General features: G+C 57.6%; 111 protein-coding genes, 2 tRNA genes and 1 riboswitch (2 of these 114 cut by a window edge). Of the genes, 48 read left to right on the top strand and 65 right to left on the bottom strand.

From position 1 onward, the window contains the following. Positions 1-593 carry the end of an ArsB/NhaD family transporter gene (locus tag ACR0IO_RS14590; protein ID WP_155148694.1) on the top strand. It extends 772 nt beyond the left edge of the window, so the window shows 593 of its 1,365 coding nt (coding positions 773-1,365); its start codon lies beyond the left edge, outside the window; it ends in the stop codon at positions 591-593. A gap of 176 nt (positions 594-769) precedes the next feature. Here the strand turns inward: ACR0IO_RS14590 and ACR0IO_RS14585 are convergent, their stop codons facing one another. From ACR0IO_RS14585 to ACR0IO_RS14570, 4 genes are all read right to left on the bottom strand, one after another. Beyond that, positions 770-1,462, bottom strand: coding sequence for a thiamine ABC transporter ATP-binding protein (locus tag ACR0IO_RS14585; protein ID WP_480742350.1), 693 nt, complete (start codon positions 1,460-1,462; stop codon positions 770-772). Next, positions 1,449-2,996: a thiamine/thiamine pyrophosphate ABC transporter permease ThiP gene (locus tag ACR0IO_RS14580; RefSeq protein WP_155148697.1), complete on the bottom strand. Its 1,548-nt coding sequence runs from the start codon at positions 2,994-2,996 to the stop codon at positions 1,449-1,451. The genes ACR0IO_RS14585 and ACR0IO_RS14580 overlap by 14 nt, the downstream gene beginning before the upstream one ends. Further along, positions 2,972-3,952: a thiamine ABC transporter substrate binding subunit gene (gene thiB / locus ACR0IO_RS14575; RefSeq protein WP_155148699.1), complete on the bottom strand. Its 981-nt coding sequence runs from the start codon at positions 3,950-3,952 to the stop codon at positions 2,972-2,974. Before thiB ends, ACR0IO_RS14580 begins: the two co-directional genes overlap by 25 nt. A gap of 32 nt (positions 3,953-3,984) precedes the next feature. Further along, positions 3,985-4,091, bottom strand: a riboswitch (TPP riboswitch). 150 nt (positions 4,092-4,241) lie between these two features. Continuing rightward, on the bottom strand, positions 4,242-4,619 hold the full coding sequence (locus ACR0IO_RS14570) for a VOC family protein (protein WP_155148701.1): 378 nt from the start codon (positions 4,617-4,619) through the stop codon (positions 4,242-4,244). A gap of 39 nt (positions 4,620-4,658) precedes the next feature. Between ACR0IO_RS14570 and ACR0IO_RS14565 the strand changes: the two genes are divergently transcribed. Next, a complete protein-coding gene (locus tag ACR0IO_RS14565) occupies positions 4,659-5,225 on the top strand; it encodes a winged helix-turn-helix transcriptional regulator (RefSeq protein ID WP_155148704.1) in 567 nt (188 codons plus the stop codon). Here ACR0IO_RS14565 and ACR0IO_RS14560 read toward each other — a convergent pair. The 13 genes from ACR0IO_RS14560 to ACR0IO_RS14500 form a co-directional block, all read right to left on the bottom strand. Continuing rightward, on the bottom strand, positions 5,220-5,876 hold the full coding sequence (locus ACR0IO_RS14560) for a glutathione S-transferase (RefSeq protein WP_480742349.1): 657 nt from the start codon (positions 5,874-5,876) through the stop codon (positions 5,220-5,222). The two genes, ACR0IO_RS14565 and ACR0IO_RS14560, sit on opposite strands and share 6 nt — an antisense overlap. Positions 5,877-5,954: 78 nt before the next feature. Beyond that, positions 5,955-6,419, bottom strand: coding sequence for a preQ(1) synthase (gene queF, locus ACR0IO_RS14555; RefSeq protein ID WP_480742348.1), 465 nt, complete (start codon positions 6,417-6,419; stop codon positions 5,955-5,957). Between the two features lie 15 nt (positions 6,420-6,434). Beyond that, positions 6,435-7,136, bottom strand: a complete 702-nt coding sequence (gene queE, locus ACR0IO_RS14550; protein ID WP_480742347.1) for a 7-carboxy-7-deazaguanine synthase QueE — start codon at positions 7,134-7,136, stop codon at positions 6,435-6,437. After that, positions 7,133-7,486: a 6-carboxytetrahydropterin synthase QueD gene (gene queD / locus ACR0IO_RS14545; protein ID WP_480742346.1), complete on the bottom strand. Its 354-nt coding sequence runs from the start codon at positions 7,484-7,486 to the stop codon at positions 7,133-7,135. The genes queE and queD overlap by 4 nt, the downstream gene beginning before the upstream one ends. After that, the gene (gene queC, locus ACR0IO_RS14540; protein ID WP_480742345.1) at positions 7,486-8,184 is read right to left on the bottom strand and encodes a 7-cyano-7-deazaguanine synthase QueC; all 699 of its coding nucleotides are present in this window, start codon (positions 8,182-8,184) and stop codon (positions 7,486-7,488) included. Before queC ends, queD begins: the two co-directional genes overlap by 1 nt. Before the next feature lie 202 nt (positions 8,185-8,386). After that, on the bottom strand, positions 8,387-9,169 hold the full coding sequence (locus tag ACR0IO_RS14535; protein WP_480742344.1) for a heme ABC transporter ATP-binding protein: 783 nt from the start codon (positions 9,167-9,169) through the stop codon (positions 8,387-8,389). Between the two features lie 2 nt (positions 9,170-9,171). After that, positions 9,172-10,248: a FecCD family ABC transporter permease gene (locus tag ACR0IO_RS14530; RefSeq protein ID WP_480742343.1), complete on the bottom strand. Its 1,077-nt coding sequence runs from the start codon at positions 10,246-10,248 to the stop codon at positions 9,172-9,174. Further along, positions 10,245-11,123, bottom strand: coding sequence for a heme/hemin ABC transporter substrate-binding protein (locus ACR0IO_RS14525; RefSeq protein WP_480742342.1), 879 nt, complete (start codon positions 11,121-11,123; stop codon positions 10,245-10,247). The genes ACR0IO_RS14530 and ACR0IO_RS14525 overlap by 4 nt, the downstream gene beginning before the upstream one ends. Then, on the bottom strand, positions 11,120-12,178 hold the full coding sequence (locus ACR0IO_RS14520) for a hemin-degrading factor (protein WP_480742363.1): 1,059 nt from the start codon (positions 12,176-12,178) through the stop codon (positions 11,120-11,122). The genes ACR0IO_RS14525 and ACR0IO_RS14520 overlap by 4 nt, the downstream gene beginning before the upstream one ends. A gap of 219 nt (positions 12,179-12,397) precedes the next feature. Next, positions 12,398-12,712: a DUF202 domain-containing protein gene (locus ACR0IO_RS14515; protein ID WP_170334341.1), complete on the bottom strand. Its 315-nt coding sequence runs from the start codon at positions 12,710-12,712 to the stop codon at positions 12,398-12,400. A 63-nt stretch (positions 12,713-12,775) separates the two neighbouring features. Then, a complete protein-coding gene (locus ACR0IO_RS14510) occupies positions 12,776-13,294 on the bottom strand; it encodes an N-acetyltransferase family protein (RefSeq protein ID WP_480742341.1) in 519 nt (172 codons plus the stop codon). Next, positions 13,291-13,845, bottom strand: coding sequence for a helix-turn-helix domain-containing protein (locus ACR0IO_RS14505; protein WP_480742340.1), 555 nt, complete (start codon positions 13,843-13,845; stop codon positions 13,291-13,293). The genes ACR0IO_RS14510 and ACR0IO_RS14505 overlap by 4 nt, the downstream gene beginning before the upstream one ends. 118 nt (positions 13,846-13,963) lie before the next feature. Then, complete coding sequence (locus ACR0IO_RS14500; RefSeq protein ID WP_480742339.1) at positions 13,964-14,980, bottom strand: Fe(3+) ABC transporter substrate-binding protein; 1,017 nt, start codon at positions 14,978-14,980, stop codon at positions 13,964-13,966. Between the two features lie 300 nt (positions 14,981-15,280). Between ACR0IO_RS14500 and ACR0IO_RS14495 the strand changes: the two genes are divergently transcribed. Beyond that, positions 15,281-16,066 carry a hypothetical protein gene (locus ACR0IO_RS14495; protein WP_480742338.1) on the top strand — a complete coding sequence of 262 codons (786 nt, stop codon included), beginning with the start codon at positions 15,281-15,283 and terminating at the stop codon, positions 16,064-16,066. 117 nt (positions 16,067-16,183) lie between these two features. Here the strand turns inward: ACR0IO_RS14495 and ykgO are convergent, their stop codons facing one another. Together ykgO and ACR0IO_RS14485 are read right to left on the bottom strand one after the other, a co-directional pair. Then, positions 16,184-16,309 (bottom strand): type B 50S ribosomal protein L36, encoded by a 126-nt coding sequence (gene ykgO, locus ACR0IO_RS14490; protein ID WP_005648635.1) that lies wholly within the window; start codon positions 16,307-16,309, stop codon positions 16,184-16,186. A gap of 91 nt (positions 16,310-16,400) precedes the next feature. After that, positions 16,401-16,475, bottom strand: a tRNA-Val gene (locus tag ACR0IO_RS14485). A 148-nt stretch (positions 16,476-16,623) separates the two neighbouring features. On the opposite strand from ACR0IO_RS14485, the gene ACR0IO_RS14480 reads away from it, so the two are divergent. Continuing rightward, entirely contained in the window at positions 16,624-17,484 is an 861-nt protein-coding gene (locus ACR0IO_RS14480) for an N-formylglutamate amidohydrolase (protein WP_480742337.1), read from the top strand. A 4-nt stretch (positions 17,485-17,488) separates the two neighbouring features. Here the strand turns inward: ACR0IO_RS14480 and ACR0IO_RS14475 are convergent, their stop codons facing one another. Together ACR0IO_RS14475 and pyrF are read right to left on the bottom strand one after the other, a co-directional pair. Next, positions 17,489-18,742 carry a DNA polymerase IV gene (locus ACR0IO_RS14475; protein WP_480742336.1) on the bottom strand — a complete coding sequence of 418 codons (1,254 nt, stop codon included), beginning with the start codon at positions 18,740-18,742 and terminating at the stop codon, positions 17,489-17,491. Positions 18,743-19,114: 372 nt separating this feature from the next. Further along, positions 19,115-19,819: an orotidine-5'-phosphate decarboxylase gene (gene pyrF / locus ACR0IO_RS14470; protein WP_480742335.1), complete on the bottom strand. Its 705-nt coding sequence runs from the start codon at positions 19,817-19,819 to the stop codon at positions 19,115-19,117. Positions 19,820-19,959: 140 nt separating this feature from the next. Between pyrF and ACR0IO_RS14465 the strand changes: the two genes are divergently transcribed. From ACR0IO_RS14465 to ACR0IO_RS14450, 4 genes are all read left to right on the top strand, one after another. Then, entirely contained in the window at positions 19,960-20,286 is a 327-nt protein-coding gene (locus tag ACR0IO_RS14465) for a hypothetical protein (protein ID WP_480742334.1), read from the top strand. A 128-nt stretch (positions 20,287-20,414) separates the two neighbouring features. Continuing rightward, complete coding sequence (clpB, locus tag ACR0IO_RS14460) at positions 20,415-23,033, top strand: ATP-dependent chaperone ClpB (protein WP_480742333.1); 2,619 nt, start codon at positions 20,415-20,417, stop codon at positions 23,031-23,033. A gap of 295 nt (positions 23,034-23,328) precedes the next feature. Continuing rightward, positions 23,329-24,729 (top strand): DUF4856 domain-containing protein, encoded by a 1,401-nt coding sequence (locus ACR0IO_RS14455; protein WP_480742332.1) that lies wholly within the window; start codon positions 23,329-23,331, stop codon positions 24,727-24,729. Positions 24,730-24,863: 134 nt separating this feature from the next. After that, positions 24,864-25,838 (top strand): sterol desaturase family protein, encoded by a 975-nt coding sequence (locus ACR0IO_RS14450; RefSeq protein WP_480742331.1) that lies wholly within the window; start codon positions 24,864-24,866, stop codon positions 25,836-25,838. Positions 25,839-25,960: 122 nt separating this feature from the next. Here ACR0IO_RS14450 and ACR0IO_RS14445 read toward each other — a convergent pair. From ACR0IO_RS14445 to ACR0IO_RS14410, 8 genes are all read right to left on the bottom strand, one after another. Further along, positions 25,961-26,037 (bottom strand) — tRNA-Met (locus ACR0IO_RS14445). 87 nt (positions 26,038-26,124) lie between these two features. Further along, on the bottom strand, positions 26,125-27,096 hold the full coding sequence (locus ACR0IO_RS14440) for an alpha/beta fold hydrolase (RefSeq protein WP_480742330.1): 972 nt from the start codon (positions 27,094-27,096) through the stop codon (positions 26,125-26,127). 1 nt (position 27,097) lies between these two features. Then, positions 27,098-28,570: a flavin-containing monooxygenase gene (locus ACR0IO_RS14435; RefSeq protein ID WP_480742329.1), complete on the bottom strand. Its 1,473-nt coding sequence runs from the start codon at positions 28,568-28,570 to the stop codon at positions 27,098-27,100. 86 nt (positions 28,571-28,656) lie between these two features. After that, on the bottom strand, positions 28,657-29,460 hold the full coding sequence (locus tag ACR0IO_RS14430; protein ID WP_480742328.1) for a PaaX family transcriptional regulator C-terminal domain-containing protein: 804 nt from the start codon (positions 29,458-29,460) through the stop codon (positions 28,657-28,659). A gap of 66 nt (positions 29,461-29,526) precedes the next feature. Beyond that, complete coding sequence (gene paaZ / locus ACR0IO_RS14425; protein ID WP_480742327.1) at positions 29,527-31,557, bottom strand: phenylacetic acid degradation bifunctional protein PaaZ; 2,031 nt, start codon at positions 31,555-31,557, stop codon at positions 29,527-29,529. Positions 31,558-31,644: 87 nt separating this feature from the next. Continuing rightward, positions 31,645-32,997, bottom strand: a complete 1,353-nt coding sequence (locus ACR0IO_RS14420) for a TRAP transporter large permease (protein WP_480742326.1) — start codon at positions 32,995-32,997, stop codon at positions 31,645-31,647. Next, the gene (locus ACR0IO_RS14415; protein WP_170334307.1) at positions 32,994-33,500 is read right to left on the bottom strand and encodes a TRAP transporter small permease; all 507 of its coding nucleotides are present in this window, start codon (positions 33,498-33,500) and stop codon (positions 32,994-32,996) included. The genes ACR0IO_RS14420 and ACR0IO_RS14415 overlap by 4 nt, the downstream gene beginning before the upstream one ends. 61 nt (positions 33,501-33,561) lie before the next feature. Continuing rightward, complete coding sequence (locus ACR0IO_RS14410; protein ID WP_155148750.1) at positions 33,562-34,581, bottom strand: TRAP transporter substrate-binding protein; 1,020 nt, start codon at positions 34,579-34,581, stop codon at positions 33,562-33,564. Positions 34,582-34,748: 167 nt separating this feature from the next. Between ACR0IO_RS14410 and paaG the strand changes: the two genes are divergently transcribed. The 5 genes from paaG to ACR0IO_RS14385 all read left to right on the top strand — a co-directional run bounded on the left by paaG (position 34,749) and on the right by ACR0IO_RS14385 (position 38,188). Continuing rightward, a complete protein-coding gene (gene paaG / locus ACR0IO_RS14405; RefSeq protein WP_480742325.1) occupies positions 34,749-35,534 on the top strand; it encodes a 2-(1,2-epoxy-1,2-dihydrophenyl)acetyl-CoA isomerase PaaG in 786 nt (261 codons plus the stop codon). 1 nt (position 35,535) lies between these two features. Then, positions 35,536-35,964, top strand: coding sequence for a hydroxyphenylacetyl-CoA thioesterase PaaI (paaI, locus tag ACR0IO_RS14400; protein ID WP_170334304.1), 429 nt, complete (start codon positions 35,536-35,538; stop codon positions 35,962-35,964). A 15-nt stretch (positions 35,965-35,979) separates the two neighbouring features. Then, positions 35,980-37,290: a phenylacetate--CoA ligase PaaK gene (gene paaK, locus ACR0IO_RS14395; protein WP_480742324.1), complete on the top strand. Its 1,311-nt coding sequence runs from the start codon at positions 35,980-35,982 to the stop codon at positions 37,288-37,290. A gap of 3 nt (positions 37,291-37,293) precedes the next feature. Continuing rightward, positions 37,294-37,890: a TetR/AcrR family transcriptional regulator gene (locus ACR0IO_RS14390; RefSeq protein ID WP_155148766.1), complete on the top strand. Its 597-nt coding sequence runs from the start codon at positions 37,294-37,296 to the stop codon at positions 37,888-37,890. Between the two features lie 82 nt (positions 37,891-37,972). Next, a complete protein-coding gene (locus ACR0IO_RS14385; RefSeq protein WP_170334300.1) occupies positions 37,973-38,188 on the top strand; it encodes a hypothetical protein in 216 nt (71 codons plus the stop codon). Between the two features lie 4 nt (positions 38,189-38,192). Here ACR0IO_RS14385 and ACR0IO_RS14380 read toward each other — a convergent pair whose 3' ends face one another. The 14 genes from ACR0IO_RS14380 to ACR0IO_RS14315 form a co-directional block, all read right to left on the bottom strand. Then, complete coding sequence (locus tag ACR0IO_RS14380) at positions 38,193-38,951, bottom strand: Phenylacetic acid catabolic protein (protein ID WP_480742323.1); 759 nt, start codon at positions 38,949-38,951, stop codon at positions 38,193-38,195. 13 nt (positions 38,952-38,964) lie between these two features. Next, entirely contained in the window at positions 38,965-40,038 is a 1,074-nt protein-coding gene (locus tag ACR0IO_RS14375; protein WP_480742322.1) for a 2Fe-2S iron-sulfur cluster-binding protein, read from the bottom strand. Positions 40,039-40,048: 10 nt separating this feature from the next. Continuing rightward, a complete protein-coding gene (gene paaD / locus ACR0IO_RS14370) occupies positions 40,049-40,510 on the bottom strand; it encodes a 1,2-phenylacetyl-CoA epoxidase subunit PaaD (protein ID WP_155149166.1) in 462 nt (153 codons plus the stop codon). A gap of 6 nt (positions 40,511-40,516) precedes the next feature. Beyond that, positions 40,517-41,278: a 1,2-phenylacetyl-CoA epoxidase subunit PaaC gene (paaC, locus tag ACR0IO_RS14365; RefSeq protein WP_480742321.1), complete on the bottom strand. Its 762-nt coding sequence runs from the start codon at positions 41,276-41,278 to the stop codon at positions 40,517-40,519. Further along, positions 41,278-41,562, bottom strand: a complete 285-nt coding sequence (gene paaB, locus ACR0IO_RS14360) for a 1,2-phenylacetyl-CoA epoxidase subunit PaaB (RefSeq protein WP_155148782.1) — start codon at positions 41,560-41,562, stop codon at positions 41,278-41,280. The genes paaC and paaB overlap by 1 nt, the downstream gene beginning before the upstream one ends. 24 nt (positions 41,563-41,586) lie before the next feature. Next, on the bottom strand, positions 41,587-42,579 hold the full coding sequence (gene paaA / locus ACR0IO_RS14355) for a 1,2-phenylacetyl-CoA epoxidase subunit PaaA (RefSeq protein WP_155148785.1): 993 nt from the start codon (positions 42,577-42,579) through the stop codon (positions 41,587-41,589). Between the two features lie 15 nt (positions 42,580-42,594). Then, entirely contained in the window at positions 42,595-43,797 is a 1,203-nt protein-coding gene (pcaF, locus tag ACR0IO_RS14350) for a 3-oxoadipyl-CoA thiolase (protein ID WP_480742320.1), read from the bottom strand. 191 nt (positions 43,798-43,988) lie between these two features. Then, a complete protein-coding gene (locus tag ACR0IO_RS14345; protein ID WP_480742319.1) occupies positions 43,989-44,381 on the bottom strand; it encodes a carboxymuconolactone decarboxylase family protein in 393 nt (130 codons plus the stop codon). Then, a complete protein-coding gene (locus tag ACR0IO_RS14340) occupies positions 44,374-45,603 on the bottom strand; it encodes a Coenzyme F420 hydrogenase/dehydrogenase, beta subunit C-terminal domain (RefSeq protein WP_480742318.1) in 1,230 nt (409 codons plus the stop codon). The genes ACR0IO_RS14345 and ACR0IO_RS14340 overlap by 8 nt, the downstream gene beginning before the upstream one ends. Continuing rightward, on the bottom strand, positions 45,603-46,343 hold the full coding sequence (locus ACR0IO_RS14335) for a sulfotransferase-like domain-containing protein (protein ID WP_480742317.1): 741 nt from the start codon (positions 46,341-46,343) through the stop codon (positions 45,603-45,605). Before ACR0IO_RS14335 ends, ACR0IO_RS14340 begins: the two co-directional genes overlap by 1 nt. Before the next feature lie 54 nt (positions 46,344-46,397). Then, positions 46,398-47,216, bottom strand: coding sequence for an aspartate racemase/maleate isomerase family protein (locus tag ACR0IO_RS14330; RefSeq protein WP_480742316.1), 819 nt, complete (start codon positions 47,214-47,216; stop codon positions 46,398-46,400). Positions 47,217-47,221: 5 nt separating this feature from the next. Next, positions 47,222-47,641 (bottom strand): GFA family protein, encoded by a 420-nt coding sequence (locus tag ACR0IO_RS14325; RefSeq protein WP_480742315.1) that lies wholly within the window; start codon positions 47,639-47,641, stop codon positions 47,222-47,224. Next, positions 47,634-48,725 carry an aromatic ring-hydroxylating oxygenase subunit alpha gene (locus ACR0IO_RS14320; RefSeq protein ID WP_480742314.1) on the bottom strand — a complete coding sequence of 364 codons (1,092 nt, stop codon included), beginning with the start codon at positions 48,723-48,725 and terminating at the stop codon, positions 47,634-47,636. Before ACR0IO_RS14320 ends, ACR0IO_RS14325 begins: the two co-directional genes overlap by 8 nt. Beyond that, a complete protein-coding gene (locus ACR0IO_RS14315; protein ID WP_480742313.1) occupies positions 48,722-49,609 on the bottom strand; it encodes a MurR/RpiR family transcriptional regulator in 888 nt (295 codons plus the stop codon). The genes ACR0IO_RS14320 and ACR0IO_RS14315 overlap by 4 nt, the downstream gene beginning before the upstream one ends. A 68-nt stretch (positions 49,610-49,677) precedes the next feature. On the opposite strand from ACR0IO_RS14315, the gene ACR0IO_RS14310 reads away from it, so the two are divergent. The 8 genes from ACR0IO_RS14310 to ACR0IO_RS14275 are packed head-to-tail and all read left to right on the top strand — an operon-like array spanning position 49,678 to position 58,731. Then, positions 49,678-52,131 (top strand): FAD-dependent oxidoreductase, encoded by a 2,454-nt coding sequence (locus tag ACR0IO_RS14310; RefSeq protein ID WP_480742312.1) that lies wholly within the window; start codon positions 49,678-49,680, stop codon positions 52,129-52,131. Continuing rightward, positions 52,128-53,210, top strand: coding sequence for an alcohol dehydrogenase family protein (locus tag ACR0IO_RS14305; RefSeq protein ID WP_480742311.1), 1,083 nt, complete (start codon positions 52,128-52,130; stop codon positions 53,208-53,210). Before ACR0IO_RS14310 ends, ACR0IO_RS14305 begins: the two co-directional genes overlap by 4 nt. Then, on the top strand, positions 53,207-53,803 hold the full coding sequence (locus ACR0IO_RS14300; RefSeq protein WP_480742310.1) for a dimethylsulfonioproprionate lyase family protein: 597 nt from the start codon (positions 53,207-53,209) through the stop codon (positions 53,801-53,803). Before ACR0IO_RS14305 ends, ACR0IO_RS14300 begins: the two co-directional genes overlap by 4 nt. Beyond that, positions 53,803-54,909: a mandelate racemase/muconate lactonizing enzyme family protein gene (locus tag ACR0IO_RS14295; RefSeq protein WP_480742309.1), complete on the top strand. Its 1,107-nt coding sequence runs from the start codon at positions 53,803-53,805 to the stop codon at positions 54,907-54,909. The genes ACR0IO_RS14300 and ACR0IO_RS14295 overlap by 1 nt, the downstream gene beginning before the upstream one ends. Beyond that, on the top strand, positions 54,906-55,190 hold the full coding sequence (locus tag ACR0IO_RS14290) for a cupin domain-containing protein (protein WP_480742308.1): 285 nt from the start codon (positions 54,906-54,908) through the stop codon (positions 55,188-55,190). Before ACR0IO_RS14295 ends, ACR0IO_RS14290 begins: the two co-directional genes overlap by 4 nt. Next, on the top strand, positions 55,187-56,293 hold the full coding sequence (locus ACR0IO_RS14285; protein WP_480742307.1) for a mandelate racemase/muconate lactonizing enzyme family protein: 1,107 nt from the start codon (positions 55,187-55,189) through the stop codon (positions 56,291-56,293). Before ACR0IO_RS14290 ends, ACR0IO_RS14285 begins: the two co-directional genes overlap by 4 nt. Further along, positions 56,290-57,396: a mandelate racemase/muconate lactonizing enzyme family protein gene (locus ACR0IO_RS14280; RefSeq protein WP_480742306.1), complete on the top strand. Its 1,107-nt coding sequence runs from the start codon at positions 56,290-56,292 to the stop codon at positions 57,394-57,396. Before ACR0IO_RS14285 ends, ACR0IO_RS14280 begins: the two co-directional genes overlap by 4 nt. Before the next feature lie 54 nt (positions 57,397-57,450). Beyond that, positions 57,451-58,731 (top strand): aspartate aminotransferase family protein, encoded by a 1,281-nt coding sequence (locus ACR0IO_RS14275; protein ID WP_480742305.1) that lies wholly within the window; start codon positions 57,451-57,453, stop codon positions 58,729-58,731. Between the two features lie 14 nt (positions 58,732-58,745). Here the strand turns inward: ACR0IO_RS14275 and ACR0IO_RS14270 are convergent, their stop codons facing one another. The 3 genes from ACR0IO_RS14270 to ACR0IO_RS14260 form a co-directional block, all read right to left on the bottom strand. Then, positions 58,746-58,964 carry a DUF1127 domain-containing protein gene (locus ACR0IO_RS14270; protein ID WP_155148811.1) on the bottom strand — a complete coding sequence of 73 codons (219 nt, stop codon included), beginning with the start codon at positions 58,962-58,964 and terminating at the stop codon, positions 58,746-58,748. A gap of 136 nt (positions 58,965-59,100) precedes the next feature. After that, on the bottom strand, positions 59,101-59,496 hold the full coding sequence (locus ACR0IO_RS14265; protein ID WP_480742304.1) for a carboxymuconolactone decarboxylase family protein: 396 nt from the start codon (positions 59,494-59,496) through the stop codon (positions 59,101-59,103). A gap of 2 nt (positions 59,497-59,498) precedes the next feature. Then, the gene (locus ACR0IO_RS14260; RefSeq protein ID WP_155148815.1) at positions 59,499-60,317 is read right to left on the bottom strand and encodes a cyclase family protein; all 819 of its coding nucleotides are present in this window, start codon (positions 60,315-60,317) and stop codon (positions 59,499-59,501) included. Positions 60,318-60,516: 199 nt separating this feature from the next. On the opposite strand from ACR0IO_RS14260, the gene ACR0IO_RS14255 reads away from it, so the two are divergent. Further along, a complete protein-coding gene (locus tag ACR0IO_RS14255; protein ID WP_480742303.1) occupies positions 60,517-62,610 on the top strand; it encodes a 3-hydroxyacyl-CoA dehydrogenase NAD-binding domain-containing protein in 2,094 nt (697 codons plus the stop codon). 146 nt (positions 62,611-62,756) lie between these two features. Then, positions 62,757-63,173 carry a PaaI family thioesterase gene (locus ACR0IO_RS14250; protein ID WP_480742302.1) on the top strand — a complete coding sequence of 139 codons (417 nt, stop codon included), beginning with the start codon at positions 62,757-62,759 and terminating at the stop codon, positions 63,171-63,173. Positions 63,174-63,322: 149 nt separating this feature from the next. Here ACR0IO_RS14250 and rpe read toward each other — a convergent pair whose 3' ends face one another. Beyond that, positions 63,323-64,012, bottom strand: a complete 690-nt coding sequence (rpe, locus tag ACR0IO_RS14245; RefSeq protein ID WP_480742301.1) for a ribulose-phosphate 3-epimerase — start codon at positions 64,010-64,012, stop codon at positions 63,323-63,325. A gap of 232 nt (positions 64,013-64,244) precedes the next feature. Here rpe and ACR0IO_RS14240 point away from each other — a divergent pair, with 232 nt between their 5' ends. The 6 genes from ACR0IO_RS14240 to ACR0IO_RS14215 all read left to right on the top strand — a co-directional run bounded on the left by ACR0IO_RS14240 (position 64,245) and on the right by ACR0IO_RS14215 (position 70,139). Further along, positions 64,245-65,279, top strand: a complete 1,035-nt coding sequence (locus ACR0IO_RS14240) for a hypothetical protein (protein ID WP_480742300.1) — start codon at positions 64,245-64,247, stop codon at positions 65,277-65,279. 113 nt (positions 65,280-65,392) lie between these two features. Beyond that, entirely contained in the window at positions 65,393-66,214 is an 822-nt protein-coding gene (gene phnC, locus ACR0IO_RS14235) for a phosphonate ABC transporter ATP-binding protein (RefSeq protein WP_368669835.1), read from the top strand. A gap of 68 nt (positions 66,215-66,282) precedes the next feature. Further along, positions 66,283-67,185 carry a phosphonate ABC transporter substrate-binding protein gene (gene phnD, locus ACR0IO_RS14230; RefSeq protein ID WP_480742299.1) on the top strand — a complete coding sequence of 301 codons (903 nt, stop codon included), beginning with the start codon at positions 66,283-66,285 and terminating at the stop codon, positions 67,183-67,185. A gap of 66 nt (positions 67,186-67,251) precedes the next feature. After that, a complete protein-coding gene (gene phnE, locus ACR0IO_RS14225; protein ID WP_155148826.1) occupies positions 67,252-68,133 on the top strand; it encodes a phosphonate ABC transporter, permease protein PhnE in 882 nt (293 codons plus the stop codon). After that, positions 68,130-69,497 (top strand): phosphonate ABC transporter, permease protein PhnE, encoded by a 1,368-nt coding sequence (gene phnE / locus ACR0IO_RS14220; protein WP_480742298.1) that lies wholly within the window; start codon positions 68,130-68,132, stop codon positions 69,495-69,497. The genes phnE (ACR0IO_RS14225) and phnE (ACR0IO_RS14220) overlap by 4 nt, the downstream gene beginning before the upstream one ends. A gap of 24 nt (positions 69,498-69,521) precedes the next feature. Next, a complete protein-coding gene (locus tag ACR0IO_RS14215; protein ID WP_480742297.1) occupies positions 69,522-70,139 on the top strand; it encodes an LbetaH domain-containing protein in 618 nt (205 codons plus the stop codon). 106 nt (positions 70,140-70,245) lie between these two features. On the opposite strand, the gene phnF is transcribed toward ACR0IO_RS14215, so the two are convergent. Beyond that, positions 70,246-70,956: a phosphonate metabolism transcriptional regulator PhnF gene (phnF, locus tag ACR0IO_RS14210; protein WP_155148831.1), complete on the bottom strand. Its 711-nt coding sequence runs from the start codon at positions 70,954-70,956 to the stop codon at positions 70,246-70,248. Between the two features lie 103 nt (positions 70,957-71,059). On the opposite strand from phnF, the gene phnG reads away from it, so the two are divergent. From phnG to phnN, 8 genes are read left to right on the top strand one after another with little or no spacing between them, the layout of a single operon-like run. After that, the gene (gene phnG / locus ACR0IO_RS14205; protein WP_480742296.1) at positions 71,060-71,521 is read left to right on the top strand and encodes a phosphonate C-P lyase system protein PhnG; all 462 of its coding nucleotides are present in this window, start codon (positions 71,060-71,062) and stop codon (positions 71,519-71,521) included. After that, a complete protein-coding gene (gene phnH / locus ACR0IO_RS14200; RefSeq protein WP_480742295.1) occupies positions 71,518-72,093 on the top strand; it encodes a phosphonate C-P lyase system protein PhnH in 576 nt (191 codons plus the stop codon). The genes phnG and phnH overlap by 4 nt, the downstream gene beginning before the upstream one ends. A gap of 3 nt (positions 72,094-72,096) precedes the next feature. Beyond that, on the top strand, positions 72,097-73,188 hold the full coding sequence (locus tag ACR0IO_RS14195) for a carbon-phosphorus lyase complex subunit (RefSeq protein ID WP_480742294.1): 1,092 nt from the start codon (positions 72,097-72,099) through the stop codon (positions 73,186-73,188). After that, on the top strand, positions 73,185-73,781 hold the full coding sequence (locus ACR0IO_RS14190) for an HAD family hydrolase (RefSeq protein WP_480742293.1): 597 nt from the start codon (positions 73,185-73,187) through the stop codon (positions 73,779-73,781). Before ACR0IO_RS14195 ends, ACR0IO_RS14190 begins: the two co-directional genes overlap by 4 nt. Next, a complete protein-coding gene (locus ACR0IO_RS14185; protein ID WP_170334236.1) occupies positions 73,778-74,638 on the top strand; it encodes an alpha-D-ribose 1-methylphosphonate 5-phosphate C-P-lyase PhnJ in 861 nt (286 codons plus the stop codon). The genes ACR0IO_RS14190 and ACR0IO_RS14185 overlap by 4 nt, the downstream gene beginning before the upstream one ends. Next, positions 74,635-75,405, top strand: coding sequence for a phosphonate C-P lyase system protein PhnK (phnK, locus tag ACR0IO_RS14180; RefSeq protein ID WP_155148845.1), 771 nt, complete (start codon positions 74,635-74,637; stop codon positions 75,403-75,405). The genes ACR0IO_RS14185 and phnK overlap by 4 nt, the downstream gene beginning before the upstream one ends. 11 nt (positions 75,406-75,416) lie before the next feature. Continuing rightward, positions 75,417-76,100 carry a phosphonate C-P lyase system protein PhnL gene (gene phnL / locus ACR0IO_RS14175; RefSeq protein ID WP_480742292.1) on the top strand — a complete coding sequence of 228 codons (684 nt, stop codon included), beginning with the start codon at positions 75,417-75,419 and terminating at the stop codon, positions 76,098-76,100. Continuing rightward, positions 76,097-76,645, top strand: a complete 549-nt coding sequence (gene phnN, locus ACR0IO_RS14170) for a phosphonate metabolism protein/1,5-bisphosphokinase (PRPP-forming) PhnN (protein WP_480742291.1) — start codon at positions 76,097-76,099, stop codon at positions 76,643-76,645. The genes phnL and phnN overlap by 4 nt, the downstream gene beginning before the upstream one ends. Here phnN and ACR0IO_RS14165 read toward each other — a convergent pair. After that, positions 76,627-77,310: a DUF1045 domain-containing protein gene (locus ACR0IO_RS14165; protein WP_480742290.1), complete on the bottom strand. Its 684-nt coding sequence runs from the start codon at positions 77,308-77,310 to the stop codon at positions 76,627-76,629. The two genes, phnN and ACR0IO_RS14165, sit on opposite strands and share 19 nt — an antisense overlap. 53 nt (positions 77,311-77,363) lie before the next feature. On the opposite strand from ACR0IO_RS14165, the gene ACR0IO_RS14160 reads away from it, so the two are divergent. Then, positions 77,364-78,506 carry an alpha-D-ribose 1-methylphosphonate 5-triphosphate diphosphatase gene (locus ACR0IO_RS14160; RefSeq protein ID WP_480742289.1) on the top strand — a complete coding sequence of 381 codons (1,143 nt, stop codon included), beginning with the start codon at positions 77,364-77,366 and terminating at the stop codon, positions 78,504-78,506. 11 nt (positions 78,507-78,517) lie between these two features. Here the strand turns inward: ACR0IO_RS14160 and ACR0IO_RS14155 are convergent, their stop codons facing one another. The 7 genes from ACR0IO_RS14155 to ACR0IO_RS14125 are packed head-to-tail and all read right to left on the bottom strand — an operon-like array spanning position 78,518 to position 85,016. Next, the gene (locus tag ACR0IO_RS14155) at positions 78,518-78,994 is read right to left on the bottom strand and encodes a class I SAM-dependent methyltransferase (RefSeq protein ID WP_155148854.1); all 477 of its coding nucleotides are present in this window, start codon (positions 78,992-78,994) and stop codon (positions 78,518-78,520) included. A gap of 18 nt (positions 78,995-79,012) precedes the next feature. Further along, positions 79,013-79,765: a polysaccharide deacetylase family protein gene (locus ACR0IO_RS14150; protein WP_480742288.1), complete on the bottom strand. Its 753-nt coding sequence runs from the start codon at positions 79,763-79,765 to the stop codon at positions 79,013-79,015. Beyond that, positions 79,762-80,904: a glycosyltransferase family protein gene (locus ACR0IO_RS14145; RefSeq protein WP_480742287.1), complete on the bottom strand. Its 1,143-nt coding sequence runs from the start codon at positions 80,902-80,904 to the stop codon at positions 79,762-79,764. The genes ACR0IO_RS14150 and ACR0IO_RS14145 overlap by 4 nt, the downstream gene beginning before the upstream one ends. Beyond that, positions 80,901-81,485 carry a histidine phosphatase family protein gene (locus ACR0IO_RS14140; RefSeq protein WP_480742286.1) on the bottom strand — a complete coding sequence of 195 codons (585 nt, stop codon included), beginning with the start codon at positions 81,483-81,485 and terminating at the stop codon, positions 80,901-80,903. Before ACR0IO_RS14140 ends, ACR0IO_RS14145 begins: the two co-directional genes overlap by 4 nt. Then, positions 81,482-82,558, bottom strand: a complete 1,077-nt coding sequence (locus tag ACR0IO_RS14135; protein ID WP_480742285.1) for a glycosyltransferase family 4 protein — start codon at positions 82,556-82,558, stop codon at positions 81,482-81,484. The genes ACR0IO_RS14140 and ACR0IO_RS14135 overlap by 4 nt, the downstream gene beginning before the upstream one ends. Then, complete coding sequence (locus ACR0IO_RS14130; RefSeq protein ID WP_480742284.1) at positions 82,558-83,805, bottom strand: glycosyltransferase family 4 protein; 1,248 nt, start codon at positions 83,803-83,805, stop codon at positions 82,558-82,560. The genes ACR0IO_RS14135 and ACR0IO_RS14130 overlap by 1 nt, the downstream gene beginning before the upstream one ends. Then, a complete protein-coding gene (locus ACR0IO_RS14125; RefSeq protein WP_480742362.1) occupies positions 83,802-85,016 on the bottom strand; it encodes a glycosyltransferase family protein in 1,215 nt (404 codons plus the stop codon). Before ACR0IO_RS14125 ends, ACR0IO_RS14130 begins: the two co-directional genes overlap by 4 nt. Positions 85,017-85,404: 388 nt before the next feature. Between ACR0IO_RS14125 and ACR0IO_RS14120 the strand changes: the two genes are divergently transcribed. Beyond that, positions 85,405-87,783: a mechanosensitive ion channel domain-containing protein gene (locus tag ACR0IO_RS14120; protein WP_480742283.1), complete on the top strand. Its 2,379-nt coding sequence runs from the start codon at positions 85,405-85,407 to the stop codon at positions 87,781-87,783. Between the two features lie 89 nt (positions 87,784-87,872). Here ACR0IO_RS14120 and ACR0IO_RS14115 read toward each other — a convergent pair whose 3' ends face one another. From ACR0IO_RS14115 to ACR0IO_RS14095, 5 genes are read right to left on the bottom strand one after another with little or no spacing between them, the layout of a single operon-like run. Next, on the bottom strand, positions 87,873-89,228 hold the full coding sequence (locus ACR0IO_RS14115; protein WP_480742282.1) for a CoA transferase: 1,356 nt from the start codon (positions 89,226-89,228) through the stop codon (positions 87,873-87,875). Next, complete coding sequence (locus tag ACR0IO_RS14110) at positions 89,225-90,379, bottom strand: ABC transporter permease (RefSeq protein ID WP_155148872.1); 1,155 nt, start codon at positions 90,377-90,379, stop codon at positions 89,225-89,227. The genes ACR0IO_RS14115 and ACR0IO_RS14110 overlap by 4 nt, the downstream gene beginning before the upstream one ends. Then, entirely contained in the window at positions 90,376-91,404 is a 1,029-nt protein-coding gene (locus ACR0IO_RS14105) for an ABC transporter permease (protein ID WP_480742281.1), read from the bottom strand. Before ACR0IO_RS14105 ends, ACR0IO_RS14110 begins: the two co-directional genes overlap by 4 nt. A 13-nt stretch (positions 91,405-91,417) precedes the next feature. Continuing rightward, a complete protein-coding gene (locus ACR0IO_RS14100) occupies positions 91,418-93,331 on the bottom strand; it encodes an ABC transporter substrate-binding protein (RefSeq protein ID WP_480742280.1) in 1,914 nt (637 codons plus the stop codon). Then, positions 93,324-95,096 carry an ABC transporter ATP-binding protein gene (locus ACR0IO_RS14095; RefSeq protein ID WP_480742279.1) on the bottom strand — a complete coding sequence of 591 codons (1,773 nt, stop codon included), beginning with the start codon at positions 95,094-95,096 and terminating at the stop codon, positions 93,324-93,326. The genes ACR0IO_RS14100 and ACR0IO_RS14095 overlap by 8 nt, the downstream gene beginning before the upstream one ends. 232 nt (positions 95,097-95,328) lie before the next feature. Between ACR0IO_RS14095 and ACR0IO_RS14090 the strand changes: the two genes are divergently transcribed. From ACR0IO_RS14090 to ACR0IO_RS14060, 7 genes are all read left to right on the top strand, one after another. Beyond that, complete coding sequence (locus ACR0IO_RS14090) at positions 95,329-95,826, top strand: class I SAM-dependent methyltransferase (protein WP_367646964.1); 498 nt, start codon at positions 95,329-95,331, stop codon at positions 95,824-95,826. Between the two features lie 95 nt (positions 95,827-95,921). Then, positions 95,922-96,551, top strand: coding sequence for a glutathione S-transferase family protein (locus ACR0IO_RS14085; RefSeq protein ID WP_480742278.1), 630 nt, complete (start codon positions 95,922-95,924; stop codon positions 96,549-96,551). A gap of 113 nt (positions 96,552-96,664) precedes the next feature. Continuing rightward, a complete protein-coding gene (locus ACR0IO_RS14080; RefSeq protein ID WP_480742277.1) occupies positions 96,665-99,067 on the top strand; it encodes a GcvT family protein in 2,403 nt (800 codons plus the stop codon). Continuing rightward, a complete protein-coding gene (locus tag ACR0IO_RS14075) occupies positions 99,064-100,584 on the top strand; it encodes a trimethylamine methyltransferase family protein (protein ID WP_480742276.1) in 1,521 nt (506 codons plus the stop codon). Before ACR0IO_RS14080 ends, ACR0IO_RS14075 begins: the two co-directional genes overlap by 4 nt. Positions 100,585-100,598: 14 nt before the next feature. Further along, a complete protein-coding gene (locus ACR0IO_RS14070) occupies positions 100,599-101,273 on the top strand; it encodes a TetR/AcrR family transcriptional regulator (protein WP_155148889.1) in 675 nt (224 codons plus the stop codon). Continuing rightward, complete coding sequence (locus ACR0IO_RS14065) at positions 101,270-102,574, top strand: NAD(P)/FAD-dependent oxidoreductase (protein ID WP_480742275.1); 1,305 nt, start codon at positions 101,270-101,272, stop codon at positions 102,572-102,574. The genes ACR0IO_RS14070 and ACR0IO_RS14065 overlap by 4 nt, the downstream gene beginning before the upstream one ends. 56 nt (positions 102,575-102,630) lie before the next feature. Continuing rightward, positions 102,631-103,371 carry a hypothetical protein gene (locus ACR0IO_RS14060; RefSeq protein ID WP_480742274.1) on the top strand — a complete coding sequence of 247 codons (741 nt, stop codon included), beginning with the start codon at positions 102,631-102,633 and terminating at the stop codon, positions 103,369-103,371. On the opposite strand, the gene ACR0IO_RS14055 is transcribed toward ACR0IO_RS14060, so the two are convergent. Next, positions 103,350-106,778, bottom strand: coding sequence for an indolepyruvate ferredoxin oxidoreductase family protein (locus ACR0IO_RS14055; protein WP_480742273.1), 3,429 nt, complete (start codon positions 106,776-106,778; stop codon positions 103,350-103,352). The two genes, ACR0IO_RS14060 and ACR0IO_RS14055, sit on opposite strands and share 22 nt — an antisense overlap. A gap of 146 nt (positions 106,779-106,924) precedes the next feature. Here ACR0IO_RS14055 and ACR0IO_RS14050 point away from each other — a divergent pair, with 146 nt between their 5' ends. Then, the gene (locus ACR0IO_RS14050; RefSeq protein ID WP_480742272.1) at positions 106,925-107,383 is read left to right on the top strand and encodes an Lrp/AsnC family transcriptional regulator; all 459 of its coding nucleotides are present in this window, start codon (positions 106,925-106,927) and stop codon (positions 107,381-107,383) included. A 2-nt stretch (positions 107,384-107,385) separates the two neighbouring features. On the opposite strand, the gene ACR0IO_RS14045 is transcribed toward ACR0IO_RS14050, so the two are convergent. Next, complete coding sequence (locus ACR0IO_RS14045; protein ID WP_155148899.1) at positions 107,386-107,775, bottom strand: DUF3307 domain-containing protein; 390 nt, start codon at positions 107,773-107,775, stop codon at positions 107,386-107,388. Between the two features lie 170 nt (positions 107,776-107,945). On the opposite strand from ACR0IO_RS14045, the gene ACR0IO_RS14040 reads away from it, so the two are divergent. After that, entirely contained in the window at positions 107,946-110,987 is a 3,042-nt protein-coding gene (locus ACR0IO_RS14040) for an ABC transporter transmembrane domain-containing protein (RefSeq protein ID WP_480742271.1), read from the top strand. Positions 110,988-110,993: 6 nt separating this feature from the next. On the opposite strand, the gene ACR0IO_RS14035 is transcribed toward ACR0IO_RS14040, so the two are convergent. Both ACR0IO_RS14035 and ACR0IO_RS14030 read right to left on the bottom strand, forming a co-directional pair. Then, on the bottom strand, positions 110,994-111,281 hold the full coding sequence (locus tag ACR0IO_RS14035; RefSeq protein ID WP_155149177.1) for an ArsR/SmtB family transcription factor: 288 nt from the start codon (positions 111,279-111,281) through the stop codon (positions 110,994-110,996). A gap of 113 nt (positions 111,282-111,394) precedes the next feature. Beyond that, on the bottom strand, positions 111,395-111,535 hold the final stretch of the coding sequence (locus tag ACR0IO_RS14030; protein ID WP_480742270.1) for a mandelate racemase/muconate lactonizing enzyme family protein. It continues 1,092 nt past the right edge of the window; only the last 141 of its 1,233 coding nucleotides appear in the window; its start codon lies off the right edge, out of view; its stop codon occupies positions 111,395-111,397.

The raw sequence follows: 111,535 nt of genomic DNA, 5'->3' as shown, positions 1-111,535 counted from the left end.
TCACGTTGGGGCATGGGTATGGCATTCAGCCTGGTACCTCCGCATTGGCCGGTGCAGGCTTGTTGATGCTACTGGCCTATGGGCACCAGCACGGCGAAGAGCAGTCGGAATCTGTGCACCATATCTTTGGCGAAGTCGAATGGGTCACGATCTTCTTCTTCGGTGGTCTCTTTGTCATCGTTGCCGGCGTTGAGCATGTAGGTCTGCTGGCGTTCTTCGGTGAGAAAGTACTGGAGTTGACACAGGGCGATATGATGTGGACCGCGTTCTTCATCTTCTGGGCCTCAGGTATCCTGTCGGCGATCCTCGACAACATTCCCTTCGTGGCGACCATGATTCCGCTGATCGAGTCCACAGCCGACACGTTTGGTGGAGAAGACGCGATTGAACCGTTGTGGTGGTCATTGGCACTTGGGGCTTGTCTGGGTGGCAACGGTACCTTGCTGGGCGCGAGTGCGAACCTGACGGTTGCAGCATTTGCCGAGAAAGCAAAGCAGCCCATCGGCTTTATCGCGTTTGCCAAAATCGCATTCCCGATCATGATCCTGACCCTGATGATCGCGAACGTATACATCTGGTTGCGCTACTTCTGACGCATTGCGTTAGATGCGAATTTGCCTTCCATTGTCAGGGGCATGTGAACCCCAGGGTTTCATGCCCCTGACGGGCTTTGTTTATCCCTACGAACTCTGAGGGTGAACGATGCAGCAGAGTAGTTCCTGACAACATGCAGGCCTGACATCTGGCAAATCGCCTCGTGCCGAAGCGATTATCCCAGGTAGCTGCGCAAGCTGGGAGGTGGGTTGTCGAGCAGCGCTGTCGTTTCAACCGGCGAATGGGCCTGACCTTCGGCAACGAGTATTGTCTGATCGGTAATGCGGCGCGCGTCCTGCGGATCGTGACTGATCATCAACAGAGTTGTGCCAGTCCCCTCAATCAAATCAGCAACCAAATCCAGCATTTCGGCTTTCAAAGCAGGACCAAGTGCAGCGAACGGTTCATCCAGCAAAAGCACCTGGCGCCTTTGAACAAGCACTCGGGCCAAAGCCACCCGACTTTGCTGCCCGCCAGATAGCTCTGCAGGTTTGCGAGTGCCCATTCCCGTCAGATTTACGCGTGTCAGGGCGGTTTGAACCTCGTCCTGTTCATTTGGACTCAGTCGTCCATTTGGACGCACCCCCAAAGCGATATTCTGCTCAGCGGTCAAATGAGGGAACAGGTTGCCGTCCTGAAATAGCATTGCCAGCGGACGCTTGCCCGGTGGCAGATCTGTTATCTCGGTACCCTGCCAGAATATTTGACCCTGAGTTAGGGAACGAAAACCGGCAATGAATTCCAACAATGTCGATTTACCTGCACCTGATGGGCCAATGATTGCAACGCTCGCCCCGGGTTCGATGCCAAGATCGGCGTGCAGGGTGAAATTGCCATTTTCAATGACGCAATCACTAAGCTTCAGCATGCCAGCGTCCTCCGCGATCCAATATCCAGAACGCCGACATGGACAACAGCAGCAAAAGCAGCGCCCCTCCGGCGGCGGCTTGCATTTGATAAGCTCCCATCAGGCGGTAAATCTGTAAAGGCAGCGTTGCTATCTGGGCGTCTGCGAACAGTGCGATCACCCCGAGATCTCCCATCGAAAGGGCTGCGGCCAGCCCGGCTGCAAAACCGATCTGCGCGCGCATTCGAGGAAGCAGAATGCGGACAAAGAAGGTCATGTTGGTCATATCGAGGGAAAGCGCCAGTCGGCCGTGTCGCGACACCACATCGCGCGCGGCCGGGACAAGAATGCGCAATGCGAAGGGCAGAGCCATAACTGCGTTGACCAGTGCCGTCACCGGAAGCGCAAGCGCTGTCGGGTTGGCCACAGGCCTGACCAAAATGAATAATCCGGTACCGATCACCAGCGGTGATGCGGCCAGCCCGAGGATGCCACTGAGCTCAACAATTCCATATCGCCCTGTCGCGACAGCAGTGGCCATGGGCAGCGCCAGCAGCAGCAAGATTGCAGTACTCGCGGCCGCCACCATGACCGAGGTCAATGCGGCGCGGAACACCAAAGCTGGCGTTTCGAAGAGACCAGCAAAACCTGAAATCACAACAGATGCCAAAGGAAGCAGCAGGAACGCGGCCGCTGCGATGATCCATAAGGCATCGGCAATGGGCGCGCCGCCGTCCCACCGGCGGATGGGGCGATCCAGCCCGGTGCCGAAGCCGTCCCTGTGAGAAAACCTTAGGGCGGCCAAAGCTGCAGCGGCAGTCAGGGCCAGTTGTAGCGCCGACAACAGTGCAGCACGGCCGAGGTCAAAGTCATAGGTAAAGGCTTGATAGATCGCGAGTTCGATTGTGGTCGCACGGGGCCCGCCACCCAGAGTCAGCGCAACAGCAAAACTGGTTAGGCAAATGGCGAAGATTACCGCAAGCACGCCCGGTAAAATCCGTTTCAGCATCGGCAACTCGATCAACCGGAACATGGCCACTCCGTTGCAGCCTAACTGAGCAGCGAGGCGAAATCGCTCGGCCGGAATTTCTTGCCATCCCTGCAGGATGAGGCGCGTGGCAAGGGGCAAATTGAAGAATACATGGGCCAATACCACGCCATGCAGGCCGTAGATACGAATGGGTGCGAAGCCAAAATAACCCAATATATCAGAGATCCAGCCGGCCCGACCAAAGACCTGCAGCAATCCGATTATCGCAACAATAACGGGAAGAATGAACGGCGCGCCAAGCAGCGCAATCAGCGCGCGACGCCCGGGAAACCGTCGCCGGGCGAGTGCTCGTGCAACCGGAACCGCCAATCCAATACTGAACAGCGCGGAAAGTATCGCTTGAGTAAGTGTAAAACGCAGGGCAGCCCAGTCGGCCGGACCAAATCCACCGCCTGCTTCGGCACGCAGGGTGACTGCGGCCAGTGTGCCCAGTATCAGCGCGGCGACCAGGGCAGCCGCGCCGATACCCGGCAATGGGCTTACTGGCTGAGCGCGCTCAACCATTCTGCAAGTGCCTGATCCCGCACGTCGGCGGCTTCATCGGGTGAAAAGAGCAGAGCCTTTTCCGGAATGGTCAGGGTTTCAAACCCTTCGGGCAACCCAGCTGCCGGGGTCACTGCCGGGTACATCCAGTTGGTTGTAGGAATGATCTGCTGGAACGCATCCGAAACCATGAATTCCAGGAATTGATCCGCCAGTTCCGGCTGATCAGTCCCGGCGAGTTTCCCTGCCACTTCAACCTGCATGTAATTGCCTTCGTCAAAGACAGCTGCCGATTTCGAAGCGTCTTCTTCAGCGATCAGGTGATAGGCCGGAGAGGTGGTATAGCTGAGGACCATATCCGATTCACCTTCGAGGAACAGGCCATAGGCCTCGGACCACCCTTTGGTGACTGTTACGATATTGTCTGCAAGACCAGCCCAGATTTCGGGTGCCTCATCGCCATAGGCCGCCTTCACCCACAACAACAGACCAAGGCCGGGTGTGGAAGAACGTGGATCCTGAATGATGATCTTTGTCTCGCTGTTCGCCAATTCACGGAAATTCGCTGGGGCCGAGTAATCGGCGTTGTGAACAAATGCGAAATAGCCCCAGTCGTAGGGCGCAAAAACGTCGTCGGTCCATTCAATCGGCAGCGCGTAGTCAGCTGTAACGGAACTGGGTGCAAACAGACCGGTTTCCTTGGCTGCATTGATCAGACTGGTATCCAGTCCCAGCACCACGTCAGCTTCCGAGTTTTCGCCCTCAAGCCGGATACGTGACAGCAGGGCGGCGCCATCTTCAACGCCAACAAGATTCAGATCGCAATTGCAGACCGCTTCAAAAGCTTCTTCGACCTGCGGACCCGGACCCCAGTCCGAGACAAAGCTGTCATAGGTGTATACGGTCAGCTGAGGTTTGTCGGCGGCAATAGCCGAAGTTGCACTCAGTAATCCCGCAGCAATCAGCAGATGTTTCATATCATCCTCCATTGCGGCGAGAGGGTAAGGATGGATGAAACCGTCACCTTTCCCTCCGCCGGTTCTAGCCGGTTCAGGTTCAACGGGTTCGCCTGATAGGCATCTCAGCGCGGCAGGCCACGCACCCCGAGGTGAAGCTGTGATTAGGAGGATGGAGACCCGATTACAACTATAATCGCGTCACCCAGGGTGCACGAACCGAAAGGTAGCGCTCACAAATTGCTCATATCTGACATTAATTGCAGACCGTTGCCGCAACTTCGGCAACGATCCTTGGGTCTACAATTCCTCAGGACCCGCCCGTCAAATCTTGGGCAAGCATGAAGGCGTTGCCGTCGGGGTCATAGAATGTCGCCGTCTTGACCATGCCTTCGACTACATCTGTTGGGCCGTCAAACTGAACATCAGCCTGTTCTAGCTTTTGCCTTGCGCTGTCTAGGTCGGCGATGCCGAATACAGGGACGCAGTTTCCGGGCGCGGGTTTGGTGTGCTCACCAAGCCCAAGGGTTACGCCCTTGGTCAGGGTTTCTAGCTCTGACCAACCTGCCTCATCTGCATGATAAAGCGTTTTGAAGCCAAGCATGCTCTCGTACCAATCGGCGCTGGCGTGACGATCCTTAACCGACAGCGCAATTGTTATGGTTTCTTCCAGGGAAATGAGCGGCATCATCTTTCCTTTTAAGGTAAAATATAGTAACTATACTTTATGTACATTGATGCACTTGTCAACATCACTTCGCGGGCGTGGGCCCTGCCCATTCTTTCCAATCTTCACGAAGGTGTCCCTGGGCGGCAGGCGCCATTGTTGGCTGCAACCGGCGCGGGCCGTACGTCATTCTCTCAGAGTGTAGATCATCTCATCCAAATTGGATTGCTTGAGCGAAACCCGGGCTACGGCCATCCGTTGCGACCGGAATTTCGACTGACACAGCGTGGTGCAGTGGCAGCCCGGTTCGCCAATCAGATCCTGTCTGCGACCAGCGAAGATAATCAGGATCTGCTTCGGCGCTCATGGACGTTGCCCGTTCTGGCAACCCTTCATGAACTGAGCCACTTTAACGAGATCAGGCGAAACCTGCTGACGATCACTGATCGCGCCCTCTCACAGTCCTTGCGAATGATGGAGGAGCGGGATTGGGTGCAACGCGACATCGATGATGGCGCACGACCACCCCGCGCGACTTACCATCCGATAAATACCGGTGAAACAATCACAGCAATCACAGGTCCGGTGATTGTATTCAAAACCGGTTCGCAGTTGCGGCAGTTATAGGTCGGAGACAACGTCTGAGGTACCGAACCAAATCGGCACATCACCTTCTGACCAAGGTGCGTATTTGTGCATGATTTGCCCGAAAGTGTCGCTAGTCAGAAATTGGTCCAGCCATCTGATCAGGTTGGGCCAGGGCTGAGCGTCAAACCACACACGGTCAATATTTGCGAACTGGCGCACGAATGGCAGCATTGCCAGATCTGCAATCGTTGGTCGATCTCTGAACAGCCACGCCTGCCCATCCAGTTTTTGGTCAAGGTCGGTCAGATAGGTGGCCGCTTTTTGCCGCTCAACCTCTACGTCCAGATCGGGATATCGCGTGGCGTATTTGGTGTGATCCAGCGCATCCTTGAACGGGCCGTCATTTGTTGAGATCAGCTCCCAACCTTCCTCTGTCATATCGAGCAACTGTTGGGGGTCGTTCTGTTCTAGTGCCCAGATCATGATGTCCAGACTCTCATCCAGAACCTGATCATTGGTTCGAAGAGCGGGCACTGTCCCAGACGCTGAAGTATCAAGAAAAGCCTGTGGTTTGTCCCGCAGCAGGATCTCACGCAGCTCGACCTTTACACCCGCGCTGACCAGCGCGAGGCGCGCCCTCATCGCATAAGGACACCGGCGAAACGTCCAGAAAACAGGGTGCTGAGCCATATTGCGATCTATCCGGCTTTCTGTGTCATAGTCAAATATGCGGGCGCAGCGCTCGATTGCCTCGCCCGCATCATCAGCTCAGCCGCGCCCGCGATAGGGTGGCACACCCTGATCGGGAATCCAGACGCCTTCGGGCATCGCACCGGTTTGCCAGAACACATCAATCGGTATGCCCCCGCGCGGATACCAATATCCGCCGATACGCAGCCAGCGGGGTTCAAGGAACTCCGCCAGACGCCGCGCGATCGAGATTGTGCAATCCTCGTGAAATGCACCGTGGTTCCGGAAAGAACCAAGGAACAGTTTCAGTGACTTGCTTTCGACCAGCCAATCACCCGGCACATAGTCGATCACCAGATGTGCAAAGTCGGGTTGTCCTGTCATCGGGCAGAGCGAGGTAAATTCGGGTGCCGTAAAGCGAACGTTGTAGTCCACGTCCGCCTGCGGGTTCTGGACACGCTCCAGCTCGGCCTCTTCGGGGCTGGCAGGCATTTGTGTTGCGCCGCCCAACTGGGTGAGATTGCTGTAGATGCTGTCACTCATGTGTTTCTCCTTTGCTCAGACGCCGCGCTTGTTGCCCCAGACAAGTACATGCAGCTGGGGAAGAATACGGGGTCTGAACCATCGTGCGTTAAGGGTTGTGTCGATCAGCCATTCCAATCGTCCTGTCGTTTCACCCAGGTCGATGGGTTCCGTGGGATCGCTGTTCGGATTTCCGGGCTGAAGATAGAGCGGCAGATCCGGATAACGATCTGCAACTTCGCGCGCCCAATCAAAATCAGCACCATCGAAGATCACAATCTTCAGGACGGTATGGGTTGGGCGTGCAGCCAAGCAGGCGTCAAACTGACCCCAATCCATCATTTCCCCGCTGCTTGGCGGTTTGGGGCTCAGGATCAGCATGTTGAGATCTGAGAACCACGGCTTGGCGATCGAGCCCTGGGTTTCGCAGGCAAATCCGTATCCATGTTCCTTGCCCAGTGCAATGAGCGGGGCGAAATCCTGAATGGCCGGATTGCCGCCTGACAGCGAAACGGTCAATGGTTGCCCGCCGGACAGGCGTTGGACCTCGGCCCAGACCGTCTCGGCCTTCATCGGGGTCCAGTCATGACGATAGTCGCTATCGACTGCATGGGGGCTGTCGCACCACGAACAACGAAAATCACATCCGCCGGACCTGACAAAGACCGTCGGTTCGCCGATCAGTGCGCCTTCGCCCTGTACAGTGGGGCCGAAGATCTCGGATATCCTCAAGCTCATGGCCGATACTCCGCCCAGGTCTTAGGTGTTTCAGATACCTTGACGGCCGCCGTTTCTGGCCAGCGGGCTGAACACCATTCATAGAAGTGACGCGCCAGGTTCTCGGCGGTTGAGATTTCGTTCATCACATCGTTCAGATGTCGGTGATCAAAGCTGTCGTCGATATAGGTCTTGAGGGGCTTCAGTTCCTGATAGTCCCGAACAAAACCGTCCTGATTCAATTCGGCTGCGGCCAGTTCGACCACCACGATATAGTTATGCCCATGCAGCCGTGCGCATTGATGTGTTTCGGGCAGGTGGCCCAGCTGATGTGAGGCAGAGAAGTGAAACTCTTTGGTGATCCGGAACATCAGTCTTGCTTTCCTGCAACCGCCGCGCGCCAGAAATCGGGGTCTTCATAAAGGGTCGGGTCAGCTACACCGGCAAGATCGAATGCTTCGCGCCGCTCCACACAGGTGCCGCAACGACCACAGTGGCTTTCTCCGCCCTTGTAGCAGGACCACGTCTGATCAAATGGTGTGTTAACCCGTGCACCTTCGGCAACGATGTCAGCCTTGGAACGATGCACGAAGGGGACGTACAATGAGACATCTGCGTAGCCATCAAGAGCCGTGCGTTGCATCGCATCGAACGCATCCGTGAATGCAGGACGGCAATCGGGATAGATGAAGTGATCCCCGCCATGCACCGCAGCTGCAACGGCGTCGTCACCCGCAGCAGCGGCGACACCATATGCGATGGTCAGCATGATCGCATTGCGGTTCGGCACCACCGTAACTTTCATCGTATCTTCGGCGTAATGGCCATCAGGTACGTCCAGGTCATCCGTCAGCGCAGAACCAGTCAGCGAGGCCCCGACGGATCGCAGATCAATCACGTGATGAGGTACGTTCAGACGCTCGGAACAGGCGGCGGCAAAGGCCAGTTCTTTGTTGTGCCGCTGGCCATAGTCAAATGACACAAGACGCGACAATTGTCCGTCATTCGCCAGAACGTGAGCAAGCGAAACGGAATCGAGTCCGCCGGAGCAGACCAATGTAGTCTTCATGATTTTCAGTCCTTGTTTTGATACCCGGGTAGGCTGCGACCGGTGGCCGGGACGCATAGGAGCAAACCGCGCAGAATGCAATGCACTTTGCGTTGAGCCGTGGGGGCAGTTTGGGCTGCAATCCGCGATAAACCGGATATCAACGTCAGGACGTGTATGATCGCGGTCCCGAATTCAGGAGATCGCGATCATACTAGGTCTGTCAGGTGATCTGATACATGGCCTGAGGCAGTACGAAGGGAACCTGAGTCGGGGGTGTTTTATTCATCTGCAAATTGATGCCGTAGACATCCCGCATAATGTCGTCGTTCAAAACCTCTGACGGTGCACCCGATCCCCAAACGCGGCCTTGCGAAAGGACGTAGATTGTATCCGCAAACAAAGCTGTCAGATTGAGGTCATGCATCACCACCACCACACCGCCACCTCGCGATGCAAAATCTCGGGCGATATCGAGGACCGTGAACTGATGGGCGATGTCCAAGCTGGCGACGGGTTCATCCAGCAGCAGCCACTTGGTCTCGGAACTGTCCGGAGTTTCCCAAACCTGCGTGAGAACGCGGGCCAGTTGCACACGCTGCTGCTCGCCCCCCGACAGCTCCTGATAGGACCGGTTTTCAAACCCGGCTAGATCGACATGCTTCAGCGCTTGAATCGGCAAGTGTTCATCCGCACCCGCCAATCCGCGCGCAAGCCCAAGCCGAACGATCTCGAGCACAGTGAAGGGAAAGGCAACGGATGAGGCTTGAGGAAGGACACCCCGCATCGGAGATAGTTCCCAAGGTTGCAGCGATGAGATGTCAGACCCGTTGAGGGTTATCGTTCCCGCGCCCGTAATTTCGCCCGACAGCGTCTTGAGGAGAGTGGACTTACCTGATCCGTTGGGACCAATAATTGCCGTAACCTTTCCCGGTTCTGCCTTGAAGTCGATGCCATGCAGAATTTCCTTTCTGCCCAGCGTCACGCGGATGTTTGTCGCTTCCATTTCTACATCCCCATCGTTCCGTGGCGCCGCAGCAGAATCCACAGGAACACAGGTGTTCCGAGTATTGCAGTGACGATACCAATAGGCAGTTCAGCCGGTGCAACGATGACGCGGCTGATCATGTCCGCGCATAGCAGCAGGCTGGCGCCCAGCAGCGCTGAATTCATCAGCAATCTGTGGTGATCAGGACCTGTTCCCAGCCGCAGAAGGTGCGGTACGACGATCCCGATAAACCCGATGCCACCCGAAACTGCGACGGCAGCTCCGGTTGCAGCTGCCACAGCCAGGATCGCTAGATTCTTGCTACGTTGTACAGGTATTCCGATGTGATGCGCGACAGCTTCGCCCATCGCCATTCCGTTCAGAGCACGTGCAAGAAACTGGGTGCTAATCACCGCTATCAGAATGATTGGCGCCACGGTCACCACTTTGATCCATGTAGCACCGGCAAGTGAGCCCATGCCCCAAAAGGTCAGATCACGCAGTTGCTGATCATCGGCCATATAGACCAAAACACCCGACACCGCCCCCGACAAAGCTCCCAGGGCAATACCGGCCAGCAACATCGTCGCGACCGAAGTCTGCCCGCGCCGGGTCGAAACACGGTAGAGGATAAGAACCGATGCCCATCCACCAAGGAATGCGGTAACGGCCACGAGACCATTGCCAACCACACTCAATATGGCGGCGGGCAAATAGCTTCCCAGGATGATCGCAGAGATTGCACCAAGACCAGCGCCGGCGCTGACACCAACGATTCCGGGGTCGGCCAGCGGGTTGCGGAACAGGCCTTGCATGACCACGCCTGACACCGCCAGCGCGGCTCCGACCAGCATGCCCATCGCCAATCTGGGCAGTCTGATATCCCACAAGACGATCCGGTTCAGGTCGGAAACTTCACGGCCTGAAATCAGGTCAGAGATGGTCGCGCGGAGCGAAGCTTCGGATGCTCCGATCGAAAGGCTGATGGCACTGACCAGACACAGCAGCAAAAACAACGCAAACGTTACGCGTCGTGCGGTTGCGCGACGGTCCTTTGGTGGTTTGATCAGTTCATCATGCTCAAGTGCAATGCTCATAGGCCCTGCTTGTTTTGAAGCGCTTTAGAAAGGTCGCTGATCGCGTTAGCCGTGCGTGGTCCGAACCCCAATAGGTAAAGACCCTGCATCCGTATCAGCCTCTTGTTCCGACCAGCTGGTGTCAGCGCAATTGATGGTGTCTGAAAAAGCTCTTCATCGGGTGTCGCGTGACCGCCTTGGCGATCCATCATCAGGATCACATCCGGAGCTGCGGTTGCCATCGCTTCGGGCGAAATGGGTTTGTATCCCGAAAAACTGGCGGCCGCGTTTACGCCACCGGCGAGGGAGATGATGCTGTCGGCCTGAGTGCCTGATCCGCCGACCATTATCCGGCCATCCTGAATGGACAAGATGAACAGAACCCGTGCCCGGTCAGAACCTGTTGCTTCGATGGCGGCAGAGTGGGCCGCATCTATTTCGGCACCAACCTGTTCAGCAAGCGCGTTCGCCGCCTCTTCTTCGCCCAGCGCCGCGCCGACTGCGCGAATCTTCTCGACGACACCGTCGCGGCTGAATTCATGTGGCACTTCGACGTATTTGACACCGGCATCCCTGAGAACCGCAATTGCCTCGGGTGGTCCTGATCCTTCGACGGAGACGATCATGTCGGGTGCTACAGACAGAACGCCTTCGGGTGTCAGTGCGCGCATGTAGCCGACATCGGGCAACTCCGACGCTTCCTGCGGATAACTGGAGGTCCGGTCCCTTCCGACCAGCCTATCTTGTTGGCCCAGTGCATAGATGATTTCGGTGACCGAGCCGCCAATCGAAACGATCTTGTTGGCTTCTGTTTCCTCGGCCATTGCCTGATGTGTGCCAAAGGTGAGACCGACCAAAAGGGTAGTACGGCTCAGGAATCTGCTGGTCATACTCATTGCGCGGGCTCCGCTACTGCCAGTGATTGCAATCCAGCGACAAGTTCGTCCCAGGCGGGGCGATGGTCGTTTTCCCCGGAACGGCGGCCGAATACCTGCAGGATCAGACCGCCATCGGAATCGAATGCTTCGACAGATACCGCCGGGCCGCGTTGGGTGGGCTTGGTAACAGCCCAGACCTCTGCGATGCGATCAGATCTCAGATGGAGGTTGAACCGTGGATCGAGCACGTTGAACCATGGCCCCATCTGTTTAAGGGTATGTATTGGCCCGCCATGAATTTCGATGCACCCGCGATTGCCAACGAAGACCATGACTTCCAGTGCCTGATCCCGGACCTGCTCGAACATGGTCGTGACGCTGCCTGGCTCCAGAGCGCGGGCCAAAGGTTCCCCGGCGATGCGGTAAGCGCCCAGCCTGTTCATCTTCAGTTTTGAAGTCAGCCGCAGAAACTGATGGGTGTCGGTCATCTTTGCCCATTCAGTTCGCAGCGCATCAACCTTGTCCGTATTGGCCTTGGGTGCTTCGGTCGGCTGGCGTTGCGACACGTCCAGCACCTGCGACTGATCTTCGGATTTCAGTTCTGAAACCAGGGTATGCCAATGATCTAGGTTCGAGCCGTCGCGCAGATAAATTTTGTGCACCGCGTCACCAGCAGCATCAAAGATCTGAAGCGATCTTTGTGTCCCCTTGTCGGTTGCGCGCTCAACCGCGAAGGCGTGAACCCAATGGCTGGGGAACATGCGCAGATCGATATCTTCGGTCAGCACCATCGAAGCATGGGCACCGGAGTGATAGTTGTCGTACTGGCCCACCTTCTCAATCACGCAATGCGGATTTAGGGTCAAAGCCATCACCTCACCCAGCCCGTTCAGGCGTGAAAAGATATCATCAAGGCTGGCCATAACTCTTGTGACGTTCTGCCCAACGAAGGCGGCGACCAGCTGCGCTTCGGCGATTCCAAGAGACTCGGCAAGATCGCGGTCACGTCGACCCGGGTTATCTGCATGCGCAGCACGAATTTGTTCGGGTGCCATAAGCGCCTGTTCCGTCATGGGCTTTCCCATCTCTGAGTGGTTTTCTGGAGGCGCTGGCTTGGCGACTGGGAGATCAGTGGCCCGCTGGCAAGGGTCGCATGCACGACCAAAATTATGTTGACTGTTTTAGTAAGTTTAACTTGTGGGTACAAGTCGTCATTCCACGTAAGTGGTCATCATCAAATCTGAACGTTCAAACAGGATAATTTGCGAGCAGCGCATACTAGTGCAGCCCTCTTATCCAACGCCGGAATCGCGCTTTTCAGCCTCTATGAGGCGCTTGGTGCGCACATAGTCCCAACCTCCGATGATCAGGATCAGGCCTGAGATTGGAATGGCAATCAGTCCAAGGTTTCCCTGCATCGATTGCGCGTCAAAAAAATGCATCAGGCCAAAACCCGCGATCGCAAGACCCAGCGCAGTTTTTACATAGGCCAGAAAGGTGCGTCTGTTGGCCAGCTCAGTGCGCACCACGGCCAGCACCATACTGTCCGCTTCACGCCTTTGTTTGACCTCTGCTGCTGTATCGGGTCGGGATCCGGAATTACTCATACGGAAGATTTGAGTGAAAATCTCTGACGGAGGCAAGTGTTTTTGAGCACACTTCCGACCGGGCTAGTTCAGATGTTTGTACATATAAGTTGTTGGCTCTAGCCTGTCTTCAAATGGGTTGCGGCAGTAGTTCGGAATCTCACCTGCGATCTGAAAGCCAAGGCTCTGATACAAGATGCGCGATGGATCGGAGCTACGCGTATCCAGCACAAGCATAGACCGCCCAAGCTCTTTTGCGCGTTCTTCAAGTACATTCATCAGTGCCCGACCGTAGCCTCGGCGGCGCGCCTCGGGGTGGACAAGCAACTTTGCAACGTCTGCCCGATGTGGCTGGTTCGGCATGCTGGCCGGGATGAGTTGCACGGTGCCCATGACGCGCCCCTCATCATAGATTGCAAACAGATCAAGCGTGCCGGATGTCAGATCGGGGCGAACCCGTTCTTGCCAATACCTGCCGGCGTCCTCCTTCGAGAAAGGCAGAATAAAACCGATACTTGCCCCGGTCTGAACACAGGCATGCAAAATATCGCTCAGATCATTCAGGGCCGTTTCAAAGTAGTCAGCATTCAGCCGTGTAATCATATCAGCACCAGGATGTATCGTGCACCACGTCCAGCGTTGGTTTCGAACCGGGTAGGGCCTGACAGATGATAGCGCAGGCAGTCGCCACCGCTCAGCATGTGTGACGTGCCATCGACTGTCAGTGTAAGCACTCCGTCCAGTACGATAAGGTGGTGTTCCTGCCCGGGTTTGGGGGGCGCATCATATGAGATGGTTGTTTCGGGGGGCAGGTGACACTCCAACACTTCGCCGCTTAACCCCGCTGCGGGTGGAGAAACTGATCGACGCGTGAAGCCGGTTTCAGGATCCCGCCATTCGATCTGCCGTTCAAACGGAACTTTGGGATCAAAGCTGTCTTCGACCATCATGAGCAATCGGGACATCGGCAGGCCGTAGGCTGCACATAAACGGCCAAGGCTTTCGGCGGTGGGGCTGACGTCACCCTTCTCCATGCGGGAAAGTGTGGCGCGGCTGATACCGCTGTGTTCGTTCAGTTGGTCCAGAGACCAGCCGCGGCTCTGACGCAGTTCGCTCAGACGGTTGGCGAGGCGATTTGAAAGGTCATCAAGCATCGTTCATTTTAGAGAATCATTTCCAGATATGAAAATAATATATCAAAAACATGGTGTGACAATAGAAAAAGGGTGCAGGAGAACCTGCACCCTTCCACTGCTCGGGTTTGTGTCTGGACTACTTCCAGCCTACCTCGTTAAAGATTTTCTGCGCTTCGGGAAGGTTCGTGGCAACCTCTGACAGATTCACCTCATCCGCCTTGAAGTCGCCCAACGTTTTCACTGTTTCCGCCAGTTCTACACCTTCGACCGCCGGAAATTCGTCATTGCCTGCCGAGAAATACTGTTGCGCCTGATCACTGGCCAGATACTCGAGGAACAGAATCGCGTTTTCCTTATTCGGCGCATTGGCTGCAACACCAGCACCTGACAGGTTCATATGTGCGCCATAGCTGTCTTGGTTGGGGAAAACCCACCCGATCTTCTCACGCTCCGAAGACAGCCCTTTGACGTCTTTGCGGATCGAACGGACAAAATAATAGGTGTTCGATACCGCGATATCGCATTCACCCGATACTAGGCCGCGCAGCTGGTCAGTGTCGCCGCCCTGCGGCTCGCGCGCCATGTTGTCGACGATGGCTTCGGCCCATGCTTTGGCCGCGTCAGCACCCTCGTGGGTAATGATCGAGGCCAGCAGAGTCTGGTTGTAGACGTTAGCAGAAGAACGGATGCAGATCTTGCCCTTGTATTCGGGCTTAGCCAGATCAGCATAGGTCGCGGGCGGGTTGGTCACGTTGTCTTTGTTGTAAAAGATGATCCGGCCACGCTGTGAAAAACCGAACCATTCGTTGTCGGCATCCTGCAGGTTGGCGGGAATACGTTCTTCCAGAACCTCACTGTCGATCGCCTGCAGCAGGCCGGCATTTTTAGCCCGTGCCAGGCGCGAAGTGTCTACGGTCAGCATCACGTCTGCCGGAGAGTTCGCGCCCTCAGCTTCCATCCGCGCGATCAACTCGTCGGCCTTGCCTTCGATCCGGTTGATCTGGATGCCTGTGGCTTCTTCAAAATCAGAATACAGACGCTCGTCCGTGTCGTAGTGGCGCGACGAATACAGGTTCAACTCGCCATCGGCGATGGCCGATGTGGCGATCAGTGTCGTCAGAGCGGCAGCAATACAGGTAGTGGATTTCAGCATGGTATATCCCAACATTGTAACTCGTGACGGGGTGTATCCCGAGTAATTTGCTCAATTATACAAATTTGCTGGAAAAGCAAGATTTCACGGTGATAATTTCAGGACTCTATTCACAAATGCCGGTGGCTGCCGGATCGATGAACAATTCAATTTTGACGTTGTAGTTATTCACGTCAGTGGCTCTCACTTGTATTTATGCGGTTAGAAAATAGCGCTTATGCGTTTTCGATGAGGGGCTTGGATTTCATTTCACCCTTTCTCTCATGCAGACTGCATGTATTCGATATTAAGGAGAGACTTATGGCACTTCGATACATTCCAGATGAAGTTTATCAAGAGATGTTGAGCTGGCGCGCAGAGTGGTCGATGGGATATCACCTTGCGCAGAACGACAAAGGTGATGTCTGTTCCATCGTTGTTGGGGGGCAGATTCTTATCGACCTCGACGACAGTTTATCGGAATCTGCACAACGGCTTTCTGGTATGGAATGGCTCGGATCATCCGAAGCGTTTCGCGACGATTGGATTGTTCCCCATGATCAGCAGGTATTGGGCTTCGAAAAGTGGTGTGAAACACTCGATTACGCGAATTACCAGGATGTCCGCCCAGTAGATAGCGAGGTCATCGCACGTTTCATTCTCGACCCGATTGATCCAGTGACTACACCAAGAGGCCCATCTCCAAAAATCGGATCAAGCGGCAGGCCTACCGTGCATGGGCATCTTCCCTTTCAGGGAAAAACAGCTGAAGGAACCGTTTTTTATAGGGCTGAGCCGTTTCCTAAAAGCCGATCAGTTGATCCAAAATCAGCCCATGTTTCTGTTGGGAATGGCCTCTACTGCTTCCCGGCTTCGGAACTGCCTTTTGTTCCTACGGGGTTCGCAGCGGTGGGTCGTTATGCGTTGCCGAATGTTGCGCCTTCTATTTTCCGCTGGGAGCTGAAGGCTCCCGCAGGTGTTCCGTTCAGCGCGGGCGCTTCCGTCCCGCTGTTTGGGCAGGCTGGAGGCGGAGTGGAGCTATGTATTGAAGCTGACTTCACAAATGTCGGCCATATAGCCAACCCGGTCGTATTGCCAAGTCTTTGAGCACGCATCTTTAGTGGGTGAGCGTCAGAGCCCGGAAACTTCCAGAGATTGTGTTACGCCGTCACAAAAAAAACCGCGCTCGAAAGCGCGGTTCTTCTAGATCGATATGTGCAGTTCTTAGCCCTGGCGAGCTTTGAACTTGCGCTGCGTCTTGTTGATAACGTAGACGCGGCCTTTGCGACGCACAACGCGGCAATCACGGTGCCGGTTCTTGAGCGAGCGGAGCGAGTTCTTGACCTTCATGGGTCTGTCTCCATTTTGCGGCGCCTTCATCAAAAGACGTGGCCAGCGCCTGGGTTAGCGGGTGCCCCGGAAATCCGGAACAGTGAAACGATGGTGGGCGGTACAAGGATCGAACTTGTGACCCCTTCGATGTCAACGAAGTGCTCTACCGCTGAGCTAACCGCCCACGAAACCTTTGCGTGACCTGCCCCATAACGAAATGGGGCGCGGAACCCCGCGCCGGTAGCGGGGTCTATAAAAGGAGTCGTTGGGGGGATCAAGGGGTTTGGAAGAACTATTTTCCGGTCTATGTTCGGAAGGAACAAGGAGAACCCATGAAGAACTCAGCCTACGGATTGGAAATGCCCGCCAAGCGCACCTCATGCGTGGTGTTTTCCTCACCTCATAGTGGCCGGGACTACCCCGCAGCGCTGATGAAGCGAACGGTTTTGAACCGAAACGTGATTCGGTCCTCTGAGGATGCATTCGTTGATCAGCTGTTCGATGCGGCGGCCGAGTTTGGCGCCCCATTTCTGAAAGCAGCGATGCCACGCGCCTATCTCGATCTGAACCGCAGTGCAGAAGAGCTGGATCCAGCGCTGATTCAAGGGGCCCGCCGTCAGGGGCATAATCCCCGTGTCGCCTCGGGACTTGGTGTGATTCCCCGTGTCGTCGCAAACGGGCGCGCGATCTATCGCGGTAAGCTGACCATGGATGAGGCTCGGTTGCGGATCGACAATTATTGGCGCCCTTATCATGCGAGACTGAAGTCATTGCTGGCCGAATCGCACGAAGAATTCGGGCAAGCCATCCTGGTCGACTGTCATTCCATGCCGCATGAAGCGGTCGCGATCTCGGGCAATGCGCGCGGCAATAAGCCGGACATTGTGTTGGGGGATCGGTTCGGGGCTTCGGCATCAGGTGTTATTGTCGATCAGATTGAAGCGGCTTTTGCCTCAGCAGGACTGAATGTGGCGCGGAATGCGCCCTTTGCTGGGGCCTACGTCACTCAGACATATGGCCGGCCGGGACGCCAACAGCACGCCATCCAGATCGAGATTGATCGGTCGTTGTATATGGATGAGGAAACGATCGAGCCGAATGCGAACTTTGAGGAATTCCGAGAGATTTTGCGTGATGTCGTTGCTGAAATCGCGTGTATCGGCGCTCAACCGGTTCGGCTTGCTGCAGAATAGTCGTTTAACGCAGCGAACGTCCTTTTACGATAGCTTCGGTTCCGAACCTTTGCCGAATCTCATCCGTTGCGCGTTCGGCTTTTGACCGCTGCGCAGCACCCGGATCCAGCAGGTCGCCGGATATGTCTGCCTGATCAGCCGGGCAAAGATCGGAAATACCACATCCCAGCAGCCGATAGGGCCCCTGATCTCCAACCTGATCAAATAATCCACGCGCCGTGCGATAAATCCTATCCGCGATCTGCGTAGGATCGCGTAGTGAGACCCTTCGCGTCAGGATCTTGTGATTGGCTTTCTTAAGCTTGAGTGTCACGACACGACCGGCCAGGCCTTTTGCTTTAGCCCGATCTGCCACTTTTTCGGACATGCGCCACAGGTGCCCGTCCAGAATATCCAGGCTGGCGGTATCTTCGAAAAAAGTGGTCTCATTGCTGATGGATTTCATGGGTTCATGGGCAGACACCCGGCGTTTGTCCTGTCCGCGTGCCAGATGCCAAAGCCGATAACCCATCGATCCAAAGCGTGCGGTCAGAGCCTCCTGATCCCATCGAAGCAGATCTGAAAATGTTCGAATTCCCGCCCGGTCCAGCGATTCCTGCGCCGCTGGCCCGATCCCCCAGATCAGTCTTACGGGTTTGTCGTTCAGAAACGATGCCGTCTCGGCCTTGCCGATCACTGAAAAACCGCGCGGCTTATCGAGATCAGAGGCAACCTTGGCCAGAAACTTGTTATGGCTCAGCCCGATCGAACCGGTCAGCCCCAGTTCATCCTTCATTCGTTTGACCAGCCGGGCCAGCATCACTGCAGGTGGCGCGCCATGCAGGCGCTCGGTTCCGGACAGGTCCATGAAAGCCTCATCAAGCGACAACGGCTCTACGTCCGGTGTCAGTTCATCCATCATCGCGCGGATCTGGCGCGAGACACCCGCATAGATCGACATCCGGGGTTTGATGACGACGGCATCTGGACACAACTGCAACGCCTTGAACATCGGCATGGCCGATCTCACCCCACGAATACGGGCAACATAGCAGGCGGTTGAAACCACGCCGCGCTTGCCGCCTCCTATGATCACCGGTTTATCCGCCAGTTCGGGGTTGTCCCGCTTTTCAACCGAGGCATAGAAAGCATCGCAATCCATATGCGCGATGGTCAGGTCAAAGAGTTCTGGATGTGTTTTGACACGCGGGCTGCCGCAGGACGTACAACGACGTTCTTCGGCCATCAGGGTCAAACAATCTCGGCAAAGACCGGGCATCCTATTCCTTCTGCGCAATGCGGGCGTGGTAGGGAAGCAAGATATCCGAGGGTATATCACCAACACCGGCAGATCAAAGATGCGCCGTGTACTTTGCCGATGATCGATGCCCTAACAAGAAGACCCCCCGCGTTTGCGGGGGGAGGTAACGGACCTCAGGAAGATACGGTCCGTTGGGGAGTGTTCCGAGTACAGAATCGCTCAAATTCGCCAATTTCGATAGTTCGAAGCCGATCTTGCTAAAACTCGCCTTTTTCATGTGTGTTTTCGGGCACAGAGACGATTTGGCGCGGCACACCTAAAAACTGACGTAAGGTCAACTGGTTGAGGGCGCTTTTACAGCCAAATTTGAGGCTGAGTCTGCGAACTCAATTAGTGATGCGTCAGTGAATTTAACTCGTTCAGAACCGCTTCTGCCGCTGCTTTTGGGTCATCTGCCTGATAAATTGGACGGCCGACAACGATATGATCGGCCCCGTCGCCAATCGCGCTTGCGGGGGTAGCAACGCGTTTCTGATCTCCCAAAGCCGCTCCGGCGGGGCGTACGCCGGGTGTCACAATCAGGCGGCCTTCCGATTGGGGCAGGGCGCGGATCAGGGCTGCTTCCTGCGGGCTTGCAATGACGCCGTCCGCTCCGGCTTCGAAGGCCTTGGCAGCACGCTCAACAACAAGTTCCTGCACCTCGCCCGCTTTCAACAGGCTGGAATCCAGGTCATCCCGGTTCAGCGAAGTCAGGATTGTCACGGCCAGAATCTTGAGGTCTTTGCCCGAAGCACCTTCTTTTGCGGCACGCACAACATGCGGGTCGCCATGGACGGTTAGAAAATCCAAGTCGAACTGGGCCAGACTCCGTACCGCGTTTTCCACCGTGTTGCCGATGTCGAACAGCTTCATGTCCAGAAAGATGCGTTTTCCGTGGTCCTGCTTCAGTTCGTTGGCCAGCGCCAACCCACCGCCGGTCAACATGCCTAGTCCGATCTTGTAGAAAGAAACGCTGTCGCCCAGTCGCTCGGCCATGGCCAGCCCTTGCAGGGCGTTCGGAACATCAAGGGCAACGATCAGACGGTCATCGGACATGGGACAGGCTCCTTTTTGACAAACGTCTGCGTCCTAGCGGGTTCCGGCCGCTCTGTCCATGCATCCGTGATCTATGTCACGTCGTGGATGGCGACTTGTGCTATGGTCCCCGCAAAATGAATTTGATGGAGGGACAGAAGTTGAAGAAGTTGGCTCTACTTGGAATAGCCATTGCCCTGGCTGCTTGTGAAGAGAACACGGCATACCCGGTGCCGGATGTGATCGTAGATCCGGCACCGCCACCAACCAATGACAACCTGAATCTGGTTCGTGGTTACAGATCAGCGGATGATTGGTGTCAGGTGACAGGTGAAACAGCCTTTACCGTCAATTTCCTGGATCATACGGCAGACCTCGTTTCCTGTCCGACGGGCAGCAATGCGGCTCAGTCATTGGTGGATATGTATGATGCCCGGCAAGTGGCAGAAACTGGAGGCTATACCGTCTACACAATACCTCGCAAGTAATCCCGGTTTCTGTGGCCTAGCCTCTTGAAGCAGCAAAGATATTTCCCAAATTGAATGCGAGGCCCAGACCGAAGCGTGCCGCCAAGCGGGCGCAGCGAAATTAGGGCGCTTAGAAAAAGGAGAATGCTATGGACTTGAACAAGTTCACCGAGCGGGCACGGGGTTTCGTGCAGGCGGCGCAGACCATTGCGCTGCGCGAGGGGCACCAGAGGCTGGAGCCCACACATATATTGAAAGCATTGATGGATGACGATCAGGGGCTGGCCAGCAACTTGATCACCCGCGCGGGCGGTGCGCCGATCCGCGTGGTCGAGGCATTGGACGCCGCAATGGCGAAGATTCCCAAGGTCAGTGGCGATGCAAGCCAGATCTACATGGACGGACAGACGGCCAAGGTTCTGGACGAGGCTGAAAAGATCGCCACCAAAGCTGGCGATAGCTTTGTGCCCGTCGAGCGGGTGCTGATGGCGCTGTGTATGGTGAAATCAAAGGCCAAAGAGGCGTTGGAAGCCGGTGCCGTATCCGCACAGAAACTGAACGAAGCGATCAATGACATCCGTAAGGGCCGCACCGCTGACACCGCATCGGCGGAAGAGGGTTATGACGCCCTCAAGAAATACGCGCGTGACCTGACCGAGGCAGCGGCTGAGGGCAAGATCGATCCGATCATCGGGCGCGATGAAGAAATCCGTCGCTCGATGCAGGTTCTCTCGCGCCGCACCAAGAACAACCCGGTTCTGATCGGTGAACCCGGCGTCGGTAAAACCGCGATTGCCGAGGGCATGGCTCTGCGTATCGTCAACGGTGACGTACCGGAATCGCTGAAGGACAAGAAACTGCTCGCACTCGACATGGGCGCGCTGATCGCTGGTGCGAAATACCGAGGAGAATTCGAAGAACGCCTCAAGGCTGTTCTGACCGAGGTCACTGAGGCTGCTGGTGAGATCATTCTGTTCATCGACGAGATGCACACACTGGTCGGCGCCGGTAAATCCGACGGCGCGATGGATGCGGCCAACCTGATCAAGCCTGCGCTTGCCCGGGGTGAGCTGCATTGTATCGGCGCAACCACGCTGGATGAGTATCGTAAATACGTCGAAAAAGACGCGGCCCTTGCGCGCCGGTTCCAACCCGTGATGGTCACCGAACCGACGGTCGAGGACACGATCAGCATCCTGCGCGGCATCAAGGAAAAGTACGAGCTGCACCACGGCGTGCGCATCTCGGACTCGGCGCTGGTGTCTGCGGCGACCCTGTCGCATCGCTACATCACCGACCGGTTCCTGCCCGACAAAGCCATCGATTTGGTCGATGAGGCGGCGTCGCGGTTGCGGATGGAGGTGGATTCGAAGCCCGAAGAACTGGATCAGCTGGATCGCCAGATCCTGCAGATGCAGATCGAGGAAGAAGCGCTGAAGCTTGAGGACGACGCGGCCTCGAAGGATCGTCTGGAAACCTTGCAGAAGGATCTGGCCGATCTGCAGGAGAAATCCGCCGAGATGACTGCTCAGTGGCAGGCCGAACGCGATAAGCTGGCTGGCGCGCGTGATCTGAAAGAACAGCTCGACAAGGCGCGGGCTGATCTGGAGATCGCCAAGCGCGAAGGTAACCTCGCCAAAGCGGGTGAGCTGTCCTATGGCGTCATCCCCGAGCTTGAGAAAAAGCTGACCGAGGCCGAGAATGCCGAAAGCAACGCCATGATGGCCGAGGAAACGGTGCGCCCGGAACAGATCGCTTCGGTGGTCGAACGCTGGACCGGTATCCCGACCTCGAAAATGCTGGAAGGCGAGCGCGAGAAACTGCTGCGGATGGAAGACGATCTGCATTCCCGCGTGATTGGTCAGGATGCGGCGGTGACCGCTGTCGCTAACGCCGTACGCCGTGCGCGCGCGGGTCTGAACGACGAAGGACGCCCGTTGGGCTCGTTCCTGTTCCTCGGCCCGACCGGCGTAGGTAAGACCGAGCTGACCAAGGCTGTGGCGAATTTCCTGTTCGATGACGACAACGCGATGGTGCGTATCGACATGTCCGAGTTCATGGAGAAACACGCCGTCGCCCGTCTGATTGGTGCCCCTCCGGGCTATGTCGGCTATGATGAAGGCGGAGTGCTTACCGAGGCCGTACGGCGCAGACCTTATCAGGTTGTGCTGTTTGACGAGGTCGAAAAGGCGCACCCGGATGTGTTCAACGTACTCTTGCAGGTTCTTGATGATGGTGTGCTGACCGATGGTCAGGGTCGCACCGTGGACTTCAAGCAGACGCTGATCATCCTGACGTCGAACCTTGGGTCGCAGGCGCTGAGCCAGTTGCCAGAAGGTGCGGATAGTGCACAGGCGAAACGTGACGTGATGGATGCGGTCCGAGCGCATTTCCGGCCGGAATTCCTGAACCGTCTGGACGAGACCATTATCTTTGATCGTCTCAAGCGGGCCGATATGGATGGCATCGTCGATATTCAGATGGCGCGTCTGCAAAAACGCTTGGCCGCCCGCAAGATCGAGCTGGTTCTGGACGACGGTGCCAAGGAATGGCTGGCCAACGAAGGCTATGATCCGGTCTTTGGTGCGCGTCCGCTCAAGCGCGTGATCCAGCGCGCCCTGCAGAACCCATTGGCTGAAGCGCTGCTGGCTGGTGAGATCAAGGACGGCGAAACCGTTCCTGTGACTGCTGGGACGGATGGCCTGATCATCGGCGACCGTTTGGGTACATCCGAACGTCCACGGCCCGATGATGCGGTGGTGCACTGATTTGTATTGCTAAATCGGAAAGGCCCGCCAAATGGCGGGTCTTTTTTATTTGCTCTGTGATTTCCCTGAAAGTTCATCGAGCGCCTCCCGGGAGCTGAGATAGCGAGGTGGGAGACTTGCTCAGCGATACCTCTCATTAGGGGGAAGCTGTTAATGCACAAGCTTTGAGGTTCATTGGCGCTAACATGATGGTGTTTGCGCTCAATAGGGCTTGACATCTCGGGGCTTAAGCTGACTAAAAAGATCAGATTAAATTTTCCGACTCCTTTTGTCGGACAATAACCGAGGGACCCCTATGCTCAAATCAAAACTCAAACTCACTTCTGCGATCATCGCAGCTACGCTCGTCGGTGGCGCGGCGCTGGCTCAGGAATCATACGGTCCCTTCCCGGTCACCGTGAAAGGCTATGAAGGCGACAAGACTGACTCGGTATCCTACTCCGGCCAGATCGCGCGCCATGTGCTGCATGACAGCCTGAAAAAAGCAGCCGGCAAAGGCGATGGCGGCAACAACGCGGCCGAAGTCGAAGCTCTGATGCTGTCTTACTTCAACGGTTCTGAAGAAGACCTGGTCATCATCGCGCCTGCCTCCAAAGACGGTTTCCCGGTCAAGCAATCGACTGTGAATGAAATTTCCAAAGGCAAGAACATCTCGGGCAAGTTCTACAAAGGCGCTATGACGGCATGGCCGGGCAACCAGGCTGGTGTCGACGTTGCACTGCAGATGATCAAGATGGCAGCAGCCTCTAACCAGGGTTACGATCCGGTGAACGGCATGGACTGGGGTCAGCTGATCTCGAAGTTCACTTTGGGCGCAATGGCTTACAACCAGGCCGTCGACAACTACCTCGACGAGAAACTGGAAGCCGATAACAAGCCGAATGACAAGCCTTACAAAGAAGGCGCACATTACACCGGTAAAGAGCATTCGTGGGACGAAGCGTTCGGTTACTTCGGTGCCGCAGCCCACTCGGCAAGCCTGTCACCTGAGCAGAACTATGGCGTGTCCAAGCAGAAAGACATGGCTGCTGCTGACGCAAACGGTGACGGTGTCATCGATCTGAAGACTGAGATGGTCTTTGGCCCGGCCTACTACGCCGCGGGCGCAGACAAGGGTGGCACCAAGTCGACCCAGTACATGAACACCATCTTCAACGCATTCCGTGATGGCCGTGCGCTGATCGCATCTGCAAATGGCGAAGCTCTGACTGATGAGCAGCGTGCCGAGCTGAAAAACTACGCCGACATCATCGAGACGAACTGGGAAAAAACGCTGGCAGAAGCGACCTTCAAGTATGCTGGTTCGGTCTACAAGGACATCGACAAGATCAAGTCGGGTGAAGACACCGACAAGGCGCTGCGCAACTATGCCAAGCATTGGGGCGAGCTCAAAGGGTTCTCGATGGCTCTGCAGTCGGGCAAAAACAACCTGGGTGCCACTGCTATCGATCTGAACTGGTTGATCGGTTTCGGTCCGGCGATGCCTGACGGCAAGATGGTGTCCGACATCGATGCCGATGGCAACTTTGTCCGCGGCCGCGAAATGACGCTGGATGACTATCAGGTCAACATGCTGAAAGTTCAGAAACTGCTGATCGACACGTTCGGTATCGAATCGCGTGCGAATGACGCGACTGCGGATTTGGCAGCACTGGCTGAAAAGCTGGGCGAGAACGCCTCGGCAGAAAACGACTAAGGGTCTTTTGACCCTGATCCGGCAGCGCAGTAAATGGTGCTGCCGGATTTTTGGCCGAAAGGCATCCCTTGGATTTACTCGAGCAAATAAGCTCTGTCCTTGCAGATTTTTCCAATCCCAAGAAACGTGTTTTTTTGGGGTATTTGATTTTGACCGTTCTGATTGCTCTGGTCTGGCTGGTTGCAGTACGCAGATCTTCTTTCAAGCTGGCACTGCATCAGATATTCGATCGCAAAATCCTATTTTCGCCATCAGCAAAGGCTGACTACAAGATTTTCGTAATCAATCGGGTTTTCACGATGTTCATTTCGCCGCTGCTGGTATCGCAGTTAGCGATTGCGACCGCCCTCTACTATGCGCTGCATGATATTGCATTCCTGCAAAGGGGCGTGTTCTCGGATGCTCCGACGGGCATAATCGTCGCGTTGTTCACGGCGACTATTTTTATCGTCGATGACTTCACCAAATATCTGGTTCATCGCTGGATGCATCATTGGCCGCTGTTGTGGGCCATCCACAAAACCCATCACTCGGCTGAGACGATGACGCCGATCACGGTGTATCGAACGCACCCGTTGGAGGGAGTTCTCTATAGTCTCCGCGGTGCCGTTGCACAGGGGACGACCATGGCGGTTTTCCTGTTCCTGTTTGGTAGCGCGGTAGATCTTTATACGGTGCTTGGTGTGAACGTCATGTCCTTTGTCTTTCACATGACCGGTTCGAACCTGCGGCATTCTCATATCTCGATCCGCTACTGGCCATGGCTGGAGCACATCCTCATCTCGCCTGCTCAGCATCAGGTGCATCACTCGATCGCGCGCGAGCATCATGACAAGAATTTTGGCGTGGCCTTTGCGGTCTGGGATTGGCTATTCGGGTCTCTGCATTTGTCCGAGCAGGACAGCCGCCTCAAGTTCGGTCTGCAACCTTCCGAGGCTCATGCGTCGCGCATTTCGGATATCTATTTCCGCCCCTTCGTGGACATGGCACAGGTGGTGCGCCGCAGAGTTAGCAAGCTTCGAAACAGGATCGAAGGCCGATTTTCTTCGCGAACGCCGAAAGCTGCAGAAACGACTGGTGTCAGAGACAGATCGGTCGAGAATATCTGAGAGCTGGCAGATCAGCAGAAACAGGCAGAAACCCCTGTGCAACGAATACAGTCAGTCTGTTGATCGGCACTCCACATAGCGGCGGTTCATGCTATGCGGCGTCGTTATAATTTAGGAAAATTTGGTAGCGGAGGAGGGACTTGAACCCCCGACACGCGGATTATGATTCCGCTGCTCTAACCAACTGAGCTACTCCGCCACGGTGAGAGGCGATTTAAGGGAGAGGCTTGGGGGGGTCAAGAGGGAAACACCAAGTTTGTTCCGGATTCTTTCAAGTTTTAAATCATCACCGATTTTCCGCCCTGGGTTTCTCAGTCTGCGCGGCATCCAGAACGTTTCGAATGAAAGTCGCGCATTCGTCCGGCGCGGTAATCAGGATCATGTGACCCCGATTTTCCAGCTGTTCGTAAGAAAGTCCGAATTGTTGCATCGGTACGCCATGTTGGGCGGGTGACAGGATTGGATCGTCGGAACCGTAAAGGATACCGCCCGGTACCTGCAGATCTTTGTAGCCTTGATTTACTCCGTCGATACTGGCCTCGATGCCGATTACATCCTGCGATCCGGTGATGAATGCAGACGGACGCAACCCCAGTGCGCCACCTGCCCGATCCAGAAAATCCGGTGGGGCGGCTTCAGGCGCAAAAGCCTCGTGGATGACATGGGGTGCCGTCTTTTTTGCCAATGGCACCGCAATGGTGTTGCCAATCAGATTGCGCAGCCATTCGGTGCGGATCTCAAGCGGTTTGAAAATCGCCGGGGGTCCGGGCATCCGATGCGTCAGTGGAGCCAGCAATGCCAGCGCCTTGATGTCGTCGGGGTAGGCCTGCGCCATCGCCAGCGAAACGGCACCACCAAGCGAATGACCTACGAGGACCACATCGCTGATGCCTTTTTTCTGCATGAGCTCATGTATCATGCGCGCCTGCTCGGTCAGGGTGCCAAGGCTTGCATCGTCGCGGGTTGAATAACCGCAGCCAGGCCGATCAACTGCTATGACATGATAGTCCTGCGCGAACTGGTCCATCAGTGCATAAGTGAAATGCTGCAACTGCCCCGTCAGCCCGTGAATCATCAGGATTGACTGTTTTCCAGGTTCACCCTTTTCGACATAATGAATGCTACCGCCATTGACGGGTACGATTTGCCCCATCTGCGGCACGGTTGCGATGCCTTGCCGGGTCAATCTGCGGGTCCACAGGTTTGCTCCGACCAGGAATACTCCGATAAGCAGGGCGATTGTCAGCAATACTGTCATCTCAGCTATCTCCGGACTGTGGGTTCACCGCATGATATTGCTCAAGACCAGAGCGCGCCATGCGTTTCTGAAACTCGGCTACGGTGCCTGGCCACAGCGTTGTGTTGCGCCCGCTGGCATCCTGATACCACGAGGTGCAGCCCCCCGCCTGCCAGACGCTGTCGGTATGTCGGTCCTGCATCTCTTTTGTAAACTCAGCCTGTTTGTGCTCATCGGGCACGATAGTGCGGATGCCTTTCTTTTGCATCTCGTCCAGAACCCGACCGATATGTCTCACCTGCGCTTCGATCATCAGAACGACGGAATTGTGCCCCAGTCCGGTATGCGGGCCGAGCAGAATGAAGAGATTGGGAAAACCCGCGATGGCGGTGCCCAGATTGGCCTGCATGCCGTCTGCCCATGCATCGCGGAGGGTCAGCTCGTCCTCACCCGTGATGTTCAGCCTCTGAACTGCATCTGTCACGTGAAAGCCTGTGCCCCAGATCAGAACATCCGCGTGAAACTGTCTGCCATCCGCTGCAGTGATCTGATTTCCTTCGACTGAGGCAACCCCGTGTGGGATCACTTCGACATTGTCGCGTGCAAGGGCAGGGTACCAGTCATTCGAACTGAGGATACGTTTGCAGCCAATCCGGTAATCCGGGGTGAGTATCTTTTGTTTCGACGCATCAGGAATGGCGTTTTCCAGCGCGTGTCGCCACATCTTCATGGCAAAATCAACCGCTCCTTTTTCACCCCGAAATACGCGATGCCTGAATTCGAACAGCGTGTAGATCAGCTTGCGACGAATACGCGGCAGCAGGGGGAGACGTCTGTAAAGGCGTCGAACCCAGGGCGCGATCGGGCCATCAGGTCGGGGCAGGACATAAGGGGCGGTGCGCTGAAAGATGGTGACCTGTTTGGCAACCTTTGCGATTTCCGGAACGAATTGAACCGCCGAGGCGCCCGTGCCGACGACTGCGGCACGCTTGCCATCCAGCGCAACGGCGTGATCCCATTCGGCGGAATGGAAGCACGGTCCGGGAAAGCTGTCCGCGCCGGGAATGTTCGGAATGCTGGGTATGTGCAGGGCGCCGATGGCCGAGACCAGAAAACGGGCTTTCCACCGATGTCCGTCACATGTCTCTACCTGCCATGCACTACCATCCCATCTGGCAGATTTCAGTTCGGTGTGAAAGCGGCACAGGTCATACAACCCCTCTTCCGAGGCTACACGCTGAAGATAGGACTGAATCTCGGCACCACCGGCATAGGCACGGCTCCAATCCGGATTGAGATGCGTCGCCATGGAGTAGAGATGTGAAGGTACATCGCAGGCTACCCCGGGATAGGTGTTCTCACGCCACGTTCCGCCAATATCACCGGCCTTTTCCAGGATGGTGATGTCGGTGAGTCCGCGTTTGCGGGCTTCGATTGCCATGATGAGCCCAGAAAATCCGGCGCCGACGATCAGCATATCGGTTTCATGTTGCATGCAAGGACGCCCCTCCCAAGACGTTCAGCCCGGATACAGAGAAAGGATAGGAGCATAGATCGGCATGTGAATAGTCTGCCGTGACGTCACCCGGATTGGTTGAGTTCATCCAGATCAGGCCGGGGGAGAGTGTCGAGCAGACGGAACACCTCGGCTCGGCAGGCGGGGCCGCGCCAGTCTGCGGGGTAAAAGGTCTGGGGTAAATCAGGCTGCCGCAACACTACGCGCCGCCAACGGTGAACGATCAGGGTACGCAGAGTCGCAATTTCAGATGGCGAAGGCTTCCAGCCAGCTGGGCGGCTTTGCGACACGCGTCGCAGCGCTTCATGAAGGGTGCGGCTGGCTTCGCGCATCTCGGGCGTACACAGCCGGTCCTGCACCCATTTTGGTGTATCCTGCGCTGAAACTTCCAGAGCCAGCAGATCGTCATGATCATCGGGTGGTGTGCCCGCGCCCAAGGCCACATTCCGGCCAATCGGGGTATAGTCGCGGCTGAGCATCACGTCTTCCAATGCCCGCGTTCCTGTCCCTTCTTCGGCGATCAGCAAATGCCAGCGCTCAGCCGGGATGGGATCGCGCGCATAAATGCGTGGTGTCACCATCGCAGACTGTGAACGCCCGTATTCGGTAAGGTAGTGCCGCGATACGCGGCCAATGCGATCGCTTTCAATCCAGCCATCTTTGCGCAACCTGTGCACAGCCACGCGGATTGCTTCGGGCTTGATCCCCATCGGTTCGATAATTCGGGTCAGTGCCCCGCCTGATATCTGTGCTGCAGGTTTCTGAGCCAGATCGCCGAACAACGATACGATGATGGACCAAACCCGCTGGTTCTGCGGGTCCGCCAATTCAGATACTGCGGTATCGAACCACCTTTGTTCACTGGTCATGCAACCAGTTTAAAGCGTTCGGGCGAATAAGAAAAACACATTCGCCCGCGCTGAGTTTTGAATGGCTCAATAGGCATTCATGGTCAGCAATTCATACTCTGCCACCATCTCATCATCCTGATTGGTCAGGGTCACGTGCCAGCGAACTTCGCCATACTCGTCCGTACGCTGGGTCTTTTGCTTGACCGTCAACCGCACCTTGATGCTGTCTCCGGCGACAACCGGCTTCATAAAGCGCAGGCCGTCAAGGCCGGTATTCGCAAGAACCGGGCCTTCGTTCGGCTCAACAAACAATCCCGCTGCAAAGCTCAGCAGCAGATAGCCATGCGCAACCCGACCGGGAAAGAACGGGTTTCGTGCGGCGGCGTCGTCATCCATGTGGGCATAGAACGTATCGCCAGTGAAATGAGCAAAATGCTCGATATCGTCCAGTGTGATCGTGCGTGAGGCTGTGTTCAGCGTTTCCCCAATGCTCAATTCGCCGAATTTGCGGGTGAACGGATGTGCCGGGCCTTGGATCTCGGGCGCACCGGGAACCCACTTTTTGCCAAGCGATGACAGCATCCGTGGCGAACCCTGAATGGCCGTGCGCTGCATATAGTGTTGAACACCGCGCACACCGCCCATTTCTTCGCCACCGCCCGCACGGCCGGGGCCACCATGCACCATATGTGGCAGGGGGGAACCATGGCCGGTCGATTCCTTCATCGAGTCTCGGTCGTTGATATAGATGCGCCCGTTGTACGCCGCCGTACCCATGACAACGTTTTGTGCCACTTCGGTGTCATGTGTGATCAATGAGGTCACCAGCGATCCTTGCCCACGATTGGCGATCGCAATGGCATGATCCAGATCCCGATATCCCATGATTGTCGAAACGGGCCCGAAGGCCTCGGTGTCATGGACGCGCTGGGCGTTGTCAGGGTCGGCACAGTGGAACAGCATTGGCGGGACAAAGGCACCGTTCTTGGTATCCGTTCCATCGACGTCAAAAGCAGTGGGGTCACCAAAAACACGCTCGGCCTCCTGACCGATGATATCGGCTTTGGCCAGCACATCCGCCTTTTGTCCGCTCGAGACCAGCGCACCCATGCGTGTTGTCTCCAATCGGGGGTCGCCAATGGTAGTTTTGGCAAGTCGCGCCGACAAAGCTTCGATCACCGCTTCCACCTGCGTATCCGGAGCGATGATGCGGCGGATGGCCGTACATTTCTGCCCGGCCTTGGTGGTCATCTCACGAGAGACTTCTTTGACGAACAGATCGAATTCGGGTGTACCCGGCACAGCATCTGGTCCAAGAATCGAAGCGTTCAGACTGTCCTGTTCGGCCACGAAACGAACCGAGTTGTTCAGGATCACCGGGTTCTGACGCAGTTTTAAGGCTGTGTCTGCCGAACCGGTGAAGCTGACCACATCCTGACAGGTCAGATGATCCAGCATGTCACCTATCCCGCCTGACACCAGTTGCAGCGCGCCTGCAGGCAGTATGCCGCTGTCCAGCATGATCCGAACGGCCAGTTCGGTTACGTAGCAGCTGTTAGTGGCTGGTTTCACGATGGCCGGGACACCCGCCAACAAGGTTGGGGCAAGCTTTTCCAGCATACCCCAAACCGGAAAGTTGAATGCGTTGATATGGATCGCGACGCCGTGCAGCGGTGTGCAGATATGTTGCCCAAGAAACGTTCCGTTTCGCGACAGTTGCTCGAGATCGCCATCCAGATAGACATGACTATCCGGCATCTCGCGTCGTCCCTTTGAGGCGAAGACAAACATCGTGCCGATGCCACCATCAATATCGATCAGATGATCGTTTTGCGTCGCACCCGTGTTAAAGCTCAGATCGTAAAGCGCCTGTTTATGACCTGACAGAGTTTGCGCCAGGGCCTTGAGCATCTTGGCGCGCTGATGAAACGTCATTTGGCGCAGTGCAGGGCCGCCGGTATTACGTGCGAATTCCAGCATTGCCTGCACGTCGAGTGCTGAATTGCCAGCGGTTGCAAAGGGTTCGCCGGTGATGGCCGAAGCGATCGTACGTGCGCCGTTTCCGGGCGCGACCCACTGACCGGCGGCAAAACTGGAAATCTGTTGCAGAGACATTGGATGCTCCTGTTCCTTTCATGCCACCAAAGGTGGCATGTCTCATGAATTAGGATTTGTGGGACGGTCGCCGGGACCGCCCCGGTCTTAGTGACCCAGCGCACCCATCTGTTGGGGCAGGTACAGTACCACAATCGGGACCAGTACGATCAACGCCAGGCGAAAGATATCGGCTACCCAGAACGGGGTGACACCCCGAAAAATCGTGCCGGTGGATACATCTCCGACCACGCCTTTCAGAATGAACACGTTCAGGCCAACCGGTGGGGTGATCAGCGAGATTTCGGTAACGACCACGACGACGATGCCGAACCAGATCGGATCATAGCCCAGCGATGTAACCAGCGGGAAAAAGATCGGCACGGTCAGCAGAAGCATGGACAGCGATTCAAACACGCAGCCAAGAATGATGTAGATGCCAAGGATCATCAGGATCACGACGAAGGGCGAAACATCATAGGCCGTAACAAGTGCGATCAGCGCTTCGGGCAGTCCTGCGAGGTTGATGAAGTTCGAAAAGATCTGTGCGCCAATCAATACGGCAAACAGTGCCGCCGCGGTAAAGCAGGTTTCCTTGAGAACTTCGAATGTTGAACCCACGGTCAGGCCACCGCGGAACAGGGCGATCAGGAATGCACCGGCAGCGCCCATACCTGCGGCCTCAGTCGGTGAAAACGTCAGGTTCAGGGGCTCGAAATCAAACATGCCATACAGACCTCCGATCACCAGGAAGAACAGCAACAACACGGCCCAGACCGAACCCAGCGCGCGCATGCGCTCAGCCCAGCTGGCACGTTCTCCCGCCGGACCTGCTTCGGGATTGCGCCAAACGGTCCAGCGCACGGCAAAGAGGTAAAACAGGATGCCCAGGATGCCCGGGATGATCCCGGCCATGAACAGTTTGCCGATCGAGGTTTCGGTCAGCAGGCCATAGATCACCAGAATGACCGATGGCGGGATCAGAATGCCCAGCGTGCCACCGGCAGCGATGGATGCGGTCGACAGTTCATCCGTATAGCCATAGCGGCGCATTTCAGGCATGGCGACTTTGGACATTGTCGCCGCCGTTGCCAGAGAAGAGCCGCAGATGGCCGAGAATCCACCACAGGCTGCAACCGTAGCCATGGCAATCCCGCCGCGCATATGACCCAGAAAGGCGTTCGATACTGCATAAAGCTCGCGGGCCATCCCACCTTTGTTTACGAACAGTCCCATCAGGATGAACAAGGGAACGACCGATAAGCCGTAATCCTGTGCGGTGTCAGTGATCTGACGACCGACCATCGACATGGCAGCTTTGAGGCCACGTTCATCAAAGATCGATCCTCCGCGCTCGTAAGCAAAGCCAAGGGTGCCAACCAGCCCCATGGCAAAGACGATGGGCAGGCGCAGCAGCACCAGAACCAGAACAAGTGTAAAACCAATAAGTGCTGCGGTCATTGAGTGGGTTCCGTCAAAGCTTTGGGGGCGAACAGGTGCAGAAGACCGGTGATGATCATGACGATGGCTGTTATGGCGACCGAAACGGTGATGAACCATCCGATCAGGTAGGTCGGGATCGACAGGTATTCGGTGACATCGCCATAGTCACGCGCGCGTTCCGCCAGAATCCAGACCCGCTGTACAGGCCAGAACAGCATCACACCGCTTGCCAGATAGATGATGGCGTCACGTATGCGGCTCAGGCGCAGGCGGTTGAAAATTCCATCTGTCAGATCGACCGCGATATGTCCGTTGTTGACCGAAATGATTGGCAAAACTGAAAAGACCAGAATGGCCATCAGGATGCGTGTCAGTTCTGTCGCGGCCTCAATCGGGTTGTTGAAAACCGATCGGAAAATGACGTCGCAGAATGTCATTACCATCAGGATGAAAAGGGCAATGCTCGCTACGATGACCGGCAAAACACTGGCACGTCGCACAAGCTGGATGAGAGAGGTCATCTAGCAGCTCCGAAGGGGGAAGGTTTGGGGCGGCGGTGGTGCGCCGCCCCTGACTTGAAGATCAGTTGGAAGACATTTCCGACTTGATCATGTCATAGGCGGATTGTGCATCGACACCGGCCTCGTTGACCTCGGCGATTACCTTGGCGCGCACATCCTCGGCAATGGCCGAGAACTTCTCGAGGTCAGATTCGCTTGCCGCGTTGATCGAGTTGCCTTCGGTGCCCTCAGTGGCTTCGCGGCCGGTTGCGTCGATCTCATCCCAGATCTTGCCGATTTCGCGGCTCAGAGGCTCACCAAAGACGTTTTCGTCCAGCGCCTTCTGCAGATCTTCGGGCAGGTCGGCGAATGTGTCTTCGTTCATGATGAAGGCGAACGAACCACGATACAGGCCACCCGGCATCTCATAAACGTTGGGGGCCACTTCGGTCAGCTTGAAACCCTTGCGGGATTCGAAGGGCATCACGACGCCATCTGCTGCCTTGGACGCCAGTGTTTCATAGACTTTGGGGGCCGGAACCTGAATGCCGGTTGCTCCCAGTGCTGAACCAACATCGCCACCGACGCCACCCGGAATACGAACCTTCAGGCCCGAGATTTCATCCAGATTGGTGACCTGGTTGCTGGAATGCAGCTGAGCAGGGCCATGGGTGTGCAGAGCGATAACCTTTACGCCACGGTGTTCATCCGCCTGCTTGAGATACTCGTCATAGGCACGCCAATAGGCGACCGATGCATCTTCGGCAGAACCTTCATAGCCCGGCAGTTCGATCAATTTCGTCGTGACGAAACGGCCCGGCTGATAGCCGTGGAAGATGATCGAAGCGTCAGCGGCGCCATCCATGATCAGATCCATCTGCGCCGGAGGCGGTGCGATGCCCAGCTTCAGCTCGGCAGTAACCTGACCGTCTGTGGCTTCTTCAACCATCTCGACGAATTTGGGCCACATCTTGGCATTGATCCCGTGGGTCGGTGGTGCCCAGCTGGAAATTGTCAGGGTGTAGTCTGCGGCAAACGCAACACTGCCTGTCACCGCGATAGCGGCTGAGGCCAAAAGCGATTTGATCCCGATAAACTTCATGACTGGTTCTCCTCCTCCAAAACATGAGTCTTAATTGCGGTAATGGTCCTTTTTGTAACCATCAACAGGCTGACAGCCCGGATTCGATGGTAAGTCCAAGAAATTTATTGACCAACCGTTCGGTTAATGCAAGAAGTTTATCGAAACAATTGCAAAGCGAGCGGGTCATGAGTGATACGATTCTTGCGCAAAACCACGGAAATTGGGTGGAAATAACCCTGAACCGGCCTGACCGGCTGAACAGTTTCACCGATGAAATGCACTATGCGTTGCGCGCAACCCTTGAGGATGCCCGTGATGGCGGTGCCCGGGCGATCCTGCTGACTGGTGCAGGGCGCGGCTTCTGCGCGGGCCAGGATTTAGGGGACCGTGATCCTTCAAAAATGGATGGACCACCCGATCTCGGGTACACTGTGCGCACGTTTTATGCACCACTTGTGCGGCTTATCAGGTCGCTTGATCTTCCGGTCGTCTGCGCCGTGAACGGTGTCGCCGCAGGGGCAGGGGCAAATGTCGCGCTGGCATGTGACATCGTGTTGGCCGCCGAGTCGGCAAAGTTCATGCAGTCCTTTTCCAAGGTCGGTTTGATTCCGGATACGGGTGGCAGCTGGCATCTGCCGCGCCTGTTGGGTGAGGCGCGCGCAAAGGGACTGGCCCTGACCGCTCAGCCCTTGCCGGCAAAACGAGCCGAAGAGTGGGGGCTGATCTGGAAAGCCATTCCGGATGACCAATTGATGGAAGAGGCGCGCGCGCTTGCCGAACAGTTTGCCAACGGGCCGACACTGGGGTTGGGCATGACCAAACAGTCAATCCAGGCAGCGGCGGTCAACACACTAAGCGATCAGCTGGAAGTCGAAGCAGACGCGATGAAGACATGCGGCGAAAGCGCGGATTATGCCGAAGGCGTATCGGCGTTTCTAGAAAAGCGCGCACCTCAGTTTCAGGGTAAATAACATGACGCCAAAGCAACGCGCAGAGCAAGCCGCGGCCGCCATGTGGGATCAGGATAATGCCTCGAAATGGGCAGGGATGGATCTGATCGGTGTCGATGAGGGGGAAGCGATTCTTGCCCTCACGGTTCAACAACACCACTGCAACGGTCATGGCATATGTCATGGCGGCGTGACCTTTATGCTGGCAGACAGTGCATTTGCCTTTGCCTGCAACAGTCGAAATCAATCGACTGTTGCCCAGCACAACATGATCAGTTTTATCGCACCCGGACAGCTGGGTGATCGCCTGACTGCCCGTGCCGCCGAGCAAAACCTCTCGGGGCGCAGCGGTATCTACGATGTCACAGTAACAAATCAGGATGGCCAGAAGATTGCGGAATTCCGGGGTTTCTCCCGCGCAATCAATGGCACCCTGTTCCAAGAGAATTGAGGCGAGGAGGACGCCATGAAGGACCTTACCCCGAACAAAGCGGACCTGGATCCAATCGAAATCGCCTCGATTGACGAAATCCGCAATCTGCAGCTGGATCGCCTGAAGTGGTCGCTGCGCCACGCCTATGACAATGTGGCGATGTACCGGCAGCGCTTTGATGAGGCGGGTGTGCACCCGGACGATCTGCAGAGCCTGAGCGATTTGTCGAAGTTCCCGTTCACATACAAGAACGATCTGCGCGACAATTATCCCTTTGGCCTGTTCGCTGTCCCGCGTGAGCAGATTACCCGTCTGCACGCCTCATCCGGAACGACTGGAAAACCCACAGTTGTGGGATACACCAAGACAGACATCGACAATTGGGCTGATCTGGTTGCCCGTTCTCTACGTGCCAGCGGATTGCGCAAAGGGGATGTGGTCCATAACGCCTACGGCTACGGTCTGTTTACCGGCGGTCTGGGTGCGCATTATGGGATCGAACGTCTTGGCGCTACGGTCGTTCCCATGAGTGGTGGTCAGACCGAAAAACAGGTCAACCTGATCACTGATTTCAAGCCGGACGGGATCATGGTGACACCGTCCTATATGCTCAACATCCTCGAGCAATATCACAAGGTCGGGATGGATCCGCGCGAAAGCTCTCTTGCCGTTGGCGTTTTTGGGGCCGAACCCTGGACCGACGCGATGCGCAAAGAGGTCGAACAGGCATTTGATATGCATGCGGTCGATATCTATGGCCTGTCCGAGATCATGGGGCCTGGCGTCGCCAATGAATGCGTTGAGACCAAGGATGGGCCGGTGATCTGGGAGGATCACTTCCTGCCGGAAATCATTGATCCGCAGACCGGTGAGGTTCTGCCTGATGGGGAAATGGGTGAACTGGTCTTTACCACGTTGACCAAAGAGGGTCTGCCAATGATTCGCTATCGCACCCGCGATCTGACGCGGTTGTTGCCCGGAACGGCCCGGTCGATGCGTCGGATGGAAAAGATCACGGGACGTTCGGACGATATGATCATCCTGCGTGGCGTCAATGTTTTCCCTAGCCAGATCGAGGAACAGGTCATGGCGACAGGTGGCGTTGCCCCGCACTATCAGATCGAGCTGTTCAAATCAGGTCGCATGGACGCAATGCGCGTCTTTGTCGAAGCGTTGCCTGATGCAGCTGACGAATTGAGCAAAACGGCGGCTGCACGCATGCTGACCAAGCGGATCAAGGACGTTGTTGGCGTTTCCACCGAGATTGTTGTAGGCGAGCCCGGTGATGTCGAGCGTAGTCAGGGCAAGGCCAAGCGCGTTGTCGATAACCGAGACAAGGAGTGAAGCTTGGCCCGTACGATAGCAAAAGATCACGAACAAAAGCGCACGCAGATCCTCAAGTCTGCGGCGCGTGTATTCGCGCGCGAAGGCTTTGACCGCGCATCCATGACGCAGCTTGCGCGCGAATGCGGTATCTCGAAGGCTAACATCTATCACTACTATGACAGCAAGGATGCGATCCTTTTCGACATTCTCGAGACGTACCTGCGCGAGCTGAGGGATCTGATCTGCGGCTTGGAGGTCGACGGGTTGAGCGCTTCGGACAAGCTGCACAAGGTCGTCGCTGAAATTCTGCTGGCCTATCAGGGCGTGGATGATGAACACAGGGTTCAGACCAGCGGCATGTCGGCACTGCCAGCCGAGCAACAGAACCTGCTGCGTGGCTATCAGCGAGACATGGTGAATTTCCTCAGCGGTATCATTGCCGATATCGCGCCAGAGGTTTTTCGCGATGACAGGGCCAAGTTGCGTTCAGCAACGATGTCAGTCTTTGGTATGCTGAACTGGTACTATATGTGGAACTCAGGTGCGGACGCTGAGGCGCGTCGGGACTATGCGGCACAGGTCAGTAATCTCACATTGACGGGCGTCAAAGGGCTTTAGTATCCAACTGCAGATCAGAGTTGGCATAGAATTGATTTGGCCTCTTAGCGATCGTCTGTTTCACTGACGTCGGAGGATCGCCATGCAAAAACCAGAGAGCTTCGAGAAATTCTATTTCGCCAAAGTGGGCATGGGCGAGGCCTGTGGCTGTGCCGAACGGATTATCGACGTCTATGAGTTCAACCGACAGGCGGGGGCCGCCAAGTCGTCCGGCTCTGCGCTTGGGAAACCAAAGCGCAGATCATGGAAATCGGTGGCCCGAAAATATGGCCTGATCGGTCGTCCTCGAAGGACCTGACAGCTCAGGGCGCACGCAGTCCCAGTTTTTCCAGCAGACCGGCTGCCTCGGCTTCCCAGCGGGTTTTCAGCTCTGCCCCGGTCGCGCGTCGCAACCCCATTTTGCGCAGATGTTCGTTTTTCTCAGCACTGCCTGACCCGAAGCTGGCAGCGACGCGAGGCCACCAGTAATTCGCTGCCGCCTGCATCTGTTCGGTGTTGCCCTGCTCGGACAGCTTCTGTGCCCCTTCAAAAGCCAGCTCGCCGTGGTGGGCCTCAATTGGCGTAATGGCGCGAAAGGCTTCGGCCAGTGGCTGATATGAAATCATCGAAAACTCGGCCAGTTGAATCGCCACGGCCCGGCTCATCAGCAGATTCATCATGACCGCGTCGATCCAGCCTTCTATCGGGTAGTTGAAGACCGCAAGGCGCATGTCATGCTCGGATCGTGTCGCGCCTATATCGGCCTCACGTTCCAGACGCTCAGTCCACGGATGGTGGTTCGCATAGCGTTCAGTGTCTGCGCCAAACTCACCCATGATATTCAGGACGCGATCAGCACTGTCGCTTTTTTCCAGAACGATCTGTGCCGCGGCAATACGTTCCTTGATGCCAGGTCCCTGATTTATGATGTCGGCAAACCCGGCGGCACCTGCAAGCTCGCTGTCGACAAAAGTTGCCATCAGTTTCATGAGTTCGGCCCGATAGCGCGGGGGAACATTGGTGGGGTTGGTCAGAACGCCGCCAGCTTCCAGATAGCTTTCGATCGTCATGTCTTCGGCCATCGCTCTTCTCCCTTTACTGATCGTAGTCGACAACAACGTTGTCGGTCAGAGGATAGGCCTGGCAGCTCAGCACATAGCCCTTTTCAACTTCGTAGTCTTCCAGCGCATGGTTGGCGACCATTTCGACCTCACCCTCGATCACCCGGCAACGGCACGTCGAGCATACGCCGGCCTTGCAGGCGTAAGGCGCATCCATCGCGTTTTCGAGCGCGCCGTCTAGAATGGACTGATCCTTGGGCATGGTGATTGTTTGCGTCCCGCCGTCCAGCGTGATTGATGCCTTGGTCTGGTTGGCCTGCGAGGCAACATCTGCTGCATGTGCCTTGCGCTTCACCCGGCCCGGCTGGGCGCTTGCAAACAGTTCGAACTTGATCTGACTGTCATCAAGACCATGTTCCCGCAGCGCTGATGCAATGCCCAGCATCATTGGCTCAGGGCCGCAGATAAAGGCGGTGTCGCTGTTTTCGACATCGATCCAGTGCTTGAACAATTCCGCGCATTTCTCCTGCGTCACCAGACCTGTGAACAGGTCGATGTCCTGCGCGTCCGTTTCCAGAATGTGGATCACGTTCAGGCGGCCCATGTAGAGGTTTTTCAGATCCTCAAGCTCTTCCCGGAACATGATCGTGTTCACGCCCTTGTTGGCATAGACCAGCGTAAAGCGAGAGTTGGGTTCGCGGGCCAAAGTGGTCTTCAGGATCGACAACACCGGCGTGATGCCGGACCCGCCCGCGAAGCCCAGATATTGCTTTTCGGCATTCGCATCCAGCGGGGTAAAGAAACCGCCCATCGGGGGCATGGCCTGCAAAACATCGCCAACCCTCAGGTCCGTGTTGGCCCAGGTCGAGAATGCCCCGCCATCTACGCGTTTGATCCCGACCTGCAGGGCTGCGTCATCCTTGCCTGCACAGATCGAATAGGAACGGCGCAATTCTTCACCATCGAAATCGCGGCGAAAGGTCAGGTACTGGCCTTGCGTGAAATCGAACTCATCCACTGCACCGTTTGCGGGTTTCAGTGTCACCACCACCGCGTCACGGATGGTTTTATGGATATCGGTGACTTCCAGATCGTGAAAGCGCGCCATCAGGTCCTCCCTAGATGCACTTGAAATAGTCAAAGGGTTCCAGGCAATCGGTGCAGCGCCAATGCGCCTTGCACGGGGTCGAGCCGAATTGGCTGACCCTTTCGACGGCCTTGCTGCCGCAATTCGGGCAGCGCTCTGGTCCGCCCGCAGGTTGCGGAGGGGCGATCCCATATTCTTCGAGCTTTGTGCGGCCCTTGTCGCTCAGCCAGTCCGTGGTCCAGGCTGGAGAGATGCTGGTTTCGACACGGATGTCGTCGATCCCGTGATCGCGTAGTGCCGTTTCGATATCCATACTGATAACCGAGGTTGCCGGACAGCCGGAATAGGTTGGCGTTACGGTCACTTTCAGCGTGTCCGCATCCCACTGAACGTCACGCACAATGCCCAAATCCACCACCGAGATCACGGGGATCTCGGGGTCGGGAACAGCATCCAGCCATCCCCAGATCTGATCAGTCGTTGCGCGTGCCATCATCATTTACCAGCTGGCTCCGGGATAGGCGCGTTGCAGCCACTGCATCTGAGTCAGCAGGTGCCCCAAATGTTCAGTATGCATCCGCCCATCACGTCCGCCTTTGTGGGCAAAGCGGCTTTCGGGGATGATCAGGGTTGCCTCGGTCAGGATGCGGGATACAAGTTCGTCGTATTCTTCGCGCAGACCGGCCGGATCAGGTGAAACACCTGCAGCGACCATTTCGGCATCCACATCATCGCTGGCGAACATCTCGCCGACATATGGCCACAGATAATCCAGTGCTTCCTGCATCCGGGCGTGGCTCTCTTCAGTGCCATCACCCAACCCGACGACCGTGTCGCCGGAACGCTCAAGATGATAAGTCACCTCTTTGCTGGCCTTGGCTGCTATCGCGGCAACCCGTTCATCCGAGGATGTCATCAACCGGCCCAGCATGATCGAATGCCACGCATCAAACAGGAACTGGCGCATCATTGTGCGGCCAAAATCGCCGTTAGGCACCTCGACCATCAGAACATTGCGAAAGTCCCACGCGTCCCGCAGAAAAGCCAGATCATCGGCACTGCGGCCTTCGCCCTGAATTTCGGCAGCCAGACCAAGCCACATCTGAGTCTGACCGATCAGGTCCAGTGCGGTATTGGCCAATGCGATATCTTCTTCCAGAACCGGTGCGTGCCCACACCACTCGCTGACGCGGTGGCCAAGGATCAGTGTGTTATCCCCCATCCGCAGCAGGAATTGCTGTAGTGCCTCGTCGCGAGTCATCACATGGCTCCCACTTCATCGGGAATGTCAAAGAAGGTTGGGTGCCGGTAAACCTTGCTTTCGCTCGGCTCATACAAAGGGCCTTTGTCACTGGGTGAGCTGGCCGTGATGTTGTTGGCCTCCACTACCCAGATCGAAACACCCTCGTTCCGACGGGTATAGACGTCACGGGCGTTCTTGATTGCCATTTCCGCGTCTGGTGCATGTAGTGAGCCGACATGGCGGTGGCTCATGCCGTGCTGACCGCGGATAAAGATTTCCCAAAGGGGCCATTCGTTTTTCATCAGGTGTCCTCCTTTTAAGTGGGGTTATTCGGCGGCCAGTTTATTGGCACGTTTCTTGCGGGCATGGGCCAGCAAGCCATCGCGAACCCATTTCCCGTCGTCCCAGGCCTTGTTGCGTGCTGCCAGACGATCAACATTGCAGGGGCCATTGCCCTTGATCACGGCAAAGAACTCGGACCAATCAGGCTCGGAAAAGTCGTAATGCCCGCGTTCCTCGTTCCACTTCAGGTTCGGATCAGGGACGGTAAGGCCAAGATATTCAGCTTGTGGCACGGTCTGGTCGACGAATTTCTGGCGCAACTCGTCATTGGTATTGATCTTGATTTTCCAGGCCATCGACTGGGCAGAATGCACGGATTCCTTGTCGGATGGGCCGAACATCATCAATGACGGGTACCAGAAACGATTCAGCGCATCCTGCGCCATCTTGCGCTGTTCCGGTGTACCCTCTGCCATCTTGCGGATCGCGTCATAGCCCTGACGCTGATGGAAGCTTTCTTCCTTGCAGATCCGGATCATTGCGCGGGAGTAAGGGCCATAAGACGTCCGCTGCAACGGCACCTGGTTCATGATCGCAGCACCATCAACCAGCCAGCCAACCGCGCCGATATCGGCCCAGTTCAGGGTCGGATAGTTGAAGATGGATGAATACTTCATGCGTCCGTCCAGCAGCATCTCGGTAATCTCATCGCGGCTGACGCCCAGAGTTTCCGCTGCGCAGTAAAGATATAGCCCATGACCGGCTTCGTCCTGTACCTTTGCCAGCAGGATCGCTTTGCGTTCCAGAGTTGGAGCGCGTGTGATCCAGTTGCCCTCAGGCAATTGGCCCACAATTTCAGAGTGTGCGTGCTGGCCGATCTGGCGGATCAGCGTTGCGCGGTAATCGTCTGGCATCCAGTCTTTGGGTTCGATCTTGATGTCAGCATCGATCTTTTCCTGAAAGGCGCGTTCCTGATCGGACATTTCGTCCTGAGATTTGACGCCTGTTCCTGCTGTTTTGACCATCTGAGCATACATGTGAGGTCTCCTCCCTTACACGCGTTCAAGAATAAGTGCGGCACCCTGGCCTACGCCCACGCACATGGTGCACAGCGCATAGCGACCACCGGTCCGTTGCAATTGATAAGCGGCTGTCATGACCAGCCGCGCGCCAGACATACCCAGAGGGTGACCAATGGCGATGGCGCCGCCGTTGGGATTTACATGGGGTGCATCATCGGCAACGCCAAGTTCACGCAGGGTGGCCAGACCCTGAGATGCGAAGGCCTCGTTCAATTCTATCACATCCATCTGGTCGATGGTGAGTCCGGCGCGTGCCAGCACCTTGCGGCTGGCCGGAACCGGACCAATTCCCATAACGCGGGGCGCGACGCCCGCCACAGACATGCCTACCACACGGGCAATCGGGGTCAGGCCATTGCTCGCTGCAGCAGCCTCGTTCGCCAGCAGAATTGCGGCAGCCCCATCATTCACACCCGAGGCATTACCGGCAGTAACGGTCTTGTCGGGACCATTTACACCTTTGAGACCAGACAGTTTTTCAGCACTCGTTCCCGGGCGCGGATGTTCGTCCGTATCCACCACAATAGGGTCGCCCTTGCGTTGGGGAATGGTGATCGGAGTGATCTCTTCTTTGAAAACACCAGCTTCATGAGCTGCGGCCCACCGGGCCTGGCTGCGCGCTGCAAAGGAATCCTGATCGGCGCGGTTGATGTCATAGTCTTCAGCCACGTTGTCAGCTGTTTGCGGCATCGAATCCGTGCCGTACATCTCGTGCATCTTCTTGTTCACGAAACGCCAGCCGATGGTCGTGTCATAGACTGCGTTAGCACGGGTGAACGCACTGGTTGCCTTGGGCATCACAAAGGGCGCGCGTGACATGCTTTCAACGCCGCCTGCAATGGCAAGATCATAGTCCCCTGCCTTGATAGCCCGGGCCGCCATGCCGACTGCATCCATACCTGATGCACAAAGACGGTTGATCGTAGTTCCGGGTACGTCCACCGGCAAACCAGCCAGAAGGGCAGCCATCCGCGCCACGTTCCGGTTGCTCTCACCCGCCTGGTTGGCATCGCCATAGATCACATCGTCGAGGCTGGCCCAGTCCACCTGCGGGTTACGCTCTTTCAATGCGGCAATTGGAATTGCAGCCAGATCATCCGTTCGTACCTGACTTAGCGCGCCGCCATATCGCCCAATAGGCGTACGTTGAGCATCGCAGATAAAAGCGTCCATTCGTCAGAACCTCCGGTCTTGCGTAGGGCGTCATTAAGTGACCGCTTGGTCGGGTATTACGTTAGGTTTCGATTCGCGGCAAGTAAAATGTAACACAATCGTCCAGCGATGATAAATTTAGTAACATATAATTGCCTGACAAAGAAAAAGCCCGCCATAGGACGGGCTTCAACAGGTTCACAAGTCGTGTTTCAGAGTTGTCCGGCCTCTGTCAGAACCTTTCTAGCGGCCCGGAAGCACTCCAGCGCCTGAGGTACGCCGCAATAAATGCCGACAACGTGAATGATGGCCCTGATCTCTTCTTTCGAGACGCCGTTGTTGATCGCACCTCGGCAATGCAGTTCCCATTCGTGCATCTTCCCAAGCGCGCCGATCATCGACAGGTTCATCATCGAACGGGTCTTGGCGTCGATCACGTCATCGCCCCAGCCAAAACCCCAGCACCAGGCTGTCATGGCTTCCTGAAAGGGGCGGGTAAACTCGTCAGCAGCTGCCAGGTTATTTTCAACGTAATCGGCACCCAATGTTCCCTTACGTTGCTCAAGGCCCTTCAGAAAAAGGTCTTCATCAAAGATATCAGCCATGTTTGGTCTCCGTTGGGTCTGGCGTGTTTTCTGCGAAACGTCCTGAACGAAAGCGCTGTTCGGCGCCATCTTCTTCTCTCTCATCGGCGGCGTCCAGCACATCAATCCTGAGGCCTGCGTGATGGTAAACCGGGGCGTCGGCCTTGCTTAGTCCACGCAGGCGGGCGGCAATCGCGTGTTTCTTGTTCACTTGATGAGGTTGAAAGTCGTCAAAATCACGCGGACTAAATGCTTTGTCGCTTGCCAACGCGCCGTCGGCAATCGCTGCGTCCATCAAGGCCTGACCTTTTGCGGTACGACAGATAACTCCGTTGAACCCCGCATCCTCGCCGGTTGGTGCACCACCCGGCCAGATATCTGCTGCGGCCAGATCGGACGCTTCTCCGATCGCGTCCGGGCAAAGTTTACATCGTGTCTGGATGCGCCAACCAGACTCATCGGCCCACATATCCAGATAGGTTTTTTCAAAAGCACGTCCGTCGCGGGTTTCGATCCGTGTCGGTCCGGGGTTGCCGAACCCGCGATACCGGAACAAAGTCACCTCTTTTTCCTTGAGGTCGTACTCTTCCAGAACTGCGTGACTTTTGCCAAGGTCCGAGGCTCCCCCGCACACCATGACAAGAACTGCGATCAGCAGATCATCTAGCCGCGGGTCGGTTTTAGCGCGCGCCCGAATTGCGTTGGCATCGCAGGGCTTTGCAATGATGGCAAAGCGTTGTCCGCGGCTAAGGGCCTTTTCCAGCCCGGCCAGAGTATCGCTTGGTCCATATCGGGATCCGGCGCGCCTGTATACTTGTTCCGCATGGTCGCTGATGACCCAGCGGCTGCGCATCGGGGCGTCAGGATCAGCGGCGCAGTGCAGAATGAACTCAGCGCGACCGGAGTTCAGCAACCACATCCCCAGCGCAGTCAGCACGCCGCCAGTTGCAGCCCGAAACCGTGTGTCGGGGTCCTTGGCCCAAGCACGCGTCATAGAAGTGTAGCCACCCCAAACCTTATCCTGGAACGGCGCCGTCGAAGTGTCTGCTTCGACAGTAGCGCCCGGACATGCGGCAAGAATTTCTGCGTCGGCCATCGGGTCAGAGGCAATGGATGCAGGACGCAGCCGCCCTTCAGGTGTCATCCGCATGGTCCATCTGTCCGGTGCAATCGCCTCGCACAATCCGCAGCCGATGCAAAGGCCTGTTTCGACTACTGCGCCAATTGTTTCTGGTTGACGCATCACGCCGTCAATCGGTGTTTGTAGAGGTGGTCGTAATGTGGCTTCATCCGACGGTGCACCTGCTTTACCCGCTCCGGCGCTTCATCGATCGAGATGTGCTTGCGTGGCTGGGGTTTCAGGCCTGTGGACTTAGCGAGATTGCCATGGAATGACCCGCCATCCCACCAGCTGTGGGCCGACGGATCGCCTCCGGCCTCCCAGGTCAGGGCGTCTTCGATGAAGTGTATGCCAGTGGATTCGCAGAATTTCTCTGTCATGCGATGCGGATCTTCCAACAGATCATCGCTGTCGATCACGGGGGGTGGCGCGCCGTTGAGCGCCGTCAAAAGATCGAATAGCGCGCGCTGTTCGGGAAAGCCAACCTCCCCTTCGGCAAAGTCCGGCCATTGCTTGTACATCGAAGAAATCGTTTTGGCCGGATCGCGGATCAGAAAGGCATGGTCAAACTTGGACAGGAACTCCGAATCCCACATGTGGTTGATATAATGGGGAAAATCCTTGATGAAAACTGGTCCAGCCTTGGCCTTTTCCTGAATGTCATCCCAAACACTTTCGAGTGTCAGGCCCGGTGTGGTTTTCTCGCCCGGCTGAAAGCGATGCCAAAGGGGTTCCTCGCCTTGATACCATGCCTCGCCAAAGGGTTCGTGCAAACATTCAAGATCGCCGCGTTGGCGCATCATCCATTCGAACGCGGTCGAGGTAGAACGGGGAACGGCCCAGAGGGCGAGGATTTTGTGCATTTTGTACCTGTTCCTGATTGGCGATGGTTCGGTTTGTACAGCTCTGTTTCGGACTTACAGACGCCGGAGCAACTGTCCGTGCGGCGTGTCCGGCGCCAGCCCGAGGGATTTGAAGATACGCCAGTAAAGCGCGATGTCGTGGCCGATCACGGGTTTGCCCAAGGCGGTCTCCAACTGATCGGCCAGATGCAGCGGCCGTTGCGGCAGACCGCCCGGACCCGTTCGGAAGTTGCACATTCCGTTAATCAGAATCGCATCGGCCTGCGGTGCCTTGTCGGCGACGTATTCAAAGCTCTTTAGCGCAAGATCGCCGTCAAACACCCAGCGCCAGGAATTGACCTCTTCCTGACTGTCGAACCAGCCCTGATCGTGAAAGTTGCCCGCCCAGAGCACATCGAACCCGGCCTCTTTCAGAAACCCGGCAGTACCCCGCCACCATTCGGGCCAGTGATAGGCCGCGTTCAGCGCCACCTTTTCGATGTTCATCTCACGCAGGGCCTCGACCATGGCATAGCCTGCCATGTGAAAGCGGATGCCGTGCTTGTCAGACAAGTCCTCGCAATGCTGCCGCACGCCCTCGACCCCCAGCCCGCAGGCGTGCACCCAGTTCGAGCCGACCTGACCGCAGACATCGACCCCATTACGGGACATGCAGTGGACGAAGTCGTCCAGCATCCCGAAGTTCTTTTTGCGCTGGTCCAGCCCGTGCACATAGTCGGGCACATGCAACATCCAGCCATGCACGCCGACCGTTTCGGGGCACATGCGCAGAAAATCCGACGGGGCGGCATCAAAGTCGAAGGGTGGCGAGGTAAAGCCCACCTGATACGGAAACAGCTTGTGTTCCGGGCGCCATTCGCCGGGCATGAGCATGGGGGTTACTCCTTGTCTGTTTCGGTGGGATCGGCCTGAAAGGATTGATGTTTGGGGATGTTATCCGCCAGTTCCAGCCACGAGACCGCGCTGCCCATGACCACATGGGCGTCGGGGGTGTAGCCGGATGCGTCATCCAGCGTTGCAGCGTGGATATGGATTTCGCCGGGCCATTTGTCGGATCGGAAATAGAGCCGCGAGCCGCATTTGGGACAGAAGCCACGGTAGGTGCCGGGCGAGCTTTCAAAGTGATGGATGTCACCCACCCATTCGACGGCTTCAGGCGGAAGACCGACGAAGGTGGTGAAGGGCGAGGAGGTTGCCTTTTGGCAATCACCGCAATGGCAGGACAGGCGGCGAGTGACCGGCCCGCTTGAGGACCACGTCACAGCCCCACACATGCAGTTTCCCCTTAGTTCAGCCATCCACGGCCTCGCGCATCCATTGCTGCAGGCGGGCGATCGAGTGTTCCGACATCACGCCGCAACCGGGGTCCAGTACCAGCGGGCCGGGGCGGTAGCCGCGGGATTTCAGGCCGCGGTGGACGCTTTCCACAAGTTGTATGTCTTCCTCGACCGTGGTTTCACGATCCTGTACGGCCAGTTGCCGGATCACCGCGCTTTCCGAGCCGCCCTCGGTATACCAGCCGCGCCAGACGGTGCAGTGATCGGCATCCACCGCGCGCCAGTGATAGGTGTTTAGCACATTTCCGGGGTAGCATTGGAACGAGAACATCGGCCACAGGAACCATGACTGATAATCGCCCGCGTGCGGTACTGACAGGTCGATGGGATAGGTCATCTTGTCGAGGCTCTGGCATTCAGTCGTGTGGCGCAGGACGTAGCCACCGCCTGCGTCGGGCTGGATGTCATAGGTCTCGGGCTTGACCACGCCTTCCGCAAAGGTCGGGTGATTGGTCGGGCAGTGATAGCATTCTGAGTAGTTTTCGATGCTGACCTTCCAGTTACAGTTCTCGGGGATCTCGACCCATTCCAGTGGTTCCAGATCGTCGATATGCGGAACAAAGGCGCGGATTTCCTCGCGCACGCCGGGGTACCATTCATCCATCGGCGCGGCGTCATCGTCGAGATTGACGAAAATGAATCCGTTGAACACTTCGGTTCGGACCGTGGTCAGACAGATCGCACTGCGGTCAAACCCGGGGACAGATTTGATGTTCGGCCCGGCGCGCAATTGACCGGACAGCTCATAAGTCCAGGCATGGTAGGGGCAGACCACGACCCGAGTGTTGCCTGCGCCCGTCACCATCTCATGTGCGCGGTGCTGGCAGACGTTGTAAAAAGTTCGGATTTCCCCGTCGCGGCCGCGAATGCAAAAAAGGTTCTGTCCAGCAATCTCGAAGGCGAAGTAGTCCCCTGTCTCGCGCACCTGAGCGACGTGACCTGCGAATTGCCACGTTCGGGCCAGTAAACCCTGCATCTCTTGCTCGAAGATCGCTGGATCAGTGTAATACCGGGCGTCCAGTGAGTGGGTCAGGGGTGCGTTCATTCGGGCTCCTCCGCGTAGAGGCCAAGTTGGTGTCTGCGTTGATGAAACCGTTCCACCCGCTCGACGATTTCATCGCTGGATACTGCGATCACGAAAGACAGCAGCGTTTCCAGCAACGCGATGGTCGAAACGGATGACGGAAAGAATTGCGGCGTATCGGCGGCGACGACAAAGCCGTGATGGGCGTTCAGGATCACAGGGCTGGCCGGGCTGTCGGAAATGCCGACAACGGTCAGACCCTGTTGCCGAGCCAGCTTGATGGCCTCGATGACTTCGGTGCGATAGGGGTGGCAGGTGATCGCGATCAGCACGTCCTGCTGGTCAGCCCAAGCCAGATCATCCACCGGAGTCGATCCGGGACGCGGGATGGCATGAAACTGCTTCATTCCCGTTGAGGCAAGGTAAGTGAAGTTGCGTGCATTCGAATTGTTGACGCCCACGCCCAGCGTGAAAATCTGGCGGCAGTTCCAGATATCTTCAGCAGCTGCTTTCAGGGATGTGGCGTCAATCCCTGCAAAGGTCTCTTCGATATTGCGGATCGCCGCGCCAATCATATCGGCATAAAGACCGCCCAGATCCCCTGACTTGCCAATGTCCTGCAGCCAGCGGGCGCGGTCAGGAAACGACACGGTGCCCCGCCGAATCGCATCGCGGAACGGGGCGCGGAAATCCTCGTACCCTTCGAAGCCCACCTGACGTGCCATCCGAACAAAAGTGTTGGGTTTGACATTGGCGGCCTCGGCGATCTCGCGCACCGTTGAAACCCCAACATCCGTGGGGTTTTCCAGCACATAGCGCGCGGCCTTCTGCGCCTCGGGCGTCAGGGCGTCCCACTCTTCGGTCAGGCGGTCCAGAACGGTTGATGATACATTTGTGTCATTCATGATTGACGATGGTACATTTGTGGAATTAGCCTGTCGAGCAGAAACGCGACTCGGGAAGAGGAAAAATCATGTCCGGGAAGGAACTGCCGTCACAGGCCCGCGTGGTGATCGTGGGCGGAGGTGTCATGGGGGTCGGTCTGGCCTATCATCTGGCACATGAAGGTTGGACCGATGTGGTCCTGCTGGAAAAGGCCGAACTGACCAGCGGCAGCACGTGGCATGCGGCCGGTCAGATCACCCATTCGACTAGCTCCTTCGGGCTGGGCAAATGTGTGGATTACAACATTGGCCTGTATTCCGGCGCATTGGAGGCCGAGACAGGTCAGGCAGTGACATGGCACGGCTGCGGGTCCTTCCGGCTGGCTTATACCGAGGACGAGATGGACTGGCTACGCCACACGCTGTCGGTGGGCCGGTCGCTGGGGTTCAACATCGAACTGGTGGGGCCGGAAAAGGTGGCCGAGCTGCACCCGTTCTACAATCTCGAAGGCGTACTGGGCGCGCTGCACACACCCGATGACGGCCATGTGGACCCGACCAATGTGACGATGGCGATGGCTGCCGGCGCGCGTCAGTTGGGGGCGAAGATCATCCGTCATTGCCGGGCGACGAACATCACGCAGGCCGAAAACGGCGAATGGGTGGTCGAGTCTGAGAAGGGCACGATCCGGTGTGAGCATGTGGTGAATGCAGGCGGTACCTATGCCCGTCAGATGGGCGAGTGGTCGGGATTGCAACTGCCGATGACCTCGATGACACACCACTATTTCGTGACCGAACCGGTGCCCGAGTTCGAAGGGCTGGACAAGGAATTGCCGGTCATCCGCGATGACAAGAAAGTTTCCGGCTACATCCGGATGGAGCAAAAGCGCGGGCTGATCGGGATTTACGAGAAAGAGAACTCGAATTCCGTCTGGCACGATCATTGCCCTTGGGATTACGAGAACTGGCTGTTCGACGCTGATTATGACCGGATCATGCCATGGCTTGAGGAAAGCCTGAATCGGATGCCAATCTTTGCCGAGCTCGGCATTCAGCGCGAGGTGCACGGCGCGATTTCGCACCCGCCGGATGGCAACCCGCTGATTGGTCCTGCGCCTGGGGTCCGGAACTACTGGTGCTGCTGCGGGACGCAAATCGGTATCGGCTGGGGGCCGGGACTGACCCGCGAATTGGCGCGCTGGATGGTGCATGGTGCAGCGGATATCTCGATGCGCGAGTATGATCCGCGCCGATTTGGATCTTACGCCACCAAGGACTGGCAAGTCACCAAGGCGCATGAGGATTACAAGCTGCGCCACGAGATTCCCTTTCCGCATTTCAACCGTCTGGAAGGTCGCCCGATCAAACCCTCGCCTCTCTACGAACGGTTGCAGGAAAAGGGCGCGGTCTACGAAGAGGTCTATGGCCATGAACGCCCGCGCTGGTTTGCCAAAGATGGTGTCGAACAGCGCGATCACTATTCATTCCGCCGGAACGTGGTTCACGACATGGTGGGTGCCGAGTGCAAGGCCGTGCGCGAGGCGGTGGGTATTATGGATATTTCGGCTTTCACTAAGGTCGAGGTCTCTGGCCCGGATGCCGAAGCACTTCTGGATCGTCTGGTTGCCAACCGTCTGCCGCAAAAGGTTGGAGGCATCGCCCTGACCCATATGCTGAACCGCCTGGGGCGGATCGAGCTGGAAACCACGGTAGTGAAACTGGATGAAGGCCGGTATTATCTTGTTTGTGCTGCCTTCTTTGAACAACGCCTGCTGGATCATCTGAATCATCAACGCGCCGACGAAGATGTCGAAATCATACTGCGCTCGAATGATTGGGCCGCGCTGAGCCTGAACGGCCCCAAGGCGCGCGAGGTTCTGGCGGCCTGTACGGATGCCAACCTCAGCAATGCTGGATTCAAATGGCTGACCGCGCAAGAGATCGAAGTGGCTGGGCACAAGCTCTGGGCGTTCCGTATGTCCTATGCCGGTGAGCTGGGATGGGAGCTGCACATTCCGCGCGACAGCACGCTGGCGGTTTATGATGCGCTTTGGGAGGCCGGTGCGCCTCACGGTATCACCGATTATGGCTCCTTCGCGATGAATGCGTTGCGAATGGAGAAGGGCTTTAAGGGTGCTGGTGAGTTGACCAATGAGGTGACGCTTGCCGAGGCGGATGTCCTACGCTTTGCCCGCACAGACAAGGATTATCTAGGCAAGGACAAGACTCTGAATACCGATCTGCCGTGGGTGTGTGCTTATCTGGAAATCGAACCCGATGGCATCGAAGACGGGCATGGAGGAGAGGCGGTTCTGCTGGACGGTACGGTTGTCGGATCAACCGCTTCAGTTGCCTACGGGCACACGGTCGGGAAGATCCTTGCCTTTGCCTATATCAAACCGCACGCCAATGTGCCGGGTACCGAGATTGAGGTCGTGATCGCTGGAAATGCGCGTAAAGGGCGCATTCTGGGTGAGCCTGCATATGACCCGCAAAGCGTCTTGCCGCGAACCGATATTGCCATGGAGGCCGCAGAATGAATGTTCCGGCAACGATGAAGGCCATGGTTCTGACCGGCCATGGCGATCTGGACAAGTATGAGTGGCACGAGGACTGGCCGACACCCCAGCCGGGTCAAATGGAGGTGGTGATAAAGGTCGGTGCCTGTGGGTTAAACAATACGGACGTAAACACGCGCACCGGCTGGTACTCGAAAGCGGTGGACGAGGCCACGACCGGTGGTGCCTATTCTGAAGTGGACGATGAAGACAGCACCTGGGGCGGTGCGCCACTGACCTTTCCGCGCATTCAGGGCGCCGATGCGGTTGGTACGGTTGTTGCCATTGGCGAAGGCGCTGATGAAAGCCTGATCGGCAAGCGTGTCATCGTGGCAGGCTGGCTGCGCGACTGGAACGAGCCGATGAACCGCGACAAGGCGGGATACTTCGGATCGGAATGTGACGGTGGGTTTGCAGAGTACACCAAGGCGGATGTGCGTGGTGTCGCTGCGATCGAAACTGATCTGAGCGATGCCGAGCTTGCGACGTTCAGCTGTTCCTATGTCACCGCCGAAGGCATGCTGGACCGGGCCGGTGTGGGTGAGGGGGATACTGTGCTGATCCCCGGCGCTTCAGGCGGTGTCGGCGGTGCGCTGATCCAGCTGTCCAAGCTGCGCGGCGCGCGGGTGATCGCCATGGCGAGCGAGGCCAAACACGGGGACGTGGCCATACTGGGACCGGATCGAATTTTGCCACGCAGCCCCGAGAACCTGAGAGCAGAACTGAAGGGTGAGAAAGTCACCGTTGTTGCGGATGTGGTTGGCGGGTCCATGTGGCCAAAGCTGATCGATATGCTGGAACGCGGCGGGCGGTACACCTGTTCCGGTGCCATTGCGGGGCCGTTGGTCGAGTTCGATCTGCGGACATTCTACCTGCGCGATCTAACCTTTACCGGCTCGACGGTGAACACGCCCGAGAACTTTTTCGATGTCGTGAAATACATAGAGAATGAACAAATCAGGCCAGCTTTGGCCGCCACATACCCGTTAGCTGAACTGAGAGAGGCCCAGCAGGCCTTTATCGACAAGTCTCATACCGGCAACATTGTGGTGATCCCGTGACCCGACCTGCATTTGAAAATCTACTGGAACAGGCGCGTACCGCGCATGGCAGTCAGACCTGTCTAACTCAGTTCTGTCCTTTTCCGGATGACCTGCGTGAACAGCCTGTAGAGCCATTCCACATCCCGGCTGCGGATATTCTGAGCCGTGAAACCGGTCTTTATTCGGATGCCTTGGCAGAGTTTCGCGATGCTTTTGTTGCGGCCAGCCCGGTGGCGCAATGGCGCGAGACCTATAAGGGCACGGATATCGGCCAGGATTTCATGGATCGGTTTGCCTGCTACACGCTGATCGGTGAGGGTGGTCCGTGGCTGAGCGCGCAGATGAGCAGCTATGTGGTCTATATGCCGCCCAACCTCTATTACCCTTGGCATCATCATCCTGCCGAAGAGATGTATCTGGTTCTGGCGGGTGAGGCCGAGTTCATGCGTGAAGGTGACGAGCCGGAAACGCTGCGGCCCGGCGATCACTCCTTCCACGCCAGCAATCAACCGCACGCCATGCGGACCGGGGATCATCCGGTCATGGCCTATGTGCTGTGGCGCAACAATTTGGAATCCCCTCCGGTTCTGACAGAACGCGACGTTGCCTGATGAAGATCACCCGTATCCGTATTTTCCAGACCGGTCTGCCCTATGTGGGCGGTGCTTATGTCTGGGGCGCGGGGAATGCGATTGAGACGGCCACGGCGTCAGTCGTTGTCGTCGATACGGATGCGGGTTTGCAGGGTTGTGGTGAGTTCACGCCCTGCGGCGAGAATTACATGGTGGCCCATTCCGAAGGAGTGCCGGCACTGGCCCGGCTGGTCGCGCAGCAACTGTTGGGAGAAGACCCACGCAACGTGGCGCGGATCGAACAGGTCATGGATCATCTGGTGCAGGGGCATGGCTATGCCAAGTCCCCGTTTGATGCGGCCTGCTGGGATGTTCTCGCGCAGTCGCTGAACGCCCCTTTATATGCGGTTTGGGGCGGCAAGCTGACGGACGGTGCGCCGATGTACAGGGTCGCGCCGCAAAAGGGGACTGAGGAGACCATTGCTGAGATGGACCGGTACCGCGAACAGGGCTATCGGCAGTTTCAGATCAAGGTCGGTGGCGATTGGGTTGCGGATATTGACCGCATTCGTTCGACCGTTCCCCTTTTGAAATCTGGTGAGAAGGCTATGGCCGACGCCAATCAGGGCTGGCGGGTGGACAATGCTCTGCGGGTGGCGCGGGAGACGCGGGATCTGGACTACATCTTTGAACAACCCTGCCGCACTTATGAGGAGTGCATGCAGGTCCGTGCCCGCATCGATCTGCCGATGAAGCTGGACGAATGCGTGACCGGCGTGCACATGGCACAGCGCATCGTGGCGGATCATGCAGCGGAGCTGGTATGTCTGAAAATCTCGAACCTTGGTGGCCTGAGCAAAGCAAAGCGGGTGCGCGACTATCTGGTCGAGAACCGCATCCCCGTGGTCGCCGAAGACACCTGGGGTGGTGAGATCACAACAGCGGCGCTGGCGCATTTCGCGGCAACAACGCCACACGAATACCTGCACAACACCACGGACCTTATGAATTACAACACCCGGTCGACCGGTATTGGCGGGGCAACGGCGCGTGACGGGAAACTGTATGCACCCGAGACGCCCGGCCTCGGCGTGGTTCCGGATTTCGACAGCTTGGGTGATCCGGTAGAGGAGTTCAGCGCATGACAGAGCAGGCCATTGCAACCGTGATGATCGACGATGACCGCGTGCGGGTAACGCGGCTCGATTTTGCCCCCGGGGCGGAAACCGGCTGGCATCGCCATACGATGGACTATGTCATCACCGCCGTGACCGATTGTCATATGCGTCTGGAGCAACCCGATGGCACCGCAAAGGATGTCACCGTTCCGGCCGGAACGGCCTATCGCCGGGATGAAGGTGTCGAGCACAACGTCATCAATGCCGGACCTGCACCCATGTCTTTTGTCGAAGTGGAGCTGAAATGAAGATCACCCGCATCTCGGTCTATCACGTCGATTTGCCACTGGAACATCCCTATTGGTTGTCCGGCGGACGGTTGAAGTTCGAGGTTCTGGACGCGACTCTGGTCAAGATCGAAACCGATGCTGGGCTGACAGGCTGGGGTGAGGGTACGCCGTGGGGGCATACCTATGTGCCCGCACATGGCCCCGGCATTCGCGCCGGGATCGAGACGATGGCGCCGTTTGTCATGGGCCTTGATCCACGCCGGGTGCTGGATGTGGAGCGGGCGATGGATATCGCCTTGCCGGGGCATCTGTATGCCAAAAGCCCCATCGACATGGCATGCTGGGACATTGCCGGGCAGGCTGCAGGTTTGCCGATTGCCGATCTGATGGGCGGTGGCTCCCGCACGCCGCGCCCGATTGCTTCGTCAGTCGGGGCCAAGACGGTGGACGAAACCCGTGACGTGATGGAGCGGTACCGCAGTCGCGGATATATCGCGCATTCCGTGAAGATCGGCGGCGATGTCGAGCGCGATATCGCCCGGGTCCGGGATGTCGAAAGCATCCGGAAACCCGGCGAGATCGTACTTTATGATGTGAACCGGGGCTGGACCCGTCAGCAGGCCTTGCGGGTCATGACCGCTTGTGAAGACCTGAACGTGATGTTCGAACAGCCATGCGAGACACTCGATGATATCGCCGCAATCTCGGGCCGCCATGGGTCGCCTGTTTCTGTGGATGAAAGCCTGGTGACTCTGCAGGATGCTGCGCGGATTGCCCGCGATGGATTGGCTGAAGTCTTTGGGATCAAGCTCAACCGGGTTGGCGGGCTGACCAAGGCGGCGCGGATGCGGGATATCGCCCTTGCGCATGGGATCGATATCTTCGTCATGGCTACCGGCGGCACGGTTCTGGCGGATACCGAAGCATTGCATCTGTCGGCGACCATTCCCGATGACAACTGCCATGCGGTCTGGGCGTGTCAGGATATGATCACGGTCGATATCGCGGGTGGGCGTGGTCCACGCAATGTCGAGGGCCATTTGCACCTGCCAGAAGCTCCGGGCCTTGGTGTACATCCTGATGAAGAGACGTTGGGCGATCCGGTGGCGGTATATCAATGACCAAAATTAAGCGCATATCGCTGTGGCATGTGCCACTGACCAGCCACGAGGCCTATTACATGGCCGATGGCAAAACATGTGACACGGTCGAGACCGTAGTTCTGGCATTGGATACCGATGATGGGCGAACAGGTTGGGGAGAGGTCTGTCCGATCCCGCACTATCTGCCAGCCTATGCGCGAGGTGTGGCGCCTGCAGTGCAGGAGATGGCGTCTGTCCTGTTGGGCGCCGATCCGGTCGGGCCTGAGGCGTTGATGGCGCAGCTGGACCGGCATTTGCAGGGGCATGTATATGCCAAGTCTGCCATCGATATTGCATTGTGGGACCTGACCGGGCAGGTCGCAGGTCTGCCGCTTTATGCCTTGCTGGGCGGGCGGCGTGCAGAGACGATGCCGCTTTATCATTCGATCACCTGCATCGCACCTGACGAGATGGCCCGGATCGCACAGGAAACGCAGAATCAGGGCATACGGCAGTTTCAGGTCAAGCTGGGCGCTGATGGGGACTGGCAGGCAGATGTCGCGCGGTTGCGGCTGGTGCGCGAGGCGGTGGGCGAGGGCCCATTGGTCTATGGCGACTGGAACTGCGGGGCTACTTCTCTGGATGCAACCCGGGTGGGCCGGGCCGTGGCTGATCTTGATGTCATGCTGGAACAACCCTGTGCAACGATAGACGATTGCGCCCGTGTACGCGCGGCGACCGGGTTGCCGATGAAGATGGATGAAAGCGCCCATGATACCGCCAGCTTGCTTGAGGCCCACGCCAAGGGGTGCATGGATGCGGTGGCGGTGAAACTGTCGAAATTCGGTGGCTTGTCCGCCTCGCGCTGTGCGCGTGATCTGTGCCAGCATTTGGGTGCAAAGATGTGCATCGAGGATACGTGGGGATCGGATATCACCACCGCTGCCCTGTTGCATCTAGGAGCGTCTACCGACCCGGCGAGGGTGATGAATGTGTGTGACCTGTCGGGTTATGTTGCGCCTCGCCTCGCCCCGATGGGGCCGGTTCGAAAGGATGGACGTATTGCGCCGCCTGAGGAGGCTGGGCTTGGGGTTGCGCCGGACCGGCATGCATTGCCTGAACCGGATATGGTCCTTGACTGAAATTTGACTCTTTGGTCAAAATTGACATAGCCGAACGCCAGAGGAACGGATCACATGGACAAAATCATCTCACAGACTGACTGGATCGAGCGCGCCAAAGCTGTGCTGCCGGGTGGCGGGTTCGGGAACTTTGACCCTTCGATCTTTATTCGCGATGGGCAGGGCAGCCGGGTCTGGGACGAGGATGGCAAGGAATATGTCGATCTTCTGATCGGATCGGGTCCGATGTTGCTGGGCCATGGTCACCCGGAGGTTCTGGAAGCCGTTGCCGAACAGATGCCAAAGGGCATGACCTTTTTTGCCAATAATGCCCGCGCCATCGAACTGGCCGAAGAGATCTGCTCCGCTGTCCCATGCGCCGAGCAGATCCGCTATGTCTCATCCGGCGGTGAGGCGGATATGTACGCGATCCGTCTGGCCCGCGCCTTTACCGGTCGCGACAAGATCGTGAAATTCGAAGGCGGTTATCACGGGATGAGCGCCGAGGCGCAGATGAGCCTTGCACCAGATCGGATGGTAAACTTCCCGCAGGCGGTTCCGGACAGCGCGGGCATTCCTGAAAGCGTTCAGGCTGAGATGCTGATCGCGCCGTTCAACGATCCGGACTACATCCGTTCGCTGCTGGCTGAACATGGGGACGAGGTCGCCGGGATCATTGTCGAACCGCTGCAGCGGATCATCCCGCCCGAGCCCGGATTCCTGCAGCTGCTGCGGGAAGAGGCGGACAAATACGGTATCGTGCTGATCTTTGATGAGGTTGTCACCGGTTTCCGCTTTGCCTATGGCGGAGCGCAGGAGCTGTATGGCGTGACGCCGGATGTGGCGACACTCGGTAAGATCATCGGCGGGGGCTTTCCGCTGGCCGCGATTGCGGGACGCGCTGATATCATGGCGCATTTCGACAAGGCTGCTGTCGGGGCCGATAAGTGGCTGATGCAGCTGGGTACGCTGTCCGGTAACCCGGTTGCAGCGGTCGCGGGCCTCAAGACGATGGAAGTGCTGAAGCGGGATGGTCAGTTCGACCTGCTGCGGGCCAATGGGCAGCGGCTGATGGATATGGCCAAGGCAGCGCTGGACACGCATGGCATCGCGCATCGGATCGTCGGAGACCGTACCCTGTTCGAGATCGTGTTCACCAATGGTGAGATTCGCGATTATCGCGATGTGTTTGGTGCGGATACGGCCAAAGGCGCGAAGTTCAATGCGGTCCTGATGCAAAACGGCATGTTCAAATCGGCAGGCAAGACCTATCCGTCACTGGCGCTGACGGACGCTGATTTCGAACTGTGTGAAGCCGCCTATGCCAAGGCCGCACAGGCGGTTGCCGAAATGTAGCGGGCAGGCGGGGCTCAGTACACGTCTGCCATAACGAGGCGCACAATGTCCTCGCGCTGGATGCCGCGGGCTGCAAGCTCTTCGTCGGTCAGCTCGTGCAGGGCCTTGATTCTGAGGACCTTTGCATTGGCTTCTCCAACGCTGATCAGGGCCTCGTAGATACCGTTGAAGATATCGCCGACGACCGCCAGCAGGTTCATGACGGCTGAACGGTGAGATGTGGAATGTGCCATGAGCAGTTCCCCTTTTGGTCTGAAACAGACGCGGGGAACTTAAGCTCTGTGCTGCGGTGCAGCTAGCCGCGTTTGCGAATAGCCGCTGTGCGTTTCGTGCAAATCTGCATTGGAAATGCCAGATTTACGGGCGGGTTCAGGCCGAAAACACCTCGTCTGGCGGCACCTGCAGGGCTGTTGCCAGTGCATTGGTCTGGCTTGCCATTGCGATAACTGCAAGCAACTCGCCATACATCTCGTCCGTCATGCCCTTGGCGCGTGCGGCTGCAGAATGTGAATGGACGCAGTATTCGCAGTTGTTTGCCGTGGATACGGCGACATAAAGCAGTTCCTTGACCAACGGATCAAGCGCACCCGGTGCCATCACTGTTTTCAACCGGTTCCATGTCGCGTGCAACAGATCGGGGTCATGGGCTAGCGCGCGCCAGAAGTTGTTGATGTATTCCGTGCCTCGGGTGGCGCGAATATCTTCAAAGACCGCCAGCGCCTCGGCGCTGACGTCTTCGTCCGTCAAAAGGCGAACTGTTGCCATGATCAGACCATCGCAAAGATGCGGGCCGGGCCGCCAGAGCCACCCCGATGGGCTGGAGCGCCAACAACCAGCGTTGCGCCCGTGGCCGGAACCTTGTCGAGATTTGCAAGGTTCTCGATACCGTAGCGGTTGGTTGGCAACCACGCATAGTGGGTTGCGAAATCAGCCGACGGCCCGTGATCCAGCGACAGCGTATCAACGGCCATCGCAATGGCCCCGGTGTCTTCCATCAGCATCTGCGCGGCTTCGACGTGGAAGCCGGGAAAATGCATCTTGCCTTCGCCGTCGGCATTCCTGAAGCCGGGGGTTGCGGTTTTGGGCCCCCAGCCGGAATGCATGGCAATGCAGAACCTTTCGGGGAACGGGCCATTGGTGTCGATCCAGATATTCAGATCATCAGGTGTGACCTGCGTATCCGGGTCATCCTGCGCGCGCTCGGCGATATCCACAACGCATAGCGGGCAAACCAGATTTGAGACCGGGATTTCATCGACGGACTGACCATCGGCAGAGAAGTGTAGCGGGGCATCAATATGCGTACCGGTGTGTTCGTTCACAGCCAGGTTGAACAGATTGAAGCCATGGTCCTTGAAATTGAAGGCCTGGGTCGCCTCGATCCCGGGTTCCCCGAAATAGGTCGGGAATTCGGCGTCATAGACATGGGTCATGTCCACAACCTCGCCATGGCCCTGAGCCATTGCAGGTGTCCCGGCTGCAGTTCCCAGTGTCGCTCCGGCGGCCATTGCAGCACCGCCTTTGAAAAATGACCGCCGGGACAGCATTCTGTCTTTCACGGCGTTCATCACGCAAACATCACACATAATAAAGCTCCCTGTTCTAAAAATTCTCTGTAGGTCCGGAGTTTGCGCCGGATACGCTGATCAACCTAGCACGAATCCCCGATTGTCCCCTTTATGGGGTTGAACATACCTTTCGGTGCGTTCAATTTATTGCGAAATACAATTCCGCATAGCGAAATCATGCATCGTGAATGCTGATTTGAAAGAGGAGACAGGGCTGATGTCCCAGGCAGTAGAATATGAACGTATCGGCGAAATCGCGGTGCTTGCGGCAAACAACCCGCCAGTCAATGCGCTGGGTGTTGACGTGCGTCGTGGCCTACTGGCCGGGATAGAACGCGCCGAAACCGAGGGGGCAAAGGCCGTTCTGATTTACGGCAAAGGCCGGACTTTTTTTGCCGGGGCAGACATTCGTGAATTCGGCAAACCACCTCTGGAACCCTTTTTGCCATCGCTGTGCAATCGGATCGAGGCGTCTCCTTTGCTTGTCGTCGCAGCCCTGCATGGAACGGCGTTGGGAGGCGGGCTGGAGGTTGCATTGTCCTGCCATTATCGCATCGCTGTCCCCTCGGCCAAAGTCGGACTGCCCGAGGTCAAGCTGGGAATCATTCCCGGTGCAGGCGGGACGCAACGTCTGCCCCGCATTACTGGTGTCGAGGCCGCATTGGATGTGATCACCACGGGACGGCAGGTGCAGGCTGATGAGGCCCTGAAGCTGGGCGTTGTCGATAAGGTTGAGGACGGCGAACCGCGCGACATCGGGCTGGCCTACGTCCGGGAGTTGCTGGACATGGATGCGCCACGCCGCGCCGTCGGCGAATTGCCTGTTCCTGATCCGGTAGATTTCGATTCCGTCTATGATTCCGTGTTGAAGAAAGGCCGTGGTCAGCTGTCTCCGGCGGTCGCGGTGCGCGCTGTGCAGGCCTGCTGCGAAGCCGAGAGTTTTGCGGACGGCATGGCGCGTGAGCGAGAGTTTTTCCAGGATCTTTTGGTGTCAGATCAGAGCAAGGGTCTGAGGCATGCCTTTGCCGCCGAACGCGCTGTTGGAAAGCTGCCGGAACTGAAAGACGTGGACCCGCGAATGGTGCATCAGATCGGTGTGATCGGTGGCGGAACGATGGGTGCAGGGATTGCCACGGCGGCTTTGCTGTCGGGGTTACCCGTGGTTCTGTTGGAAATGTCCAATGAGGCTGCAATTGCTGCGAAGGAGCGGATTGCAGGAAATCTGGCCGGGGCCGTGAAGCGTGGAAAGCTGAGCAAGGACCACCACGACGACATTCTGGAGAACAAGCTTGAGCTTGCCACCGGCTATGATGCGCTGAGCGGCGTTGATCTGGTGATCGAAGCCGTGTTCGAGGACATGGCGGTCAAAAAGCAGGTCTTCACCCAGTTGGATGAGGTCTGCAAAAAGGGTGCGGTTCTGGCGACCAACACCTCATATCTTGATGTGAACGAGATCGCGGCAATGACCAGCCGGCCAGAGGATGTGATCGGGCTGCATTTCTTCTCGCCCGCGCATGTCATGAAACTGCTGGAGATCGTGGTCGCGGACAAAACCGCGCCTGACGTGGTCGCAACCGGGTTTGCCCTGGGTCAGCGGCTGCGCAAGGTTTCAGTGCGGGCGGGGGTTTGTGACGGCTTTATCGGCAACCGTATCCTGAATACCTATCGCGCCTGTGCCGATCACATGGTTCTGGACGGTGCCAGCCCCTATCAGATCGACAAAGCGCTGACGGATTTCGGTTTTGCCATGGGGCCGTTTGCGGTGTCGGATCTGGCGGGACTAGATATCGGTTGGGCGGGGCGCAAGCGTCGTCGGGCCGAGGGGATGGATCCACGTGCACGCGACAGCTCATACGCAGACAAGCTGTGCGAGGACGGGCATTTCGGTCAAAAGACCGGCAAGGGCTACTACATATACGAGAACGGCAAGCGCGGCGGCGTGCCGAACCCGGATGTGATGCCGTTGATCGAGGCGGATCGTGCGGCGCAGGGTATCACGCCGCGGGTGTTTTCTGATGAAGAAATTGTGCGCCGCTATATGACCGCCATGGTCAATGAGGCTGCTAGGGTCGTGGGTGAAGGTATCGCGCGCCGTCCGTTGGATGTGGATGTGACGCTGCTCTATGGTTACGGATTTCCCCGCTATCACGGCGGGCCGCTGAAATGGGCTGATCTGCAAGGGTTGGCCGGGGTGTTGTCAGATATCCGGAACTGGTCGGAGGAAGATGACTATTTCTGGCAACCGGCACCTTTGCTGGAGCAGTTGGTGACCGAAGGGCGTACATTTGACGGTCTGAACAAAGCTGGTTGAGAATCTACCGTCGGCTGGCGAGAGCGTCAGGTGTAGTCTCGATGGAAGGCGTGGCTGCACGCCGTCCACTTCGTAGCCGTATTGCAAAACGCATTGGCTGATCGCAGTGTTGGCTCGCAGTTTATGTACGGAGCGGTGGAGTGCACTTGAAACAGAATGACGGAGATCACCCACGGGTCCGGCGGTCCGGTTGCCAGAATGCGGTCGGGTTCGAGATTGATTTGTCCGACCCCAAGGGATGTGTTCGCTGTCACCTTACGATCCGTGAGGATCACCTGAACAGTCAGGGCATCCTGCATGGCGGTATCATTGCCATGTTGCTGGATGTGGCATGTGGGAATACGGCTTCTGCCTGGTTTGATCGCGAAGAGCATCCCATGGTGCTGACGCTTTCGCTCAACACCAGCTACGTTGCAGCAATCAGAAGCGGCCGGGTGACCGCCGTGGGACGACCGTCAGGAGGCGGACGCAAGCTGGCCCATATCCACGGAGAACTGCACAGTGAGGATGGGGTTTTGATCGCCACGGCAGCAGGAGTGTTCAAGCGCGGTTCCGCAAGATAAAGCACGGAGTTCGTTCGCGTCCGCGCGACTTTGGCTTTACCAATCCAGCCAGTGGTTTTGGGCCCGGCATCGCGCGTTGCGCGCTGCCGGGCCCAACAGACGGAGATGTTCCGTCAGGAACATTAACGACTGGCGGGAGAGCGCTGATGTTAATCGAGCGCCGTTTCTGCCGCCGCACGAACGGCGCGGATGTTTTCGCCATACACCTCGGGATTGGATACGGAGCCACCCTTGAAGACCGCTGAACCGGCCACCAGAACATCAGCGCCAGCGGCTGCGACCAGTGGGGCGGTTTTTGGGTCGACACCGCCATCGATTTCGATGTGGATCGGGCGGTCTCCGATCATGGACCGCAGCCGGCGGACCTTGTCGGTCATGTCGATGAATTTCTGACCGCCAAATCCCGGGTTCACCGTCATCACGCAGACAAGATCTGCAAGGTCCAGAAGATGCTCAACCGCTTCGGCCGGAGTGCCGGGGTTCAGTGCGACACCGGCTTTCATCCCGGCTGCCCGGATTGCTTGCAGCGTGCGGTGGGTGTGTGGTCCGGCCTCGACATGGGCGGTCAGGATATCGGCCCCGGCGTCGGCATAGGCCTGAATGTAAGGGTCGACCGGAGTGATCATCAGATGCACGTCCATCACGGTTTTCACATGTGGCCGAAAGGCTTTTACTGCTGGCGGACCAAAGGTCAGGTTCGGAACGAAGTGCCCGTCCATCACGTCGATATGGACCCAGTCAGCGCCCTGCGCCTCGATGGCCTGAATCTCCTGCCCGAAATTGGCGAAATCGGCGGAAAGGATCGACGGAGCGATCTTGATGCTGCGGTCAAAGCTCATGCTGGCCTCGTGGATTGGAGTGCGTTGCGGCTGATATAGGTGGTTTTTGCAGTCGCGGACAGTCGTATCTGCGTTAACGCGGTACATTGTGGGGCTGCGCATTGGTCTGCAACAACCTGTGCTGTTCACCGCACATTCTGATTTCAGTTGAGGACTTAGGACCTGTACTCGGATTGTCTGACCCGTATCTTCATAACTATATGAAGAGATGAATTAATTCGGGGAACGGGCAGTGTTCGGTTACAGGTCATCCAGAAAAGACGCGCAGGTGCAGGCCAACTACGAAAAAGGCCGGAAGGATGTGCTCTACTCAAAACAGCTCAGTAAACGTGGCCGAAAAATGATGTGCTGGTTGCCAATCGGGCTGATCATGGCTCGGGCAAAAGTGAGTGGTGCGGAGAAACCCGACTTTTCGCTGATTCCCGATTGGGCAAGTCTTGCACCGATCGAGCGCAAAGCGCTGAGTATTGCGCATCTTGCCATGTACGGGGATGAGGGTGATGTGATCGATGCGATGACTGCCCACCCGCATTTGAGCGGCTGGGTCATGTCCATTCAGCGCAGCGCCAGAAGCTACATGGAAGAACTGGGTAGCAAGACCCTTGATCGTGCGATGCTCGATCATGAATATCTGACCGATTTCGGTAATTGGTCGAATCTAAAGCCCTATCCGCATGCAGAGGGCGCAGCCCGCCTGCCGCATTTCATTGCAGTCCTCGTCTATACGACCCTCTCAGCCGAACTGCGTTTTCTTGACAGGCGATACACCCTTCCCGACCCGGGTTTTGAAATCTCGATCGGTGACAATGGGTTTCTCAACTGGCTTGAAGAATACCGTGATCCGGATTTCTGGCCCGAACTGATCCGGGGAATGAACCCTGATCTGGATTCGGCGCTGCCTGTCATCGGATGGATCGTTCAGCAGCAAGATTGCGATCGTGCTACTGCGGCGATGGCTTTTGTTCTTTTGGGCGGAGACAGCACTGTAGGTAAAAGCAGGGCAGACCTGCGTGGCCAGCGCGAGAATCTTTGCGCGGATATCTGTGAGCGGGCCGCGAATGGTGGTTATGAGCCTCAGGAGTTGTCATTGGCGGCAATGGGTCTGGCCGAGGACCCGGCGGAACGGATTCGAAGATACGCGAACGCCGAGATCAGCGGTGACATTCCTTCACCTGCTGCCCTGTTCGCTGGTTCTGTCGATGGAAGAGCCCCACAAACACCGTTTTACATCCACTCGGAAGATACAGTCGCGCTGGCACTGATCTGACCGTTGGCTGATGGGCAGCACGCCCGCCGCCGTTACAAAACTTTCATCGCAGTGACACACAGCCGTTGATTCCGAGCTTTAGCTGACCCCCCAACACGATTTGGGGGTGGCACGTGCTGCGCATAGAAAAACTGACCAAGCGCTTCGGCGAAAATGTTGCCGTGGATGCTGCGACGCTTGATGTAGACAAGCCCTGCATGATCGGAATTATCGGGCGGTCCGGTGCAGGCAAGTCGACACTGCTGCGGATGATCAACCGTCTTACGGATTCGAGTGAAGGTCAGATTCTGTTTGAAGGTCGGGACATCACCCAACTGAAAGGTCGCGACAAGCGCGCATGGCAGGCCGACTGTGCGATGATCTTTCAGCAGTTCAATCTGGTACCCCGCCTTGATGTTGTCTCAAACGTTCTGCACGGGACGCTGAACCGGCATTCGACCCTGGCCACAATGTTCAACCTGTTCCCGATGGAGGATATCCACCGGGCAATCGATATCCTGGACCGCCTGGGCATTGCCGAGCATGCGCCTAAGCGGGCCGAAGCCTTGTCGGGCGGCCAGCAGCAGCGCGTCGCCATCGCACGCGCTCTGATGCAGGATCCCAGTATCATTCTTGCGGATGAGCCGATTGCCTCGCTGGACCCGATGAATGCACAGGTCGTGATGCAGGCCCTGCGCCGTATCCACGAAGAGGACGGCCGCACTGTCATTGCAAACCTTCACACGCTGGATACCGCGCGTCGCTATTGCGATCGCGTGGTTGGCATGCGCGACGGGCGCATCGTGTTTGACGGGTTGCCCGAGCAGCTGACCACCGGGGTTGCCCGCGAAATCTATGGCGCCGACGCCAGCTTCTCGGAAGAGGCGACATCGACCGAGATCGAAACGCTCGACGCCACCCAGAAGGCCCTGATGGAAGCCGAGGCCACCATCTGAGCCACCCCCACCACCTTTCATCGCCCGGCCCGATGAGAGGTCGGGGTAATCAAACTGGAGAGAGACAGATGAAAAAACTAATGGCTGCCCTTGTTGCGACCACTGCCATGGCCGCACCTGCAATGGCTCAGGACATCAGCGAGTTCCGCATCGGTATTCTGGGCGGCGAAAACGCTCAGGACCGTCTGAACAACAACGAGTGCCTGCGGGAATACACCGAAGAAGCGCTGGGCGTTGAGACCAAGCTGTTTGCCCCTGCCGACTATAACGGCGTTATTCAGGGTCTGCTGGGCGGCACCATCGACATGGCATGGTTGGGCGCGTCGGGCTACGCAAAAACCTATCTGAGCGATCCTGAGGCGGTTGAGCCGGTTCTGGTCAAAGTGAATGTCGACGGCGGCTACGGCTACTACTCGATCGGGTTCGCACGCAAGGACAGCGGCATCGCCTCGCTTGACGACATGAAGGGCAAGACCTTTGGTTTTGGTGACCCGAACTCGACCTCGGGCTATTTGATCCCGTCGATCGAAATCCCGCAGGCCACTGGTGCGACCATGGATTCAGGCGACTACTTTGGTGAAGTGAAGTTCACCGGCGGTCACGAGCAGACCATCGTTGCGGTCAACAATGGCGACGTTGACGGTGGCGTTACCTGGGCTGACGGTCTGGGCAACTGGGAAGACGGCTACAACTCGGGCGCCCTGCGCCGCGCTGTTGATGCCGGTCTGGTCGACATGAACGACATGGTCGAAATCTGGAAATCCAAGCCGATCCCGGAAGGTCCGGTAGTTCTGCGCACCGCGCTGCCTGCGGATGTCAAAGAAAAGATGACTGCCCTGATGGCTGGCCTGCATGAGAAAGACCGCGAATGCTTCTACGGTGTTGCCGCGGGTGAGGCAAAAGCGTTCGAGCCGATCACGCATGACGCCTACGAAATCATCATCGAAGCACGCAAGCTGAAGTCCAACTAAGCCTGCCTATCCAATGATCGGGGTCTGGTATTGAACCGGACCCCGTTTTCCCCTCAGGAGCATTCCATGACAGACCTGACTGCAGGGTCCCAAAGCGTCGATCAGATCCGCGACGAATATACAGCGATGACGCGACGCAAGAGGGTCTATGGTGGTATCCTTCTGATCCTGTTTGTGGCTTTGATGGCTGCGGGATTCCGCACCGCTGACAGCCGCAATGCGGGAAGCTTCACCGACGGCTGGCATCGCATTCTGGACTATCCGGCAGAGGTGCTGTCGGAAGCTTGGGAAAAGATCGGCGCGATGCCGGCGAACCTTGTCGAGTTTTTTCCCGCATTGATCGAGACGCTGAACATCGCGGCGGCGGCGACTCTGGTCGGGACGATCGGCGGAACGTTTCTGGCGCTGATGTCAACGCGAGGTATGGCGCTTTGGCCATCCCTGATCCCGGTCTTCCGCCGGATCTCGGATATCTTCCGCGCCATACCCGAGATCGTGATTGCGCTGGTTCTGATCTTCATTCTGGGTGGTGGCCCGATTCCGGCGATGATCGCCATTGCCATTCACACGGCGGGCGCGCTGGGCAAGCTGTTCTCAGAGGTCAATGAAAACGCCTCGCTCAAACCGGTTGAAGGGTTGCAGTCGGTCGGGGCCAACTGGTCGCAGCGCATGTATCTGGGCGTGATCCCGCAGGTCGGGCCGAACTATGTCAGCTATGCGCTATTGCGGTTCGAGATCAACATCCGCGCCTCGGCCATTCTGGGCTTCGTCGGTGCGGGTGGTCTGGGCTATGAGCTGCGTAATGCCATGTCCTGGGGGCAGGGGCGTTACGATGAGGCCGCGGCCATCTTCATCCTGCTTTTCGTCACCATCGTTATCGTGGATCAGCTATCCGGGCTGCTGCGCGACCGCCTGACCCACGGGTCGGAAAAAGGAGCTACGGCATGAGTACCTTTGCCACCGACCTGTCGATAGATGACCTCAAGGCCGAGGCCGACCGCCTGTTCAGCCGCAAGCGTATCGTGAACTTTGGATTGCCGGGATTGGTTGTCCTGTACCTGATCTATGTCTTCTTTGCCTTTGACGTGCCAGGGCTGGCCGAACGCGCCAATTGGGAAAACGGCAAGACGCTGGTTTCGGATAGCTACAGCTACAAAACCCATGTCGAGCGCGACAACCGCAATGGTGAAGTCTCGGTTGCCATCGAAGGCGAACGGAAGGGGGCCTATCCCGAGGGGACCGCACCGGATTGGGTCGCGTTAGGTGAGACGACCGTGATCGATCTGGAAGACGGACACGTTGTGCGCTTTGGTCCCGAGACGGTCGAGTACGATATCCCGGGTTATGGAAGGGTACGCGCGACACCCAGCCGATCCGCTGGCGTGCAGGCGGAATTGCCGTCAGGGGATGTGCCTGAATGGATCAATGTCTCCAAGAACCGTTTGGCGATCACGACGGATGCGGGCCGTCTGACGGTTACCCGCAACCGATCAGAAGTGTTCCGCTATTTCACCGGTTGGGAGCTGTTCTGGTTCACGCTGGATAGCCCGTATTACGGAAAATCCTTCTCGGAGTTGATGGGGCGTGCCGCATCAGGTGAAGCCGGTGCGATCTTCAATGACTTCTGGACCAATAAGATGTGGCGGCATCAGGATGTGGCCTGGGCGATCTTTGAGACCATTCTGATGGCCTTTCTGGGAACCCTTGGGGCTGGCCTGATCGCATTGCCGCTGGCCTTCATGGCGACGCGCAATTTCAATCCGTTGCGGTCGGTACGCTTTGTCACGCGCCGGGTGTTCGATTTTGTCCGTGGCGTGGATGCGCTGATCTGGACAGTTGTTCTGGCTCGGGCCTTTGGTCCCGGTCCGCTGACAGGGGCACTGGCCATTCTGGTGACGGATACCGGCACATTCGGCAAGATTTTCTCGGAGGCGCTGGAAAATGTGGATCAGAAGCAGATCGAAGGTGTGCAATCCACCGGAGCGAACGCGCCACAGCGCTATCGCTTTGGGGTGATCCCGCAGATCACTCCGGTGTTGTTGAGCCAGTTGCTTTACTTCCTCGAATCCAACACCCGCAGTGCCACCGTAATCGGTGCGATCACCGGCGGTGGGATCGGTCTGCTGCTGACGCAGGCCATCATCACGCAAAAAGACTGGGAAGAGGTCGCCTATTACATCGTCCTGATCATCCTGATGGTGATGCTGATGGATTGGTTCTCGGGCTGGCTGCGCCGACGTCTGATCCAGGGTGAAACCGGAAAGACGCGCAAGCCGCGGGATCGCAAGGGCAAGCCATTCCTATTGCCGTGACCTAAGAATAAGGACAAAAAGACCATGGCGCGACTGCGTTCCGACCAGCCGTTCATCCATCCCGATTGCCAGATTGCCGGCAGCACCTTTGGCGAGTTTGTCGAGATCGGTGCCGGTACCCGCGTGGCGAATTCCGAGTTCGGCGATTACTCCTATTGCGACCGAACCTGCGACATCGCCAATGCCCGGATCGGCAAGTTTGCGAACATCGCCAGTTTCACTCGGATCGGGGCGACCGATCATCCGATGGAGAAAGCCTCGCTGCATCATTTCCACTATCGGTCAGCTGATTATTGGGACGATGCCAAGGACGATGCCGACTGGTTTGCCCATCGTGCGGGGCGCACAGCGTTTATCGGCCATGATACCTGGATCGGGCACGCCGCGATCATCAAGCCCGAGGTTACCATCGGCCATGGTGCGGTCGTCGCCTCTGGTGCGATTGTCACCAAGGATGTAGCGCCATACACGATTGTTGCGGGCGTGACTGCACAACCGGTGCGTCGTCGTTTTCCCGAGGATATTGCAGATCGCATGATGGCACTGGCCTGGTGGGATTGGGACAACAGCAGGCTTCGTACTGCCCTGCCAGATTTCCGTGCCATGTCTGCCGAAGCATTTCTGGAAAAACACGAGGCGTGATCAAGTCAGCCAAGACGGCTCCCGCGCCCGCAGGGGCATAGGCTGCGCCGGGCCCAACGGGATGAGGCCTCCGTCAGGAGGCTGAAGACGGGCGGGAGCACTCCAGTTATTCATCGCTTAGGGTAAGTGTCACGCGCTCACCCGCGAATACGGTCTTGCCATATTCAACGGGCTGTCCGTCAGGATCAGCGTTTACCCCCAGCGAATGCAGCACGGGGGCGCCTTCGGTCAAATGCAGGTGCAGTGCCTGCGTTGCGCTGGCGGATCGCGCGGTCAGGCGGGTCGAAATACGGGTGTAATCCGGCACCCCGCAGGTTTGCAGAGCCTTTGTCACCGATGCATTTTCGGACAGGGCGTCCAGCAGGTCGGGAAAACGCTCTGCCGGAAAGACGCTCTGAAACAGACCCACAGGTTGCCCGTCAGCCAGAGACAAGCCGTCATAGACATGAACCGGGTCACCTGTTTGCAGGCCGAGCGCTTCGGCCTCGGCCTCATCAGACGCGCGGGTTGTCAGGGCCAGCACCCGTTTGCCCGGGATCTTGCCGCTGGCCGAGATGTTCTTGTGGTATCTGACACGTTTGCCAATCGGGTAGTCGGTGGGGCGAGCCGAAACAAAAACGCCTGCACCGCGTCGGGCGTGGACCAGTCCGCGCTCGGCCAGATCGGACAGCGCTCGCCTGACGGTATGCCGGTTTACGCCATGGGTTGCGGCCAGTTGCGCTTCGGTCGGCAGGCGGTCGCCGGTATTGTAGCGGCCCTCGGCAATGTCCGAGGTCAGGGTCAGAGCGATGCTTTTCCAGATCGGTGTTTTGCTCATGTCATAAAAACTTCACGGCTGAGGAGATTGCGACTCGAGATCGACAGGTGTAATATTTGTCTAGTTGTATAGTAAAAATAGACAACCTGGCCAAGAGGCTTTGATGGTGGAACAGACAGATAAATCAGCCGAAGCGCGGCAAGCATGGATGGGTGTGCTGGCCCGGGCGCCGCAGGATGCCCTGATGGCACTATGGGACGGCCTGCAGCTGAACCCGACATATGAATGGCTGCGAGCGCCCGAAATCGGTGGCGTCATGGTGCGCGGTCGCACAGGCGGCACGGGTGCCCCGTTCAATCTGGGTGAGATGACAGTGACGCGATGCTCACTGGTGCTGAAGGATGGTACGGTCGGGCACGGCTATGTTCAGGGTAGGTCCCGGGATAAGGCCCGGACGGCAGCTTTGGTCGATGCGCTGATGCAGACCGGGTCTGCCGACATGGTCCGGGCAAAAGTGATCGATCCGCTGACGATGCAGATGCAGGCCGCCAAAACGGCACGTGCGGCCAAGGCAGCAGCCACCAAAGTCGAGTTCTTCACCATGGTACGCGGAGAAGACCAATGAACGCACAAACCCAATTCTCGGGCGGGTTCCGAAACGCCCCGGTTGATGCCTCACATGCCTTTCGTGCGGCAATGACCGTCATGGCGCGACCTGGAGAGATTCGTGACCTGACTGGCGCTGAACCCCCTGCACCTTTGTCCATAGCGGCGGGTACGATGCTGTTGACCCTATGTGATCCTGAAACCCGCGTTCATCTTGCCGGGGAGGCTGATACCCAAGCGGTGCGGAAATGGCTGGCCTTCCATACCGGCGCGCCGATTGTTGCGGCAGCTGAGGCCGATTTTGCGGTTGGCCGCTGGAATGATCTCATGCCGCTGAACACTTACCGGATCGGTACGTCGGAGTATCCTGACCGGTCTGCCACGCTGATCGTGGAATGCGATGCGCTCGAACAGCAGGGTGCGGCACTCAGCGGACCGGGCATCAGGGACGTGGCGCATCTTTCGCTTCCGGATATCGCTGTCCTGCAAGGCAATGCGGCGCTCTACCCACTGGGATGCGACTTTTTTTTCACCAGCGGAACGCAAGTCGCGGCATTGCCGCGCAGCACGCAGATCAGGGCGGAGGGTTAAGCGATGTATGTTGCTGTCAAAGGTGGTGAGAAGGCCATCGAAAACGCCCATGCCTGGCTGGCTGAGGAACGGCGCGGATCAACGGATGTTACCGAACTGAGCCTTGCGCAGATCCGGGAACAATTGAGCCTTGCCGTGAACCGCGTGATGGCTGAGGGGTCCCTGTTCGATCCTGATCTTGCGGCGCTGGCGATCAAACAGGCGCGCGGCGATCTGATAGAGGCAATCTTTCTGATCCGGGCCTACCGCACGACACTGCCGCGATTTGGCTATTCCAATCCGGTTGAAACAGGTGACATGGCGTGTGATCGCCGTATCTCAGCCACCTTCAAGGATGCGCCAGGCGGGCAGGTGCTGGGCCCGACCTTTGACTACACGCACCGTCTGCTGGATTTCAAACTGGCCGCTGACGGAGAGGTGGCTGCAGCGCCCGAAGGTTCTGCCCGGCAGGAGGCAACACCGCATATCACCGAATTCCTCAAGGGTGAGGATATCATTCAGGACGAGCCGCCCAGCGACGCAACACCGGGAGACCTGACGCGTGAGCCGATGGAGTTTCCGTCGAACCGGCCACTGCGCCTGCAATCCCTGACACGCGGGGATGAGGGCTTTGTGCTGGGCATGGCTTACTCAACTCAGCGTGGCTATGCCCGCAACCACGCCTTCGTAGGAGAGTTGCGGATCGGTAAGGTAGCTGTTGAGATGGATATTCCCGAACTGGGGTTTGCCATTGAGATCGGCGAGATCGAGTTGACCGAATGCGAAACGGTGAACCAGTTCAAGGGCTCCAAGACCGAACCGCCGCAATTCACGCGCGGATATGGGCTGGTATTCGGCCAGTCGGAACGTAAATCCATCGCGATGGCTCTGGTCGATCGCGCCCTGCGCTGGGAAGAGCTGGGTGAGGACAATCTGGGCGCCCCTGCGCAGGATGAGGAATTTGTCCTCAGCCACTCAGACAATATTCAGGCCACCGGTTTCCTCGAACATATCAAGCTGCCGCACTACGTGGATTTCCAATCCGAGCTGGAACTGGTCCGCAAACTGCGCCGCGAGGCCGAAGAGCGGATCACGCCGAAGGAGGCAGCGGAATGAAGGCCGTCGTTTTTGATATCGGTGGCGTGCTGGTTGACTGGCAGCCGCATCTTGCCTGGGTTGAAGCATTGGGTTCAGAAGAGGCCGCGCACGCGTTCATCGAGCGCACGGATTTCCTGACGCGTAATGCCCGCGGAGACAACGGCGAACGCTTTGCCGATCTGGCGCAGGAACTTGAGGACCCGCAGGATCAAACCCTGTTTGCCGCTTACGTCGAACTGTACACGCGCACCGTTGAAAACCCGATCCATGGTACATGGGATGTGCTGGAGCGGCTTAAGACGCAGGGAACTCCGGTTCATGCCATCACCAACTGGTCAGCTGAAACTTGGCCGGAAGGGTTGAAGGTTCATCCGCGTCTTGGCGATGTTTTCGGAACGCTTGTCGTTTCGGGGCAGGAGGGTGTGATGAAGCCCGACGCGCGGATTTTCGAGTTGCTCTGCGAACGGGCAGGCATCGCGCCTCAGGACTGCGTGTTCATTGATGACGGTTTGCACAATGTCGAAGGCGCGCGTGCTGTCGGCATGGACGGCATTCACTTTACCACTCCGCGAGCCTTGGAGATTGAGTTGACCGAAAGAGGTTTCCTATGAGCGAGTATAATTTCGCCTATCTGGATGAACAAACCAAACGAATGATACGCCGTGCCATTCTCAAGGGGTTGGCGGTGCCCGGATATCAGGTGCCTTTCGCCAGCCGCGAGATGCCGATGCCCTATGGCTGGGGTACGGGTGGGGTGCAGGTTTCTGCCGCAACCCTGACGCCCGAGGATACGTTCAAGGTGATCGATCAGGGTGCGGATGATACGACCAACGCCGTTTCTATCCGTAAGTTCTTTGAAAACACTGCAGGTGTTGAGACCACGGAAGAGACCGAGAAGGCAACGGTCATCCAGACGCGCCACCGTATCCCCGAGGCAAAGCTGCGCGAGGATCAGATCATCGTCTATCAGGTGCCGATCCCGGAGCCTCTGCGCTTTCTGGAACCGCGCGAGACAGAGACGCGCAAGATGCACAGCCTCGAAGAATACGGTTTGATGCATGTTAAGCTGTATGAGGACATCAGCCAGCACGGCGCGATCTCGACCGCTTATGCCTATCCGGTGAAAGTCTCGGATCGCTATGTCATGGACCCGTCGCCGATCCCGAAATTCGACAACCCCAAGCTTGAGATGGATGCGATCCAGCTGTTTGGTGCGGGGCGCGAGCAGCGGATTTACGCGGTACCCCCGCATACCAAGGTCGTGAGCCTTGACTTCGAGGATTACCCGTTTGAGGCGACCAAGGCCAATCATCCCTGCGACCTGTGCGGGGCCGAAGACAGCTATCTGGACGAGGTGATCATGGATGACGCAGGCAACCGGATGTTTGTCTGCTCGGACACCGATTATTGCCGGTCACGCCGCGAGGCGGGCCATGTGGGCCGACTGGCCGAGGAGGACGCGGCATGACCCCCCTGTTGCAGGTCAAAGGCATCGAGAAACGCTATGGCGCGCGGATCGGATGCACTGATGTAGATTTCGATCTCTATCCCGGTGAGGTGATGGGGATTGTCGGTGAAAGCGGATCGGGTAAGTCGACGCTGCTGAATTGTCTGGCCGGGCATCTTGAACCCGACGCAGGGCAGGTGGTTTTTGACACCCGTGCCGATGGGCTGGTGGATACGGTCACCATGTCGGAACCCGAGCGTCGGATGCTGAGCCGAACGGACTGGGCTTTCGTGCATCAACATGCGCGTGATGGTCTGCGCATGTCGGTCAGTGCCGGGGGCAACATCGGAGAGCGGCTGATGGCCGTCGGTGACCGGCACTATGGTGATATCCGCGATAAGGCAATCGACTGGCTTGGGCGGGTCGAGATTGAAGCGGCGCGGGTTGATGAACGGCCAACAGCGTTTTCGGGCGGGATGCAACAGCGCCTGCAGATTGCGCGCAATCTGGTGACCGGCCCCCGGCTGGTGTTTATGGACGAACCAACGGGTGGGCTGGATGTTTCGGTTCAGGCGCGTTTGCTGGACCTGCTGCGCGGGCTGGTGCGCGAAATGGGGCTGAGCGCCATCATTGTAACCCATGATCTGGCGGTGGTTCGCCTTTTGGCGGACCGGTTGATGGTGATGAAAGATGGCCACGTGGTCGAGGCCGGGCTGACCGATCAGGTGCTGGATGATCCACAGCATGCCTACACTCAATTGCTGGTCTCCAGCGTGCTGCAGGTGTGAGGGCGAGGAAGATGATTGAACTCAAGGACGTGAGCAAAAGCTTCACCCTGCACAATCAGGGCAGTGCGGTAATCCCGGTGATGGAAGGCGCTTCGCTAAAGGTTGCCCCCGGAGAATGTGTTGCCCTGACCGGTGCGTCAGGCGCAGGCAAATCGACGCTGATGCGGGTGATCTATGGTAACTATCTGGCCGCATCTGGTCAGGTACTGGTAGGTGGGCTGGATGTGGCCAAAGCCGAGCCACGCGAGATTCTGGCGCTGCGCCGGGAAACGCTTGGTTATGTCAGCCAGTTTCTGCGCGTCGTGCCGCGGGTGCCGACGCTCGAAGTCGTGGCAGAACCTTTATTGGCTGTGGGTTGTGACAAGCAGGCGGCGCTGGACAAGGCGGCTGAATTGCTGAAGCGGCTCAACATACCTGAACGTTTGTGGACCCTCAGCCCGACAACATTCTCGGGCGGTGAGCAGCAGCGGGTGAACATTGCGCGCGGATTTGCGCATGAATACCCTGCGATGCTGCTGGATGAACCCACGGCCAGCCTGGACGCACAGAACAGGGAAACCGTTCTGTCGCTGATCAAAGAGGCAAAGGAACGCGGTGCTGCGATTGTCGGGATCTTTCACGATGTCGATGCGCGGGAACGGATTTGCGATCGCGAGGTCAACGTTTCGGAATTCACGCCGGGGGTGGCCGCATGAGGCTGGCGCCTGTCATAGCGGTTGTCGGACCATCCGGGGTCGGCAAGGACAGCGTGATGGAGGCGCTGGAGGCGCGGGCCAACGGCATTCAGCGGGTACGACGGGTTATCACGCGTCCTGAAGGTGAAGAAGGCGAAGAATTCGAGAGGGTCTCGGTCGATGTGTTCGAGCAGATGTTGCTGGATGGCGCATTTGCTTTGCACTGGCCTGCACATGGTCTGCGTTATGGAATTCCGCAGGAAATTGCGGAACAGCGGCGAGAGGCAAAGGCCGTTCTGGTCAATCTGTCGCGATCCGTATTGCTGCAGGCGCAGGACGAGTTTGGTGATCTGATCGTGGTTTCGCTAACTGCTGATGCAGAGGTTCTGGCGCAGCGTCTTTCGTCGCGCGGCCGGGAAAGCTCGGCAGAGCAGATGCGTCGATTGGGCCGGGCCAGGACACCGCTGCCTGAAGGTCTGAACCGGGTTATCGAAGTCGATAACTCCGGATCGCTTGATGACACGGTGAATGAAATCCTGACCGGTCTTCAGCCGGAGAGGGCGTAGCGATGGATCAGGTGAAACCGACCGTCATCAGCCTCGCCCATCAGTGCCAGATCATTGATCCGAAACGGAGTGGGCAACAGCGGACCAAGACGGGTTTCCAGCGCCGCTTGAACACTACTCAGCGTGGGCTTGTCCAGTTTGCCGCTGAGCGTGATGTGAAAGCGAAACGAGTCCAGAACATATGGGTAGCCCCAGTTGGTCAGGTTGGCATCCTGTTCCATGGACAGACCCGCAGCCCGACGGCGGTTCAGTTCATCCTCGGTCGCGGGTGCCCGGAACCGGTCGAGGTCACGCACGCAGGCAGCAGCCAGCTCCCCAAGCTGGCCGGTATTGCCGTGAGGGCGCAGAGCCAGGAAACGGCCCAGCCGCGCAATCTCCAAACCATCCAACGAGATCGGGGCGTAAGACGCAGCAAGTTGCGCGCAAGCATCCTGCAGCTGCGTTACCGACCGCCCCTGGTACAGGCGGAAGGGCGGTTTCATAGTGGCATGCAGCCCATATTTGCGCGGAGTTTCGGTAACCGAGGCCACATCGATACCATCGACGACCGGATGCGCCGCCTCGGATCCGGTTTCCATGTCCCAACCCAACCAGTTGGTTGCGAATTTCGTCCAGTCCGCATCGGCGGGTGGCGCAAAATAGATCGCGTATCGCGTGAATGTCACATTGGCCTCCTATTGCGTGGCCTACCCAATAGTTCAAACTACGTGAAGTTCAGATGACAGAAGAATTGATCCTTGCCAATGCCACGCTTGTTCTGCCCGAAGAAACTGTAACCGGCAGTGTCCGGATTGTCGGCGAGAACATCACCGAAATCGATACGGGTAACTCGGTTCCTGCGGGCGCGATCGATTGTGAGGGGGACTATATCAGTCCCGGTCTGGTCGAACTGCACACCGACAATCTGGAACGTCATATTCAGCCACGCCCGAAAGTGGACTGGCCTCATGCAGCAGCGATCATTGCGCATGATGCCGAACTGGCAAGCACGGGTATCACGACGGTGTTTGACGCCATGCGTGTGGGATCGATCCCCAGTGGCCAGGCCCGGTATCTGAAATATGCGCGCGGATTGTCGGAAGAGCTGTGGCAGCTACGGGAACAGGATGCGCTGAAGATCAGCCACTTCCTGCATCTGCGGGCCGAAGTTTGTTCCGAGACGCTGGTTGATGAGCTGGACGAGTTCGGCCCCGAGGATCGCGTCGGTCTGGTGTCTCTGATGGATCATACACCTGGGCAGAGGCAGTTTCGCGACCTCTCAAAGCTCAAGGCTTATGTACAGGGCAAGCACAGCATGGACGATGATATGTTCAAGCAGCATATCGACCAGTTGCAGGGGCTGCGGGACCGGAACGGTGACCGGCACGAGGTCGAAACGGTCAAGGCAGCCCGCCGCTTTGGCGCGGTGCTGGCCAGCCATGATGACACGACCGAGGATCAGGTTCGTGTCTCGGCAGGGCACGGTATTCGCCTTGCCGAGTTCCCGACCACGGTCGAGGCCGCACGCGCCTGCCATGATCACGGTATCAAGGTGATTATGGGCGCACCGAACGTCATCCGGGGTGGGTCGCATTCGGGCAATGTGGCGGCGCGAGAGCTGGCCGAGCTTGGCCATCTGGACATCATGTCTTCGGATTACGTTCCGTCAGCGCTGCTGCTTTCAGCGGCCATGCTGGGTGAGATGTGGGGCGATCTGGCAAGGGGTATGAAAACCGTCACGCTTACCCCTGCACAGGCCGCTGGGTTGACTGACCGAGGAGAATTGCGGGCCGGAACCCGCGCCGATCTGATCCGGTTCCGGATGCGTGCCGGTGTTCCGGCGCTGAGTGCAGTCTGGTCCCGAGGTCGTCGGGTCGCCTGACAAAGGGCCGTTCAGGTGCGATAGAACAGATAGCGGTCCGGGGCGATGGTCTCGGGCCCTTTGATCTGATCGAAGCCTACCAGAGGCTGGCCAGAGATCAGCAATCCACCCGGCAACATCACCTTGGCAATCATCGGGCTGAGCCGCGCGGCCTCGGCCACGTCTTCGGATTTGATGCCGCGCCCGAAATCGTAATGCGCCATTGCAATGCCGCTACCGTTTTGTGCCAGTTTTTCCAGCATCGGTTCAGCCTCGCCCTGCAGAAAATCCTCGGCTGGCGGAGTGCTGTCGGGGTGGCACTGCAGCACACGGTCCATCACCCAGATCCGGCGGCCGGGCAGGATTTCGCGCAGGTGATCATAGGTGCGGCCATTTCCAAGCCCCATGTCCAGAACATCGCCGTCGACGCCATTGATCTGTGCGGCAGCCCAGTTCAGACCATCGCGCTGCGCGGTCAGGCGGCGCAGCATGGAATCCAGTCGGCTCATCGGGAACTCCTTGAGTAGTCAGTCGCGCGGCATTGTCCAGACGGTTGCCGGACCGTCCAGAAGTCTGCGCAGTAAATCTTCGGTAAAGGTCCAGATGTCTTGATCATGAACAAGGTGATGGGTCAACACGCCAAAGGGTTCGGTGTTATCTGCAGAACCTTCTCGGCGGTCTTTCAGTAACTGGACGGTTTTGGCGATTAGCATATCCGTGGCCGCCAAGCCGCGCGTACCGCGCCAGTCAATGGGGTCAAGATGGGTGTTGATCTGTTCCAGTCCGGGTGCCGCGTTTGCGGCCTTTCGTGGCGTGGCAGTCGACAGAACACGATACCCCATCCCCGGAAGCTCGGCGGCAACCTCTGAATCAATTCGGTTCCACGGGGGAACGAACATCGGTCGCAATGATTCGCCAAACAGCTCCTGTAGTCTTGTCAGGCCCGCTTTTGCATCGGCAGTGATGGCATCCAGCGAGCGGTGCAGACGGAATTCGGCCTTCTTTTCCTCTTTCGGAGCGTGATTTTGATGCGCCCAGCCGTGCACGACAGGGATCAGAGCGGGTTCTCTGGCCATATATTCTGACAGTGCCTGATCCGCATCGCGGGGAATGACGGCAAGGTGGACGGGCAGGTCGAGACGGTTGCTCAGGTCGGTTAAGACATTCAGTTGCGGGGTTGGGGTCACCGCGTCATCATCGCGCCACCAGAGCGGAAAGGTCAGACCCCGGGTCTGCCATTCCTCCAATTCTGCGTGCAAGGGGCGCCAGTCTGGGGTCATTGTCTGCGCTCCAGTAAGCCTGTCGCGATTTCAACCGATCGCTTCGCACCGTCAAAGCCGTGCCGCATCGCGTCGCGCGGCCCGTCCGAGATGACGCGCATCAGCGCATCAGACAGGCTTTGTCCGTTCAATTCACCGCTGGGCAGAACCTCGATTGCCGGAAGTTGTGCGAGACTTTGCCCCCGCAGGCCCTGTTCGACTTCTTTGCCATCGTCAAATGGTATCAGAACGGACGGAGTGCCGGATTGCAGCAGGTCCATCGCAGTGTTGTAGCCGCACATGCTGACCGATGCCTTGGCCAGCGGCAGCATCTGGCGAAAATCAGGGCGTACCGGTTCAAGTGTTACAGGTGCATCACCGGCATGCCGTGCCAGTTCACTGATGCGGGCGGTGGCGTCCTGGCCGCCGACCAACATGCGCCAGCGCGTGTTGGGCATCTTTCGGGCGGCTTCGATGGCCGCGCGAAAGATCGGTTGTCCGACCGAGCCTCCACCAGCGCTGACGAGAATCTCGTCCGATCCGATGCTTTCGGGATGGGGTGATGGCGCAGAGGGCGCAACGAAACCCGTATAGTGCAGCCGGTTCGCCAGAGCTTCGGATACTGGCCAACTGATGTCGAGCGGCGTGATCCGGGGATCAGAGTGTACGAGAATTCCGCCATAGTACTGTGCCACAACCTCATCGGCACGTTCTGCCTTTGAGGGTTTTGAGGGCGGCGCGAGGATATCGCGGATCGAGCCCAGAATGACGGGGCGTGATGGGAGCTCCTGTGCGGCCTCAAGTGCGGCCTGAAACTCTGCCGCCAGACTGCGGCGTCCGAACGGATAAAGCTCGGTTATCAGAACCTGAGGCTGAAAGCTGCCGACAGCTTGTATCAGCGCATTGGCGCGGGCTTCCAGATAGGCTGGCGTGGCGATGTCGCCGGTCTGGGTCAGAAGTCGCGTGAAATCGGTGCCGTCCGATCGCAGGGGCGGCAAACCAAGCAAAGTCATTCCGCTGGTGTCCAGCTGCGGTGCGGGCATCCCGCCGGAGACCACGAACACTTCATGCCCTTGTTCAACGAAGGCACGGCCAAGGGTCAGGGCCCGGCTCAGATGACCGGTTCCCAGCAGATGGGTGACGACGATCATCACCCTCATGCGGACACCTCGCGCGGCGTCAGGCGGACGGGTTCAGGCACCGGGGTCATCGTGTCGAGATCCACGACGAAAAGGCGGTTGCGTTTGATCTTGAACGGGGCGGGACCAGAGAAATCCCAACCCCACGCCTTTGCCAGAATTACCCGCATGATACCGATATGGCACACGGCAATTGCATCGCTCTGCAGTCCCGACACCCACGGCTCGAGACGGGCCCAGAGCTCCGCCGGGCTTTCGCCATTCGGGGGGCGGAAATCCCAGCCCCAGTCTTCGATATGGCGATAGCCGCTGTCCGCCTCTTCGATGAGGTCGACGCCACGCTGTCCTTCCCAGTCGCCCCAGTTCATCTCGATCAACGCATCTGAAGTCTGTGGATCATGGCCAGCCACCAGTTGCGCCGTCTCAAAGGCGCGACCAAGTGGGCTTGCCCACAGCGAGGCAGTGTTCCACGGGTCCGGCAGTTGGTACCCGGCCAGTTCAGCGCGCGCCTGCTCATCAAGTGCGATGTCGCTGCGGCCCTGAATGCGACCCGCGCGGTTCCAGTCGGTATGGCCATGACGCAGCAGTGCCAGTTTGCTCATGAGTGTTTCTCCAGCAGGGGTCGAACTGTGGCCCAGAATCGTTCTGTTGCAGATGGGATCAAATGGCGTTGGGCAACATAGGCTCGCGCCTTCGCACCCTCGGACTGACGCAATGCGGGATCGGCCAGCAATGTCTGAATTCGTTTGGCCAGCCCCTTTGCACCCGTTTCAATGGCAGGATGGTCCGCTGACATCAGCACATCGCGGACACCGGGGCGATCCTGCGCCACCACTGGCAGGCCGCTTGCCTGCGCTTCCAGATAGATCATTCCATAGGCCTCGTTCACACCGGGCCAGACAAGCATCGAAGCGGTTTCGTACACCTTCTGCAATGCGGTACGATCGAGCTGACCCAGAAACTGTACCCTATCACCAAAGGGTGCCATCAGGGTCTCGACCTCGGCACGGGCAGGGCCATCGCCTGCGATGTTCAGCTGCCAGTCGCCAGAGAGATGTTCCAGCGTGTCGGCCAGAATTTCATATGAGGCGAATTTGTCGCCGTGGCGCATCATCCCCACCGCCAGCATCGGCCCGTCGCAGGAAGACGTACCGGGAAGTTCGGAAATGGGCAGAAAGGGTGGCAGCTCGGTCAGGGTTTGATTGCCGTACCGCTCCCGCTTTAGCGTGATCAGGTCGTTGGCGGTGTGATAGAAAATCACCTGTGCCGCGTCACAGGCATCGTGCGCAGATTGCGCAAAGCCGGACCATGGCCCCGTAAGTCGGCCGGTCGCACGCGTGCTTTCAAGTTGAACGTAAGGAATGCCGCGCGCGTGGGCGACCTTTGGACCCAGCAGGTCAGGGGCTTTGTAGTAGTTGTGGTAGGTCACCCAAAGATCGGTATCCCCGGGCATTTCCGCAACTAGGCGTGTAGCCTCCGCCTCGGCCGCTGTACGCAGCCTGTCCTGAATGGTGCTGTCGCCTGTTTTGTCGTAGATCCGCAATTCGGAGACCAGATCGAGCCTATCGCCATGTGCGCCGATCGCGTGCATCAGGTTTCGGGCCATTTCGCGATCGCCCGAAGGAACCGGGCTTTGGGGTGACTTCATCGGAGCATAGAAGGCGACCCGGGCCATCAGGCCTCTTCCATGCACAATGCGTTCAGGCGTTCGGACAGGCGTGCGATGCCGGGATCCATGCGGAATTCGGCGATCAGGCGATCATAGGCCGCCTTTGCCATCCGTTCTGCTGCGCCGGGATTATTGGCCAGAGTTGTGATTGCCTGAGCCAAAGCAGCGGGATCATCATCGGACAGGATGCCGTGGACACCGGTTTCGATAAATTCGGGGATAGCCGATACGGGTGTGGAGAGGATGGGCAGACGCTGCGAAGCGGCCTCCATCAGCACATTCGGCAAACCGTCGCGATCACCATCCTCGGCAATGCGGCTGGGCAGAACGAACAGATCGGCCTTGCGCATTTCGGCAATGACTTCGGGCTGATCACACGCGCCTTTCCATGTGATCCGGTCCGACAGACCTGCAGCTGCTGCGCGATCCTGAAGCGCCTTGCCGAGGGTGCCGCCGCCGATATGGGTCCAGTGCCAATCCAGCGAGGATGGCAGCATGGCAAAGGCATCAATCAGCCGGTCAAAGCCTTTCTTTTCGACCAGCCGGCCCACCGATATCATGTGGAATGGACCATCCGGCAAACGAGGGTCCCGCTGTGGCGGATCAGGGAAGCGCGACAGATCAAGCCCATGGTAGATCAGTTCAACCCGCGCGGGGTCATCGGCCAGTTCGCGCAAATGCCGCGCACCGATTGCGGTGCAGGTCGCCCCGAAGGTGGCGCCATAGGTCGCGGCCTGCAGCTTTTCCTGCTTTTCCCAATCCGGGGATGTCCAGATATCCTTGGCGTGGGCGGCAAAGCTCCACGGCATATCGCGCATAATGGCAGCATAGCGCGCGACCGAAGATGGCGTGTGCATGAAATGCGCATACATTGCATGGGTCGAAGTAGGAAGCTCGGCCGCCAGCACACAGGCCTGACCGAAACGACGGATGCGATTGTGGGTCGGATCACGGCGCAGGTCTTGCCGCCAGATTTCGTAGGCCCGGGCGTAGCCGGGCAGGCGTTTTGCAACTTCGCGCGCGGCCCAGATACGTTCGGGTTCATCGTAAAGATATTCAGGCAGGTAATGCACCTGACCCTTGAACCGGTCATGCAGCGGGTGCCGTTTGGTATCGGTCGGATGGCGCAGCGACCAGATGTCGAACTGATGCCCGGCATCCTGAAGGGCCACCAGTTCCTGTGCAATAAACGTCTCGGACAGGCGCGGCCACCCTTTGACCAGCACCGCCAGTTTGGGTTCGGTTGTGGTCATCCGGTTGCCCGTTCCTGTTCCCCACCCAGAAGGGCGTCAATGCGATGGGTGACGTAGTCCAGCCCATCCAGCAGACCGCTGCTGATTGCCTGCGACGGCAGCGGCTGATGTGGCAGGTTGCGGATCGCCTGGATCATCGCATCTGCGCTGAGCCCGTCGCGGGTTTCATCCAGCATCCGAACAAGCCCAAGATCCTCGGCACGCGAGGCGCGGATCCATTGTTCGAGCCGTGGTGTGGTGCGCGGGACGATGACGGCGCGCTTGTCGAAGGACAACACCTCGCAGAAGGTGTTGTAGCCGCCCATGCACACAACGCCTGCAGCACCGGCAAACAGCGTTTCGATCTGAGATTCGAAGCCAACGGCGGTGACACGGCCGTTCAACGCGGCAACACGCGTCTCGAATTCTTCGCGAAGCTCGCCCGACAGGAAGGGGCCATAGACCAGAACGGCGCGTGGTGACAGTTCGGGGTCTTTCTCGTAAGCCGACAGGACCTGATTGACCATCGCCTTACCGTCGCCACCCCCACCGGGAGTGATGAGGATATAAGGTTGTTCGGGCGGTTCGCCGACCGGACCCAGATCGCGGCGCAAATACCCGGTCCAGTGGATACGGGTTTGCGCCGCGGGGCTAAGCGGCAATCCTTTGGTCGGGTCATAAACAGACTTCAGGCCGTAGACCCATATTTCGTGATAAAAGCGCTCGGTTGCGGCCACGGCTTCTTTACGTGCCCATTCGGCGGCCAGAACCTCGGGTTCGTCCAGAACGTCGCGCAGGCCAAGAACCAGCTTTGTGCGGTGCGACCTTTCGAGGCGTTCAAGCGTCGGCAGCAATTCACCCCTGAACCCGGTTGGTTCCTTGTCGACGATCAGAATATCGGGGTCAAACTGCTGCACAGCGGTTTGAATCAGGCCCGAACGCAGTTCGGTCACTTCATCGATGCCCATGCCGATGGTTTGTGCGGCATAGGATCCGTCAGCCCGTTTCGTCACGCCGGGCAGGCGAACGTGATCGACGCGGCGGGGAAAAGTGAAACGGCCAGCCACCGGAGAGCCTGTCAGAATCAGTGCCGAGGCAAGCGGATCGGCCTGTGTCATCGCCGCTGCCAGAGCGCGCGAGCGTCGCAGATGTCCAAGGCCGAACGTATCATGGCTGTAGAAAAGTATGCGCGGCGCTCGGCCGGTTTTGTCTTTCGAGATGCCTAGGCTCATGCCCTCGCCCGTTTTCCTGGTTTCGGTGCAATATCCGCGCGTCCGCACCTGATATCGCATATTTTCCGGTTCTGCTTGCCAAAGGATGCCAAACCATGCAGCAAATGCGCCAAGCATTGCGATTTGGCAACAGCATTTTGAGTGTTTTCAGACATGTTAAACCACTATGCAGCGCCGCTGGCAGATGGTGGACAAAATCAAAACCTTGCCAGCATCCGCTTACGAAACCGGTCATATTCAATTTTTGCTAATATGAAAATACCCGGCCCGGATCATTGCGCCAAGAACACGGGTCCACACGATGTCAAAAATGTCCGTGGGAGTATTTGAACACCGCCCGGGGGTTCTGTAGTCTGACGGGCAGCAATCGAGTTGGATGCAAGACCCTATGAAAACGAACTTTCTCGCCGGACTAATTCTGGTCATTTGGACTGCGGCCTTAGCCTTTGCTACGGGTGCGGTGGCGCAAACCTCGTTAATCCCGGGCTATTCCTCGGGTTCAAGTAGCGAAACGGCGACCACGACCGACAGCGATCTGGCCACGGCAATCCGTTCTGCCACCGAGGCCGGAGCCAGTGTGATCGTGATCGACAGCGCGGGTCAGGTCGTTTCGTCGGCGGGTCAGCAGACTGATGCCGCAGCCGAGGCAACATCTTCCGATCCAATGGGGGACGGATCGCAGCTGATGAAAGCGCAGGAGCGGTTTTCCAAGTTCCGCGAGTCGCTTGTATCCCGTCTTCAGGCTTTGCCCTATTCGATTTTTGAAGTGCAGTACATTCTGCGCCAAACCAGTCCGGACGGCCGAATTCAGACCTATTTCGAAGTGCTTGGCTGGAACATCCTGTTCCTGTTGCTGGGCCGGTGGCTGTCGATCGAGATCTACGGAAAACGCATAGCCAAGCGGCTGGTTGTCGCGCGGATCAAGGAAAACCCGCAGGGCTATCGCGAGAAGATGCCGTTCCTGGTGTTCCGCTTCCTTATGGGGATCGGGGCCACGATATTTGCCATGATCATGGCGCTGATCGTTGGGTATCTGTTCTTTGGCGAAGCCGAAGATATCTCGATCCAGTTCACGATAACGGCAATCTTTAGCGCGTTTTTCCTGGCCCGCACCGTATCAGATCTGTGGCGGATGGTGCTGTCACCTTTCCTGAGCCAATATCGCTTGCCTCCGTTTTCCGATCGCGATGCAAAGCGGTTGTATATCTGGGCGTCGGCACTGGCGACTTATGATATTTCGGTCGTCCTGTTTGCGACCTGGGTGGCTGATTTTGGCCTTAACTACAACGTCTATGCCATGGTGTACGGCAGCCTGACCATGGTGGGTGCATTGGGGAACATCCTGATGATCCTGTTCAATGCGCGCGCCATTTCGAATGCCATCCGGGGCGGGCGAGCGGCGGATCAGGTCTCGTGGCTGCTGCGCTTTGTTTCGTTTGGATGGGCACCGGCACTGATCGTCTATATCGGGTTCAGCTGGTTCCGTCTGGCGGTTGACCTTGCGTTGGAAAACCCGACGCCGTTGCCGTTGATCGTCAGCTCTTACCTGATCTTCATGTCCGTGGTCATCGCATATGGCGCGATGAACTACATGCTGGAACGCTACTTCGATCGTTCGCACAAGATCGAAGAGATGAATGCCGAAGTGGTTGAAGGCGAAGTTGTCGAAGTGGCTGAGACCGCCGAGGCTGAGCAGAGAAAACACTATCTGCTGACCTATGAAGATCTGGCCCGGCGGGTCGCAGGTATTCTGGCCTTTGTCATCGGGGCCTATGCGCTTGTCGTGATCTGGTATCCTGAAGCCGACTGGAGTCAGGACCTGCCGGTCGAGCGGGCGCTGGATGTGATGGTGATCATCTTCATCGGCTATATCCTGTTCCATTTCTTCCGCATCTGGATCGACAGCAAAATTGCCGAAGAATCCGATGACGGGACCGCAGAAGCTGAGCTGGGCGATGAAGGTGGTGAGGGCGGACAGAGCCGGTTGGCAACTCTGTTGCCATTGTTCCGGGGTGCAATCCTGGCCGTCGTCGTTGTCACCATCGTTCTAATCGTGCTGATGGAACTGGGCATCAATGTCAGCCCGCTGTTCGCCGGTGCGGGTGTTGTCGGACTGGCTGTTGGTTTCGGTTCTCAGACCTTGGTGCGGGATATCTTTTCGGGGGCGTTCTTCCTGTTAGACGACGCGTTCCGGAAGGGCGAGTATATCGATATCGGTGATGTCAAAGGGACGGTCGAGAAAATCTCTGTCCGCTCCATGCAGTTGCGTCACCATCTAGGTGCGTTGAACACCATTCCCTTTGGTGAGATCAAGGTTCTGACCAACTATTCCCGTGACTGGGTGATCATGAAGCTGCCGCTGCGGGTCACCTATGACACGGATGTCGAAAAGGTGCGGAAACTGATCAAGAAGCTGGGCCAGCAATTGCTGAGCGATCCGGTGATCGGCGAGAACTTTATCCAGCCGTTGAAATCGCAGGGTGTGATCGAAATGCAGGATTCAGCCATGATCATCCGGGTCAAGTTCATGACCAAGCCGGGGGATCAGTGGCTGGTGCGCAAGAAAGTGTATCAGGAAATCCGAGAGCTGTTTGCCCGTGAAGGTATCCGCTTTGCCCACCGTGAAGTCACCGTCCGGCTGGCGGATGGGAAAGAGGCCGAAGACCTGACCCCCAAACAGCGCGAAGCTGTGACCGGTGCGGTACAGGCCGCCATCGACGAGGATTATCTGGATGATATTGGTCCGGGCGGCGGGGATGATCGGTAAGAGCCTCTCCCGCCCCATTTGATCTGCGTCTCTGACGAGACGCGGGACAAAAGCGTTGGGCCGGGCCGCGCGCTACGCGCGGCGGACGCTCAGAGTTGCGATGAGGGCCAGGCCGGTTCGGAGGTTCCCGTTTTTGGTGCAGGCAGAGACCAGCGCATAGTCGCGTTTCCGACGCTTAATGCGGGTTTCAGCCTGTGGCCTGGTCCCCAGCCTGAGGCTTCGGTGTTTTCGATATAGTCGTCGGCTTTGGCGGCCGTGATGTCTTCGCCCTCGCTGGATTTAGCAAGGCTTGCCAACAGTTCAGCCGTACGGGCGAGGGACAGGCGCGCATCCATCACGGCGTTATGCAAGGCAGCTTCGGCCAGAGCCGAGAGCACGGATGCGGCCATGAAGTACCCGGTCGCATGATCCAGCGCCTGTACCGGCAACGGGGTTGGTTTATCAGCCTTGGCCCATTCGCGCCCGGCATCCGCGATACCCGAGCTCATCTGAACAAGGCTGTCGAACCCTCGCCGCATGGCCCAGGGCCCCTGCCAACCATAAGCGTCCAGTGTGACCTCAATTCGGTTGGGCGCCAGTGAATCTCGTTGAGTTTTGTCCAACCCAAGCGCGTCGAGCGCGCCGGGGCGGTACCCATGCACGAACACATCGGCCTGTGTCAGAAGTTCCTTCAGTCGTTCAAGACCAGCGGGCGACTTCAGATCCAGATACGCGCAGGTTTTGCCAAGGGAGATGTCCGGGATCACCCCGGGTTCGTCCCAGCCGGGTGGATCAAGGCGCAGAACCTCGGCCCCGAAACCGGCCAGAGTACGGGTCGAGACCGGACCTGCCAATACACGGGTCAGGTCCAATACGCGCAGGCCGGCCAGCGGGCGATCAGCCGTTGCCTCAGGGCGTTCGCGCAAAGTGATGCTGCGTGGCCCCTGCCAACCGATCAGGGGATCACGGGCCACGGCCCGTCCCTGAGGGTGATCCAGCCACTCAGTCCGACTGCGCATTGCAGCGGCAACGCCACCCTCGGCCACGATCGCGGTTTCAAGATCGGAAATTGCCCAATCCCTGATGGCCTGGCCAACGGTTGAACGATCGGCCCTGGTGCCGAGAACCTTCAAAGCGGCGGCACGGTGATGCGGCAGGTTGGTGTGTAGCCTGATCCAGCCATCCGAGGCCCTGTAGTCACCAGCCACGGCGTCCCAGAGGCTGGGCATTTCCCAGCCATCGGGTTTGAAGGAGTAGCCGTACCACAGCGAGGCTAGCCGATGATCGACCGCTACCTTGGGTGGTTTATCGGTCAGGTTTTGAGCAACCAGAAAACGCGCCAGTTCCTGGCCCACCGCAGCAAAACTGGCAGTGGCGAGTTCGGACACCGCAAACACGCTGGGCCGCGCGCCTGTGCCCTTTACTTCATAGGTGTCAGTTGAGGGAAGCGACGCGAGCAGTGTCATTGCTGATACGGATCCAGACTGTCGCGCAGGCCATCACCCAGAAAGTTGAACGCCAGAACAACAACGATGATCGGCAACATCGGGATCGCTGTCCATGGATAGATCTCGATCGAGGCGAGGTTTTGCGCGTCGTTCAGCATGACGCCCCAACTGACCGCCGGAGCACGCAGGCCGAGGCCTAGGAAACTGAGTGCGGTTTCCCCGAGGATCATGGCGGGTATCGACAGTGTAGCCGAAGCGATCAGGTGCGACATGAAATTGGGCAGAAGGTGCTTGCGGATCACACGGCCAGAGCTTGCGCCCATCATTTCAGCCGCGCGCACATATTCCTCTTCGCGTAGTGACAGGAATTTGGCGCGTACGGATCGGGCGAGGCCGGGCCAGTCGAGAATGCCGAGAATGATCGAGATGATGAAGAAGACCGCAACGGGGCTCCAGTTCGACGGGACCGCGGCAGACAGTGCCAGCCACAACGGCAGTTCAGGCAGGGACCGCAGAATCTCGATGACCCGGTTGATCACCCAGTCGATGCGCCCGCCAAAGTATCCCGCCATCGAACCGAACAGGATGCCGAGGAAGAAAGAGACCGAGATACCGATCAGGCCAACAGTCAGCGACAGTTGGGCTCCATAAAGTATACGGCTGAACACGTCGCGCCCCAGACGGTCTGATCCCCATAGGAACAGGGTCGCGCCTTCTGGGGCGCAGAACAGGTGGGTGTCCGATTTGATCAGGCCCGCCAGTTTGTATTCCGATCCTTCACAGAAGAACCGGATCGGGCGCGGGTCTTCGGTATCGGGGACGAATTTCCACTGGAAGGTTTCCAGATCGGCCTCGGCAACGATGGGATAGATGTAAGGCCCGATGAACTTTCCATCGTGGAACCAGTTCACCGATTGCGGTGGCGCATAGAGATGTTCGCCATTGCGATCATTGGGTCCGTAAGGGGCGATGAAGCCCGCAAATGGCAGCATCAGGTAGCACAGCAGCAGGAAGATGCCCGAAATCAGGCCCAGCTTGTGCGTTTTGAACTTGCGCCAGACCAATACCCAGTTGGGGGCATCCAGATCCTTGCGTTCAAGCTGTTGCAGGGCGGCCTGCGGATCGAATGGGGCGTCGTCAACATAACGACCGTCGGGTTTATGGGTCATGCTTCACGCCCCTCGTACCGGATGCGCGGGTCAAGCATGACCAGCAGGATGTCAGAGATCATGGTGCCAATCAGGGTCAGCAGGGCCACGAACATCAGTATGAAAGCGGACAGGAATTGGTCCTGAGTTTTCAGAGCCGTCAGCAGGGTGGGGCCGATGGTTTGCAGGCCGAGAACAACCGAGACCAGAACCGAGCCTGAAACCATCGACGGCAGCAGGTTGCCGATATCGGCCACAAAAGGGTTGAACGCCACGCGCAGCGGATACTTGGTCAGCATTCGCGACGGCGCCATGCCTTTGGCGATGGCCGTTTCGACGTAGGGTTTGCCAAGTTCGTCCAGCATGTTGGCGCGCAGGCGCTGCATCATGGCCGAAGCACCCGAGGTGCCGATGACGAAGGTAGGCACGATCAGGTGTACCAGAATGGACTTGAGCTTGTCCCAGCTCATCGGCTGGCCTTCGAAGGATGGGTCCATCAGGCCGCCGATCGGCAGGTTGAAGTAGCGGTGACCATAGTAGAAAAGGATCAGCGCCAGCAGGAAGTTTGGAGTTGCCAGACCTAGATAGCCGACGAAGGCCGATGTATAGTCAATCCATGTTCGTGATCTGGCCGCGGCAATGACGCCCAATGGCAGGGCAACGGCATAGACAAACAGGATCGCAGCCAGGTTCACTACGACGGTTAGCCAGAGTGTGTCGCCGACGATCTCACGCACGGGCCGGTCAAATTCGAACGACCAGCCATAATTGCCTTGAAGTAATCCTTCGAAGCCGTGTGGACCGGGCCAAAATCCGATCCAAATCAGATATTGCTCCCACATGGGGCGATCCAGCGCATATTCCTTACGCAGGAACTCTGCCTTTGCGACCCCGGCCGATTGGCCCGAGGCCTGCAATTCGGCAATCTGATTGCTCAGGTAATCGCCGGGCGGCAGGTTGATGATCACGAAGATCAACACCGACACCACCAGCAGCGTCAGCAGCATCGTGAAAAAGCGGTACACCGCGTAGCGCAGCATGATCATTTAGCTGCTCCTGTCAGTCGGCGAAAAAGAACTCGTCAGGGCGGTGGATACCGAAATGCGCCCCCGGTTCCCATGCCCACATCGCCTTTTCAGGCACGTTACGCAGGCGGTTCGAAACGACGATGGGTTGAGGGGCACCGTTCAGAATTCCGATTGCATAGAGCTGATTGGCGTGAATCTTGAGCATCTCGGACCAGACAGCCTCACGCTCTTCGTCGGTTGTGGCAATCTCCCAGTCATGGGCCAGAGCCATCAGGCGTTCCGCGTCGGGCATGTCAGGCGGCTCGCCGGCTTCGCCACCAGTCTGATAGTATTGACCCCATTTGGGCCAGGCCAGAAAGACCTGATCGGTCGGTGCAAGGTAAGCGGGTGAGGTATGGGCCTGTGGAATGCCATCATCCCAGCCGAACCAGACCGAGGCCATGGTGTTTCCGGAAAATACACGGTTGCGCAGGATGTCCCGGTCCAGCGGGCGCATGACCAGTTTGACACCAATGTCACGCCAATTGTCAGTCACGATCTGCAGGGCGTTCTCAACCTCTTGCCGCTCGCCCGCAGTTTCAATCACCAGCTCCATGGGGCGGCCATCAGGCAGCAGGCGGATGCCGTTGCCGTCACGTTGATCCAGCCCAGCCTCGTCCAGCAGGGCATTGGCTTGATCGATGTCATATTGCGCCCACGCCTGAGCGTTCTCTTCGTCATAGAAGGGGGAAGCTGGCAGCACCGACATCGCACCGGGATGAGCCAGTTTGAAGTAGAGCGCCTGATTGATCGTCTTGCGATCGATGGCAAGCGACAGTGCACGGCGGACGCGTACATCCCTCAGCACTTCACGCCAGCCATCATCGGCAAAATTCAGGTTCGGATAAATCGCAATCTGCGAGGCCACACCGGTCTTCCAAAGCAAGGTCTTGTAGTTGCCTTGTTCCTCGCCCTTTTTCAGGATCGAGGCGTCACGGAACGCCAGTCCGCGCCCTTGCAGATCGCTTTCACCCGCATTCGTCTTGGCTGCGACCAGACCCGGAGCCACGATCTCCATCTCGACAACATCGATATAGGGCAGTTGAACACCGTTTGTATCGACGCGGTGATAATACGGGTTGCGCACGAAGTTGTGGCGGATTTTCTTGCCCGAGCTTGCATTCAGCCAGGGCTGCAAGGTCGGCAGTTGGTGATTGTCGAACTTGTACAGATTATCGAGCTTGTTATGCAGCGCAGCCCAGCTTTTGACCCGCGCGTCGTCGACCTCAAACGCCAGTTTGTCGGGATCAGCGAATTTCTCGTGATACTGCTTCAGGAACTCGGCCGGACGATAGATGAAGGGCGGGCGAGCCTGAGCAAGCGATTGCAGAAAGTCCGGATTGGGATCTTCCCATTCGTAGACAATGGTTGTTTCATCCGGGAAGGAAACTGTTGGCAGCTTGTCTTCGACAATCAGGAAATCTGGCGGGCCGGAGGGGCTGAGCAGTTCGTTATTGGCGACATCTTCCCACCAATAGCGGAAGTCTTCTGATGAAAAGGGTGTTCCATCGGACCACTTGTGCCCGTCTCGCAGACGCAGCGTGAATTTCCGGTTACCCTCGTTTTCGTAGGATTCCAGCAGATCGGGAACGATTTTGTAGTTCTCGTCAAAACCAACCAGCCGGGCGTAGCCATAGACCACCATCTGCCGGATGTCTTTCGAACGGGTAACCATGGTGCGCAGGGTTCCGCCGGGCGTTCCGAACTCGCGCCCTTTGGCGGACAGATCGACGATCAAGGGTTCTTGTGGGATACGATCCTGAACCGGAGGAAGGTTTCCGTTTTCAACTTCGGACTTCCAGAAAGCGCTTTCCTGCAGATCAGGAATGTTTCCTGCCGTGGCGGGCAGCATCCAGGACACGGCCAGAGATGTGGCCAGAAACAAATTTCGAGTGGTCTTAAACATGGCAACGTACCTTATGGCCGGGCTCCATCTCCACGAGTGAGGGTATCACGGAGTCGGAGAATCTAAAGGCGTCATCCCAACTGTCTGGCGCACCAGCGCCCAATGCAACCAGTTTCAGGTCGATCGGGCGATTGATGTCAGGCTCGGGCTGGGCGGCGATCAACGCCTTGGTGTATGGGTGGCGAGGGTTGTAAAACAGTGTTTCGGGAGGGGCCTGTTCGACGACGAGACCCTGCCGCATGACGGCAACTTCGTCGGCAATGCGCGCGACAACCGCCAGATCGTGAGAGATAAAAAAGTAGGACAGGTTCAAGCTGTCCTGCAGCTCTTCCAAAAGCGTAAGTATCTGTTCCTGAACGGATACATCCAGTGCGGAGGTCGGTTCGTCACAAACGATCAGCGACGGATCCAGCATCATGGCACGGGCGATCGACAGGCGCTGGCGCTGCCCGCCAGAAAAGGCGTGAGGGTAGCGTTTGAGCATATCGGAGTTCAGGCCGACACGTTTGAGCATTTCAGCAGCCTTGTCGCGCTGCTCGGAGGTTGTACCTATGCGATGGATTTCCAACGGTTCGGTCATCGCGTCCTGAATGCGCATTCTGGGGCTGAGCGAACTGTAGGGATCTTGAAACACCATCTGTGCCTTGCGCTGAAACGCCGTACGTTCTGCGCGAGTCATGCGATGAACTTTGATCGTGTCATCACCGGGGCCGGGCCGAAACAGGACCTCTCCGCCCTCGTCGGGCAGTTCAGCGCCGAGGGCGATACGGGCAGTAGTGGTCTTGCCGGATCCGCTTTCGCCCACAACGGCCAGCGTTTTGCCGCGGGCCAGCTTCAGGTCGACGCCGCGACAAGCGAAGATCTGTTTGTCCGACCGCCAACCTTTGCTGGATCGCATCGTGTAGGTTTTGCAGACATCCTTCATCTCGAGGATCAGATCTTCCTCTGGCATCGGAATGCCGACGGCATCCTGATCAGGGATTTCCGGCGCTGCGTCAAAGAGTTGGCGTGTGTATGGGTGGGCGGGATCGTTCAGGATCAACTCGGCCGGTCCGGCCTCCATCACGCGACCCTTGTGCATGACAACGACCTGTTCGGCCATGTTCGCAACCACGCCCAGATCGTGGGTCACAAGGATCAGGGCCATGCCCGTTTCCCGCTGCAGTTCCTTGATCAGCCCAAGAACCTGCGCCTGTGTGGTCACATCAAGTGCGGTTGTCGGTTCGTCGGCAATCAGCAGATCCGGTTTCGAGACCATCGCCATGGCAATCATCGCCCGCTGACGCATGCCGCCGGACAACTCGAACGGATAGGAATCGTATGCGCGGGCCGGATCTGGGAAGCCGACCCGCTCGAACTGGGTCAGAACTTCTTTACGCGCTTGCGCCTCGGACGCGTTGCGGTGCAGCCACAGAACTTCGCTGACCTGATTGCCGATCTTATGAAGCGGGGACAAAGAACGCATGGGTTCCTGAAAAATCATCGAGATTCGGTTGCCGCGGATATCGCGCATTTGCCGCTCGGTGATTTTGGTGAGTTCTGCCGTGCCCTTCGAATCGTTCAGCGTGATTGAGCCGCTGCGAATTTGCGCTGTTCGGGGCAGAATGCGGAGCGCAGCGCGGCAAGAGATGGTTTTTCCAGACCCGGATTCGCCAACCAATGCCAGAGTTTGCCCGGGTTCAACGTCAAAATTTACGTCTTTGACAACGGCTTCACCTGCGCCAAAGCCGATGCTCAGGTCGCGCACAGATAACAAGGCCGTCATGCGGAATCCCCGCCTGGTTGGCCGTGTATTGAGGTCGGCATTACAACTCCCTGTTTTTTTTGTCACAGTTTCGCGCGCTTGGGACTCAATAGTCAAACCCCTTCTTGGGCTGAAATGTCGCGGAATTGTGAAACTGAGGGCAATGCACCTACACAAAGTGTTGAGTTTTTGTCATCTAGGGCACGCTCGGCACCATCCTGGCTGCCAACAGGTATCAGAGAGAGATTTTAACGTGTCCGACAATCAAAGCCGTCTGGATCTTTTCATCGACCGCATGGTGTCACAGCGTGCGTGTCTGGATTTTGCCATCGATCAGACAGCGGATCAGACAGGTCCTGTGTTCGAGCTTGGGCTGGGGAACGGTCGCACGTACCACCACATGATGCAGCGCATTCAAGGGCGTCCGATCTACGTTTTTGAAAGAGCAGTGGCCTCGCACCCGGATTCCACTCCGTCAGATGACCAGCTTATTCTGGGCGATGTGCGTGAAACCCTGCCAGCTTCGGTCGAGCGGTTTGGGGCCACAGCCAGCCTGATCCATGCGGACCTTGGTGGTCACAACCGGGAAAAGAACGATGTCTTTGCCCGTTTTGTCTCCCCCCTGATTGAACCATTGCTGGCCCCCGGTGGGCTGATGGTATCGAGTGACCGGATGTATTTTGAAGGTCTGTCAGAGCTTCCGCTGCCCGAAGGTGCGGTCGAAGGCCGGTGTTTCATCTATCGCCGCTAAATACTGGTGCCGCAGGGTCATATCAGGAAGTGACTCGATCCGCTATGTGAATGCAGTCTAACCTTCGGGTGTTTGCCCGAGGAAGGACTGCGCCGATGTTATTCTACGATTGCTCAACCGCCCCCAATCCACGCCGCGCCCGGATCTTCATTGCGGAAAAGGGGTTGGAGATCGAGACACGTGAGATTTCGATTGCCAAGGGCGAACAGTTGAGCGAGGCGTTTCGCGCCGTGAATCCGCGCGCAACGATCCCCGCTTTGGTCACCGACGAGGGTAGCGTGTTGACCGAAAACCTTGGGATAGCGGCTTATCTAGAAGCGCGTTTTCCCGAACCGCCACTCATGGGACGAACCCCAGATGAAAAGGGTATGGTCCTGATGTGGAATTCGATTGTCGAGCAGCAGGGCGGTGCGCCTGTGGCTGACGCTTTGCGCAATACGCACCCTGCGTTCAAAGATCGGGCTATTCCAGGGACGGTGAATTACGAGCAGATCCCAGCGCTTGCGCAGCGAGGGATTACTCGGGTGGGCGCTTTCTTTGATCTGCTGGAAGAGCGGCTTCAGGACAGTCCGTTTGTCGCCGGAGGGGCGTTTTCGCTCGCCGATATCTCGACGTTCGTGTTTGTCGATTTCGCACGTGTGATCAAAATGCGAATTCCAGAGGGGAATACCGCCACTCTCGGATGGTTTGAAAAGGTTCAGGCCCGCCCCAGCGCCAGTCTTTGAAAATTGACCAGCAAATGGTGCGGTCATCATTTGCTTTGGACTGTACAGAAATGTCTAGACAGAAGTGAACAGTGCAACTAGCGTCTGCTGTGAATCATCCAGGGGAGGTCGGGATGAAATCTCAGTATCGCGTAGTAGTCATCGGTGGTGGCGTTGTTGGCGCCTCAGTTCTCTATCATCTGGCCAAGTTTGGCTGGTCGGACGTGGTGATGTTGGAACGCAGGCGTCTGGCATCGGGGTCTTCGTGGCACGCGGCCGGGGGTATTCATGCGCTGAATGCCGATCCGAACATGGCATCGCTGCAGGCCTATACGATTGATCTGCTGAGCGAGATCGAGAAAGAGTCGGGGCAGAACATCGGCTTGCATATGACCGGTGGTCTGACCCTTGCCGGCACGCCCGAGCGCTGGGAATGGCTGCAGGCCAACTATCGTATCTTCCAGTCCATCGGCATTGATGATTGTGAGTTGCTGTCACCGGAAGAGGCTCAGCGCCGATGCCCGATCATGTCAACAGATGGTGTACTGGGTGCGATGTGGGCAGATCGTGAGGGGTATATCGATACGACCGGCACGGTTCAGGCCTATGCAACGGCGGCAAAGAAACGCGGCGCGGAGTATTTCGAGGAAACCAAGGTCGAGGAGCTGATCCAGACTGATGATGGCTGGCAGGTCGTGACCGACAAGGGCACGATCACCTGTGAACATGTGGTCAATGCGGCCGGGCTCTGGGCTAAGCAGGTTGGCCGTATGGCAGGCGTCGATCTGCCGGTTTCACCGCTCAAACACCATTACCTGATTACTGACTCGGTCCCCGAAGTGGCTGCTGCTGATTTCGAGATGCCGATGACAGTCGATCTCGAAGGTTTCACCTATATGCGGCAGGACCAGAAGGGTGTTCTGGTCGGGATTTACGAGGTCGATCACGAACACTGGGCCATGGATGGCGCGCCGTGGAACTATGGTGAAGAGTTGTTTCAGGAACAGCTCGACCGGATCGAGAACGAGTTGACGCTGGGTTTTGAACGGTACCCGTCGATCCAGAATGTCGGCATCAAGACTTGGGTGAATGGTGCCTTTACCTTCTCACCAGACGGCAACCCACTGGTCGGTCCGGTGCCGGGCAAGCGGGGTTATTGGTCGGCCTGCGCTGTGATGGCGGGTTTCCTGCAGGGTGGCGGTGTCGGCAAGACATTGGCCGAGTGGATGATCCACGGAGAGCCTGAGGCGGATGCGTGGCCGATGGACGTGGCGCGCTATGGTGATTTTGCCCAGAACAAACGTTACATCCGCGAAACCACGGGTCAGTTCTATTCCCGCCGCTTCGTGATGACCTATCCGAACGAACAGCTTCCAGCGGGGCGCCCGCTAAAGATGGCCCCGGCGCATGATGCGATGGCCGAAGCGGGCTGTAAGTGGGGCGTGAGCTGGGATCTTGAAGTGCCGCTTTATTTTGCACCGAAGGGGTTCGAGGAAACGCCCACGCTCAAGCGGTCAAACGCGCATGACATCGTAGCCGAAGAGTGCAGAGTAATCAGGGAAGGCGTCGGCCTGATGGATATCTCGGGCTTTTCCCGTTTCGAGGTCTCCGGACTGAATGCAGAACTCTGGCTGGATAAGGTGATGGCCTCCAAGCTCCCCGCTCCGGGTCGTGCGAAACTGGCTCCGATGCTGGGTGAGAACGGCCGACTGAAGGGTGATCTGACGGTGCTGAACTGGGGTGACGGTACCTGGTGGATCATGGGCAGTTACTACCTGCGTGCCTGGCATATGCGCTGGTTTGACGATCATATGATAGATGGCGTCGAGATCCGGGATCTGGGCGAGGAATACTGCGGCTTTGCAGTTGTTGGGCCGAAATCGCAGGATGTGGTCGAAAAGCTGGCCGAGCAGGACATCTCGGGACTGAAGTTCATGGGATGTGGCGATTTCGATATTGGCATTGTGCGGGCCAGAGTCGCGCGCATGTCGGTCACAGGCGAAAAGGGTTATGAGATCAACTGCCGTTATGGCGATCATATCAAGCTGCGCCGGATACTGCTTGAGGCCGGAGCTGACCAAGGTATTCGCGAATGCGGCTTCAACGCGATGCTGTCAACGCGGCTGGAAAAGAGCTTTGGCATCTGGTCGGCGGAGTTCACGCAACTCTATACCCCCGGGATGACGGGGATGGATCGCTGGATCGACTGGGGCAAGGATTTTATCGGTAAAGATGCCGCCTTGGCAGAGCGTGATGGAAACGGTCCGGCACAGGTACAGGTGACGTTGGAAGTTGATGCGCTGGATGCGGATGCCAGCGGGTATGAACCCGTCTGGCAAGACGGTGAGCGTGTCGGGTTTGTGACGTCAGGCGGGTATGGGCATTACACAGGTAAGTCACTGGCCATGGCGCTGGTTGATCACGACAAGGCTGAGCCGGGGACAGAGTTGTCGGTTCACGTTGTTGGTGTCGAGAGGCCTGCGCGTGTGATTGCGCCATCCCCGTATGATCCGCAAGGCAAGGCGATGCGCGCATGACACGGCGCGGTCGCAGAGCACGAGCCGAAGCTGCGGAAACACCGCAGCGGCAGGTGGACTATCGCAATCTGCGCAATCCGTTCCCGCCCATGGCGGCTTTCACCGAGGATCGGATCGAAGCGCTGCATCAGGCCTCACTGACCGTTCTGGAAGAGATCGGGATCAAGGTCTTGCTGCCTGAGGCGCGCAGGCTGTTTCAGCAGGGCGGCGCGCGCGTCGATGATGAGATGGTCTATATCGGCCGTGAAATGGTCGAGGCTGAGCTGTCAACCGCGCCACGTTCTATCGTCATGAAAGGGGCGGTGCCGGATCGGGACATCACGCTGGAACTGGGGCGACTGGTCTTTCAGCCGGGTGCCGGTGCACCACATGCGACCGACCTTGAACGCGGGCGGCGGCCGGGAACACTGAGCGATTTTCGCGAGATGGTTCAGATCACCCAAGCCTTCGATGTTCTGCACATGGTTCCGCCTTTGGTCGAGGCGCAGGACATTCCTATGCACCTGCGCCACTACGCGATGACCGAGGCAGAACTGACGCTGAGCGACAAGGTTCCATTCATCTATTCCCGCGGTACGCCTCAGGTGATGGACGGGTTCGAGATGGTGCGCAGTTTTCGCGGACTGACCGACGATGAATTCAACGCGCAACCCTGGTGTTACACGATCATTAACACAAACTCGCCGCGTGTGATTGACATGCCTATGGCCCAAGGTCTGATCGACTTCGCACGCGCAGGTCAAATGTCCATCGTGACACCGTTTACGCTGATGGGGGCGATGGCCCCGATCACCGTAGCAGGGGCTATGACGCTGAGCCACGCCGAGGCACTGGCGGCGATCACACTGACTCAGCTTGCCAAACCTGGTGCACCGGTTTGCTACGGGACCTTTACCAGCAATGTGGACATGAAATCCGGGGCACCTGCATTTGGGACGCCCGAGCATTTCACCGCTTCACTGGTTGCGGGCCAACTGGCCCGTCGGGTCGGGTTGCCTTGGCGTTGTGCCGGGGGCAGCGCGGCCAATATCAATGACGCGCAGGCCGCGAACGAGACACAGTTCGGCCTGTGGGGGTGCCTGATGGCCGGTGCCACGGTGGTCATCCATTCTGCAGGTTGGCTGGAAGGCGGGCTGACGGTTTCGTTTGAAAAGATCATCACTGATCTGGAAGTGTTGCAGATGGTGGCTGAGCTGTGTGCGGGTACTCCGGCAACGGATGCCGACATTGCTTTGGACGCATTGCGCGAGGTTCAGCCCTCGGGTCACTTCTTTGGTGCCGGGCACACGATGGAGCGGTATCAGACCCAGTTCTATGAGCCGCTGGTCGGGGACTGGTCCAATTTTGGTACCTGGAGCGAACGCGGCGCGATTGACGCCAATCACCGGGCCACAGGGATTTGGAAGAATATCGTCGAGACCTTTGAAGCCCCGCATCATGACCAGGATCGGTCAGAGGCGTTGCGTGCGTTCATTGCCCGTCGTACGGAAGAGGGCGGCGCACCGCCGGAAAGCTGACCGGGTTCAACATCATGACCACAAAACCTGTGCTCCACCGTGACGATCCCGATGCCGAACCTCTGGTCGGCAACATCAAGGTGACACGTGACGACTGGCTGAATGTGGCCATGGATGTGCTGATTTCGGATGGGGTCGAGCAGGTCAAGGTGCTGAATCTGGCCGAGCGGATGGCGGTCTCGCGATCATCTTTTTACTGGTACTTCAAATCTCGGCAGGAATTACTGGACGCATTGCTGGCACGCTGGCAGGCCACGAATACGGCTGCGTTGATTGCGCAGACCGAGGCCCCGGCCCAAACGATCACAGCCGCCGTATGCAATGTGCATCGCTGTGTCGTCAATACAGCGCTGTTTGACACTGCGCTGGACTTTGCGGTGCGGGATTGGGCCCGCAGGTCTGGAAAGGTGCGCCGAATGCTGGATCAGTCGGACGCAAAACGACTGCAAGCGTTGCACGTGATGTTTGCACGCTTTGGGTATTCAGCGGATGAGGCCGAGACGCGGGCGCGAGTGCTTTACTACATGCAGATCGGTTATGACCTTGCACAGTTGAACGAACCGCTGGCCACGCGGTTGTCGCTGGTTCCACACTATCTTTATGTTTTCACAGGGGTCGAGCCGCGACCGGAAGAGATCGAAGAATTCAGCGCCTATGCGCGACGTTTCTGGGAAGGGGATCCATCATGAGCCAACCTGATGCAATCATCATCGGCACCGGCGTAATCGGTGCGGCCATCGCGTTCGAGATGTCCAAGGCAGGGTGGAAGACCCTGTCGCTGGATCGGAACACGCAAGTAGGCCACGGCTCAACCGCCGGGTCCTGCGCGATCATAAGAATGCACTATTCCACATTCGACGGGACTGCGTTCGCTTGGGAGGGTTATCATTATTGGCGCGACTGGGCCGAATATCTGGGACTGCCTGCGGAAACCAATCTGGCGCAGTTTCGCGAAACTGGATGTCTGGTTATGAAGACGGCGGCCAATGAATTTCTGGAAAAGCACAAGAAATACAGCGCTGAACTGGATTGTCCGTTCGAAGAGTGGGGGGCAGAGCAGATCAAAGATCGGCTGCCTGTCTACACATTGGACAGCTTTGCTCCGGCCAAACGCATGGATGATCCCGACTTTGGTCAACCCAACGGAGGGCACATGGAAGGCGCGGTCTATTGGCCTCAGGCCGGTTACGTGACCGACCCGGCGCTTTCAGCGCAGAACCTGATGGATGCTGCGAAACTGCACGGGGCTGGATTGCGAACCGGGGCTGAGGTCGTCGAAATACTGACCGCCGGGGGCCGTGTCTCCGGGGTCCGGCTGGCGTCAGGCGAAGAAATCCACGCAAAGGTAATTATTAACGTTGCCGGTCCCGGTTCTGCAATCATCAACCGGATGGCAGGTGTACTGGATGACATGACAATCGAAACCCGCCCCTTGCGGCAGGAGGTGGTACATGTTCCGGCCCCGGAAGGGTTCGATTTCGAACAGGATGGCACGATCGTATCTGACAGCGATATCGCCTGCTATTGCCGTCCGGAATATGGCAATCACATTCTGATCGGATCGGAAGACCCGGAATGCGATCCGCACCAGTGGTGCGAGGATGACGTGAACTACAATCACGATTTCACGGATCAATGGACGACGCAGGCAATGCGTTATGCCCAGCGGGTGCCCAGCCTTGGCATCCCATCGAAAACCCGCGGGGTGGTTGATCTGTACGATGCGTCGACCGACTGGATTCCGATCTACGACAAGTCCAGCCTACCTGGATTTTACATGGCCTGCGGAACCAGCGGCAACCAATACAAGAATGCGCCGATTGCGGGCAAGATGATGACGTCCCTGATCGAGTACTGCGAGGGTGGGGCCGATCACGATGCTGATCCTCTGCAATTTGAGCTGCCTTATATCAAGCGCAGCATCAATGTGGGGTTCTATTCGCGGAAACGGCCGATCAACGAAGAAAGCAGTTTTTCCGTTTTGGGCTAGAGAGACAGAAAAAACGGACTAAGTCGCCTGTGGAGTGGTAAGAGGCCCAGCAAGGCATGACCGATAAACGTCCAAAAGTTCTGATACTTGGAAGTGCCCCTTCGGCGATGGCTGCGCGGGACTGGCCGCGTGGCCCGTTTTCGCATGTGCTTGCGATCAACAACGCCTGGCGGATTCGTGATGACTGGGACATTTTGGTTCATCCCGAAGATTTCCCAGTCGAAAACAGACCCAGGAGAACTGAGCGGTCTCAGAGAATTGTCAGCGCAAAAGAGTATGTCCCGGCGCAGAACAAGTATGGCGGCTTTGTCTATGCCGGTGGAACGATGGCGTTCACCGCAGGGTATTGGGCTCTGGCTGCTCTGAACCCGGCAGTCCTTGCTTATCTTGGATGTGACATGGTGTATCCCAAGTCGGGTAAATCTCACTTTTACGGGCGGGGCACTGCGGACCCCCTGCGCCCTGATGTGACCCTGCGGTCGCTGGAGGCAAAATCAGCGCGGCTTGCCCTTATGGGCGCTGGGCAGGGGTGCCACGTGGTCCGGTTGTCGTCTGGGCACAGCCGTTTGGCGTTTCCCAGCGTTTCAAGAGACGATCTGAGTGCCGCTGGTTTACCCGATGCAACTGGAATGCAACGCGCGCTGAGCGCCGAAGCAAAGATCGATTACTCCGTTCCGTCAGGACGATACTGGGAGGTCGAGGAGAGGTTCGACCCCAATGTAGTAGACAGGTTGGATCGACTCTGGCTGTCGACCTACAAGGCCGCGATCCCGGATCAGGCCGTCTGTTCTGTCTGATCCTGAACCATTTGCGAAACATTTTTGCGGGCCGTTTCTGCAGACTTGATCCGAACTGGACCATAGCCACGGATTTCGTCGGCACAGGCTAATATCTCGCCCCATGTACCCGCATTCGCGTCAGTATAGCTTGTCATGAGCTGGTCCAGCAGATCTTGGTACCACGACAATAGCTCTCGATGCAGGCGCGCCTCTTCGTGGTAGCCGAAGGGATTGAATACGGAGCCGCGCAGGGGGCGGGCATTGGACAGAACTTTCAGAACGGGTTGCAGCCATGGACCAAAGACCTGTTTGAGTGGGCGACCGCGTTCATCTTTGCCACGGCTCAGAAGAGGGGGCGCCATGTGGAACTTTACCGAAAAGTCGCCTTCGAATTTCTCGGATAGCTCCTTGGTGAATTGGCCGTTTGTCATCAGGCGCGCCACTTCGAATTCGTCTTTGTAGGCCATAAAGCGGAACAGGTTTCTGACAACGCTGTGCAGCAAGTTCTCATCTGCATTGGGCAGCGCGCTTCGAATATCAGCAATCCGGTCCTTGTACGTTTGGCTGTATTTTTCGTTCTGATAATCGCGCAGAAACTCGGCGCGGCGTTCAATCATCTGATCCAGCGTTTCTTCGTGGGCGGTGGTATCGCCAAACTGGGTCAACTCGTCGGGCCGTGCAGCGATATTGCGACCGATGGCAAAGGCCAGCCGGTTCTTTTCGATCGCGACACCGTTGAGCAATATAGCCTGACCCAGCGCGCTGTGTGAAACCGGAACAAGCCCTTTTTGCCACGCATATCCCAGCATGATGACATTGGCGAAAACGGCATCGCCCAGCATGTTTTCAGCGGCGGCGTTGGCGTCAAATCCGGACAGGTTATCTGCGCCAACGACACGTTCAATGGCCTCCTCCCGCGATTTCACGTCCAGCTGTGCATCGCGGCGCAGAACCAGATCGCCTGTTGGCATTTCAGCCCGGTTCAAAACCACCTGAGTCCCTTCGCGATAATGCGCCGAAGCTTTGGGTGCGGAACTGACCACAACGTCGCATCCAATCACCGCATCTGCGGTTCCCTGATCAATCCGGACCTGATTGAGCGCGTCAGGAGAGACCCCCAGACGAATATAGCTGAGGACGGTCCCAAACTTCTGCGCAAAGCCTGTGAAATCCAGTACTGATGCACCTTTCCCTTCGAGATGTGCGGCCATGGTGATCAAGGCCCCGACCGTGACAACGCCAGTGCCGCCGACCCCGGTGACCAGCAGATCAAATGGCCGACCCAGTTCAGGCAGGTCGGGGTGCGGCAGGCCGCTTTCGAGCCTGCCCAGATCCAAATCGACCGCTTTCTTGTGCCTTGTTGCACCCTCGACCGTGACAAAGCTGGGGCAGAAGCCGTTCAGGCAGGAAAAGTCCTTGTTGCAGGAGCTCAGATTGATTTTGCGTTTTCTGCCAAGCGGTGTTTCGCGCGGCTCGACGCTCAGACAGTTGGAGGCGACCGAACAATCCCCACAGCCTTCGCAAACCAGATCGTTGATCCAGACAAAGCGTTTGGGATCTTCCATGGTTCCACGCTTGCGTCTGCGGCGCTTTTCGGTGGCGCAGGTCTGTTCGTAGATCAGGACCGTTACACCGGGTATTTCCCGCATCTCGCGCTGCAGGGTATCTAACGCGCCCCTGTCATGGAACGTGGTCTGGGGGGGAAAGTCTGTGCCATGAAACTTGGAGATGTCATCCGAGACAATCGCTATTCGTTCGACACCTTCGGCGCGGCAGGTTTGGGCGATAGCGGCAACGCTGACCGGGCCATCGACAGGTTGCCCGCCTGTCATGGCGACGGCATCATTGTAGAGGATCTTGTAGGTGATGTTTGCGCCCGCTGCGACGGCTTGTCGGATCGCGAGTGATCCCGAGTGATACCAGGTGCCTTCGCCCAGATTCTGAAAAATATGCTTGCCGCCGTTGAACTTGGAGGCGACCACATGCGGCACACCTTCGCCACCCATCTGCGCGTAACCCACAGTCTGCCGATCCATCCAGCTAGCCATGACATGGCATCCGATCCCGCTGGCCGCGGTTGAGCCTTCGGGCACTTTGGTGGAGGTGTTGTGCGGACAACCCGAGCAGAAATAGGGCGTGCGTGTAGCGCCGGACACATTGATGAGCTGTGGGGGTGTATCGGTCAGGGCTTTGGCTTTGGTGGGCAGGTTTTCTTCGGGGAAGAACCGATCCAGCCGTGCCGCTACAATAGGAGCCAGCATCAGCGGGCTCAGCTCACCCGTCCATGGGATCAGAGGCTCGCCATGACTATCGTATTTACCGACCATCTTGTGCGGCTTGTCGCCGGGCCAGTCATAGAAATACTCCTTGAACTGGCTCTCAATAATGCCGCGCTTTTCCTCGACAACCAGAACCTCGGCTTTTCCCTTCACAAAGCGTAGCGCATTTCGCCGGGCCAGCGGCCAGACCATGCCGACCTTGTAGATATCGATGCCCAGACGGCGACAGGCGGCTTCATCCAGACCCAGCAGGCGCAGCGCCTCCATCAGGTCCAGATGGCCTTTGCCTGTAGTGACAAATCCAAAACTGGCCTTGTCGATGTCATAGATGCGGCGATCTATCGGGTTGGCTTCGGCAAAGGCGCGAACAGCGCGCAGTTTTTGCCGAATGCGGGTTTCGATCTCCGGAGAGGGCAGGTCGGCCGAACGTACATGCAACCCGCCTGCGGGCAGATCGATCTCGGGCAGTACAAAGTTCCGGTCAGGTTTCAATTCGACCGAACGCGCGCTTTCGACGGTTTCCGAAATCGCTTTGAACCCGACCCACGTGCCGGAATAGCGGGAAAGCGCCAGCCCATATTCGCCGAACTCGAGATATTCATCTACCGAGGCCGGGTTCAGGGTTGGCATGAACCATGCCATGAAGGCCACGTCCGACTGATGCGGCATTGAGGAACTGACACAGCCGTGGTCGTCCCCGGCCACTACAAGCACACCGCCCTTGGGCGACGATCCATAGGCGTTCCCGTGCTTGAGCGCATCGCCGGACCGGTCCACGCCGGGGCCTTTGCCGTACCACATGGAAAAGATACCTTCGACCTCGCACTGTGGATCGAGGGTGGCTTGCTGTGCGCCCAGAACGGCAGTGGCCCCGAGGTCTTCGTTCACTGCGGGCATGAAGGTGATGCGCTCATCCTTCAGCCGCGCTTTCGCGCGCCATAACTCTAGGTCGAGCCCACCCAGAGGTGAGCCGCGATAACCTGAAACAAAACCTGCAGTGTTCAGGCCAGCCTCGCGATCCCGACGGGCCTGATCCATCATGATTCTGGCCAGAGCTTGAGTGCCGGTGAGGAAGACCCGTCCGGTCGTCAGGTCATAACGGTCTTCAAGTTGGTATGTTCGGGGGGCGGGGTCGAGATGGCTCATTGCTCAGTTCCATGGGGCTGCCTTTGGAAGTGAGGAAGATTAAACCGATTCAGGTGAAAATTTATGCCTGATTGGTCGGAGTATTGTACGTGCGGTGAAAATATTGTTCAATTTTGCCGTGATTTACGGAAAGTGTAGCCAAATCCATGTTGCTAGATGATAGAGACCGTCGAATTCTGACGATGTTGCAGAAGGACAGCCGAATATCGAATGCCGATCTGGCCGAAGCCGTCGGCATGTCAGCATCAGCGTTGTGGCGCCGGGTTCGCAGCCTGGAAGAGGCAGGGATCATCGAGCGCTATGGTGCTGTCGTGAACCCAACCGCGATGGGGTTGAGCTTTGAAGCTATCGTGCATGTTCACCTGACGCGGCATGACCCCGAGAAGATTGTCGAGTTCATTCGTGCCATCGAAATCAGCCGGGAAGTGCAGGACTGCTACGCAACAACAGGGCAGGCGGACTACCACCTGCGCGTATTGTGCGCTGATCTGGCCGCATACAATTCCTTCCTTGAGGATTTCCTGTTCCGCCTGCCTGCTGTTGCCAGCGCGCAGACGAATGTGGTTTTGCGACCGATCAAGCGGAACCGTCCTGTTGAATTCTGAGATCAGGCCACGAATTTCACCCATGCCCAGGCCATGGCGATATAGGTCAGATTGTGCATGCACTGATCCAGCCCGGCCGCACGCCAGAAAGCAGCCTGATCAGGCTGCAGCTTTTTCTTGTCTGAATAGCTGGCTTTGAAAAAGTCGATGTTGAAATGAACAATCCACTCTAGTGCGGCGATGATCAGGATGAACTGAAGTGGCGCGCCAATAACCAGAAAAACAAGAACAGACCCAACAACATGCACTGCGGCATGCTGGGCGCGTCCAACGTGAAAATATTCCCCTCGCCCAGAGAGCATCTTGGGCGTTTGCAAGTAAAAGTCGGCAAACATGTGCTTGATCTGCAATAGGCAGAGCAAAAGCAACACCGTGCCAAGAGTAGCAGGCAAAAGTACCTCCCGATATCGTCCTGGATGTAGAGACTAGGCACTAAAATCGTGTCGCGCAAATGAACTAGTTCACACAAGCTAAATAAAAGTGAAAAAATGGGAAACTATTTGCCTAGCCTGATGCCGATGCAGTAAATTCCCACTGCTGGTCTAGGTAAAGATCGCCATATTTGGATAACGGTTCAGTTGCAGGGGCAGGTGCCATAGAACGCACAATCTTCCGTTTCATCTGGAAATACTCAAAACGCGATCAGCTGATCCTGCTGGCCGTGACGGCGACGCTGTTTCCGCTGTTGTATCTGACGTTGGAGTTGCCAAAACGCATCATCAATGATGCGATCGGCGCGACCAGTTCGATCGTCAATGTCTGGGGATACAGTCTTGAGCAAACCACCTTTCTGGTGATTCTGTGTTTTGCCTTTCTTGCGGCTGTTCTTGCGCATGGTCTGATGAAAATGCGGATCAACACCATGAAAGGTGTGCTGAGCGAACGTATGCTGCGCAGGTTCCGCTATCAGCTGATCAGCCGGGCTCTGCGATTCCCGCAGCCGTATTTCGAACGCGTCAGTCAGGGCGAACTGGTCTCGATGGTCACGGCCGAAAGCGAGCCGATGGGAGGCTTGATGGGGGATGCCATCAGTCAGCCGGTTCTGCAGGCCGGGCAGATGCTGACGATCCTGTCCTTTTTGTTCCTTCAAAGCGTTTGGTTCGGGCTTGCCGCAATTGCCCTTATCCCATTGCAGGCCTGGCTGATCCCGCGCCTGCAGCGCCAGATCAATCTGCTGAACAAGAAACGCATTCAGGAAGTGCGCGTGCTGGCCGCGCAGATCGGCGAAAACGCGGCCGGGGCCTCGACGTTGCGGGCAAATGGTGGCTGGCGCTATCGGCGCGCGATGATCTCGGATCAGCTGGGCCGCCTGTTTGGCATCCGGTTCGAGATTTACCAGAAGAAGTTCTTTATGAAGTTCATAAACAACTTCATCTCGCAGCTGACGCCGTTCATGTTCTATCTGATTGGTGGCCTTCTGGTGTTGCAGGGATCGGTTTCGCTGGGCGCGCTTGTGGCGGCGCTGGCGGCCTATAAGGATCTGAGCTCACCCTGGAAAGAGCTGCTGACATACTACAACCAGACACAGGACATGTCGCTGCGCTGGGAAGTTGTCATCGAACGCTTTGCACCGGATGGCATGCTGGATGAAAAGCTGTTCGAGGGAGAGCCGACTGAGCGGCCAAGACTGAACGGTGACATCGTTCTAGATCACGTTTCGGTTCGCGATATGGACGGAAATCAGGTTCTGGATGATCTGGATCTCACATTCCCCTCGGGCAAAACGATCGGTATCGCGGCCCCCAGCGAAGAAGATCGCCGTGCCTTAGCGGAAACGCTGACGCGTGAAATATTGCCAAGTTCCGGCAAGGTAAGGATTGGCGGGGTAAATCTGTCTGATCTGCATCAGGGAGTTGTTGCGGCAAGGATCGGGCACGCCACCTCGCGCCCGGTGATGTTTCAGGGAACTGTGGGCGATAACGTCATGATGCCAATGCGGTTCAAGCCGCTCTCGGACCAAGCCAACGATCCCGATTTTCACGAGACATTGCGCGCTGGGAACAGCAGCGATCCTTTCCGAACCGAATGGTTGGATCCGTCACTAGCCGGGTTTGAGAATCCCAATCTGCTGCGCAACTGGTGGCTGCAGCTGATCGACGGCATGGGATCAGGCGCGACCCTGTTCCAACGCGGCAGTGAACAGGTCTTTGACGCCGCCGAGCATCCTGAACTTGCCGCCAGGCTGGTTGAACTGCGCCCGCTGGTGCAGGAGGCCGTGCGTCGGGAGGGGTTGGAGCAACAGGCGCTGGTCTTTGACCGGGCGACATATAATCCTGCATTGCCGGTGGTCGAAAACCTGCTGTTTGCCACACCACGGGTTCCGGTCACGCAAAAGTTGCTGTCAGAGCAAACGATTTTCCTGGGTCAGTTGCGGGAATTGGGCCTGGATGAAACCCTGATCAGCCTGACGCGTGACGTGATCGAGATGTTGCGCCAGATCTTTGGTCTGGATGGCACCGACCATCCACTTTTCCGTAAACTTGGGCTTGAGGCTTCGACCTATGAGGCCGCTGTTGAGTTGGTCGAAAAGACGCGCAAAGACGGTGCCGTTGGTCTGGATGATGAGCAGCTTGCCAGTATGCTGGCTGTGCCTTTTGTCATTTCGGCCGAACAGATCGGCCCTGCCTTCAGCGAAGAACTAAAAAGCCGCATTCTGGAGTTGCGACATAGCCATTCGGAAGAGTTGATGGCGCGGTTGTATGATGTGTTCGTCCCGCTGGATTCATCGGAATTCGCGCCCGGTCTGACGGTCATGGAAAACGCCCTGTTCGGCAAGGTCAGCCAGATCGGCGGTGCGCGTTCGGACGAAGCACGCAAAGTGATTGTGGATGTTCTGGCTGAAAACGGAGCCCGTTCTCTCGTGGTCGAGCTGATTTATGACGTGCCTGTCGCACTGGGTGGGCAGAACCTTCCGGCAGCGTTGGCCGAGCCGCTGGCCTTTACCCGGGCCACGATTAAGAAGCCCGACATTTTGATCCTCGAAAACGCGCTGGCCAGCTATGACATGGACACGCAGATCGCGGTTTACAAAAACCTTCGGGAACTTCTGCCTGAAACCACCGTCATCTATCTGAATGACCAGTTTGAAGAGCCGGATGTCTTCGACATGTTCGTTGAGATCCGACAAGGCCGGGTCGTTTCTGATCAGGGACCGGCAGATGTCGAGGGCGATGGCGCGGCGTCGGCAGACCTGGCGCGCAAATTGCGGGCGCTGGAGCAGACGCCACTCTTTTCTGGCCTGGATCGTCGGCAGCTACGCCTGCTGGCCTTTGGTGCGCGCTGGTTTGAGGCCAAAGCTGGTGAGGTTGTGTTCCTGAAAGACGACCAGCCAACCGATGGCGCGTATATGATCCTTGAGGGCGAGGCGGGCTTGTATCTGCCGCAGGATTCCGACCCGGATCAGTTGATCACGCGCGTGGGTGGCGGAACGCTGGTGGGCGAGCTTGGATTGATCCGCAAAGAACCCCGCGCGCTGAGTATGGTTGCCGAAACGGATCTGGTCTGCCTGCGCATCGGTGAAGAAGAATTCCTGGCCGTTGTCGAGAATGATGCGGCCACGGCGTTCAAGCTGTTGCAGGTTGTTGCGGGATACGTTGCGAGCTAGTGCAACTTAGCCATCTGCTTTGCAGAACTGGGAATAGAGCAGCTCGATGACCTGTGCTGTGTTGCCATCACTCAGCGAGTAATAGATCGTCTTGCCTTCGCGTCGGGTTGTTACAAGGCCTTCTTCACGCAGACGTGCCAGCATCTGACTGACTGCGGCCTGACGCAGTTCCAGCAACGCCTCCAGCTCTCCGACGGATCGTTCACCCGCACCCAGATGACACAGGATCATCAGGCGACCTTCGTGTGCAAGCGTCTTGAGAAACGCGGCAGCCTTCGCTGCGCTTTCCTTCATGTTTGCCGGTGTCTCGGGCGGCAGGTTTTGCGGTTCGATATCTTGAATTGTCACGGAAGTGCCGGTCTGGGGGTTTGGGGTTGGCGCAATATGCCCCAACCCAAGCTAATTTGTCACCCCTCTGTCGCGGGAGCACCACCCTGAAAGGCGTTGCCGTTGACATAGTCGCAGGGTTCTTCCTGCATCTGCAGGTGCAAGCCATCGCCAGAATAGGGATGCGCGCGGGCCAGATCTTCGTCCACCTCAATTCCCAG

The organism is Ruegeria sp. CE12 (assembly GCF_056537525.1).
This window is presented reverse-complemented; position numbering and strand designations above follow the sequence as displayed.

Coding starts and splice junctions, on each gene's coding strand:
- ACR0IO_RS14585 (WP_480742350.1), bottom strand. CDS start 1,462: ATGCTGAAGCTTAGTGATTGCGTCATTGAAAATGGCAATTTCACCCTG.
- ACR0IO_RS14580 (WP_155148697.1), bottom strand. CDS start 2,996: ATGGTTGAGCGCGCTCAGCCAGTAAGCCCATTGCCGGGTATCGGCGCG.
- thiB (WP_155148699.1), bottom strand. CDS start 3,952: ATGAAACATCTGCTGATTGCTGCGGGATTACTGAGTGCAACTTCGGCT.
- ACR0IO_RS14570 (WP_155148701.1), bottom strand. CDS start 4,619: ATGCCGCTCATTTCCCTGGAAGAAACCATAACAATTGCGCTGTCGGTT.
- ACR0IO_RS14565 (WP_155148704.1), top strand. CDS start 4,659: ATGTACATTGATGCACTTGTCAACATCACTTCGCGGGCGTGGGCCCTG.
- ACR0IO_RS14560 (WP_480742349.1), bottom strand. CDS start 5,876: ATGGCTCAGCACCCTGTTTTCTGGACGTTTCGCCGGTGTCCTTATGCG.
- queF (WP_480742348.1), bottom strand. CDS start 6,419: ATGAGTGACAGCATCTACAGCAATCTCACCCAGTTGGGCGGCGCAACA.
- queE (WP_480742347.1), bottom strand. CDS start 7,136: ATGAGCTTGAGGATATCCGAGATCTTCGGCCCCACTGTACAGGGCGAA.
- queD (WP_480742346.1), bottom strand. CDS start 7,486: ATGTTCCGGATCACCAAAGAGTTTCACTTCTCTGCCTCACATCAGCTG.
- queC (WP_480742345.1), bottom strand. CDS start 8,184: ATGAAGACTACATTGGTCTGCTCCGGCGGACTCGATTCCGTTTCGCTT.
- ACR0IO_RS14535 (WP_480742344.1), bottom strand. CDS start 9,169: ATGGAAGCGACAAACATCCGCGTGACGCTGGGCAGAAAGGAAATTCTG.
- ACR0IO_RS14530 (WP_480742343.1), bottom strand. CDS start 10,248: ATGAGCATTGCACTTGAGCATGATGAACTGATCAAACCACCAAAGGAC.
- ACR0IO_RS14525 (WP_480742342.1), bottom strand. CDS start 11,123: ATGAGTATGACCAGCAGATTCCTGAGCCGTACTACCCTTTTGGTCGGT.
- ACR0IO_RS14520 (WP_480742363.1), bottom strand. CDS start 12,178: ATGACGGAACAGGCGCTTATGGCACCCGAACAAATTCGTGCTGCGCAT.
- ACR0IO_RS14515 (WP_170334341.1), bottom strand. CDS start 12,712: ATGAGTAATTCCGGATCCCGACCCGATACAGCAGCAGAGGTCAAACAA.
- ACR0IO_RS14510 (WP_480742341.1), bottom strand. CDS start 13,294: ATGATTACACGGCTGAATGCTGACTACTTTGAAACGGCCCTGAATGAT.
- ACR0IO_RS14505 (WP_480742340.1), bottom strand. CDS start 13,845: ATGCTTGATGACCTTTCAAATCGCCTCGCCAACCGTCTGAGCGAACTG.
- ACR0IO_RS14500 (WP_480742339.1), bottom strand. CDS start 14,980: ATGCTGAAATCCACTACCTGTATTGCTGCCGCTCTGACGACACTGATC.
- ACR0IO_RS14495 (WP_480742338.1), top strand. CDS start 15,281: ATGGCACTTCGATACATTCCAGATGAAGTTTATCAAGAGATGTTGAGC.
- ykgO (WP_005648635.1), bottom strand. CDS start 16,309: ATGAAGGTCAAGAACTCGCTCCGCTCGCTCAAGAACCGGCACCGTGAT.
- ACR0IO_RS14480 (WP_480742337.1), top strand. CDS start 16,624: ATGAAGAACTCAGCCTACGGATTGGAAATGCCCGCCAAGCGCACCTCA.
- ACR0IO_RS14475 (WP_480742336.1), bottom strand. CDS start 18,742: ATGCCCGGTCTTTGCCGAGATTGTTTGACCCTGATGGCCGAAGAACGT.
- pyrF (WP_480742335.1), bottom strand. CDS start 19,819: ATGTCCGATGACCGTCTGATCGTTGCCCTTGATGTTCCGAACGCCCTG.
- clpB (WP_480742333.1), top strand. CDS start 20,415: ATGGACTTGAACAAGTTCACCGAGCGGGCACGGGGTTTCGTGCAGGCG.
- ACR0IO_RS14455 (WP_480742332.1), top strand. CDS start 23,329: ATGCTCAAATCAAAACTCAAACTCACTTCTGCGATCATCGCAGCTACG.
- ACR0IO_RS14440 (WP_480742330.1), bottom strand. CDS start 27,096: ATGACAGTATTGCTGACAATCGCCCTGCTTATCGGAGTATTCCTGGTC.
- ACR0IO_RS14435 (WP_480742329.1), bottom strand. CDS start 28,570: ATGCAACATGAAACCGATATGCTGATCGTCGGCGCCGGATTTTCTGGG.
- ACR0IO_RS14430 (WP_480742328.1), bottom strand. CDS start 29,460: ATGACCAGTGAACAAAGGTGGTTCGATACCGCAGTATCTGAATTGGCG.
- paaZ (WP_480742327.1), bottom strand. CDS start 31,557: ATGTCTCTGCAACAGATTTCCAGTTTTGCCGCCGGTCAGTGGGTCGCG.
- ACR0IO_RS14420 (WP_480742326.1), bottom strand. CDS start 32,997: ATGACCGCAGCACTTATTGGTTTTACACTTGTTCTGGTTCTGGTGCTG.
- ACR0IO_RS14415 (WP_170334307.1), bottom strand. CDS start 33,500: ATGACCTCTCTCATCCAGCTTGTGCGACGTGCCAGTGTTTTGCCGGTC.
- ACR0IO_RS14410 (WP_155148750.1), bottom strand. CDS start 34,581: ATGAAGTTTATCGGGATCAAATCGCTTTTGGCCTCAGCCGCTATCGCG.
- paaG (WP_480742325.1), top strand. CDS start 34,749: ATGAGTGATACGATTCTTGCGCAAAACCACGGAAATTGGGTGGAAATA.
- paaI (WP_170334304.1), top strand. CDS start 35,536: ATGACGCCAAAGCAACGCGCAGAGCAAGCCGCGGCCGCCATGTGGGAT.
- paaK (WP_480742324.1), top strand. CDS start 35,980: ATGAAGGACCTTACCCCGAACAAAGCGGACCTGGATCCAATCGAAATC.
- ACR0IO_RS14385 (WP_170334300.1), top strand. CDS start 37,973: ATGCAAAAACCAGAGAGCTTCGAGAAATTCTATTTCGCCAAAGTGGGC.
- ACR0IO_RS14380 (WP_480742323.1), bottom strand. CDS start 38,951: ATGGCCGAAGACATGACGATCGAAAGCTATCTGGAAGCTGGCGGCGTT.
- ACR0IO_RS14375 (WP_480742322.1), bottom strand. CDS start 40,038: ATGGCGCGCTTTCACGATCTGGAAGTCACCGATATCCATAAAACCATC.
- paaD (WP_155149166.1), bottom strand. CDS start 40,510: ATGGCACGCGCAACGACTGATCAGATCTGGGGATGGCTGGATGCTGTT.
- paaC (WP_480742321.1), bottom strand. CDS start 41,278: ATGACTCGCGACGAGGCACTACAGCAATTCCTGCTGCGGATGGGGGAT.
- paaB (WP_155148782.1), bottom strand. CDS start 41,562: ATGAAAAACGAATGGCCCCTTTGGGAAATCTTTATCCGCGGTCAGCAC.
- paaA (WP_155148785.1), bottom strand. CDS start 42,579: ATGTATGCTCAGATGGTCAAAACAGCAGGAACAGGCGTCAAATCTCAG.
- pcaF (WP_480742320.1), bottom strand. CDS start 43,797: ATGGACGCTTTTATCTGCGATGCTCAACGTACGCCTATTGGGCGATAT.
- ACR0IO_RS14345 (WP_480742319.1), bottom strand. CDS start 44,381: ATGGCTGATATCTTTGATGAAGACCTTTTTCTGAAGGGCCTTGAGCAA.
- ACR0IO_RS14340 (WP_480742318.1), bottom strand. CDS start 45,603: ATGCGTCAACCAGAAACAATTGGCGCAGTAGTCGAAACAGGCCTTTGC.
- ACR0IO_RS14335 (WP_480742317.1), bottom strand. CDS start 46,343: ATGCACAAAATCCTCGCCCTCTGGGCCGTTCCCCGTTCTACCTCGACC.
- ACR0IO_RS14330 (WP_480742316.1), bottom strand. CDS start 47,216: ATGCTCATGCCCGGCGAATGGCGCCCGGAACACAAGCTGTTTCCGTAT.
- ACR0IO_RS14325 (WP_480742315.1), bottom strand. CDS start 47,641: ATGGCTGAACTAAGGGGAAACTGCATGTGTGGGGCTGTGACGTGGTCC.
- ACR0IO_RS14320 (WP_480742314.1), bottom strand. CDS start 48,725: ATGAACGCACCCCTGACCCACTCACTGGACGCCCGGTATTACACTGAT.
- ACR0IO_RS14315 (WP_480742313.1), bottom strand. CDS start 49,609: ATGAATGACACAAATGTATCATCAACCGTTCTGGACCGCCTGACCGAA.
- ACR0IO_RS14310 (WP_480742312.1), top strand. CDS start 49,678: ATGTCCGGGAAGGAACTGCCGTCACAGGCCCGCGTGGTGATCGTGGGC.
- ACR0IO_RS14305 (WP_480742311.1), top strand. CDS start 52,128: ATGAATGTTCCGGCAACGATGAAGGCCATGGTTCTGACCGGCCATGGC.
- ACR0IO_RS14295 (WP_480742309.1), top strand. CDS start 53,803: ATGAAGATCACCCGTATCCGTATTTTCCAGACCGGTCTGCCCTATGTG.
- ACR0IO_RS14290 (WP_480742308.1), top strand. CDS start 54,906: ATGACAGAGCAGGCCATTGCAACCGTGATGATCGACGATGACCGCGTG.
- ACR0IO_RS14285 (WP_480742307.1), top strand. CDS start 55,187: ATGAAGATCACCCGCATCTCGGTCTATCACGTCGATTTGCCACTGGAA.
- ACR0IO_RS14280 (WP_480742306.1), top strand. CDS start 56,290: ATGACCAAAATTAAGCGCATATCGCTGTGGCATGTGCCACTGACCAGC.
- ACR0IO_RS14275 (WP_480742305.1), top strand. CDS start 57,451: ATGGACAAAATCATCTCACAGACTGACTGGATCGAGCGCGCCAAAGCT.
- ACR0IO_RS14270 (WP_155148811.1), bottom strand. CDS start 58,964: ATGGCACATTCCACATCTCACCGTTCAGCCGTCATGAACCTGCTGGCG.
- ACR0IO_RS14265 (WP_480742304.1), bottom strand. CDS start 59,496: ATGGCAACAGTTCGCCTTTTGACGGACGAAGACGTCAGCGCCGAGGCG.
- ACR0IO_RS14260 (WP_155148815.1), bottom strand. CDS start 60,317: ATGTGTGATGTTTGCGTGATGAACGCCGTGAAAGACAGAATGCTGTCC.
- ACR0IO_RS14255 (WP_480742303.1), top strand. CDS start 60,517: ATGTCCCAGGCAGTAGAATATGAACGTATCGGCGAAATCGCGGTGCTT.
- rpe (WP_480742301.1), bottom strand. CDS start 64,012: ATGAGCTTTGACCGCAGCATCAAGATCGCTCCGTCGATCCTTTCCGCC.
- phnD (WP_480742299.1), top strand. CDS start 66,283: ATGAAAAAACTAATGGCTGCCCTTGTTGCGACCACTGCCATGGCCGCA.
- phnE (WP_155148826.1), top strand. CDS start 67,252: ATGACAGACCTGACTGCAGGGTCCCAAAGCGTCGATCAGATCCGCGAC.
- phnE (WP_480742298.1), top strand. CDS start 68,130: ATGAGTACCTTTGCCACCGACCTGTCGATAGATGACCTCAAGGCCGAG.
- ACR0IO_RS14215 (WP_480742297.1), top strand. CDS start 69,522: ATGGCGCGACTGCGTTCCGACCAGCCGTTCATCCATCCCGATTGCCAG.
- phnF (WP_155148831.1), bottom strand. CDS start 70,956: ATGAGCAAAACACCGATCTGGAAAAGCATCGCTCTGACCCTGACCTCG.
- phnG (WP_480742296.1), top strand. CDS start 71,060: ATGGTGGAACAGACAGATAAATCAGCCGAAGCGCGGCAAGCATGGATG.
- phnH (WP_480742295.1), top strand. CDS start 71,518: ATGAACGCACAAACCCAATTCTCGGGCGGGTTCCGAAACGCCCCGGTT.
- ACR0IO_RS14195 (WP_480742294.1), top strand. CDS start 72,097: ATGTATGTTGCTGTCAAAGGTGGTGAGAAGGCCATCGAAAACGCCCAT.
- ACR0IO_RS14190 (WP_480742293.1), top strand. CDS start 73,185: ATGAAGGCCGTCGTTTTTGATATCGGTGGCGTGCTGGTTGACTGGCAG.
- ACR0IO_RS14185 (WP_170334236.1), top strand. CDS start 73,778: ATGAGCGAGTATAATTTCGCCTATCTGGATGAACAAACCAAACGAATG.
- phnK (WP_155148845.1), top strand. CDS start 74,635: ATGACCCCCCTGTTGCAGGTCAAAGGCATCGAGAAACGCTATGGCGCG.
- phnL (WP_480742292.1), top strand. CDS start 75,417: ATGATTGAACTCAAGGACGTGAGCAAAAGCTTCACCCTGCACAATCAG.
- phnN (WP_480742291.1), top strand. CDS start 76,097: ATGAGGCTGGCGCCTGTCATAGCGGTTGTCGGACCATCCGGGGTCGGC.
- ACR0IO_RS14160 (WP_480742289.1), top strand. CDS start 77,364: ATGACAGAAGAATTGATCCTTGCCAATGCCACGCTTGTTCTGCCCGAA.
- ACR0IO_RS14155 (WP_155148854.1), bottom strand. CDS start 78,994: ATGAGCCGACTGGATTCCATGCTGCGCCGCCTGACCGCGCAGCGCGAT.
- ACR0IO_RS14150 (WP_480742288.1), bottom strand. CDS start 79,765: ATGACCCCAGACTGGCGCCCCTTGCACGCAGAATTGGAGGAATGGCAG.
- ACR0IO_RS14145 (WP_480742287.1), bottom strand. CDS start 80,904: ATGAGGGTGATGATCGTCGTCACCCATCTGCTGGGAACCGGTCATCTG.
- ACR0IO_RS14140 (WP_480742286.1), bottom strand. CDS start 81,485: ATGAGCAAACTGGCACTGCTGCGTCATGGCCATACCGACTGGAACCGC.
- ACR0IO_RS14135 (WP_480742285.1), bottom strand. CDS start 82,558: ATGGCCCGGGTCGCCTTCTATGCTCCGATGAAGTCACCCCAAAGCCCG.
- ACR0IO_RS14130 (WP_480742284.1), bottom strand. CDS start 83,805: ATGACCACAACCGAACCCAAACTGGCGGTGCTGGTCAAAGGGTGGCCG.
- ACR0IO_RS14125 (WP_480742362.1), bottom strand. CDS start 85,016: ATGAGCCTAGGCATCTCGAAAGACAAAACCGGCCGAGCGCCGCGCATA.
- ACR0IO_RS14120 (WP_480742283.1), top strand. CDS start 85,405: ATGAAAACGAACTTTCTCGCCGGACTAATTCTGGTCATTTGGACTGCG.
- ACR0IO_RS14115 (WP_480742282.1), bottom strand. CDS start 89,228: ATGACACTGCTCGCGTCGCTTCCCTCAACTGACACCTATGAAGTAAAG.
- ACR0IO_RS14110 (WP_155148872.1), bottom strand. CDS start 90,379: ATGACCCATAAACCCGACGGTCGTTATGTTGACGACGCCCCATTCGAT.
- ACR0IO_RS14105 (WP_480742281.1), bottom strand. CDS start 91,404: ATGATCATGCTGCGCTACGCGGTGTACCGCTTTTTCACGATGCTGCTG.
- ACR0IO_RS14100 (WP_480742280.1), bottom strand. CDS start 93,331: ATGTTTAAGACCACTCGAAATTTGTTTCTGGCCACATCTCTGGCCGTG.
- ACR0IO_RS14095 (WP_480742279.1), bottom strand. CDS start 95,096: ATGACGGCCTTGTTATCTGTGCGCGACCTGAGCATCGGCTTTGGCGCA.
- ACR0IO_RS14085 (WP_480742278.1), top strand. CDS start 95,922: ATGTTATTCTACGATTGCTCAACCGCCCCCAATCCACGCCGCGCCCGG.
- ACR0IO_RS14080 (WP_480742277.1), top strand. CDS start 96,665: ATGAAATCTCAGTATCGCGTAGTAGTCATCGGTGGTGGCGTTGTTGGC.
- ACR0IO_RS14075 (WP_480742276.1), top strand. CDS start 99,064: ATGACACGGCGCGGTCGCAGAGCACGAGCCGAAGCTGCGGAAACACCG.
- ACR0IO_RS14070 (WP_155148889.1), top strand. CDS start 100,599: ATGACCACAAAACCTGTGCTCCACCGTGACGATCCCGATGCCGAACCT.
- ACR0IO_RS14065 (WP_480742275.1), top strand. CDS start 101,270: ATGAGCCAACCTGATGCAATCATCATCGGCACCGGCGTAATCGGTGCG.
- ACR0IO_RS14060 (WP_480742274.1), top strand. CDS start 102,631: ATGACCGATAAACGTCCAAAAGTTCTGATACTTGGAAGTGCCCCTTCG.
- ACR0IO_RS14055 (WP_480742273.1), bottom strand. CDS start 106,778: ATGAGCCATCTCGACCCCGCCCCCCGAACATACCAACTTGAAGACCGT.
- ACR0IO_RS14050 (WP_480742272.1), top strand. CDS start 106,925: ATGTTGCTAGATGATAGAGACCGTCGAATTCTGACGATGTTGCAGAAG.
- ACR0IO_RS14035 (WP_155149177.1), bottom strand. CDS start 111,281: ATGAAGGAAAGCGCAGCGAAGGCTGCCGCGTTTCTCAAGACGCTTGCA.